This window comes from Calothrix anomala FACHB-343, assembly GCF_014696435.1.
In the GTDB taxonomy this organism is placed as follows: domain Bacteria; phylum Cyanobacteriota; class Cyanobacteriia; order Cyanobacteriales; family Nostocaceae; genus Aulosira; species Aulosira anomala_A.
The window spans coordinates 115,343-197,382 of sequence record NZ_JACJQG010000005.1; the positions used below are offsets into that span (position 1 = coordinate 115,343).

General features: G+C 40.7%; 66 protein-coding genes (1 of these 66 cut by a window edge). 42 read left to right on the top strand and 24 right to left on the bottom strand.

The window, feature by feature from the left end:
- Positions 1–3,571: the 5' portion of an SPM autocatalytic domain-containing protein gene (locus H6G08_RS04065; protein ID WP_190539003.1), read on the bottom strand. The gene continues 3,422 nt to the left of window position 1, outside the view; 3,571 of the gene's 6,993 nt are visible here — the first part of the coding sequence; it begins with the start codon at positions 3,569–3,571; the stop codon falls past the left edge of the window.
- 842 nt (positions 3,572–4,413) lie between these two features.
- On the opposite strand from H6G08_RS04065, the gene H6G08_RS38645 reads away from it, so the two are divergent.
- Together H6G08_RS38645 and srmL are read left to right on the top strand one after the other, a co-directional pair.
- Positions 4,414–5,931, top strand: a complete 1,518-nt coding sequence (locus tag H6G08_RS38645) for an ATP-binding protein (protein ID WP_390625554.1) — start codon at positions 4,414–4,416, stop codon at positions 5,929–5,931.
- Positions 5,932–6,061: 130 nt separating this feature from the next.
- On the top strand, positions 6,062–7,075 hold the full coding sequence (gene srmL / locus H6G08_RS04075) for a PheS-related mystery ligase SrmL (protein ID WP_190539005.1): 1,014 nt from the start codon (positions 6,062–6,064) through the stop codon (positions 7,073–7,075).
- A gap of 359 nt (positions 7,076–7,434) precedes the next feature.
- Here the strand turns inward: srmL and H6G08_RS04080 are convergent, their stop codons facing one another.
- Positions 7,435–8,700, bottom strand: a complete 1,266-nt coding sequence (locus H6G08_RS04080; protein ID WP_190539062.1) for an FGGY-family carbohydrate kinase — start codon at positions 8,698–8,700, stop codon at positions 7,435–7,437.
- 188 nt (positions 8,701–8,888) lie between these two features.
- Here H6G08_RS04080 and psaM point away from each other — a divergent pair, with 188 nt between their 5' ends.
- Positions 8,889–8,987: a photosystem I reaction center subunit XII gene (gene psaM, locus H6G08_RS04085; RefSeq protein WP_373462038.1), complete on the top strand. Its 99-nt coding sequence runs from the start codon at positions 8,889–8,891 to the stop codon at positions 8,985–8,987.
- 369 nt (positions 8,988–9,356) lie between these two features.
- Positions 9,357–9,770 (top strand): slr1601 family putative cell division protein, encoded by a 414-nt coding sequence (locus H6G08_RS04090; RefSeq protein ID WP_190539006.1) that lies wholly within the window; start codon positions 9,357–9,359, stop codon positions 9,768–9,770.
- A 155-nt stretch (positions 9,771–9,925) separates the two neighbouring features.
- Here H6G08_RS04090 and H6G08_RS04095 read toward each other — a convergent pair whose 3' ends face one another.
- Complete coding sequence (locus tag H6G08_RS04095) at positions 9,926–10,627, bottom strand: tetratricopeptide repeat protein (protein WP_190539007.1); 702 nt, start codon at positions 10,625–10,627, stop codon at positions 9,926–9,928.
- Between the two features lie 522 nt (positions 10,628–11,149).
- On the opposite strand from H6G08_RS04095, the gene H6G08_RS04100 reads away from it, so the two are divergent.
- Positions 11,150–11,614 carry a hypothetical protein gene (locus H6G08_RS04100; protein ID WP_096645974.1) on the top strand — a complete coding sequence of 155 codons (465 nt, stop codon included), beginning with the start codon at positions 11,150–11,152 and terminating at the stop codon, positions 11,612–11,614.
- 687 nt (positions 11,615–12,301) lie between these two features.
- Here H6G08_RS04100 and H6G08_RS04105 read toward each other — a convergent pair.
- The 5 genes from H6G08_RS04105 to ebsA form a co-directional block, all read right to left on the bottom strand.
- Positions 12,302–12,793 (bottom strand): YajQ family cyclic di-GMP-binding protein, encoded by a 492-nt coding sequence (locus H6G08_RS04105; RefSeq protein ID WP_096645972.1) that lies wholly within the window; start codon positions 12,791–12,793, stop codon positions 12,302–12,304.
- 258 nt (positions 12,794–13,051) lie between these two features.
- Complete coding sequence (locus H6G08_RS04110) at positions 13,052–13,555, bottom strand: DNA recombination-mediator protein A (RefSeq protein WP_096645971.1); 504 nt, start codon at positions 13,553–13,555, stop codon at positions 13,052–13,054.
- A complete protein-coding gene (locus H6G08_RS38055) occupies positions 13,530–13,661 on the bottom strand; it encodes a hypothetical protein (protein ID WP_277877797.1) in 132 nt (43 codons plus the stop codon). Before H6G08_RS38055 ends, H6G08_RS04110 begins: the two co-directional genes overlap by 26 nt.
- A 91-nt stretch (positions 13,662–13,752) precedes the next feature.
- Positions 13,753–14,847, bottom strand: a complete 1,095-nt coding sequence (locus tag H6G08_RS04115) for a phosphotransacetylase family protein (protein ID WP_190539008.1) — start codon at positions 14,845–14,847, stop codon at positions 13,753–13,755.
- A 210-nt stretch (positions 14,848–15,057) separates the two neighbouring features.
- Positions 15,058–15,432: a type IV pilus biogenesis protein EbsA gene (ebsA, locus tag H6G08_RS04120; protein WP_096645969.1), complete on the bottom strand. Its 375-nt coding sequence runs from the start codon at positions 15,430–15,432 to the stop codon at positions 15,058–15,060.
- Positions 15,433–16,084: 652 nt separating this feature from the next.
- Here ebsA and H6G08_RS04125 point away from each other — a divergent pair.
- Positions 16,085–17,494: a glycosyltransferase family 2 protein gene (locus H6G08_RS04125; RefSeq protein WP_190539009.1), complete on the top strand. Its 1,410-nt coding sequence runs from the start codon at positions 16,085–16,087 to the stop codon at positions 17,492–17,494.
- 136 nt (positions 17,495–17,630) lie between these two features.
- Here H6G08_RS04125 and H6G08_RS04130 read toward each other — a convergent pair whose 3' ends face one another.
- Positions 17,631–19,580 (bottom strand): DNA polymerase III subunit gamma/tau, encoded by a 1,950-nt coding sequence (locus H6G08_RS04130; protein WP_190539010.1) that lies wholly within the window; start codon positions 19,578–19,580, stop codon positions 17,631–17,633.
- Positions 19,581–20,178: 598 nt separating this feature from the next.
- Between H6G08_RS04130 and H6G08_RS04135 the strand changes: the two genes are divergently transcribed.
- The 6 genes from H6G08_RS04135 (at position 20,179) to H6G08_RS04160 (ending at position 26,837) form a co-directional block, all read left to right on the top strand.
- Positions 20,179–20,862 carry a hypothetical protein gene (locus tag H6G08_RS04135; RefSeq protein ID WP_190539011.1) on the top strand — a complete coding sequence of 228 codons (684 nt, stop codon included), beginning with the start codon at positions 20,179–20,181 and terminating at the stop codon, positions 20,860–20,862.
- Between the two features lie 225 nt (positions 20,863–21,087).
- Positions 21,088–25,059, top strand: a complete 3,972-nt coding sequence (locus H6G08_RS04140; protein WP_190539012.1) for a tetratricopeptide repeat protein — start codon at positions 21,088–21,090, stop codon at positions 25,057–25,059.
- A 77-nt stretch (positions 25,060–25,136) separates the two neighbouring features.
- Positions 25,137–25,490 (top strand): winged helix-turn-helix transcriptional regulator, encoded by a 354-nt coding sequence (locus H6G08_RS04145; protein WP_190539063.1) that lies wholly within the window; start codon positions 25,137–25,139, stop codon positions 25,488–25,490.
- A 373-nt stretch (positions 25,491–25,863) separates the two neighbouring features.
- On the top strand, positions 25,864–26,055 hold the full coding sequence (locus H6G08_RS04150; protein ID WP_190539013.1) for a hypothetical protein: 192 nt from the start codon (positions 25,864–25,866) through the stop codon (positions 26,053–26,055).
- 117 nt (positions 26,056–26,172) lie between these two features.
- On the top strand, positions 26,173–26,460 hold the full coding sequence (locus H6G08_RS04155) for a hypothetical protein (RefSeq protein WP_190539014.1): 288 nt from the start codon (positions 26,173–26,175) through the stop codon (positions 26,458–26,460).
- A gap of 209 nt (positions 26,461–26,669) precedes the next feature.
- Positions 26,670–26,837, top strand: coding sequence for a hypothetical protein (locus H6G08_RS04160; RefSeq protein ID WP_190539015.1), 168 nt, complete (start codon positions 26,670–26,672; stop codon positions 26,835–26,837).
- Between the two features lie 393 nt (positions 26,838–27,230).
- Here the strand turns inward: H6G08_RS04160 and H6G08_RS04165 are convergent, their stop codons facing one another.
- A complete protein-coding gene (locus H6G08_RS04165; protein ID WP_190539016.1) occupies positions 27,231–29,219 on the bottom strand; it encodes a S8 family serine peptidase in 1,989 nt (662 codons plus the stop codon).
- A 276-nt stretch (positions 29,220–29,495) separates the two neighbouring features.
- On the opposite strand from H6G08_RS04165, the gene H6G08_RS04170 reads away from it, so the two are divergent.
- A complete protein-coding gene (locus H6G08_RS04170) occupies positions 29,496–30,032 on the top strand; it encodes a hypothetical protein (RefSeq protein WP_190539017.1) in 537 nt (178 codons plus the stop codon).
- 85 nt (positions 30,033–30,117) lie between these two features.
- Here H6G08_RS04170 and H6G08_RS04175 read toward each other — a convergent pair whose 3' ends face one another.
- From H6G08_RS04175 to sipA, 4 genes are all read right to left on the bottom strand, one after another.
- On the bottom strand, positions 30,118–30,822 hold the full coding sequence (locus H6G08_RS04175) for a response regulator transcription factor (RefSeq protein ID WP_190539018.1): 705 nt from the start codon (positions 30,820–30,822) through the stop codon (positions 30,118–30,120).
- 331 nt (positions 30,823–31,153) lie between these two features.
- Entirely contained in the window at positions 31,154–31,777 is a 624-nt protein-coding gene (locus H6G08_RS04180; RefSeq protein WP_190539019.1) for a Uma2 family endonuclease, read from the bottom strand.
- Positions 31,778–31,946: 169 nt separating this feature from the next.
- Complete coding sequence (locus tag H6G08_RS04185) at positions 31,947–32,498, bottom strand: peroxiredoxin (RefSeq protein WP_190539020.1); 552 nt, start codon at positions 32,496–32,498, stop codon at positions 31,947–31,949.
- 31 nt (positions 32,499–32,529) lie between these two features.
- Positions 32,530–32,793, bottom strand: coding sequence for a regulatory protein SipA (gene sipA, locus H6G08_RS04190; RefSeq protein WP_190539021.1), 264 nt, complete (start codon positions 32,791–32,793; stop codon positions 32,530–32,532).
- Between the two features lie 433 nt (positions 32,794–33,226).
- Between sipA and H6G08_RS04195 the strand changes: the two genes are divergently transcribed.
- From H6G08_RS04195 to H6G08_RS04205, 3 genes are all read left to right on the top strand, one after another.
- On the top strand, positions 33,227–35,317 hold the full coding sequence (locus tag H6G08_RS04195; protein ID WP_190539022.1) for an S-layer homology domain-containing protein: 2,091 nt from the start codon (positions 33,227–33,229) through the stop codon (positions 35,315–35,317).
- A gap of 106 nt (positions 35,318–35,423) precedes the next feature.
- A complete protein-coding gene (locus tag H6G08_RS04200; protein WP_242045515.1) occupies positions 35,424–36,173 on the top strand; it encodes a hypothetical protein in 750 nt (249 codons plus the stop codon).
- 141 nt (positions 36,174–36,314) lie between these two features.
- On the top strand, positions 36,315–37,217 hold the full coding sequence (locus H6G08_RS04205) for a nucleotidyl transferase AbiEii/AbiGii toxin family protein (RefSeq protein ID WP_242046059.1): 903 nt from the start codon (positions 36,315–36,317) through the stop codon (positions 37,215–37,217).
- Between the two features lie 146 nt (positions 37,218–37,363).
- Here the strand turns inward: H6G08_RS04205 and H6G08_RS04210 are convergent, their stop codons facing one another.
- The 3 genes from H6G08_RS04210 to H6G08_RS04220 form a co-directional block, all read right to left on the bottom strand.
- Positions 37,364–39,730 carry an adenylate/guanylate cyclase domain-containing protein gene (locus tag H6G08_RS04210; protein WP_190539023.1) on the bottom strand — a complete coding sequence of 789 codons (2,367 nt, stop codon included), beginning with the start codon at positions 39,728–39,730 and terminating at the stop codon, positions 37,364–37,366.
- Positions 39,731–40,535: 805 nt separating this feature from the next.
- Positions 40,536–41,498, bottom strand: coding sequence for a trypsin-like serine peptidase (locus tag H6G08_RS04215; RefSeq protein WP_190539024.1), 963 nt, complete (start codon positions 41,496–41,498; stop codon positions 40,536–40,538).
- A 627-nt stretch (positions 41,499–42,125) separates the two neighbouring features.
- Positions 42,126–43,271 carry a SpoIID/LytB domain-containing protein gene (locus tag H6G08_RS04220; RefSeq protein ID WP_190539025.1) on the bottom strand — a complete coding sequence of 382 codons (1,146 nt, stop codon included), beginning with the start codon at positions 43,269–43,271 and terminating at the stop codon, positions 42,126–42,128.
- A 279-nt stretch (positions 43,272–43,550) separates the two neighbouring features.
- Here H6G08_RS04220 and H6G08_RS04225 point away from each other — a divergent pair, with 279 nt between their 5' ends.
- The 8 genes from H6G08_RS04225 to H6G08_RS04260 all read left to right on the top strand — a co-directional run bounded on the left by H6G08_RS04225 (position 43,551) and on the right by H6G08_RS04260 (position 50,679).
- A complete protein-coding gene (locus H6G08_RS04225; protein ID WP_096645955.1) occupies positions 43,551–44,126 on the top strand; it encodes a TetR/AcrR family transcriptional regulator in 576 nt (191 codons plus the stop codon).
- A gap of 138 nt (positions 44,127–44,264) precedes the next feature.
- Positions 44,265–45,551 (top strand): ABC exporter membrane fusion protein, encoded by a 1,287-nt coding sequence (locus H6G08_RS04230; RefSeq protein WP_190539026.1) that lies wholly within the window; start codon positions 44,265–44,267, stop codon positions 45,549–45,551.
- Positions 45,552–45,721: 170 nt separating this feature from the next.
- Positions 45,722–46,885 (top strand): ABC transporter permease DevC, encoded by a 1,164-nt coding sequence (gene devC / locus H6G08_RS04235; protein WP_190539027.1) that lies wholly within the window; start codon positions 45,722–45,724, stop codon positions 46,883–46,885.
- Between the two features lie 58 nt (positions 46,886–46,943).
- Positions 46,944–47,675 (top strand): DevA family ABC transporter ATP-binding protein, encoded by a 732-nt coding sequence (locus tag H6G08_RS04240; protein ID WP_190539028.1) that lies wholly within the window; start codon positions 46,944–46,946, stop codon positions 47,673–47,675.
- A gap of 320 nt (positions 47,676–47,995) precedes the next feature.
- Positions 47,996–48,652: a MotA/TolQ/ExbB proton channel family protein gene (locus tag H6G08_RS04245; RefSeq protein WP_190539029.1), complete on the top strand. Its 657-nt coding sequence runs from the start codon at positions 47,996–47,998 to the stop codon at positions 48,650–48,652.
- A complete protein-coding gene (locus H6G08_RS04250) occupies positions 48,636–49,037 on the top strand; it encodes an ExbD/TolR family protein (RefSeq protein ID WP_190539030.1) in 402 nt (133 codons plus the stop codon). The genes H6G08_RS04245 and H6G08_RS04250 overlap by 17 nt, the downstream gene beginning before the upstream one ends.
- 403 nt (positions 49,038–49,440) lie before the next feature.
- Complete coding sequence (locus H6G08_RS04255) at positions 49,441–49,647, top strand: glycogen debranching protein (protein WP_096645949.1); 207 nt, start codon at positions 49,441–49,443, stop codon at positions 49,645–49,647.
- A gap of 477 nt (positions 49,648–50,124) precedes the next feature.
- Positions 50,125–50,679, top strand: a complete 555-nt coding sequence (locus tag H6G08_RS04260) for a methylmalonic aciduria and homocystinuria type D protein (protein WP_096645948.1) — start codon at positions 50,125–50,127, stop codon at positions 50,677–50,679.
- A gap of 134 nt (positions 50,680–50,813) precedes the next feature.
- Here H6G08_RS04260 and trmB read toward each other — a convergent pair whose 3' ends face one another.
- The gene (gene trmB, locus H6G08_RS04265; protein ID WP_190539031.1) at positions 50,814–51,449 is read right to left on the bottom strand and encodes a tRNA (guanosine(46)-N7)-methyltransferase TrmB; all 636 of its coding nucleotides are present in this window, start codon (positions 51,447–51,449) and stop codon (positions 50,814–50,816) included.
- Between the two features lie 416 nt (positions 51,450–51,865).
- Between trmB and H6G08_RS04270 the strand changes: the two genes are divergently transcribed.
- On the top strand, positions 51,866–52,975 hold the full coding sequence (locus H6G08_RS04270) for a metallophosphoesterase family protein (RefSeq protein ID WP_190539032.1): 1,110 nt from the start codon (positions 51,866–51,868) through the stop codon (positions 52,973–52,975).
- 105 nt (positions 52,976–53,080) lie between these two features.
- Here H6G08_RS04270 and H6G08_RS04275 read toward each other — a convergent pair whose 3' ends face one another.
- The gene (locus H6G08_RS04275; RefSeq protein WP_190539033.1) at positions 53,081–54,313 is read right to left on the bottom strand and encodes an FIST signal transduction protein; all 1,233 of its coding nucleotides are present in this window, start codon (positions 54,311–54,313) and stop codon (positions 53,081–53,083) included.
- Positions 54,314–54,647: 334 nt separating this feature from the next.
- Between H6G08_RS04275 and H6G08_RS04280 the strand changes: the two genes are divergently transcribed.
- The gene (locus tag H6G08_RS04280; RefSeq protein ID WP_190539034.1) at positions 54,648–54,869 is read left to right on the top strand and encodes a Calvin cycle protein CP12; all 222 of its coding nucleotides are present in this window, start codon (positions 54,648–54,650) and stop codon (positions 54,867–54,869) included.
- A gap of 679 nt (positions 54,870–55,548) precedes the next feature.
- On the top strand, positions 55,549–56,145 hold the full coding sequence (locus tag H6G08_RS04285) for a DUF3177 family protein (RefSeq protein ID WP_190539035.1): 597 nt from the start codon (positions 55,549–55,551) through the stop codon (positions 56,143–56,145).
- Positions 56,146–56,481: 336 nt separating this feature from the next.
- On the opposite strand, the gene H6G08_RS04290 is transcribed toward H6G08_RS04285, so the two are convergent.
- Positions 56,482–57,771, bottom strand: a complete 1,290-nt coding sequence (locus H6G08_RS04290; protein ID WP_313941155.1) for an RNA-guided endonuclease InsQ/TnpB family protein — start codon at positions 57,769–57,771, stop codon at positions 56,482–56,484.
- Positions 57,772–57,973: 202 nt separating this feature from the next.
- Here H6G08_RS04290 and H6G08_RS04295 point away from each other — a divergent pair, with 202 nt between their 5' ends.
- From H6G08_RS04295 to H6G08_RS04310, 4 genes are all read left to right on the top strand, one after another.
- Positions 57,974–58,270: a DUF7734 family protein gene (locus H6G08_RS04295; protein WP_190539036.1), complete on the top strand. Its 297-nt coding sequence runs from the start codon at positions 57,974–57,976 to the stop codon at positions 58,268–58,270.
- A 69-nt stretch (positions 58,271–58,339) separates the two neighbouring features.
- Complete coding sequence (cbiD, locus tag H6G08_RS04300) at positions 58,340–59,461, top strand: cobalt-precorrin-5B (C(1))-methyltransferase CbiD (RefSeq protein ID WP_190539037.1); 1,122 nt, start codon at positions 58,340–58,342, stop codon at positions 59,459–59,461.
- A gap of 224 nt (positions 59,462–59,685) precedes the next feature.
- On the top strand, positions 59,686–61,308 hold the full coding sequence (gene guaA, locus H6G08_RS04305) for a glutamine-hydrolyzing GMP synthase (RefSeq protein ID WP_190539038.1): 1,623 nt from the start codon (positions 59,686–59,688) through the stop codon (positions 61,306–61,308).
- 1,921 nt (positions 61,309–63,229) lie between these two features.
- Positions 63,230–64,681, top strand: coding sequence for a GAF domain-containing sensor histidine kinase (locus H6G08_RS04310; protein ID WP_190539039.1), 1,452 nt, complete (start codon positions 63,230–63,232; stop codon positions 64,679–64,681).
- 120 nt (positions 64,682–64,801) lie between these two features.
- Here H6G08_RS04310 and rsmH read toward each other — a convergent pair whose 3' ends face one another.
- Positions 64,802–65,698: a 16S rRNA (cytosine(1402)-N(4))-methyltransferase RsmH gene (gene rsmH, locus H6G08_RS04315; protein ID WP_190539040.1), complete on the bottom strand. Its 897-nt coding sequence runs from the start codon at positions 65,696–65,698 to the stop codon at positions 64,802–64,804.
- 603 nt (positions 65,699–66,301) lie between these two features.
- Here rsmH and H6G08_RS04320 point away from each other — a divergent pair.
- From H6G08_RS04320 to H6G08_RS04360, 9 genes are all read left to right on the top strand, one after another.
- Positions 66,302–66,901, top strand: coding sequence for a hypothetical protein (locus tag H6G08_RS04320; RefSeq protein WP_242046060.1), 600 nt, complete (start codon positions 66,302–66,304; stop codon positions 66,899–66,901).
- Positions 66,902–67,073: 172 nt separating this feature from the next.
- Entirely contained in the window at positions 67,074–67,463 is a 390-nt protein-coding gene (locus tag H6G08_RS04325; RefSeq protein ID WP_190539041.1) for a hypothetical protein, read from the top strand.
- The gene (locus H6G08_RS04330; RefSeq protein ID WP_190539042.1) at positions 67,399–70,143 is read left to right on the top strand and encodes a putative type IV secretion/conjugal transfer ATPase; all 2,745 of its coding nucleotides are present in this window, start codon (positions 67,399–67,401) and stop codon (positions 70,141–70,143) included. Before H6G08_RS04325 ends, H6G08_RS04330 begins: the two co-directional genes overlap by 65 nt.
- A 149-nt stretch (positions 70,144–70,292) precedes the next feature.
- On the top strand, positions 70,293–71,081 hold the full coding sequence (locus H6G08_RS04335; RefSeq protein ID WP_190539043.1) for a hypothetical protein: 789 nt from the start codon (positions 70,293–70,295) through the stop codon (positions 71,079–71,081).
- Between the two features lie 117 nt (positions 71,082–71,198).
- Complete coding sequence (locus H6G08_RS04340; RefSeq protein ID WP_190539044.1) at positions 71,199–72,245, top strand: hypothetical protein; 1,047 nt, start codon at positions 71,199–71,201, stop codon at positions 72,243–72,245.
- Complete coding sequence (locus H6G08_RS04345; RefSeq protein ID WP_190539045.1) at positions 72,246–73,070, top strand: hypothetical protein; 825 nt, start codon at positions 72,246–72,248, stop codon at positions 73,068–73,070.
- A 69-nt stretch (positions 73,071–73,139) separates the two neighbouring features.
- The gene (locus H6G08_RS04350) at positions 73,140–73,832 is read left to right on the top strand and encodes a hypothetical protein (RefSeq protein WP_190539046.1); all 693 of its coding nucleotides are present in this window, start codon (positions 73,140–73,142) and stop codon (positions 73,830–73,832) included.
- A gap of 8 nt (positions 73,833–73,840) precedes the next feature.
- Positions 73,841–75,433, top strand: coding sequence for a TrbI/VirB10 family protein (locus H6G08_RS04355; RefSeq protein ID WP_190539047.1), 1,593 nt, complete (start codon positions 73,841–73,843; stop codon positions 75,431–75,433).
- A gap of 178 nt (positions 75,434–75,611) precedes the next feature.
- Positions 75,612–76,181, top strand: a complete 570-nt coding sequence (locus tag H6G08_RS04360) for a hypothetical protein (protein WP_390625555.1) — start codon at positions 75,612–75,614, stop codon at positions 76,179–76,181.
- Between the two features lie 148 nt (positions 76,182–76,329).
- On the opposite strand, the gene tftA is transcribed toward H6G08_RS04360, so the two are convergent.
- Positions 76,330–77,682, bottom strand: coding sequence for a hormogonium tapered terminus morphoprotein TftA (gene tftA, locus H6G08_RS04365; RefSeq protein ID WP_190539049.1), 1,353 nt, complete (start codon positions 77,680–77,682; stop codon positions 76,330–76,332).
- A 251-nt stretch (positions 77,683–77,933) separates the two neighbouring features.
- Between tftA and dnaG the strand changes: the two genes are divergently transcribed.
- Positions 77,934–79,859, top strand: a complete 1,926-nt coding sequence (dnaG, locus tag H6G08_RS04370) for a DNA primase (protein WP_190539050.1) — start codon at positions 77,934–77,936, stop codon at positions 79,857–79,859.
- A gap of 19 nt (positions 79,860–79,878) precedes the next feature.
- Complete coding sequence (locus H6G08_RS04375) at positions 79,879–80,715, top strand: dual specificity protein phosphatase family protein (protein WP_190539051.1); 837 nt, start codon at positions 79,879–79,881, stop codon at positions 80,713–80,715.
- 59 nt (positions 80,716–80,774) lie between these two features.
- Here the strand turns inward: H6G08_RS04375 and H6G08_RS04380 are convergent, their stop codons facing one another.
- Together H6G08_RS04380 and H6G08_RS04385 are read right to left on the bottom strand one after the other, a co-directional pair.
- Positions 80,775–81,707 (bottom strand): plasmid pRiA4b ORF-3 family protein, encoded by a 933-nt coding sequence (locus H6G08_RS04380; protein WP_190555546.1) that lies wholly within the window; start codon positions 81,705–81,707, stop codon positions 80,775–80,777.
- A gap of 3 nt (positions 81,708–81,710) precedes the next feature.
- Positions 81,711–82,040: transposase (locus H6G08_RS04385; RefSeq protein ID WP_190539052.1), on the bottom strand; the 330-nt coding region annotated here is incomplete at its 5' end.

Here is an 82,040-nt window from a genome sequence, read left to right on the forward strand (position 1 = left end):
CACCATCAACGGTATCCGTACCAAATCCCGCTTTGATAGTGTCATTACCATCACCACCATCGATACGGTCATTGCCAATACCCCCATCCAAAATATCATTTCCGGCTCCACCAGAAATTGTGTCATTGCCAGCAGCGCCATTAATTTGGTCGTTTCCAGTGGTGCCATTGATAGTGTCATTACCAGATGTGCCAAAGGTGACATTAGCAAACGCTTGGAGAAAATCCGCTTGGCGAAGAGTGTTGAGGAATCCAGAAAATCCCGCATTTGCCAAAACTTGAGCGATGCGAGCGTCAAAATCTTCTTGAGAAAGATTAAATCTACCCTCGAAAGCATCTAAGGCGGTAACTGCGAAGTTCCAATATAAAATTGCTTGTCCAGAATTCGTGGGTGCATTCGTTCTTAAGCTATTTAAAATTGTGTCAAGGCTAGAACTAGTTTCAAGGGTATCACTTGCTAAATTAAAGACAGTTTCGGGGAAAAAGTTCTGCATTTGACCTTGTACAAGTAAACGCCCCAACATTTCTCGAAACAAGTTACTCCAAATGCTGTCCAAAATATTGGAAGCTTGAGGACCAGGATTAGCTCCCCATCCATTTTGATTAAATGCTTCTCCAAAAAAAACTTCTAAGAAAGTTAGCTTACGACCGTCAATGTAAATACCACGGCTATTTGGAACAATATTTTCTACACCTGCCCAACGGAAAAGAAGTGCTTCTAGCTGGGTTGTAAACTGAGCGTGAAACTGTTGAAAGTTATTTATACTCAAAAATACCAAACTTCGCATCATGTTGAGCAGAGTTGAATCCTTACTCAAACTTATATAGAGGTCTGGTAGCTCTCCATATCCACGCAAGGTCGGAAGGAATAAAGCTTCTTCCTTTAGTTGATAATCGAGATTATAAAATGTATCTCCCTGGTCAAGAGCAAACCACACATCAACAATTTGCTGACTTATACCGTTAGTACGGGTATAAGTGCTGATGCTGCTAATACGGTTGCCTGCATTTATCAGGTTAACAGCCTGATAATTGAGGCTGATTGATTGAATATTCCAATCAGTTACACTTTTGAGTTCGCCAAAATCCGTAAACCCATCTGTATTTACATCTTTCCAAACTCGAAGATTAGCAAATTGGCTATCTCTACTATCAATTAAGTTGTCATTATTGCTATCAAGTTGTTTCAAAATTATGAAACCATCTGTTGTTGAGTTTCCAAAAACTTCAGTGATATCATCAATTACTCCATTACCATTTTTGTCCAAAGCTAACAATCCATCATCACTTTGTACCCAACCAGTTCTTTCCGCAAATCCATCTGCATCTAAATCAAAGAAGGCGTTTGATTTCTCTAAAGATATGAGTTCGATTCCATCACCATCTAAATCAAAAACAAGGGGAGAGATTGTCTGCTTTGCTTGCTCCCAATTATCTCGATCTGGGTTGAGATTGGGAAATAAATTTTTTAGAAAATCAGCTATTTCATCCCAATTATCATAAATTTCCCACAAGGAATAAGCAGCAAGACCATATGGTCCTAAAACTCTAAGTACGCCTTTAGCTGCGTACCTAAGAATAGCTCTATTTCCAGCTGCTTGATAAAATTGTTTATCAAGAATTACATGAACGTCACCCAAATGAATATGTTTAAGTGATTTAAATGTTCGATTTTTCAATCCTAAATCTGGAAAAGTTTTAGCTTTATTTCCTATAGGATGTGTCTCTGGTATAATAGACCTTTTAATATTATATCGTATCTTATTCAAGGGTTTTCTGATGCTTCTTGGAATGTTTCCATCAATATCAACAAAATTAATTGGATTGTTATAAGAATAATTGTAAGTGACTAAATCACCTGAAGTGAGCAACAAGGGATCTGCACTTGTAAAACGTCCCATGTTAGTTTTGTAAAATCTTGCTCGCATGAAGTCAAGCCCATTGCTTTCATCCATGACCCCCCATTGCCCAACATACTCAAAAGAATTAGCAACACCTTCTGTTGTCAGTAAATTTTCTCCAAAGGGGCGATAAGCATAACGATTTATGTAACTACCCGTAGAATTCGTTAGTCCTGCTGTCGAACCCAACAAATCCGAATCATAATAAGCCGCATTACTTCCAGCAAAACGACCAACTAAACCAATCCCATGAACGTAGTTAGTTGCTGCACTACCGTTATATTCCCCAACAACATCACCCAACCCAAAGGGGTCAATTAAATATTCTGTCCTCTGACCATTTTGAACTGACGCAACCCGATTCCCAAAAGCATCATACTCATAACTAAATGTCCCTTCTGGAGTCACCGCACCAATCAACTTATTCTCATCGTTATATGTATAAGTCCAAGTGCGAGTTCCATCAACAACCTTAGTTAAATTCCCATCTGCATCGTATGTATAAGTCGCACCGCCAACAGTAGTGTATTGATTCTGGTTGTTAGTCGTGTAATTAGTCGTCACCCCATTCACAATAGTCTGAATGCGATTACCTGCTGCATCGTAGACATACTGTAAATCCTGATTAGCAATACTCGTATTAGTCGAAGTAAATCGTGCCCTTGCTAGCTGCCCCGTAGTATCGTAGGTATAAGCCCAAGTACCATCCCGTGTAGTTACACCTGTTTGCCGTCCCAAACTGTCGTAGGTGTAAGCAAATGAAGAATTTATCGAATTATTCGATGCATAGTTAATAATGCTCGTTACCTGCCCTGCATTATCGTAGGCATAGGTTGTATAAGTGCCATTACCATTAGTTTCCCGTGACAAGCGCCCAACAGTATCATAGTTGTAGGAAATAATCGTTGCACCACTGGCATTGGTTAATTTTGAGAGGCGACCATCAGCGTCATAAATATAGTTGCTAGTAAATCCGCTTTGGTCTTTCATTTGAGTGCGCCTACCTTGGGTATCGTAGGCAAATTCTAGAAAGCGGCTATTTGGGTAGGTAATTTTAGTTAACCGGTTGTTAGCATCATATACCAATAAAGTTGTTCTGTTATTAACATCGCTTACTGATGCTAAATTACCTTTTGTATCGTAAGTATATTGTTCAAACTTGCCATCATCAAAGGTTTTGCGCGTAATTCGTCCTGCTGCGTCATAGGTGTATTTAAAAACATCACCGCTACGCTCTTTAGCTTCAATCAGATTACCATTGCGGTCATAAGTAAAGGTTTCTGAATTCCCATCTGTATAAGTAATTCCCGTTAATTCCCCATAACGGTTGTAAGCATACTGAAGTGCATTACCCTTTTGGTCTGTGACTTTAGTTGGAGAATCGGAGTTTGCACCATAGGTAAAGCTAACACTTTGATTCAAAGGGTCGGTTTGACTGAGTAAGCGTCCTTGGGAATCATAGGAATACTTATAAATTGTGTTACCTGGGGCAGTAATTTGGCTGAGATAGCCGTTGGTATCGTAGGTAAAATTTGTAGCTCTGTTTAAAGGGTCTTGGATACTTTGAATTTGTCCGGTGCTGGTAAAATTCATCCTGGTTTTAGCACCAGTTGCATCGATGACATCAATTACACCAGGCGAAATATATTCATAGCGAACGGTTGTACTCATGTCAATTCCTTATTTAAATCAGTAAATAAACAAATGAGTAGGCAAAATAGCCCCACTTCGTGGAGTCTTCCTTAAATTAATCCGCTCAAGTATGCAAAATTTATACAGGGAAATTTACAAGAAGCTGACAGACTTCTTGGTTACAATTTTGACTATTTACTTAAGTTACTATACAACGGCTTATGTAAAATCACTCATTCCAAGTACGGCTTTACACAATCTTTACATTAAAAATAAGTAATTTTCAGAAATTCGCCTTTCAATTAATTACTGTTATTATCCAGGGAATTCTTCCTGGTGTTTCCTATCGTCTAAGTAGCCGTCACGAACTGCGTACACCAAAAGATATTAAAAAAGGGCTAGGGGCTAAGTACAAATAACTAGGATTTTTTACTCAGTACAATATACTTTTTCAAGTTAGCCATTCACGAAAAAATTTCACAGCCAAACATGAAAATTTCTTTTCCCAGTCAACAGTCAACGCTATTTTCAAGTTAGAGTACACAGAGAGGATTTGTGTTCATCTCAGAGATAGTTGGGGAAGAATTAATCATAAGTATTACAGTAGAATTTCTCACACACTTTATACAAAAAAATAAAACTTTAAACCCTTATTTAGACTAAAAACATACGTGTGTGCAGAATTCTTTTGGATTACTTATAACTAATCTTGATATGCCAGATATTGAATCCCCATGCCAACGTCAGTAATATTTCTGAAAAAAAAGTTTCCCACTTTTGTACAATGGTTCTCAATAGCTAAGTGGCAATATATTTACTATGCTCTGGCAGCTTTTGACCTCCTAACTGTATCCAGCAGCCTATACCTTAACCACAAAATTATGGACATCTATACTCAATCCATTGTGGTAAATCATGAGTGGGCTGTGCGATTGGAAAGATATTCTGAATTAGGTCAACTTTTAGCAGATGTTAATGCACCAGGGAATGATGTTTTTGATTCTCAAGATGTGAATTTAGAATCTAAGAGATTAGCAACTGCTAAAGATAACTTTGAGCAGAAATTTAACAGCATTAAACAAGAGCTACAAACTCAAGTAGATCCAGCACAGGTAGAAAAGTTGCTCAAAGACTTGGATTCAGTACAAGCAGCAACCACGGAAATGGTAGCTGAAGCCAAACTCATTTTTTCCTATTTTCGCGAGAATCAGCCGGAAATGGCTGGTAAACGCATGGCGACAATGGATCGTCAATATCATAAAGTCAATAAAGCACTGGCGATTTTTCGCCGTAATGTCAGCCAGATTCAGCAGCAGCTTTTGCAGCAAGAAAAGGTAGCTGCTAATGTATTTCGATATTATGAGTTTGCGATCGCAGGTGCAATGCTACTGATGGTTGCTAGCGTGACGTTTTATGGACATCAGCTAGCGCAAAAAATGAAATCTGATGCGCAAGAGAAAGAAAAGTCTATCGCAGAATTACAGCAAGCAGAAGCTCGTTTGCGCGAACAAACCCAACAATTGCAACTGACCTTAGATAATCTCCAAAAAGCTCAGTTACAATTGGTGCAAAGTGAAAAAATGTCCAGTTTGGGAGAACTGGTAGCTGGCGTTGCTCACGAAATTAATAACCCAGTAAATTTTATTCACGGAAACTTGACATATTTGGAAGATTATGCAAATAGTCTTTTAGCTTTTATCCGACTTTACCAGAAGTTTTATCCCAAGGCTCCAGCAGAAATCCAAGCGGAAGCGGAAGAAATGGATTTGGAGTTTTTGCAGAAGGATTTGGTGAAAATCCTGAATTCAATGAAAATAGGAACCGATCGCATTCGTGAGATTGTATTATCGCTGCGTAACTTCTCGCGCATGGATGAAGCCGATTTTAAAACGGTTGATATTCATGAAGGTATCGATAGCACGCTGCTAATTTTACAACATCGCCTCAAAGCGCGATCGCCTTATCCAGCAATTGAAATAATTAAGGACTATGGTAATTTACCCCAAGTTGAGTGCTATGCTGGACAACTCAATCAAGTGTTTATGAATATTTTATCCAATGCCATCGATGCAATGGAAGAACAAAATAGTCAGCGAACTGTTGCAGAGATTAAAGCCCAACCCAGCCAGATTACCATTCGCACATCAGTTATTGATAGTCAGTGGGTAGAAATTGCGATCGCTGATAACGGCGTTGGTATTCCCGAAAATATTCAGCAACGCATTTTCGATCCCTTCTTTACAACCAAGCCTGTAGGAAAAGGTACAGGTATGGGTATGTCTATCAGTTATCAAATTATTACCGAAAAACATCGTGGTAAGCTCACTTGTTTTTCTACCCTGGGAGAAGGAACAGAGTTTGTTATTCAGATTCCCATTCACCAACAAGTGCAAAAATAATATCTATTTTATCTGTTCCCTATTATTTTCTCTGGCAATATTTTCCTAAGTCACATTTTATGTTACATTTGTATTACAAACAATCTCGCGAGAGGCAAAAAATGAACCACCTGGACTTCTCAAGCCGGATTTGACGAACCCAGCTAATGGAATTCACGCCATTAATATTATCGTCTACCAAATAGCCGAAGTTCTGCAAGCATCCGGTTATCCCGAACCCACAATTTGGCGTTCCTCTCCCATCACTACGATCGCCAATAACTACGATAAGCTGTATATTCCGCAAGAAAGTTTATCTCGTTCCCCCAAATACACCCGTTACCTCAGCGACGGTAGGCTATTGAGAACTCACACCACTGTCATCATGCCAGAGTTACTTCCTCACTTACAAGGGGAACAACTCATTCTCCATCCTGGTATTTGTTACCGTCGGGATGTGGTTGATAAACGTCATGTTGGCGAACCTCATCAAATGGATGTATGGTTAATTAGCCAACATCAAAAATTAGCTAGAGAAGCTTTAATTCAGCTAATTACTGTTATTATCAACGCCATTCTTCCAAATGTTTCCTATCGCTTAAATGAAACATCACACCCATATACCTGCAATGGTTTAGAAATTGAAGTATTAGTTAATGGTAACTGGATTGAAATAGGAGAATGCGGAGAAATTCATCCGAATTTACTGAAACCTGGTTATACAGGTTTAGCATCTGGTTGGGGATTAGATCGTTTAGTGATGTTAGTAAAAGGGATAGATGACATTCGCTTGCTACGAAGCACCCATCCCCCAATAGCTGCCCAGATGACGAACCTGGAAACCTATATTCAGGTATCTAATAAACCAAGTATCAGCCGAGATATGTCTATTGTCACCGGGATAGATACTGATTTAGAAGATATTTGTGAACAGATACTACAAGTGTTAGGAAATGAAGCAGAAATATTAGAATCGGTGGAAATATTAAGCGAAACTTCTTACCAGCAACTTCCACAAACAGCAAGAAAACGTTTAGGTATCCAATCTCATCAAAAAAATTTGCTGGTGCGAATGACACTGAGGAGTCTTTACGCATCTATTACTAACCAAACTGCAAATAATCTTCGAGATTTGGTTTATCAACGAATTCATCAAGGCGATTAATTTATTCGTCGTCTCTGTTTTTTCTTCTGCGCTCTCTGTGTCCTCTGCGGTTCAATAATAAATTGATCTAACCACAGAGGCGCAGAGAACACAGAGAGAAGAGAATACGCACAAATTACCACAAAGCTTAATTAATTAGACTTATTGCATAAATATTGTCTCTGTGTTGATTAGGAGTTTGAAAAGCTCACGCAGAGCCGCACCAGACGCAGAGAAGAATGAGAAAATTAGAACTTTTGCAAGAGGTCTATTGAACCGCCTTCGCGCAGCGTCTCGCAGAGAAGACGCCAAAAACGCCAACGCGCAGCGTCTCCCCTTGGGAGAAGATTTTTTTATAATGTGCGTCAAGTTACAAACACCTATCTTCCTTGTCCCCCTTGTCCTCCTTGTCCCATCGCCAAAAGCGCTGTCCCATAGGCTGCTTCTGTCTGTGCTGATGAAAGTACAGGAACTTGCAAATACCTTCCGCGAATCGCTGTCCAAGTATTATTTGCTGCACCACCACCAGCCGTATAAACGCGCTGTAACTTATCTGCGCCCATTTGCTGTAACAATTCATACCCTCTTGTTTCGATGCGAGCAATACTTTCTAATAACCCATGTAAAAATTCTCTGGGATTATCTGGGCGTGGTTCTAAGCGTGGGGGTAAATAGGGATCGTTGATCGGAAAGCGATCGCCTGGTTTTAACAAGGGATAATAATCTAACTCGCTGGCTGTATTTGCATCAATTTCCCGACTCAAGCTTTCTAACTCAGCATTTGTAAAAAATTCCCGTAATACCGCACCGCCAGTATTAGAAGCACCGCCAGTTAGCCACAAATCGCCTAGACGATGGCTGTAAATTCCATATCGCGCATTTTCAACGCGAGTGCGACTCAAGAGTTTTAATACCAATGTCGAACCCAAGGAAGTTACCGCTTCCCCTGGCGATTTTGCGCCACTGGCGAGAAAAGCCGCAATACTATCTGTCGTTCCCGCACAAACTAAACAATCTTGGCGTAAACCAAATTGAGCGGCAATTTCTGGCTGTAATTCAGCAATAGGTGTACCTGGGGGTAAAACTTCTGGTAACTGAATCGGAATTTGCAAATTTTCTAGCCATTTTGGGTATTTTAACTCTTCTACGTCGTAACCCAGTTTTAAGGCGTTATGGTAATCGCTAATACCTAAGCGTCCATGCAGCAGAAATGCGAGCCAATCCGCTTGATGTAGGAAATATCTAGCTTGGCTAAATGTTGGCAATTGTGACATCCACAGAAGTTTGGCGAGGCTAGAAGTAGCGCTGACTACCGTATGATTTTCCGGCGCGAAGCTTTTCAACTGTTCTAACATCACCGATCCCCGTGGATCGTTATACAGCAAGGGCGCGTCTACAGGCTTACCAGTCGCGTCTGTTAACAAAACAGTGGAGGAAGTTCCATTAATCGCGATCGCTTTAATTTCTCGCCGCAGTGGTTCGGGAATCGCCTCTAAAAGCCCCCATAGAGCTTTTTGCCATACATCTAGCCAATCAGGGGAATTTTCCCAAGGAAACCGCATTTCTGCCTGGATACTAGCCGCAGCGTCAATGACAATCGCCCTAGCGCCAGATGTCCCAAAATCGATCCCCAGAAAAAAATCCATAGATTGATATATTTTCTTTAAAAAGAATAACGAATCACTACTGAGCGATCGCGGCTTTTGTTGCATCTTGTAACAAGATGTTCCCCTAACCTCGCAAAACAGTGAAAAGTAGTAAACGAACTAATTTAAAATGCATTGAGTTTAGGAGGTTTCCAACCATGCCTATATCCAACAGTCTCTTGTTTGCTGTGACATCTCTCTCAGATACTCAAGTGTACATCGCTTTGGTCGTAGCCTTGATTCCAGGCGTTTTGGCTTGGCGTTTAGCTACAGAACTTTACAAATAAGCCAGAGTGTGACACAGTTGTTGGGCTAAGAAGCCTGGCATGAGTGAGTAACCAAAATCGACACTTTTTGCTTGAGGCGAGTAAGTGTTGAACTCCGGATACTTACGTATGCCAGGTTTCTTTTTTTGCAAAGATACACCTGTAGCAATTTGCAAAAAATGAAGTAATATGGCAGCTAAATCAAGCCGTAATTATAATAAGTAGGCTTTTATTACCAATTTGCACCAAGAATGCAACAGATACGCAGTGGTAAACCCTTGCGTTCTCTAGCTTTCATAATTCTAAATTTTGAATTTTGAATTTTGAATTTTGAATTTTGAATTGGTATCACGCTGTTCTGCTTGAATTTATGAGGTCTTTTTTACCATCATGAACGCTATTCAACCATCAAGTCTGCCGGTACAACCGATCCAGAAACGCCGGGTTACACCTCGCCCCAAGCGTCATTTGCGTCAGCGATCGCATCAAGTCATGGCTATAGAAGCGACAGCCAAGATAGCAGTGAATTTGGCAATATCCGCAGCAGCAGTTTCCGCACTGATGCAACTTTTGCCCTATCACTGGTTACAGCAAGATAAATTGCGAGAAATGCGGACTGAAATCAAGCAGATGGAAGGGCGTGTCAATGCTTTACAAGCAAAATTTAATCGCAACTTCGATCCCTCCCAGACGAAATCTATTATGCAACAACAAAGCTACCGAGTTGACCCGTCTCAGCGTCAAATCGTCATTATGAATCCAGATGAAACAGAAACTACTAGTCAATCTGAGTCATCACCTTAAAGTACAAGTCAACAGTCAACAGTCAACAGTCAACAGGATGATATTTCAGTTATAGTTATTGTCGCCAAGCTACACTAATTAACATTTATTCGCAATTAGTTATACAGGGTCGCTATACTCTACTCATAATTTAGATTTACCAGTCCTAAGCCGGACTAAATTAGAGAATCAGGATGTTCAGGAGATAGCAGTTCGTTTAACCAATTTTCTAATTGTCTGCGTAAGCGCCAACCAGGAGCATCTTTTCGTTGGGGGAGTTGAGTTAAAGCACGACGATAATCAGCGATCGCACAATTCCAATCGCCCCAAAGATGATAAGTTCTGCCTCTCTCAGCCCAGATATGACCTTCTAGCTGCCCAAAAAGCAGGGCGACATCAAAATTCTCAATTGCTTCCTCATATTGCCCTAATTCGCGCCAGGTGATGCCTCTATTGATGCGTGCCCGGACATGGCTAGGATTTAAATCAATCGCCCGATCGTAATCAGCGATCGCTGCGGCTAATTTGCCACAAGCAGCGTAGTAGTTGGCGCGGTTATTATAAGCACTAGCCAAAGCCGGATTAATTTGTAGTGCTGTGTTGTAGTCACAAAAAGCCTTTTGGGTTTCGCCGCTTTGAAAGTAAATCAGCCCGCGATTGTTGTAATCAATCGCGTTTTGCGGGTGACGGCGGATCAGTTGGCTTAAAAGCGCGATCGCTTGACTATAATCACCTTTCTGCGCCAATCTCAAAGCACATGAGCGTAAATCGCTATCTTCTAGATCTAAATCATCTCTAAAATTTTTAGTTGTATTTGATACTAAATCGCATAAGTTGTTTTGCTTATCTCCAAAAGCTAGATAGGAGTTATTACTCATACTGTCCTGCCGTATATACTTGGTTTTTGAAATCAAAATATAGTTATTATTGTGCTGCTAGTTGGTCGGATATGTCAGTTCTTAGGGTGTCTATAATTACTTAATAATTACAACCACAACCATAGAAAAACTTTATCTCATACAAACAATTAACGATCCAATCTCATCATAGATACCTCATCCCCAGGTTAAATTCCAGAAAAAGCAAATATCAATCTCCCAGAGTAGTCAAGTAGTGAGAGCGACAACTTGGTAGAATGCCAACAAGCCGTTGATGAGATATAACGCAGCGCACCAAGGAACAAGGCAATGCTCAGAATGGGTAACCCTGTTTTCCTGTTGGAGCAATTATTCTCAAGCAAATGACGAAAACCGTCAAGAAAAACAACAATTCAGGTGCGAATATCTTAGCTTGAGATTATGAGGTTGATCCCCGTTGCCTTGCCTCTTTATAGATTCGCATCTAACGGTTCCATCTGCTAGTTCCTTAATCTGACTTTTAAGTTTTGAGAAAATTTTCTTATGACAGTTGCAATTTCTTACCCTGAGTCTCCCGATTTAACTGCTGACGATTACATTGTGCTTGGCTTGGCAACCTGCTTTGTGAAGGAAGATGGTGAAATCCATCAAGTCGAAGTAATTGAACCCATACCCTCAGCAGCTTTAGAAGCAATTATGAAAGGAATTCCCACTTCATATAAATTTGCTTTAGCCACAAATTTAGGCTCTATCCTGAATGGGGATCAACTCTCAACACCAACCAACTTCCCAGAATCGGCTCAATTTGCAGATGAGTTTGTCACCCGACTATTTGCAGCAGCACGTACCTATAAGCGCCGTGAAGTGACAAAATCTCTTATTCCCTTGGGTACAACCTACACAGAGTTAAATTACTCTATTGAACGCAAGCGCGTGTTAAATGCTGCTAGGGTCGTGACTAAGGATGATAACGTTAAACAACATTCCCACACTCATAAAGTTCTGTAACATTTAATCAAGTTTATTATATCCGCGACTTCTTCAAGAAGTCGGCTATCTTGCAGGTTTTAAAAGTCCTTTCGTTGGTAGCAAAAAGTTTTAGATCCCCCTAAATCCCCCTTTTTAAGGGGGACTTTGATTGTATTTCCCCCCTTTTTAAGGGGGGTAGGGGGGATCGATTAGTATGAAGATACAGCCAACAACTTTTCAAACAACCTCTCAGTTTGACTTTTAAAACATCCTCTTAGCCAATGAAGTCAAAGCCAACGGTGGAGAGGTTTGGCTGGGTTATCTTTACCTCAGAAAAGAAGAGTTAGAAGAGCAAACTATTCTCGTTTTTAAATCTAGAAAAGAAGGAGAAGTAAAAGTTGCAGTAAACGTTGTAGTTGATGCAACTGGCCCAGCAAGAGCAGTTATTTATAATAAAGGCGAAACTCAACCTGTATTCCATAGCGGTACGGGAATTGAGTATCTTTTAGCTATTTAAAATTTTTGAATATTCATGAAATTATGGATTTACTGTTTAACTACAAATTTGAGAAATTATCGAAAATATTTATCGTGAGATTAGCAGTAAAAAGCCTGGAATTTTTACGCAAAAGCTTTAGTTTTAAAAAGTCATAATTTACTATAGATCCCCGACTTCTTAAAAAAGTCGGGGATCTATAAAGAGTTAAAGCATAAAATCAAGATGATTCAACGATAATTTGTAAATTGCAAAGCTACAGGTAAATCTTCTTGTTTCAAGCGTTGAATTACAGCTTGCAATTCATCTTTAGATTTAGCAGTTACCCGCACAGCATCACCTTGAATCGAAGCTTGAACTTTTTTAAATTCATCTCGAATCAATTTAGAAATTTGTTTGGCGGTATCTTGACTAATACCTTTTTTAAGTTTGATTTCTTGGCGCACGCGGTTACCACTAGCGGATTCAACTTTGCCAAAATCAAAAATTTTCTGAGAAAGATTTCGTTTAGCAGCTTTTTCTCGCAGAATACCGTGTACAGAATCTAAAGTAAACTCACTGTCCGTATTAACGTCAATACTTTCCTCACCTAACTCAACAGTAGTCGCAGTATCTTTGAGGTCATAACGGCCTTTGATTTCTCGTACAACTTGATCGACAGCATTGACCATTTCTTGTCGGTCAAAGTCACTCACAATGTCAAAGGAATAATTAGAAGCCATAGCGCAGCGTTGAATTTTTATTGTTGGATTTGAAATAGGGATGGGGGATGGGTAAATCGGTAATTACTAGCCTATCCTCTATTCCTCCTTTGCGATCGCCTAAAAAAGCGCAGCAAAATAGGCGGATGTCATTACGTCATCAACCAAATCCATAAAATACCATTAATTGTCGTTTATGGGCAATTAGCGAAACCTATCACCCATAAACAATCTGTAGTTTTGCTTTAGTAACTAAACTCATGCCGACCCAGCCTCACGCTAGTCAAAGTAGAAAAGCGTCACCACTTTTCTTTGTTCTTCTGCATCTTTACAAGTTTGCAGCAGAGTGCGACTGTCGTGAAACGCAAAGCAAATAAGTTGCTGACAACGAGAAACAATCTCTTTGTTGCAAATGTAACTCGCTTCAGCAAGGGACAGATTATCGTTACTCGGATTTTCTACCAGGTGCATTACCAGTTCTAGCTGCTGACGCGATTCATTGGGCTGGCGTTCTAAGCTTTGGGGTAGAATCACCGTCAACAAATTAGGATCAGCCCGCATTGCGCCTTTAATAGCGGCAGAATTGGTACCTGTAGCTCCAGAAGTGATCACCCGGTTGCCTGATAAAACTAAGGCATAGGTCATCATTTCAATAAGATTTTGGTGCGTAATGGGAACGTGACGGGAACCCAGCAAGGCAATTCGTTTAGAACCTGTTTGCTGGATTGTCGCCAGTTCTTGCGCTAATGTATCGAGGTTAATAAGGTCTATTGACTGACTCAAAGATGGACATCATGAGATGAAACGACCAAGATATTTTACCAAACAGCGTGTAAGTGCGAAGCTTACTTCCGTTAGATATTGTTAATGGGCATTGGGCATTGGGCATTGGGCATTGGGCATTGATTAGAGACGCGATTAATCGCGTCTGTACAATCGTCTTCCTTGTCTTCCTTGTCCCCCTTCCCCCCTCAGGCTGGCTAAGGTAAAGCGGCAGCTGGGCTTAAGCCGAGTTTAGATAACAGGCGTTCTAGGTCAAAATGCTCGCTCATTAACTGACGAATGTACTCTACCTTGATTGGTTCGTGGACGCGCACTTGTCCGAAGGTGCGATCGACAATTTCTACTGTGGTGAGGGTATCTAAATCAACGGATAAAATGGGAATTTCTAGTTCCTCAGCACGATTGAGGATAAACGCAGGTGGTGGTAGTTGTCCTGTTAAAATCAGGCATTGGGTAGAAGTTTCTAGGGCTGCTTGCTGAATCTCGACGCGATCGCCTCCGGTGACTACTGCCATATTTCGGCGTTTGCGGAAGTATTTGACAGCAGAATTTACATTCATCGCCCCAATGGCTAAACTTTCCACCATTAAATCTAAGCGATCGCTACGACAGAGAACTTCAGCTTTTAGCTGCTTCACTAGTTCCCCAACGCTGACGCTGCGGAGTAAGTCGCTTTTTGGTAGCATTGCTAACACAGGAATGCCTTGCTGTTCTAAAAACGGCCGCAACACATTTCTGGCAGATTCTAATTTGTCGTTAGGAATATCATTTATAACAACGCCGATTAAGCGATCGCCTATACGTTGCTTGGCAGATAATAGAGGTTCAACTGAAAGCAAAGATTTGTAGCGTGCTACTAACAATACACTTGCGTCTAATACTTCAGCTACTTGTGGCAAAGATAAGTTAAATAACTTACCTTCTTCTAAATCTCCAGGCCCTTCTAGCAACACCAAATCCCCCCTAGATACGGGCAAATATTGCTGGATTAAGGACTGTTGATAATCAGTTTTATCTTCGCCAAGCAAGCGTTTTTGCACAGTTACTTCATCCAAAGCCAACATTGTCGGTGTCACCCGATTTTCGCTCAAGTTAAGGCTATGGGCAATAAACTGGACATCTTCCTCAAAAACGTTACCTACAGATACATTAAAAGTTGTACCTAAAGGTTTGCCGTAGGAGATATCCAGTCCTGTTTGCTTTAACTGATGAGACAAACCCAAAACTGTAGCCGATTTACCGCTATAAGTCTCAGTCGATCCGATCAGCAAATATTTCGCGGATTTTGGCACACATGCACTCCTAAATTCAAAAGGAAGTAGAACCCAGCTTGGTGTTTTCTAATTTTAGGTCGAACAAGGGCGATCGCTGTTGTCAGTAACTTCATTTATTAGGAGTGATTGTCCAAATTTCCAGTACAAACAGTGGCTTGGAATCGAGCCTACTGTTAGTTAAATGACCATTAATATCTACAATTGGGCAATTGTCAGCCTGAAGTAGATTTACTCATCTACACGCAGCAATTTGCGATAGAAAGCTTGAGAAAAATCTGTCAGGCGATTGCGTTTATAGTTGTCCATCAATTCAATTAAAAAACTGACGAACTCAGAACTGGCCAGAATGATCTCGTAGCTGAGATCGGCGTCGCCATCAAACTGCATTCGGCAGCGAGTCAGGTCTGAAGGTAGACTAGCAACATTCCATGTGGCGACAAAGGGAATATTGTCACTGGCCTCAATTTTGCGATGTCCTTCTAAAACGCCTTTTTGATAAAGACTGATGGCATAGGGTAAAAAGTTACGCTTGGTACCTTGAATATAGGGTAAATAAACACTTGCTTGTTGGGCGCTGGCTGGTTGGAGTTGCTCAATAGACATTGTTAAATATGCCTCAAGTTATATAAAGGTCTGGGATTGTAGGGTTAGGGAACTCCTCACCACTACTTTTATCAAGGGATTAAGTAGGTTTCAATACTAAGTATTCCCAAAAAATTTTGGTTTACACATTTTCTTTTCGCTAACTGGAAAATAGGGGCATGGGGCATGGGGCATTGGGCATGGGGCATTGAAAGACATCGTGATTGGCTGTCTTGAAGTTAGGGAAGCGGGACAAGGAAGACAAGGAGGACAAGGGAGACAAGGGGGACAAATGACCAATGACAAATGACCAATGACAACTGACAACTGACCAATAAAGTTACTGTTAAGAAATATGTGAATGTCGGGTACAATGGGGCTGCATTAGCTTTTAGGGAAGCTGAGAGCAATAACAATCAAAAATCTCTTCTATCTAGGGGTAGAGGCTGTTATTGTGAATTCTCTCAACAACTAGCTGTTGCTACTTGGCAATCGCTCTACCTAAACTAGAGTTGCTACTAAAGAGCAATTCTCCTGACTCGATAGCGAGTTAGCAAAGGTAAGAAATTACTGCCAATCTTAGGGCTAGCTCAAGGTTGTACAGTTTAGTGTTACCTGATTCTCAGCTTCTTTACAGGCATAGAACAATAGTGGTTTTTGAATCAAGTAACCTATGCCAGCGAATTTCTGGCCCGAAGAAGATTCTAGTAATGAGCTTGCTCCGCTCAATTCTCTGTTGTCTGACCTTTCAGGCACTGAGGAGCTAGTAGTAGAGACAGAACCTTTGTTTCTACCATTCCGGTTTCAAGGACGCAGACGCAAAGCTGCTCTAGTTTTAACTCTAGTCTGGAGCATCACCATCGCTCTGCATTTAGTTTCCTGGGGTTTTTCATTCGTACTGGGATTAACCACTATTCTGGGTATTCACGCTTTGGAGGTGGTATTTGCCAGACCCCGCCGTCATCCTCAACGAATAGAGGGAGAATTACCTTCTGTATCTGTTTTAGTGTCAGCGAAGAATGAAGAAGCAGTAATTGGCAGATTAGTCAAGAATCTTTGTAGTCTGGATTATCCAGATAACAAGTACGAACTCTGGATAATTGACGATAACAGCAGTGACAGCACGCCGCAGTTACTTGCAGAATTAGCTAAGGAATACAAACAATTAAAGATCCTCCGCCGCTCTGCTCAAGCTACAGGCGGTAAGTCAGGGGCATTAAATCAAGTTTTGCCACTGACGAAGGGTGATATTATCGCCGTATTTGATGCTGATGCCCAAGTTGCACCGGACTTGTTGCAGGAGGTAGTGCCTTTATTCCAAAGAGAAAAGGTAGGAGCGGTGCAGGTGCGGAAAGCGATCGCCAACGCCAAGGAAAATTTTTGGACGAAAGGGCAAATGGCGGAGATGGCCCTGGATACCTATTTTCAGCAACAGCGAACTGCCTTAGGTGGAATTGGCGAATTGCGAGGAAATGGTCAATTTGTCCGGCGTGCAGCTTTAACTAGTTGCGGTGGCTGGAACGAAGAAACCATTACTGATGATTTAGATTTAACCTTGCGCTTACATCTAGACGACTGGGATATTGAATGTGTCTTTTCCCCAGCCGTAGAAGAAGAAGGTGTCACTAATGCGATCGCCCTTTGGCATCAACGCAACCGTTGGGCAGAAGGTGGATATCAGCGCTATTTAGATTACTGGGATTTACTCTTAAGAAATCGCTTAGGAGTGCGTAAAACCTGGGATTTATTCAGCTTTATGCTGATTATGTATATTTTACCTACTGCTACAATTCCAGATTTATTAATGGCGATCGCTCGTCATCGTCTACCCATGTTAGGCCCCATCACAGCCTTGTCTGTTAGCCTCTCTATGTTGGGGATGTTGACCGGTTTAAGACGGATTCATCAAGGGCAAAAATTCCAGTTTTCCACATATTTAGCGTTACTGCTGCAAACCATACGCGGCACTATATATATGTTGCACTGGTTGGTAGTGATGAGCAGTACTACAGCGCGGATGTCCTTCCGTCCAAAACGCCTAAAATGGGTGAAAACCGTGCATACAGGGGCGCATAAAGCGTAATAGGGCATGGGGCATGGGGCATGGGGCATGGGGCATGGGGCAAAGACGCGATGAATCGCGTCTCTACAATTGTTGTCATTCGTCTCCCTTGTCCTCCTTGTCCTCCCTGTCCCCCTTCCCTTATCCTCCTTCCCTTCTATTCATCATCAAAATCTGATTCCTCAATCACATCAGATTCAGCCACAGTATCGGCAAAACCCATACCATCATCGGATAAGCGGATGACTTGTCCTTGAAAAAATTCTGCTAATCTTTGGGCAGCGATCGCAACTTCATCTGTTTCCCAATCATTAATAACTGTTGGTGCTACTGTTGGCGCTGGTTCTGGTGGCACAGTTTTGAAGCCATTGTTATTTTTAGCGGCTGGCTCAGTTTTTGCTGGTGCTGGTGCCGGTGGTGGCTGTACTGGCGCTGGTGCAGGCGGTGGCGTTTGTCTCTCGTAACTTGATGGCACTGGCTGCTTCACAATCGTTGCGCCATTGTTATTTGCAACTTCTCGCTTGACTGACGTAGCAGTTCCCGGCGTGCCCACTTCGATACTGACTGTTACTTCCTTTTGGTAGGTTTGTTGGAAAGCTGCTGTAATTATTTGCAAGTCTGACTGTACTTTTTTATGCCATGCGGCTTTCACACCTACACGGGCGTAAACGCCATCAAATTCAATCAGATGGCACATTTGCCTCAGCAATTCTCTTCTCGGTATCTGAGCAATATTATTGAGTACCTGCTGCCACATTTGCGTAAAATCCGCAGATGCCGTATCGACAATTTCCTGTACGGATGATACTGGCGTAACAGATTCTACAGGCGGGGTCGCTGGCTTTGGTTCTGCTGCTGGTTGAGAATGAGCAATTCTGTCTGTAGTGGGTGATACAGTTGTCTTGATAGCAGAGATATTATTTGCTGGTAGGGAGACGGGAACAACTGGGGGCGATGAGGGTAATACTGCTGGTGTATTGATTCTTGGTGCTTGGTAAGTGGCTTGTACGGGAATATGAGCGCTGGGTAATAAGCCTAGTAATGTCACCTCTAACCACAAACGCGGCTGGGTAGTGTTTTTAATTTGAAATTCGGCTTCCCGTAAATGTTTCTGTCCTGTCAAAATAATGCTGATATCTAGCTTTTGGGCTAATGCAATCAATCCTTGCCAAGTTTGCTGAGTACAAGCAATTAAATCTTGACGGTTAGGCGCAGTTTTCGCAATTAGTAAATCGCGGTAGGAAGCGGCGAGATTTTGCAAAATCGTCAGGGGTTCTCGCCCACTATTGAGGATATTGCGGGTACAGTCGAGAACTGCTTCTGCATGATCTTGAGCGATCGCATCTAGCAACACTAATAAGTCTCGTTCGCTCACAGAACCGACTAAATCCCAAACTTTTTCTGGCGTGATTTCACCCGCTAATAGTCCTAATTGATCGAGTAGGCTTTCGGCGTCCCGTAATCCTCCCTGGGCAAGTTGCGCCACTAAGGTGACAGCTTCTAGGTTAATGTTAATGTTTTCTTTGCTGGCGATCGCACTTAAATGCTTGACCATCGCCTCTAAATCTATGCGTCTAAAATCAAACCTTTGACAGCGAGAAATAATAGTTGGCAATACTCGCTGGGGATCGGTTGTCGCCAAGACAAAGACTACGTGTTTAGGTGGTTCTTCTAGTGTCTTAAGTAACGCATTGAATGCCTGTGTACTGAGCATATGGCATTCGTCGATGGCGTAAACTTTGTAACGACACTGTACAGGGGCAAACTGGGCTTTTTCAATAATTTCCCGAATATTATCAACGCCAGTATTGCTGGCGGCGTCGATTTCAATCACATCTAAGGAATAGCCTTTAGTAATTCCCTGACAAACATCGCACAAACCACAAGGTTCTGCTGTTGGTTGGGGACTTTGAAGACAATTGAGCGATTTGGCGAGAATCCGGGCGCTAGAAGTTTTTCCTGTGCCTCTAGGGCCAGTAAATAGATAAGCCGGGGCGATTTTCGCCGATCGAATCGCGTTAGTGAGGGTAGTAGCGATCGCCTCTTGTCCCACTAGTTCAGCAAAACTCTTTGGGCGATACTTGTGGTGCAGGGGTTCGTAAGACATAAAATTGCAGCACCCAGTCGAGTTTGGGCTTCTAAAATCAGGATATTTTGTGGTTTAAACGTGAGCTAGGGTGGTGAGGACAGCACAAAACTAGGGTTAACCAAATCTACTCTCTAGGAATATTCTTGCTTCTTCCCACGAGAGATTACTTTGGGAACCCAAATAATTGTTTCCAAATCGGTGAACTACTGTTTAACAGTTAGTACAGTATTTTTATATTGGTAATTGTGACTCAGTTGTACGATTTTCAATTTGCTGCTTTCTTATAGCACTATTTCTGCCACATTTGTACATAACCCCAGGGGGCTTTAACTGTGGTCATAAATCAATTATATCAGACAAGGGCAAGCTTTAAAAGTTCCAGGGTTGTATATTATACACTATTTTCTTTAAGTAGATGAATCAGCCTAAGTTTTTTTCTAGTGCTGTATATGTGGCGACATATCTGGTAAACTACCCAGATCCCAAATCTACTAGAGAGCATTCCTCAAGTTTGGGATTGTAGCCTAAGCAAGAGGAAGTTTTTCCGGAAAATTAAAGCTATAGTAAATTGCGATCGCTACAATCTTAGGGTAAATCATACTCAATGGTGCGGCAGATGCTTAAGCGGCTAATTCAGTGGCTGAAAAATTTTTTTCAGAGCTTGTTTGGTGGGAAATCCAGCCGCTCTTCAGTTAGGAGAGATGTCCCCAAGGAACCACCACCACAACTAAGCGATACAGATCTCGAATTTCTATTCAACGAACTTTTAGAAGGAGTACATCAAGCAAAGGGTCAAGCATGGGCTATCAAGTGGTTACATAATATTGAACATCGCATCTCAACTCAACGCTGGGTTGAGTGGTTGCGCCAATTACAACAAAAATTACTCGCTGCTCCCACACCCAATAATGAATTAGCTTCGCGGTTAGTACAACTAGGCGATTTAGGCGTGGGTGAAGTGGGTGATGTCGCCTACGAAATTGGGATGGAACTGTTAACCCGTAACCAAGGCGAGCCAATTTGGGAATACGCCGGGGTAGATACTGTCAGTACTGCATCAGTTCCCGAAAGTGAACCAGTATCCAATATCCCAGATACAGGCGATAATTCTGCTGAGGGAGATTACCAAACAGTCACCTTAGAACAATTATTTATGATGATGCAGCAGGATGAAACCTTAGCCGAGCAAATAGCCGAACAGCTGGGACTGGAAACCAAAGATCCACAAGTGATTATTCAAGCATTGATTAATCAGTATCATGCTGCTAATCAAGAGGCAACAGAATACAGCGAATCTTAACTTTGTAAATCAAAAGCAAAACAATATTGCCACTGCCAAGAATTCGCTGATATGCTCACCTCAGTTGAGGTAATAAATTACCTAACTGATTTCCAATAACCGATCCGTAGATTACGCATTGCCCAACTTTTTTTCAAGTTAATAGTAGCTTTTTACGTAATTGACGATCTTTTTAACACAACGATGGCTACAATCTAGGTTAAACAAAATCCAAGAGTGTGTCAGATGCTCAGGCGTCTATTTCAGTGGCTTAAAAAGTTATTTCAGCAGCATCCTTTTAGCAGTCAGAAAGCTGGCTCTATAAATGCTGTCAGAGGTTACGGGTTGGCAAATAATGCACCACCCGAACTGACTAATGCGGATTTAGAACTGTTATTTACACAGTTGCTAGAAGGCGTGCAACAAGCAAGAGGTAGACAGTGGGCGCTGAAGTACCTGGAACGCATGGAACATCGCATTCCTGATGAGCGCTGGATAGATTGGCTATTGAGCTTTGGTGAAAGATTATTAAATTCACCTGCACCTAACCATCAGTTAGCAGCACGACTGATTCAGCTAGGTGAATTGGGAATTGGGAGAATCGGTGACCTTGCTTATGACATTGGTCTGAGCCTCTTAAAGCGCAACTCAGCTACAGAGTATGAAGAGATTGAAGAGCCAGATCGACATCAGCATAGAGCAATGGACAGCAGTAGACCAGAAAATAACCACTTAAACTCTCCAGGTCAAGAATTAATCCGGAACTTGGGCGATCGCTTGTGGGATTATGACGACGATGAGACGGAAATTCTCCCCATCCCGGAAATGAATACCGTTGAGGAAACCTGGACAGGTAACTTTGGAGAAGTTGTCTGGGAATATCAAGCAGAAGATGTAGAAATCCCCAGACACCCAACTCTGCTCGATCCAGGTGATGATGATGAAATCGCTAACTTATTCGATTTGTTCTCTGAGCCAGACGCACCAGAGAATGAACCTACCACGCCAATTACTAACCTTAATCCCGCTAAACCAGAATCAAGACAGACTCCGCCTCCAGAAGCAGCTAAACAAAATCCCCCAAGACAAGAATCAAGACAGACTCCGCCTCCAGAAGTAGCCAAACAAAATCCCCCAAGACAAGAATCGAGACAGACACCGCCTCCAGAAGTAGTCAAACAAAATCCCCCAAGACAAGAATCAAGACAGACACCGCCTCCAGAAGTAGCCAAACAAAATCCGCCTACACCAGAACCCAGCCATACCCAAGCTAGGGACAACAACGGCTTAACGCCACCGCCAGAAACCCCCAGCCAACCACCAGAAACCGGGACATGGGATACATCCTTAACCAAATTAGAACCCAGCGTAGCCCAAGCCTTTGATGAATTGTTAGTCAGATTGGATCAAAGTACTTCTTTAGTCCAAGAACTAGCTTCAGAACTAGCAATTCAACGGCAAAATTCCCAAATCATTCCCCAGCCCAAAATCGACCGCGCCCAAGCTTGGTTTTACCAAGGTCTTCAGCAAGCCAGAACGGGAGATTTAGCCGGGGCGATCGCTTCTTACAACGCCGCTATTGAAATTAAACCCGATGCTTACGAATATTGGTTTAATCGGGCTTTGACATTGTTTCATTTAGAAAACTTTACCGAAGCGATCGCATCCTACGATCGCGCCATTGAACTCAAGCCTGATTTCCACAAAGCTTGGTACAATCGCGGGGGAATTCTCGGTGAATTAGGAGACTTTGCAGCAGCTGTCACTTCCTTTGAGCAAGTCATCGCCCTGAAGCCAGATTTCCCCGAAGCTTGGTCTAGTCGGGGTTTAGCACTAATGAAATTAGGGCAATTATGGGAAGCGATCGCGAGTTACGACCAAGCTCTAGTATTACAACCACTAGATCCAGAAAACTGGTATTACCGGGGTATCGCCTTGGGTGTAAGCGAGCAATATCAAGAAGCGATCGCCTCTTATGATAAAGCCTTAGAAATTGAACCCAATTATTATGAAGTCTGGATTGACCGGGGCGTAGTCCTGTTTAATTTAGGACAATGGTCAGAAGCGATCGCTTCTTGGGATAAAGCACTGTCAATTCATGCTGATTTTTATCTGGCTTGGTATAACCGCGGCGTAGCTTTAGATAATTTAGGTCGTCGTGAAGAAGCCATCGATTCCTATCGCAAAGCGATCGCCATTAAACCAGACTTCCATGTAGCTTGGTATAACCAGGCCGTAGCCTTATTTTATTTAGAAAAATATACCGAAGCGATCGCTTCCTATGACAGCGCTTTACAAATTAAAGCTGACTATTGGGAAGCTTGGATTGGACGCGGAACAGCCGCCGGTCATATTAGTAATCCTGATGCATTATCTGGTTTATTTACTAACATCACCGCCAAAAATTCTGCTTTAAAACAAAGTGGTTATGAAGGTAAATTAGCTAGCTACGAAGCCGGGTTGAAATATGTTCGTCCCGATACTCATCCCGAAGGTTGGGGAAGATTGCACTTAGCGATGGCTAATAGTCACTACGATCAGGGTAAGAAACATTCACCCACCCGCAGTTATTGGCAAAAAGCTGTAGCTGAATATAATCAAGCCCTATTAACCCTCACCAGCGAAGACTTTCCCCAATTACATTTAGAAGTTTTACAATACCTCACCAAAACTTTAGTTGGTTTAGGACAAACAGCACAAGCCCAAGAATTTCTGCAATATGGTAGCGAGTTATTACAACAGTTAGTCAGCGATCCCATCCGTCCCGATGACAGTAAAAAACAGCTAGCTTTAAAATTCGCCGGCTTGAGACAATTAATTGTTGATTTAGCTGTAGATTACGGCGACTTAATCGAAGCCTGGGAAATTGCCGAACAAGGCAAAAATGCTTGTTTAAATTGGCAGCTTGCAGGTTGGCAAAACCAGATTGATGTCCTTAGCTATCCTCAAGTTCAGCAACTACTCAATCCCCAAACAGCAATTATTTACTGGCATATTAGCCCAACCGCCTTACATACATTTGTCCTCAAAGATCAGGCTCCGTCACCTATCCTCATATTTACCCCCATGCAAGATGCAGGGGTATTTAGCTTAGGTAAAACCCCAATGCGGCTGCATGAAGTTCCCCTTCCCGAAGCTGTCAGACGTTTCCTCGCCTTTGAATCTTGGTTAGAAGACTGGAATCAACAATATCAGGAATATTGTAGCCATACTGCCGACAAACAAAATCAAAGCAACCATTCCTGGCGGATGGATATGGGACAAAGGCTATTAGCATTACAAGATATCCTGAATATCTCTAGTATTATTCAGGAACTTGAAGGTATTAGCCATCTAATTTTGATTCCCCACCGCGATTTACAAAAATTGCCTCTCCATGTACTGTTTGAAAATCCGGCTCTCTCACCAGAATTATTGAATATACAGGCGAATTTTACTATTAGCTATTTACCTAGCGTCTACACGGGATTAATCGGCAAATCGGCAAATATTGGTGATAAACATACGCAACTATTCCTCAGCGTCGAAAATCCCCACAGCACCGATTATCCGCCCCTCAAATTTGCCAAACTACAAGCCGAAATTGTTAGCCAAATGTTCCCCAATTCTCACCGAATTCAAGGCGGACAAGCTAATAAAAATAACGTTCAGAATGCCTTAGAAGATGAATATAATATCTTTCATTTTACTGGTTCAATAATTCACAATGGTAGCGAACCAAAAAAATCAGAATTGGCGTTAACAGATGCCGATAAACTGACTTTAGAAGAAATCTATCAACAATCTTTAGTCAGTTACAATTTAGTTAACTTATCAGCTTGTGAAACTATCAATAATCACAATCATTCAATTAATAGCGAATATGTGAGTTTGGTCAATGCTTTTCTAAGCGGTGGAGCCTCCCAAGTTATTAGTACACTTTGGACTGTAGAATCAATTGCCAATGATTTAGCCATTATCGAATTTTATCGCCGACTACAACCGAATAAATCAGCCGCTACTACCTTAGCTGAAGTCACAGCTTGGTTACGAGAACTCACAGCCAGAGAATTAACTCAATGGTACGAAGATTTACTAAATAATTTACATCCCGAAGATTTAAGAATTAGAACGCATGTAGCCACACAAATGTATAGAAGCAGTAAACTTCCCCCAGAACAAAAGCTATATTCCCATCCTTATTACTGGGCTGCATTCACAATCACAGGTAGGTCATAATTAACCACCTACACCAATAATTTATCAACTAAGGACAAATGACAAATGACTAATGACAAATGACTAATGACAAAACTATGGAACCGAAAGCAGACAACGATACCAGATTAACCTGCGAAGTAGAAATTACATTAGAAATAATTGGTGGACGCTGGAAAGTATTAATTATTCGAGAATTAATGGCAGGGGTAAAACGCTTTGGCGAATTGCAACGGGCTTTGCCAGGAATTACGCAAAAGATGCTAACTCAGCAACTCAGGGAAATGGAAGATGATGGCATAATTCATCGTGAAGTTTACCCCCAAATCCCTCCCAAAGTAGAATATTCACTCACGCCTTTAGGGCAAAGCCTACAGCCAATTCTCAATGCAATGCATGAATGGGCTGTGAAAAATTTTTCGCAAATCCCTCGCCATCGAATTAATGAATAGTATTTAATAATAGTAGTTATTAATTAACCGGATTTTATTTATAAAAATTAATTAAAGAAATCAATATTTTTTATCAAAAAATATTGCCTAACATGCTATTGATGATAAATTCACTGAAAAAGCTTACTAAAGAAATACCGTTAATTCTGCTAAATACCTAAATTTATCATTATTTATTTGGCTTGGGTGAAAAATTATAGATATTCAGAAATATGTATCTTAAGTAAATATACTGTTTTCTAATATATTTTTTATTAAATTTCTGATTAATATTAAATTTGCAGCAAGAAACTATCAGAAATATTGCCAACTACTCAAAATGTGGTTAACTTAGCATTGTTCAAATATATATATTGAGTTCATCGCATCACACATGAAAAGCAAGCTCTCAAAAAATCAGACAGTAATACAGCAAAACAACAGCAAAGTTATCGACTTATCAGACTTGAATGAATTAACTAACCAAGAAGCTGAAATGATTACAGGTGGTTCCTACCCTCCTAGCGGTACTGGTGGAACTGGTAGTGGTTCTGGTACCTGGTTTGAGGGAAATCAAGCATCATAAAACTATCAGCTTTAATTGCAGTAAACAACTTGGTCATCTATTAATGTTGAGTCTAGAGAATTAGCGATGGTTATTTGATAACAACGCTCCTATTTTCTTGGCAGAGAAAATTGGGAAATGAATGTAGACACAAAAAGGCTTCCCGAAATGAACATGGAAATGCGAAAAAATAATCTGACAACAGCTAACCAAAATAGCAAAATTGCAAATTTATTAGACAACCTCAGCGAGCAAGAACTGGAATTAGTTGTAGGAGGTACAGATAATTTGACTACTAGCATTACTATAAACATTTTTTTAGAAGGAGATAAACCGGAAATACCTCAAAAAGCTTGGAATAATGGTAATGGAGGAGGTTCTGGAGGTTCTGGTGGAGGAGGTTCTGGAGGTTCTGGTGGCTGGTAGTTTTTCTGATAGTTCAAATGTCAGATGAGTAAGTCGGTAATTACACCAAAGTATTTACTTTACTTAAATAGGCTGGAACCCCTTACCAATGAAAAATGAAATCCCTAACTAGTTATCTTTAAATGCAGCGTCATACTGAGATAATTTGTAATTTTAAAAATGCTTGGCTAGAGTAACAATTAACGTTTTTGAATTTAAAGAATAAACAAATGCAGAACAATAATCAAGATAAAAATCATCACAAGATTCAACCCAAGAAAAAAAATACCAAAATCTTAATCTTGACTGAAGTAAGTGACCAAGAAGCCGAAATAGTAACAGGTGGTGAGGTTTCTCCTGCTGCGTGGATTCCAATGACTTGGGAAAATAATGATTAAGTCTGACAAAGTTGACCTAGTTACTTATCAATAAGTTATGGTGCGTTATGGAATAAAATTCATAGCGCACTATGCAAGATTAAAGCTAATACCAATTTTAAAAAAGAATGAGACAGATTGTAGGGGCATGGCATTGCCCATTGGTGTTAACTTAACGCAAAACCCTTGCCAAAACTCGATGAGCGAATTCCATCGCCTACCATCAAGCCCCGCGTTACCCCACCCCAGTTTTGTCTAAAGCCAAAACTTCCCCTCCCCGTTTACGTGGAGGGGTTAGGGGTGGGGTAAAAAGCTTGTGGGATAAGCGTTTTAGCTTAAGTTGACACGAATGGGCATTGCCATGCCCAAAAACTCCATCCATAAGGGATGGAGTTTTTCATTAGATAATTGAGATTAAAAGCCAATTTCAATAGTCAAGCTGCGAATTTTGCCTGTATCCATTTGGGCTTTATCTGCTACCTCTAAAGTCCAATTACCTTGAGGACTTTTACCTTTAAGAGGAGCTAAATCAGGAGTATTAACTTCATCATAGGTTTTTTTGATGTTGTCTGTACCTCCGCCTTGGCGATTATGGAGAATTATCGGTAATACGCCTGATGCTGCGGGGGGAATAAGGCTGACTACCAAATCGCCAATGTAGGTATGCTCAATATCTACTTCAACTTTGATAGATTTGATGGCATTGGTATTAGCGATCGCTAAACTGAGTGTAGATATCTGCAAATCATTAATCGGTACATCCTGTACGGCTTTGAAAATTCCCACAGGATCTGGTTGTGGCGGTAATGCTAATTCTACCGCTTTCAGGGCATTGACGCGACCGTAGCCATATAGGCGGCTGTGTCCGTTAGCATCATAATTACCGCCAGCGCTATCAATGCGATCGCAAGAACGTTTAATGATATCTTTGACTTCATCCCAACGTAAATCGGGGTTACGGGAAAGAATTAAAGCTGCAACACCAGCTACCCCAGGACAGGCGCTAGAAGTACCACCAAAACTATTAGTATAGTTACCAGCTAAATCCCCTTGTTCCGTCTTACCAGAATTGTACCCAACTGCACCAGTGCGATCGCTTGTCCAAATCCCTGGAGTTTGGGAACTATAGCCGTTATTACTGGGGAAAGCACACCATACAGCATTACCATAGTCGCTATAGGCGCTTCTGGTGCCATAATCGTTACAAGCAGCTACCGCAATGATTTTAGAATAGCTGGCATAGCCATCATTATCTACACTTTCGTTACCATTACCAGCTGCAAATAAAATTACGCAGCCTTTACCATTGCGCCCTTTCGTAAAAGCGTAATCCATTGCCAATCTGGTAGAGTCGGGTAAGGGTACTTTTTGCTTGTGAACGGGATCGTTCGCATCCCACCAATCACCATCTGGTGGCCCCCAGCTACAAGAAATGATATCTGCACCATTTTGCGCCGCCCAGATAAATGCATCGGCTTCATCTTGGGAACCTAAGGCGGAAACGTAGCGAATTGGCATTAATTTGGCTTTGGGTGCAACACCTGAAGCACCAAAGTTACCATTACCACAGGCTACCCCAGCACAAGCTGTCCCATGATGATCTGAGTTACCTGGTTTAGGATTATTAGTTTTAAATGTTACATCTCTTGGGGCAACAATCTTACCAGCTGTCCGGAATTCTTCATGGTCGAGATCTACACCATCATCAATAATGGCAATGGTTGTACCCGTACCGTCGCTTAACTTCCAAGCGGCTTCGACGTTGGCATGGGCGTTAATTTTTTTACCATTAATTGTAGTTTCTTTTAAGTGCCATTGCTGAGGGAAAATTTGACGTTTACGAAATTCCCGCACTAGTTCTGGATGACACAAGTCTACTGCTTGTTCATTGAGTAGGCTTTCAGCTAAATCAAAGATGGCTAAACCAGTATTTGCGGGTGCGCTGACAAAATAAGCATTACGGGCGTAATCCAGTTGACGTTTAACAGTCAAATTGTAACGCCGGAAAATTTCTTCACAGGTGCTTGCTTCGACTTCATCATCAAACTTAACGAATAAGTTTTCTGTATAAATTACTGGCTGATTGGAATTGGGATCGATTAATACGCGCCCAGCAAATTGAATTTGCGGTTCTTGATTGAGAATTGTTCTAGCTTGGTCGCGTAAAGCACTATCTTCTGTCGGTGCTTTTGCTTGCAGAACTTCCACACCAGCTTGGCGAAAGCGGGTTTTCACCTCAAATTGCTTCAGAATACTCCGAGCTTCCGGTGATACAGATGCTACTTCAAAAGGGCGATCGCCTACAAGTAAACTGCGGTTTTCTGTCCGCACCACAATTTGATTATCGCTGATCGCCAGTTCATACTGTTCACCGTTCTGGCCACCATAGCGAACCTGAACCATAATTTATTCTCCTGGTATCCATTGACATCTCAGCCTTTGGCTGGCTTGTGCATATCTGGAAAGTGTCACCCGCCAACCGCAGCTGAGGAATAGGTTAGTATAGCGAGTAAATACAAGTTTGCACTAGATTTTTCCAGAAAATATCTCACAGAAGTTTAAATATCTTAGTCAATTGCAACCTGGGGAAACTTTCTGCTGTCTAATGGCGACAAGTTGTAATAAGGACTTCAGTCCTGAAGATAAAGCAACTATTGAAAATTATAGAATTTAAATAAGATGCTCGAGTTTATTTTGTTAGCTCATTCTTTACCCCCAATTGCTGAAGTGAGATTTTCCGCAGACTACTTTAGTGCATATCCCCAACAAATCAGCATAGGCCAAGATAAGCCTGTGTTATATAGTCGTCAGCCTGGGTATTATGCTGTACACTCACAGCAACCGAGAGCGATCGCATCTAATGCAGCTTTAATATTAAATGAGGGAAAAATTGCAGTTTTTGCAGGTGAACCCAAGCCAACAACCACAGATACAGTTAGCCCTGTGTATACATTACCAGGTGGTTCTCTCGCAGTTCCCACAGGTTTAGTCTTTATTCGCTTTGCAGAAAATGTTGATGTTGAATCACAGCAAGCAGCCATTAATCAAGCCGGTTATGAAGTCGCCCAAAAATTAGCTTATGCACCTAATGCAGCTTGGTTACGTGCTAAATCTGGGAAATTAAGCGATGCTTTCCCAGGAATTCGTCAATTACAAGCAATACCCAATGTAGAAAATGTTGAACCGCAAATGTTAATGGAACGAAGACAGCGTTAGGAAATTGAAGCACGCTTCGGATAAACAGACGCGGAAATATATATTATCTATGCCCAATGCCCCATGCCCAATGCCCAATGCCCAACTAACTAGCCAACCCATGTTCGAGTGCATAGCGTACTAACTCAGTACGGCTATTTGTACCTGTTTTGTCGAACAATCTACTCACGTACTTTTCAACGTTGCGAATGCTAGTGTTTAAGCGACGGGCAATTTCTTTATTCATCAAACCTGCTGCTACTAGTTCTAAAATACTTTGTTCCCGTGGCGTCAAATCAATGTTTATTGGTGCAGGTTTAATTGGCGCAGGTGATTTAGGATATACACAAATCTTGTCTGCAATCTCCTCAAGTCTTTTGATTTGGCGGATCAGATCGTCAATATTATAATTACTGCCACTGTTGTTTTTACTGATACTAGCTCGCCGCAAGAGCAAATTTAGCACAATAGCTACCAACTCATCTGGGTTAAAGGGTTTTGGTAGATATGCATCACAACCGGCTTGGTATCCTTCGATGCGATCGCAACTCATACCTTTAGCAGTCAACAAAACTACAGGTAATGACTCAAAACGCGGGTCTTCTCTTAATTGTTTGAGGAATTGGATACCGCTTACCTGAGGCATCATAATATCAGAAATTAGTAAGTCAGGCATGTTATCTTGCAATAATTGCCATGCATCATCAGCATTACTAGCTACTTGAACCGTAAAATTACTTTCTTCTAAATAATCTTTGACTGCTTCCCGCACTCCTGGTTCGTCATCTACTAGTAACAATCTTGCTGACATATTTTCTTCCTTGCCACTTATTGTTTATAGTTGTGTTGATATAGCTGTTGACAGTTGACTGTTGACAGTTGACAGACTTAAAAACCTTTTAGTATCAGGGTTTTATCTTAGGTTGATGTCCTAATCTATCTGGCTACAGCTATATATCTACCCTGCTCGCCACCTTGGCAATCTTTGAGCAGCAGGATAGAGTAATTTTTCTTGTTGGTTTCAATTTAGCGGACTTGCTTTACTTTACTTTATACGGTCATCGCTAAATAAAAGTACGGTTTCCTGGGCTTTACAAAGCTCAAGTTTTGTGTGTTATTTAATTGCACCGCTCTACTCAATACTATTTATCGCGTTTTAATAATCCTGCGGCAAAGATTTGTTGTGCGGTTAGCTGCAAATTGGGAAAAACTGTGGAAACAAGTTGCTCATTGTTGTGAAACAACCGTTTTTGGTACTCATCTTGTATCAACGTACAAATTGTAATTGTGGGCTGTTTGGGTTTACCAATATATTCTCTGCCACCGATACCTAGATAATCTACAATCCAGTATTCAGGTACACCTAACAGCGCATAATCCTCTACTTTGCGAGCATAATCATTTTGCCAGTTTGTACTGACAACTTCAGCAATCAGCCGAATGGGTTTACCTGAAGTGATGACAGGTTCTTGCTGCCATAATGGTTCATTAATCAGTTGAGTTTGATCTAGCACAATTACATCAGGGCGAAAAGCGGTGTCTGTTCCCAGCAATTTAACTAAACAGCGATGGGGAATCAAGTAAGCTACATCCTGAGTGTCAATTTCTACATTCAGTTTTCGCCCAATAAATGCTGATACCTGTTCATGAGGCCCTGTTGGTTCCATGTCGATTAATTCACCATCAATCAGTTCATAGCGATCGCTATCACCATATTGAGTAATAAATTCATCAACGGTGAGAATCTTTGCAGCTGATTTAACCATGATGGTTTTTCCCAATTATTGATCTATTGAGCGATCGCTAATCCCTAATTCATTTTATCAGCCCCTACTACTTCCTGTGAGCTAAAGGTCTGTGTTGCCCATACCTGTGAATTGTCACTCGATATAACTTGGATTGCATGGCGATGCAATTGCATTATTGGGAGTGAATTTAAACGCGCTGTAACTCCTCCAACCGCGCTAGTACTTCTTGACTGTGAATATTGGGATTCACCTTGACAAAAGTTTCCCGCACAATCCCCTCTGGATCGATGATAAAACTATGGCGCATAGAGACATAGCCAATCCAAGAACCGTAAGCTTTACTCACTGCACCGTTAGTATCAGCCAATAATGGGAATTTTAGCCCTTCCGAATCACAAAATTCAGCGTGAGAATCAACATCGTCTGCACTCACGCCAATAATTTGCGTATTCTTTTCTATATATTTGGGTAAGTCTTGCTGAAACCGCCGCGCTTCTATGGTGCAACCAGAGGTAAAGTCTTTTGGGTAAAAATAAAGTACTACCCACTTACCATGCAATTGAGACAGAGAAATTGTCCCGTTACCTGTGTTCGTTGGTAAAGTAAACTCTGGTGCGGGTTGATTGATTTTTGGTAGTGTTCCACCTAACGCATCAGCCACCGGCGTAAAGTTGAGCCAACTCAGAAGCGCAACACAGCTGGCAAATAATATGCTGAAAAAATTACGACGAGATATCATGTACAGATCGGAATTATAACTTTACATAAGTTTATAATTCTTGGGTACTATTTGACTCTGACTGCGACTCAGGCGGGTTATCTGTACTGTCAATATATTGGCTATCGAGTAGAAAAGCTCCCTTGGTAAAACGAATACCCCAATATCCACCAGGACGACGATCAATTACTGTACCTTCTTCACCTAAGTGAATCACATCTGGTGGACGCAGCATAGGCATGGGTTCAGCTGTTTTCACGTAAGGTGGTAGCGCTACCACCCGGACTTTACTACCAATGATAAATTCCTTAGACATGAGACATTGTGATAATACAAGGAGTGGTCAATCAGTCAGAGGTGGGAAGGCGAACGACAAACGCATTCACAACCTGTACATCAAAAATCTTACTGCTTCTCCAGGGGTTAGGGGTTAGAGGCTAGGGATTAGGGATTGGGTATTGGGGGTTAAGGAGTGTTTGCAAACCCCTCAAACCTTGAAGCTAAAGCATGAGGCTATATTTAACAAAGCCCACTCATGTAAGCTCAAAAGCCTCATTTTTTGTAGTCTGTGCAGGCGCAATGGCAGGGGGGTGCAGCACTCGGAGGTGACGGCGACTTTGAAAACACGCCCTAGCCCCTAGCTCCTAGCCCCTGATTGTCTGTTACCTATTTCCAAAACAGATGTATTTATTCTATAAGAGTGATTATAACTAGGTTATTATTTATCGCTGTCTTAAATTAAACAAATAATGGTGAACTCTACCCTCGTGTCCACAATCTATGTCAATTCTGTACAAGGGAATGATGCTAACGCTGGTTCGCGGTTGAGTCCCTTTAAAAGTCTCACCCGTGCTTTAAAAGCATCGACAAAATTTACAATTATTCAGTTAAGTCCGGGAACTTATAGCACCGCTACTGGTGAGGCGTTTCCCCTAATTATTCCGGTGGGGGTAATTGTTGTGGGTAATGAAGCTAACAAAGGCGCAGGTATTGTAATTATCGGCAGTGGCACTTATCAAAGTCCGAGCTTTGGTACACAAAATATCACGCTGCTATTACAAGAAGATTCTAGTCTCCGGGGCGTAACGGTCACAAATACTACTTCTAAAGGGACTGGTGTTTGGATTGAATCAACTGCACCTAATGTCTCTAATAATACTTTTATTAACTGTGCGCGGGAAGGTATATTTACTACAGGTTCAGCGAAACCGGCGATTTTAGATAATGTATTTTTGCAAAATGCTGCTAGTGGATTAACAATGGCACGCAATAGCAAAGGCGAAGTATTAAGGAATATTTTCCAGAAAAATACCTTGGGGATCGCCATTAGTGACTTTGCTGCGCCTTTAATCGCCAATAATAAATTAACTGAAAATCAAACCGCGATCGCTCTTTCGCGAGATGCTAAACCTGTATTGCGGCAAAATACAATTACTAACAATACCCAAGGCGGTTTATTGGTGAATGGTAACGCCATTCCCGATTTAGGTAGTACCCAAGACGCAGCTGGGAATATTTTCCGCGATAATCAAGGATTTGATTTACAGAATGTCACTGCATTACAGCTCGTTTCTGTTGGGAATCAATTAAACCCCATCCAGGTAAAAGGAGCCGTAGATTTTCTTTCTGCGACAGTAGAAGTTCCCAGCCAGGTATCAGTTGGTACTAGTTTTTACGATCTCGGCGGACATTGGGCGGTGGCTTTTGTGGAAGCTTTAGTTGGTAAAGGCTTAATTAGTGGCTTTCCTGATAGTTCCTTTAAACCTAATGCGCCAATCACCCGCGCTCAGTATGCTGCTATAATTGCCAAAACTTTTCCACCACCAAATGGGAGTAAGGTCAGTAATTTTACAGATGTCAAATCAGATTATTGGGCAGCATCAGCCATCTTAAGGGCTGCCAATATGGGCTTTGTCAGTGGATTTCCTGATGGCACTTTTCGTCCAGAACAAAACTTAACTAAAATTCAGGCAATTGTATCAATTGTGAATGGTTTGCAATGGAGTGGAGGGAACTCGAATGTGTTGAGTGTTTATCGCGATCGCGCCCAAATTCCCAGTTATGCTACTAATGCTGTGGCAGTGGCTACGCAAAAACTTTTGGTAGTCAATTATCCAACAACTGAACAACTAGAACCATTAAAAGACATTTCTCGTGCTGAAGTCGCAGCCTTAATTTATCAGGCATTAGTCGCCATTGGGCAAGAAAAAGCGATCGCTTCGCCTTATATTGTCAATCCTGAGATCAATATTCCTTCCTTTAGTGACCTGAAAGGCCATTGGGCGGAAGAATTTATTCGTGGATTGGTGAGTATGGGCTTAAGCACCGGTTTTGCTGATGGTAGCTACCAGCCAGATAAACCCATGACTCGCGCCCAATATGCAACCTTAGTGGCGACGGCGTTTAACCCGACGGCGAAACGCCCAGCTATTGAATTTACCGATATAGCTAAGGATTTTTGGGCGGCTAAAGCGATTCAAACTGCGGCGATGGGTGGATTTGTGGGCGGATTTAGCGATCGCACTTTCCGCCCCGATCAAAATGTGCAGCGCTTACAAGTCATTGTTTCTCTAGTTAACGGCTTAGGTTTACCCGCAGCCGATATTGATAACTTACTAGCTTATAGCGATCGCAATACAATTCCCGAATATGCCCGTCAAGCCGTAGCCACCGCCACCCAACAGCAAATAGTAGTTAATTACCCAGATTCTCAGCAGCTTGTGCCAGTTCGTGAAGCGACACGTGCCGAAGTTGCTGCAATGGTTTATCAAGCTTTAGTGGCAATTCAGCGCACAAAAGCTATTAATTCCCCCTACATCGTCTCCCACACAAGCAATTGACCAAGTAGAATAAGAAACATTTCCTATTAATTTAAAAAACTCTTGGGTAAGCACCCTGTAGCTAAAAGCTCTTGTGCTGACAAGCAATGGGTAAAAAATATAACTTATGTCTGAAGCTCATAGCTCCATGTTAACACCAGTTACAGACAACTATGCCGACTTAGCAACGGCATTATTAACTCACTATAGCTTTGACCTCAGTGGTTACAGTGCCAGTGAGCTAATTAAACGTTGGCAAACCAATTACCCAATTGATTGGCTGCATATTGCCGTGATTGAAGCATTGTATCAAGGTCGCTATAAAGCAGTTTCAGTACAGCAAATTTTAAACTTTTGGCAACGGCGCGGTCAGGCGACTTATCATTTCAATATGGAATTTCAGCGTCTGATTTGTAGCAAATTCCCCGAAAGCTTAACTTCTATCCCCACCCCTATTTTATCTCCAGCAAAGAAAAGCCTCTCTCCGGAAAATAATCACTATCATTTAGCATCTGCCGATGTTTCTGGATTACCAAGCCAGTTAGATCGAGAATATAGCCAAAGAAAACTTACATCCGTAAAAGCCCTACAAGAAGCACAGCAGCCCGTTGTTAGGGAAGATAGGGTAGAAGTATCTTCTCGTGCTGTACCGCCCGTAGCGGCTGTACAACCCAGCATCCAGCCAGAGAATAATTATCGGGAACAGCGATTATTACCATCAAGTGCGAGCCACCATCCGATTGGACAATTTACACCCGAAACAAGCGATCGCACTGAATCTTTTACATCAAAACTTAAAGCTATGTCTAGCAAGCCAATGCTAGGTAGAACTCATACAAGAGAAAAAATTAAAGATGAGAATAGCGCTGTAAATTGATAATTATCGACAAGATATAAAAAATATAGAGTTTGTTTTTGATTTTATTTATGGATTAGATTCAGAAAACACGCGCTAATGAAAATGGTAAATTACTTTTTACAGTTATTGTCAAAATAACCCCTAATTTATCTGATTAATATGATGCTCAACCCACCGAATTTACCATTTCTCAAATCTATTGGTTGGCAAATAAACAATATAAATCAATTAACTGAAAAAGAAATGCTCCAATTGTACCAGCGCAATTGGCATCACAAAAGTACTTTTAGAAATTTTTCCAAAGAAGAAAAAGACTTTGTACATTATTTAGCCCAAAAATATAAATCTTGGATCTTGTCAGATTTGGAAATGTTTAATTTAAGTCATCACAATACAATACTCAATATTCTGAATAATTTTAATTCCGAAGTTTTAAAAAATGCTGCTGCTCACTTTGCTGGTGGTACGCTTTTAGCTTTAGAATATGATGAATATAGGCTGAGTAAAGATATTGATTTTCTCTTTCCCTACGCAACGGAAAATTATCGATATTTAAGAAATTTAGTTTACGATGCAGGAATTGAGATTTTATTTCAAAACACTAGAGATATTCAATTAGGTGAAAGCACAATAAATCAATATGGTATTCGCTTCCCTGTTACGGTTAATGAAACAACTATTAAAGTAGAAATTGTAGCCAATGGAGCTTTTACTTTAGATCCTCCCGTTTATCCAAAATGGGCAAATATTCCTTGTTTGAGTATCAGTGATAGGTTTACATCAAAACTTATGGCTAATGCTGATAGATGGAACGATTCCAGTACACAATCTAGAGATTTGATTGATTTAGCCATGTTACGAGTAAATAATCAAATTTCTTTAGGAGCAATTGCTAAAGCTGAACAAACCTATGAAGTTAGAAAGCCGCTACTGAAAGCGATCAATAATTTTCTTGAGAAAGAAGAACATCGAAGTAAATGTTTTCAGCAGCTAAATGTACCTGAAGAAAAAAAAGCAACGATAATGAATGGAATTGATTTGCTAATTGTTGATTTTCAATAATTTGAATAAAATTATCTAAATTAAGCAAGTCAGTGTAAATAAACCAAACTATATTACGAAACTTAAATAGGCTGTAAACTCTTACCATTGACAAATGACAAATGACAAATGACAGCCCTAGCCAGTATTGTCGTTACGCCAACCTATTATTTGCGCCCCATTAAGAGATAAGTTGTCATTTTCCCACCTTCTGGAAGTGAAATGTAACCCCGCTTTTCCAGCAAAAAATCATGACGCAAACGTTTATAGGTATTTTGTGTAACTTGAATTTGTCCGGGAATTCCTTGAGATTCCATGTAACTAGCTAGGTTTACAGTTTCTCCCCAGCGCTGATAGTTAAATTTTTCTACTTCCATAATCCCCAGAATAACAGGGCCGCTGTGAATGCCAATGCGGATGTGAAAATTTTGGTGATGTTCGCTGTTAAATAAGGCGATCGCAGTTTGCATATCTAAAGCCATGTGCGCGATCGCTTGTGCGTGATCCCCTCGCCGCAATGGAAAGCCACCCATTACCATATATACTTCATTCATTGGCTGGATTTTTTGCAGGCTATATCTTTCGCTGAGGCGATCGAAAGCAGCAAAAATCGGATTGAGTAAACTCACCAATTGAATTGCACTCATAGAACCAGCAATTTCGCTTAAACCCACAATATCTGCAAATAAAACTGTTACCTCTGCAAAGTCTTTCGCCACCACATCTACTGGTTGAGGAGGTTGCACAATTACCTCCGCCGAAATATTTTGTAATAGCCGTTTAGTTTCTTCCTGTTGATGACGTAGTGCTTGTTCAGCTAAAACTCGCTGAGTAATGTTGCGAAAAATCCCCCGAATCGCTGCTGGTTTACCTGCGACAAATTTACAATTAATATTCCCTTCTAAAAAGATTGTTTGCCCGTTTTTACCGACAAATGCCGTTTGCACCTGTTCTAAAGTTGCTCCCGCCATCATCACGTTATAAAATTTTTGTCGGCTGCGTTGTTGATAATCGGGGTGAATAATATCAAAAATATTCATCTCGGCAATTTCTGCTTGACTATATCCTAAAGCTTTTTGCCATGCTTTATTCACATATAAAAATCTGCCGTAAACATTAACAGACTGAATTAAATCGTTAGCATTTTCTAATAAATCGCGATATCTTTCTTCACTTTCTATTAATGCTGCTTCTGTATATTTACATTTGATAAAATTGGCAATTTGACTGCCAATAGCTACGACTAATTGCAATAATTCTGTATCCTTTGGTTGCACTTCTTGACTCAAAAATACCATCACCCCGATAATTTTGTTATCGTCTAAAATCGGGAAGCCAAATGCTGAGTGCAATCCCGCAGTTGCGGCTGGTTGCGATCGCTGTGCATCATCATCATTGGCAATTTCTTTAATCCACAATGGCGAACGTCTCGCCCAAATTCTCCCAGGTAAACCGACACCAGAGTTATAAGTCGTCTGCCAAGTAATTGCTTTAAATTCTCTCGCCGAAACTAAACGAGTAGATTTGAGTTCTACACATCTGAGAACGACATTGTTACTATCTGTATGCACCGATGTCGTGATATATTGACCAGGCGTCCATAATTCCCCTAATTCCCAACCTAAAGTTTGACAAATTGCCTGCAAAATTCGCGGCATTGCCTCTTTGACAGTTTGGGCTTCTGATAAAATGTGGGTGATAGCATACTGGGCACATATACGTTGTTCTCGACGCTGGCGATCGGTAATATCCCTACCGATATAGATAATATCTTCTAAATTATCTAAATGTTTAATAACCGAACAAGAAAAAGCAATTAATAATTTCTCTCTTTTTTTGCTCCGACAAGCTACTTCGATATTTGAGGAATTTTGCTGAGATAGGGAATATTTTTTGAGAACATTTTGAAATAATTCATAATTATCAATAATTACAGATATTGACTTACCTAATAGTTCCGCTTCACTGTAACCAAATAATTTTTTAGTTGCTGAATTAATTTTTTTGATAATTCCCGCCGGACTGGTTACCAACAATGCATCCGCCATTGAATTGATAACTTGTTCCATGTAATTTTTGTAAGCTGTTAAAGTACTTGATAGCAGGCTAGCTTCATGATATCGCTGCACTAATTTATGTTCTAAAGCTAACCTATCTGTCACTTCTTCAATCAGCACAATTAACTTACTTTCGGATTGGGGTTCAAGTTGTTCGCCAATAATATATATATCTATGTAGATTTCCGATATTTCTTGATTGTCAGATATTTCCTGACTGTCTCGTCTAATTCCTTCTAGTTCAAATAACTCCTGTTCTCCGGCGATGATAGATGCTAAAATTTCTTCTAAGCCGATAAATTCTGGAAAACTTAGGCGCACATCTTTTCCTAAACTTACCTCTTCCGGTTGAGCAGCAAACCTGGTTACAGCCTCTGACATATCTAAAATATGTAAATTCCCATCTAACTCCAAGCGTTCAAATTTCCGTTGGAAAGAAGGTTTATTGAAAATCCGCTCTAATACCTGGTATTTCATATTGGTGAGGGAATAACCATTCAAGCAATGACTGAATGAAAACTCAGCAGCAATTAGAGGAAAGAAGATGAGAGCAGGATTAGATCGCGATCGCCATATATCCCCATTCCTCTACTGAGAACTTAGCAATTCATACCCAAAATTCGGTTTTCGCAATTCACCACACAGCAACACTGATAACTCTGAACCTATTGTTACCAATAGTTATTCAATAGAGAAAGTTTAGTCGATTCAGCCTAAAGATTGTTCATCTGTCTGCCATTAATTTATCTTATTTTTAAATCAATCTATCTTTAGTCAAGATATATTAATAATCTTATGGTTTGATAACTAAAATTTGCTCGCCTGAATTATAGTTAAAAAATTCTGAGAATAACGCCTAGAACGGCTTATCTCAACAATAAATTAATTTCACAACTCAGATAGAATGGCTATATAAAAGCATATCGCAAATATCCTAAATTATTTTATTTTCCTACTTCAGGAGGTTTGCATAATTAAATATAGCTGGCAAGGGTTGTCATTGGTAATTGGTCATTTGTCATTGGTCATGGGTAAGGGATTCCCGTCTATTTAAGTTTTATAATATAGTTTTGTTGATTAATAGTTACTTTACTTGTGAAAAGTGAATTTTTAAAAGCACAAATTCATCATAATTATAGGGCAATAGGGTTCAGAGAATGTTATGCCAGAACAATAGTAGTATCCAGACCGCAAAAATTATGTATCAGCGATATTAGCTGCTAATTTATGTAGAGACTTTCTAGCCAAAGCCTCTACAGAATAAAATCAAATAGTCTAAATTTTACCTATTGCCAGCCAATTCATCTAAAAAGGAGATTTTGACTGCCAAGTTGATGATATCTTGATTAGTCCTGCGATTTTTAATTTCCGCGTTATTCAAGGCCACAATATATGGTTGTCCATCAATGACACCAATTAAGGGGCCGCCAGAAGAACCGCCGGCTGTGTCGCAATCATGAAATAGAACATTATCCTCCTCTTTCACAATACTACATCCCGCCTGAAATCCTGCTGTGTATCCAGGGCCAGCTGTCAAATATTCATAGCCTTTTTTCGTAGGATTAGGAAAGTCACCAGAGTAGCCAACGAAAAATAATTTTTCTTTATTATTAATTAGTGTCTGAGGTGATAGAGATTTCCAGCCTAAATAACCATACTTCCGCCCAAGGGGCTTATCGATTTTCATCACAGCCCAATCGTTAACTTGGTTACTGTAGTCATTACCAGTAAAGTTTGTGCCATAAATTACTTGCACTGCTTGGGCTACATCTCTTCTATTGCTGACAGCACCATTAACTACATTTGGTTTAAAGAGAATTTTTTGACTGAGTTGATGAGTTTCTGGATCGATTACACAGTGAGCATTGGTTAAAACTATATCATCAGCAATTAAGGTGCCAGTACAGTGATATTGTTTGGCATCAGTTGTTGTTCCTTCTACCCGGCCAATTGTTGACCAAGGATAATCGCGACTCAACATGGGGACGCGATCGTCTATACCATCAGGAATTCCTCTTGTACCACCAGTTGGTTTTTCAGTTTGTCTGAGGGACTCAGGTTTAAAGGGGTTACCATTACCTGAAATTTTTGTTTGACCTGGTTTGAATTCAGTAAATTTAGGTGCAGAAGTTGGTTGTGATTCTGTCTGTGCTTGTACGGATATCGAACCACCGACAGCAAAAGCACTCAAAACTCCGACGGCAAACAAAGCTAAATATTGCTTGTATATTGGTTTTGTACTCATTGAATGATTTCTCCAGGATAGAAGTAGGGGTTAGGGGCTAGGGGCTAGGGGTTAGGGCGTGTTTGCAAACTACTCGTTTAGCCTTCTAAATTTCTCGATCCCCCTAAATCCCCCTTAAAAAGGGGAGCCACTGCGTTGGGCGGGTTCCCCGACTTGTAGCAAGTGGCGTGGACTTTGAGGGTCTTTTCGCCCCCCTTAAAAAGGGGGGTAGGGGGGGATCTAAGACTTTGAAAACACACACTAGGGGTTAGGGATGAGATGAAAAATTTTTCACCACTATAGTATTTAGGTAGTTATTACCTATTACTTGTTCCCTAATTACAAGTCAGAATGGAGCGGATATTTTATGCTTTGTTGTATCTCAAGCACAGCTCATAAATTTGTTTGACTCGGCGGATTTATAATTACGAGATACTATATCTCTAGGGATCTGCAGCTTATGCAGTTTTTTGGCAGTTGAGTGCAAAAATAGGATTCAGGGACTTCCAGAAAATCAAAAACTCCATCCATCAGGGGGTGAAGTTTTTCAGTATGGACTATTAAGTTGCACAATCCATCATGAAGGCTGTCAACAGTTAACAGTCAACAGCCCTGATTAGTAATTATGCAATTTAGACGCGCATTAGCTTACTTAGCTTTAATTGGTGTTAAGGCTACACCTTGGTAATAATGTCCCAAAATTTGTAGATGGTTTGCGCCTTGGCGTGCTAAATTATACGCTCCCCACTGACTCATGCCGATGCCGTGACCAAAGCCTAGCCCTTGGAGGATAAAGCTACCATCAGCACCTTTACTAACGTTAAAGCGAGTGCTTTTTAGCCTCAGTGCAGTACGTACTTGTTCGCCTTTGAGTACTTTCGTACCGCGATCGCCAATAATTCGCAGGGCTTTGACGCTTTGGAATGGCGAACGTTCTTCGGGTATCATATCTTTGACATTACCGACACCAGAAATCATTGAACTGATTTCCCCTGGTGAGAAGCTTCTCACCCAATTACACTCTTTAATATTTTGATCGTAATCTTGAACTGCACGTAGGTAAGGTTCTTTGCTTTGCCAGACATCTTCCACATTTTCTGTATGTCCGCCTGAGCAAGCGTGGAAAACTGAGAGAATAATTTTGTTGTTGTAGGTTAATACTTGCCCAGCTGTAGCATCAACTGCGGCGTAGGTTCCAGGAGACTCACTACTGACACCTTTATAAATTTGCCAACGATCTGGAGTATCGCCTAAATCAAAAATGGGGTTACTGCGCTGTTTTTCTCGTTCGTATAAAGCATAAGTACGTGCGGCGATCGCTTGGGCTTTTAAAGCTTCTTGCGGCCATCGGGAGTCCATTTCCCCACCGATAACGCTGTAAAGATACTCCTCCGTATCTACCCAGTTAACGGCTGTTAAACCTTTATCTGTGGGTACAACCAGAGTTCTACCACGATACCAGCGATCGCCAATATAAACAAATCCTTTACCTGTAGGCTCAATCCAAAATAAACCAGATTGCCATTTATCTAAAGCTACACCACCAGCAACAGCTTGGGCATAAAACGCACTCATCGCTGGTAATTGTCCGAGAGTCCGTCCTGTTCCATCCTTGATGACTGCTGCTGTCGAACTCCCAACTTTTACTTGATTAACATTCCTCTCTATGGCGATGCGTAAGATTACAGATGCTTGCGCCGGTGCAACCAAAGCTATCCACAAGAGAATACCTAACCACCAATGTTGTCCTTTAATCTGGGAAAATATAGAGCCAAATAAAACTGGAAATTTCATGCCGATCGTTTAATCACGTTAGTATCTGTTTGAGGCTGTGGAGTAATCGCATCTACAACTAAAGATGAGACGCTTTTCCATCAATGGAGGTTGCCACCTTTTACTAATTATGCATCGTAGTCTCAGCAAAGAAATGCATGGCAATCAATCTGTTGTTTGAGGTTTTCAATTGATTTAGAAAAAGAAAAATATTTAACTTATCCACTGTATCTTGACAACTCAGTGTTAAGGATTATATCGTTAATATATAACGAGCGTTCGATATAAATTAGTCCAATTATGCCGAAGATTGTTGATCGCGAACAATACCGCAAAGAACTGCTCGGTAAGTGCTTTGATTTATTTGCGCAAAAAGGCTATAGCGCCATCACCATGCGGGAAATAGCCCAAGGCTTAAATGTATCTACAGGAACTCTGTATCATTATTTTCCCAGTAAACAAGCTTTATTTGAACAATTATTAGAAGAAATTAGCCAGCAAGATGTGGCATTAGCCTTAGCAGAATTGGGAGGTAAAAAAACACTACCAGAAGCAATGGCAGCATTAGCCAGATACTTAATCAAAAACGAAGATTACTTTATTAAATGGACATACATCTGGGTTGATTTTTGTCAACATCAAGACTCAGAACAAATAAAAATTAGCGGTGCTTTGAAGCGGGCTAATCAGCGATATCAACAAGCAGCCTGTGATTTTTTAGGAATTGAAGATCCGGTTTTAGCTTCCTTTGTATTGAGTTTCGTCAATGGTTTGATTTTGGAAAAACTATGGGGAGATGAAACGATTTGTTTTACAGAACAATGCGCTTTATTAGGTAAAATGCTCGCGGCGTATTTGCAGATAAATAGGGGCTAGGGGTTAGGGGCTAGGGGCTAGAGAGGGGACAAGGGGGACAATTGTACAGACGCGATTCATCGCATCTCTAACCAATGACAAATGACAATTGTACAGACGCGATTCATCGCGTCTCTATTGACTAATTAAGAGGAAAATATGCTACACAGGGTGTTTTTTAAACCACAAAATCGCGGAATAATTGTATTAGGAATTGCGGCTACAGCAATTACTAGTGGAATTGCAATTTATGCCATTTCTCAATTTGGTCAATTTGGTCGCACTGCTTCATCGGAAGTACCAGCTGCACCAGTGGTACAAAAAGTCACGGCTTTAGGAAGACTGCAACCAGAAGCTGAGGTAATTAAGTTATCTGCGCCTTTAGCCTTAGATGGCGATCGCATTGCGAAAATTTTGGTAGAAGAAGGCGATCGCGTTAAAGGTGGACAAGTTATCGCCGTTTTAGATTCGCGCGATCGCTTGCAAACTGCGGTACTCCAAGCGCAAAAACAAGTGCAAGTGGCGCAGGCGAAACTCGCGCAAGTTAAAGCTGGAGCGAAAACCGGCGATATTCAAGCACAGCAAGCCACAGTGGAACGTTTACAAGCCCAATCTCAAGGCGATCGCCAAAGTCAACAAGAAGCGATCGCTCGTTTAGAGGCACAATGGCAAGGAGATAGAATCGCCCAAGAAGCGACAATTAAAAAACTCGCAGCCGAATTGAATAATGCTGAAGCAGAATATCTGCGTTATCAACAATTATATAAAGATGGGGCAATTTCTAGCTCTGCGTTTGATAGTAAGCGTTTGAGCGTAGAAACCACCAAACAACAGCTAGATGAAGCCAAAGCCGTTCTCAACCGGATCAATACTACTGCTAAGAGACAATTGGCAGAAGAGAAAGTAGCACTTAACCGAATTAACGCCACAGGTAATAAACAAATCAGCGAAGCCAAAGCCACATTAAATAGTATTGCCGAAGTCCGCCCCGTAGATATAGCCGCAGCGCAAACAGAAGTAGACAATGCGATCGCATCCCTCAAACGTGCCCAAACAGACTTAGCAGCAGCTTATATCAAAGCACCCACCGCCGGACAAATTCTCAAAATTCATTACCGCGCTGGCGAGAAAATCGGCGAATCAGGAATTGCAGATTTTGCTCAAACTGACCAAATGATAGCAGTTGCCGAAGTTTATCAAAGTGATATTAGCAAGGTAAAACTAGGACAAAAAGCCGTAATTACCGGTCAAGCATTTACAGGAGAAATAGGCGGTAAAGTTTCTCAAGTAGGCTTACAAGTTAATAGACAAAACGTTTTTAGCAACCAACCCGGAGAAAACCTTGATAGCCGAGTAGTTGAAGTGAAAATTCGCCTTAACCCTGAAGATAGCAAACGAGTTGCAGGTTTGACAAACTTGCAAGTACAGACAGCAATTGAACAGTAAATAGGGTGCGCAATTCAAAATAACTAGTAAGGTTTTTCATTTGTCATTTGTCATTAGTCATTGGTAAGACTTTCAAGCATGTTTAGATTGCGCAATTGACAAATTATTAATTATTCAATTTTGAATTTTGAATTTTGAATTTTGAATTGTTAATCAGGGGTGATTTCTAGATGTTTCCTAAATTCCGTAAAACACCGCTAGCTTGGCGACAGTTAATGAAAGAAAAAACCCGCCTCGCTGTAGCAGTGGCAGGTATTACCTTTGCTGATATGCTAATGTTTATTCAGTTGGGTTTTGAGAGTGCTTTGTTTGATGCAGCCATCAAACCCCATCGGAATTTACAAGCAGATTTAGTTTTAATTAATCCCCAATTTCAGACTTTATTTTCAGTTAAAAGCTTTTCTCGCGAACGGTTATATCAAACATTAAGTCATGACAGCGTGAAATCGGTAAACTCGGTTTACATCAGCACCGGACAATGGCGAAATCCCCAAACTCGTCTCGATCGCGCCATTTTAGTTTGGGGAATAGACCCAGCACAACCCGCTTTTTCATTCCCAGAAATCAAGCAACATCAAAATGATTTGAAGCAATTATATCAAGTCATGTTTGACCAAGCCGGTCGTCCTGAATATGGCGATATTGCTACTACTTTAAAGCAAACAGGTAACTTTCAAACTGAATTAAATAGCAAAGCTATTAATGTCAAAGGTGTATTTAGTAATGGTGCTTCCTTTGCTGCTGATGGGAATGTAATTACTAGTGATTCTACCTTTTTGCAACTCTTCCCCGATCGCAAAGCCGATCGCATCGAAGTCGGCTTACTGACACTTAAATCAGGTGCTGAACCAGAAAAAGTGCGATCGCAACTAGAAGCGATTTTACCTAAAGATGTCCTCGTTCTTACCCCTGAAGGCTTTGCCCAAATTGAAAAAAATTACTGGGCTACTGGTACTGGTATTGGCTTTATTTTTGGCTTAGGTGTCGGTGTAGGATTTATCGTCGGGATCGTCATTGTTTATCAAATCCTCTATTCCGATGTTTCCGACCATTTACCAGAATACGCCACCCTCAAAGCAATGGGTTATAGCGATCGCTATTTACTCGGAGTTTTGTTACAAGAAGCATTATTCTTAGCTATCTTAGGTTTTCTCCCCTCCTTTTTCCTGTCTTTAGGGCTATATCAGCTAACCTACACCGCAACATTATTACCTATTTCCATGACAGTAGAACGAGCCATTAGGGTATTTATTTTAACTATTGTCATGTGTTCTTTCTCTGGTGCGATCGCTATGCGCAAACTCCGTGCTGCCGATCCCGCCGATATTTTCTAGTTTAAATGTTGGTTGTTGATTGTTGACTGTTGACTGTTATTAAATCTCTCAAAATCCTATGTTTATCGAATCTCCATCAACCGCTGTAGAACCAGTAATTAGTATTAGTAACCTGAATCATTATTTTGGATCGGGTGCGCTAAAAAAACAAGTATTATTTGATATTAATTTAGACATTAAAGCTGGTGAAATCGTCATTATGACTGGCCCCTCTGGGTCTGGTAAAACCACACTTTTAACCCTCATGGGGGGATTGCGATCGGCTCAAGATGGTAGCTTAAAAATCTTAGGACAAGAAATTTGTGGTGCTAGTAAACAGCAATTAACTACACTACGTCGCCAGATTGGTTACATTTTTCAAGCCCATAACTTGATGACATTTTTAACAGCTAAAGAAAACGTGCGCATGTCATTAGAGTTACACGATCAATATCTACATCAAGATTTGGACAGTAAAGCGATCGCAATGCTGGAAACTGTAGGGCTGGGAGAACGTGTCAATTACTACGCCGAAAACCTTTCTGGAGGACAAAAGCAGCGAGTTGCGATCGCCCGCGCCTTAGTCAGCCATCCCAAAATTGTCTTAGCAGACGAACCTACAGCCGCACTCGATAAAAAATCAGGGCGTGATGTTGTCGAATTAATGCAAAAATTAGCCAAAGAACAAGGCTGTACAATATTATTAGTAACCCATGACAATCGGATTCTCGATATTGCCGATCGCATTATTTATATGGAAGATGGGCAATTAAAAAGTGATGATATAGATGTTGTCGCTAAAGTTAATTAAGTATTTATTAAACAATAAATTATCATATTTATACTGTAGGCTGGGCAATGCCAAGTTTACATATTTTTTATGATTACCTAATACCAATTTACAAAAATAAGGTGACATATTGTAGGGGCATGGCAATGCCATGCCCTCTAGATTGGATTAATGTGTCGCCAAGATTATTTGAATTGGTATAAAATCTGCATATATTAAAAATGAAAATTCTTACTATGACACATTGTCAAAGATTGACTGGAGATTTTAAGCTATGATACCAGCTTAGTTAATCCAGTAGTCTGTAATTTTAAGATTGTTGAGGAGTGGCAAAATTCTCGATGAATAATATTGGTAATTTATTTACAGCAGGCGGCGTGGTTATGTGGCCGCTGTTAGGATTTTCTATCTTAGCAGTAGCGCTAATTATTGAAAGAATTGTCTTTTGGGTGAAAATAAATAATCGGCAAAATCGCGTAGTCCGAGAAGTATTACAACTGTATCGTCTAGATAATGTAGTTGGCGCTTTAGATAAATTGCAGCAAAATGCTGATTTACCCATGTCGCGGATTTTTCTCGCCGCTTTAGAATTAGAAGAACCGACGCCAGAAGAATTCCGTTTAGCCTTAGAAAGCGAAGCCCAAGCCGAAATTCCCTTACTCAAACGCTTTCAAAACATTTTTGATACTATCATTGGTCTAGCACCCCTGTTAGGACTTCTCGGTACAGTTTTAGGATTAATTATCTCTTTTGAATCCTTAGATATTGGTGATGTTGGTGGTACAAAAACATCAAATGTAACTGGGGGGATTAGTCAAGCCTTAGTCTCTACAGCTTCAGGATTAGTCGTGGCTATCTTTACACTTTTCTTTGCCAATTCCTTTCGCGGATTGTACATGCGCCAGATAGCTTGGATTCAAGAATATGGCGGACAGTTAGAATTACTTTACCGCCGTCGCTATGAAAGAGGAGACAGATCCTATGCGCCTACCAGATGAACCAGATATTCCCGCCCAGATTAACATCGTCCCCATGATTGATGTGATTTTTGCGATTTTGACATTTTTTATCATGTCAACTTTGTTTTTAACTCGTTCAGAAGGGTTACCAGTTAATTTACCTAAAGCCGGATCGGCACAACAACAAGCCAGCGCTCCGATTACTGTTACATTAGATGCAGAGGGCAAAATCAGTGTAAACCGCAAAGCGGTCGATATCGAGGTATTAGGAGAACAAGTCCGTACATTTATGGGTAATAATCCCGAAGCCTTAGTTGTAATTAACGCCGATGAACGAGTTAATCACGGTAAGGTAGTGGCTGTCATGGATCGATTACGTCAGGTAAAAGGTGCTAAATTAGCGATCGCCACTCAAAAACCCTAGTACCGCCGTGAATTCAAAATTCAAAATTCAAAATTCAAAATTAAGACAGAGTAAGCTTTTTGTTGATTTTGAATAGTCTGTTTATTTACGCCGTTCTGTACTAGTCAGCTATCAACAACTCTCTATTTTGGGGAAAAGTACAAGTTTCATCTTTTCCCTAATATTACGATTATTGTATTATTATCAATGAATATAAATTTCTGCTAATCAACTATTATCATAACTCTGACTCAACCCTTGATTTGTCATGTTTTAGGCTGACTGCGTGAAAAAAAGTCTTACTGCTAGTTATGATTCTTAACTCATTAGAATAATTAAAGTTTAGCTCAACAGCAAATTTCAGATTTAATATTATTCTAGAAATACAAATAGATTTTTTCGCTACAGTTTTGAGGGCAAACCTATGACTATTTGGGTAAACGAACAAATCGATCCGTCAGGGATGATCCATGCTTGTATTGCTTCTTGTAACGAGTCCCAAGCCAAAGATTGTCATGAATCCTTTGAGAATAACTTAAACGAGAAACAAAAAGCATCCGGTTGGGTAGCCCAATTACGGAAGGTTGATTCTTGGGATGATGTTCCCGTAAATGCTTTAAAGCTAGATTAATTTTATCGAAAATCAAGAATGCAACAAATTGTAGGGGCATGGCATTGCCATGCCCTTTAGAATATATAGATGTACCGCCAACACTATTTCAATTGGGATAACGTTTTTGTCTTGATAGACTGAAAATCGCATAATTTGTGCTGTGCGTACTATTTCCCGATGATATATCTGATAGTTTGGGATGTAGGTTAACTCAACGCAATGGATAAGACATTGACCTACCATCAACTTTCAGTTGGGAAAGTCTGCAATTTAAAACTCTCTACTGTCAACTGACACTCAATGCAAGTAAACAAATCAGGTTACTGGGAATTAAGTTAATAAAAGATAAAAATCAGATTAAAACTTAACACTTCACCCACAAATCTGTAAATTAACTCCAACATTATAGAAATTTGCTGATTTTTATAAAGTTTTAAGAGTTATTATTAATTCCAAGGATTAAACTTAAAAACTTGCAAAAACATCACAAATGTAGTGAACTATTCGCCAGTTTACTCTTCTGAGCAAAGCTACCCCATTAATTTAGTTGGCAAAACGGGACAAGCTATTCAGATTTCCATTCATTCACCTAGCCAGTATATCTGTGCCAACTGCGAACGGATATTACCAGATTGGAAACAGAAATCTGTTTTATGGGTAGTGATTGTTTTGCAGCAATCACAGTATCAATTAGATAAATGCACCCCCATCATTGAAGCCGAAAAAGAACGCTTACGCGAAAGATTTATGCGGTTTGGTTTTGATTTAGCCTTCAATCTGCGCGATCGCCACTATTTAACCGATCTCATAGATCCTCGCACCGGTTATCCTTTACTTTCCCATCCCGGAACAGTTCCCCATGACGACACAGCCGTCGTCAAAGCTTTACTTCATTACCCGATTATTAAAAATAAATGCCGAATGCTAGTACATCCAAACTGGGGTACAGCCGTCTATCCTAGTACCATCATCTCCGAAGCACCTCCCATCACAATTGAATGGGCAATCAAAACCATCGCTGCTATGCATGGATGGCAAGAAATTAGTTAATTGTCAGTTGCTAGAGACGCGATAACCCTTGTCTGTACAGTCGTCAACAGTCAACAGTCAACAGTCAACAGTCAACATTATTAAATTTGTACATCAGAACAATAAAAAAATGTAATTACGAATTATGATGTGCTTTACCGCTTGATAAATAAAGTGCGGTAAATTGGTTCACCTTTATTTTGAGTCGCAATTTCTCTTTCTGTGGCAACTGGTAACGGATTTTCTGCCATCCAATCTTGGGAACTAAGCTTTTGAAAAGCTGGATGTTGGCAAAAATTATTACGCATTTCAATTGCTAAAGATTCTATATCCGATTGCAAAAATACCACACCACCAACAGCAAGATAATTTGCTAATTCTGAGACTAAATCTGGTTGCACTATTCGCCGTTTCGCATGACGAGTTTTAAACCAAGGATCGGGAAATTGAATTGTCACTCGCTGTAAAGTACCAGCAGGTAGAGAAGATAAAAGAGTTTCTAAAGATTTATTGACATTACAAAATAAATAATGGAGGTTTGTTAAACCTAAATCAGAACATAACTGATTAGCCTCTGTTACGAGTGGTTCTCTAATCTCCAAACCAAGAAAATTCCAGTTAGGTTCTATCTTTGCCATATTCAACAAAAATCTACCCCTAGCACAACCAATATCTAGATGTAGTGGTTGGTGCGGTTGAGCATAAACTTTTTCCCAATCTAGGGATTTGACTGCTGTTTGATACTTTTGGGCAAGTGGATTAACATGTTGACGTACTCGGACAGGGGACAAGATAGACTCTCCTTAACGTAACAATATTGAATTTAATATTTTACACTAATTGCAATAGCTTTCGTGAGCCTAAAGTAAATATCTTCAAAGTAAGAACAAATAAATATTTAATATTTATTGTTGCTGAATACTTAGTGTTTTTTGATTTTTTATACCTATTACCTACCATCTAAAAATTGTCATAAACTCACTAATGGTAGATGCCAACCTCCCTAATATATATAAACATCTATGACCAAGATAATCTGCATCAAGGCATAGTAGGTATATTTTGCCGATAATTTCATACGGAAATCATAAATCCTTAATGTGTATAAATATTAAGTAAAAGCAATCCGTCTCAGGGTTACAAAGCAAGCGTTATACTCTTTGGAAAAGACTTGTTTTAACTCTACTTTTAAAACTATCCCGAATCAATGTCTCTCAATTTTCGTTTTGCCATAGTGAGCGATTTACACATCGCCCTTCCCCACACCATCTGGGATCATCCTAGCCGATTTCATTTAGTGGAGGTCAGCATACCAGCTTTTGAAAGTGTCTTAGAACATTTAACACAACTAGATTTAGATTTTGTTCTCCTCCCAGGTGACTTAACCCAGCATGGCGAACCAGAAAATCACGCTTGGTTACAACAGCGTTTAGCACAGTTACCTTTTCCGGCGTATGTTGTCCCTGGTAATCATGATGTCCCTGTGGTGATAGCAGATAAACAATCTATTGCTTTTGCTGATTTTCCTCATTATTACCGCAAATTTGGTTATGAAAATCCTCATAAACTTTACTACACTACTCAATTGCTATCCGGAGTCCGGCTGATTGGGTTAAATTCCAACAATTTTAATGAGCAAGGTCAACAAATAGGACGTTTGGATAGCGAACAGCTGAATTGGTTAGAAGAGGTACTAGCAGCTAGCAAGAATGAATTAGTGCTGGTGATGATACATCACAATGTAGTTGAACATCTGCCTAATCAATCTTGCCATCCAATGGCAAATCGCTACATGCTGCAAAATGCAAAGGAATTAGTACAGTTACTACAGCGCTATGGGGTGAATTTAGTTTTTACAGGACATTTACATGTACAAGATGTTGCCCATAGAGGAGGAGTATACGATATTACTACTGGCTCTTTAGTCAGTTATCCGCATCCTTACAGAGTTTTAGAGTATCACAGCGATAATTTTGGCAGACAATGGCTGCAAATTTTGTCACATCGAGTAGAGTCAGTACCAGATTTTCCCGACTTGCAACAGCTGTCTAAACAATGGATGGGCGATCGCTCTTTTCCCTTCCTGATGAAATTATTAACTCTACCGCCATTAAACCTACCAACCCAGCAAGCCCAAGAACTAGCGCCAAGTTTGCGGGATTTTTGGGCAACCATTGCCGATGGTGACGGATTGCTAGATTTTCCCCAATTTCCCCAAAAACTACGCCGTTATATGCAAAAATATGGCGCAATTTCCGCCGGCGGTACTCCCACTTTTATTGATAACAATAGCAGCATCTTGCTGGAGAAGAATTGAAGTGTGAGACAAGGGAAGGGGAAGGAGGACAATTGTAGAGACGCGATGAATCGCGTCTCTGCCTAATGCCCAATGCCTAATGCCCAATGCCCAATGCCCAATGCCCTACACCATCTTCTCACCTTCGATATCTAAGGCGCGGCAAATGCCAAATACTGAGGTGTAACCGTGTAAAAAGGTGCTACCAGCTACAGGGCCGATTTCGCCGTTACAGAAAAAACCGCCGACGGGGATATCTTTGATGTAGCGCCTAAATAGTTCAGAATCAAAATTGGGTTTGCCGTAGAGTCCTTCACCACGCCCAACACAGGAAAACATTAAAGCAGCTGCGGCTGCAACTTCATCAGCTTGGCTGTCTTGATATTGTTGCAAGAGAACTTCTAAATCTTCTGCGGAGGCTTCAGCATCGCGGAGGTGAAATTGCAAACGTTGTCCGGGACGGACGCGATCGCCAATTGCGATCGCACCTGCTGTAGGATCTACACCCAAAATTCCGCGAATTAAAAAGTCTCCCTGTTGTAAAGATGGTTTAAATCCATCCATTGCTACCCCAACAAACAAAGAATGTTGGGCTAAAATTCGCTCTTTTTCGCTGAGATTGGCAATTAATTCCCGTAATAACACTAACGGTACTTGCTCATCCAATTCTAAGATAATATTGCGTTCGGCTTTAGTCACCTGCATTGGCTCGCCAATTGGTCGGCATCCTTGAGCCACAATGGTTTCTAAGACAATATTGCCACTCAAAGCCAATCCGACAGTACCTTCGCGATAGAGGCGATCGTTACAAAATAGCGCCATCCGCCCACTCATCCCCCCGGCGCTAGCTTGTCCGCCTATTGTTACCGAGCCGGGATAAGCAAAATCTAGCCCCTGCAATAAATCATTAATTCCCGAAGCAAAGGAACCGCACAGCAAAATAAACTGGGGCGTTGGTGATGGTGGTACGCCAATCAAATCAATCCAAGCATCTGGTGAACTATCCAAATCCGGTAATTCATCCGCTAGTATGTGAAAAACTTTGACATCCACCCCTGGTAGATGAGCCAAAGTCAGACTTAAAGCTGCTTCTGCTTCTAGTTCTTGAGTTTGTCCCTGAGTTGTAGTGCCGATTACACCGCCACCACTACAGCCAATTAGTACCGGGACAGAAAGTTTCTCAGCCAGCAAAGGTAAGAGGCGGGAATACTCGCTAGCAAATGCAGAGGAAATGAATACCAGCCCTAAATCTGGAGGTGCTGTTAACGATGACACAGCCCGTTCTACCACATCTGTAATAGCTGCTTCTAAAGAAGGACGGGTTGACAGGGCATTTGTCCATTGCATTCGATCTGCCATGAGTTTTAGGCTTCTTTCTTTGGTTGGGCTGTTTTGCGTGACTTTTGCTCCTGGGGAGAATTTGCTGTGATATCAGGAGCTAGGGTTTTGATTCCCTACTAGATGCATTAAATATATTGTATGATTATACTTTTGTAGTACCGACTCTACAAAATCTTCAAAGATAAATATAAATTTAGTACTTATGCGATCGTTTATTGTATTAGTTATAGTTCATCCGACTCAAACACTAACTTAACAGCTAAGTGGTTAGAATGGTGAACGATACAACTAAAAACCGCCATTTTTAGATTTTTCTATACTGGTATTAACACCACACAACGAAACTAAATCTATGAGCGACATCCAAGAACAAATCCAAGTAGAAGTTGAACAAGCACGTGCTGTCTGTGACATCTCAGGTAGCAACTCTGCTGAATGTGCTGCGGCTTGGGATGCAGTTGAAGAACTGCAAGCTGAAGCCTCTCATCAGCGCCAAAATAAGCAGAAAAATTCCTTAGAAAAATACTGTGATGACAATCCAGAAGCTGCAGAATGCCGTGTTTACGATGACTGAAAATTAAGTTGGTAAACTGGCTTTTTGTCATTTTGGTCTAATAGACAAGCAACCAGGATTCGCTTTACTGATATTTTGCACCTTGATGTAACTCCTATTGGCATGTTTGTTCAACTTATCTTAAGATTTGCTGATTAAGTAGGAACAATCATCAATAGCTTTAAGGTTGTTAGAGGTAATATTTTAGAGGCTTAAATTTTCCCCAAACCTCTCTCCTCGTCAACATTAGAGCTTGTAGGAAGTCAATCTCACATCTATCTCTAGAGCAGTTTTTATAACTCATCTGGAGATTATGATGATTTAGTGCAAAATAAAAGTTACGAAAGATTGAGTTGCTTGTTTTTTTGCAACTTGTTATAAAGATTAAGCCCAATAATTGATCCCACACTGTCCCTATGAGTCAGATGTGGGGTTTATTGTTGAAATAGCTAAATAGTTGGTTTTATGTAAACTGTTAGCTATCATGTAACAGCTGTTAGCTAAATAATAGCTGTGACTACTCCCTATTAGGAAGTACAAAAAAATACATAATCCAAATCATCCTATATTTAAGTGAGTAGGGTGTGCCAAGCAGTTGTATTATTTTCTGACACCCTACAAATTGGGTATTGTTTCTATGTAGATCCTTGAGGGTAGTTGTTTTTAGTTTCATTAGTTAATTTATAGTTTAGGAAAAACTATGGAAAATGATGTTTGGTTTCGCCAATTTGTTTGGATTGATTACAGACTGGCGGTAATATTTATGGTGATTATTCCCCTGATTCTGCTAATTTGGGCTTTTGTGCAACAAGCTGATGGTATACAACGCTTATTAACGATTTATTGGCGAGTATCTAGTTTATTGGCAATTACTATTTACTTAATGATTGGTGGGTTTGGAGTCAGTTTTCTCTCTGGTTTGCTAGGGCGTATCTTGATCCCAATTTCTTTATGGTTCTGGGTAGATCTCAATGATGAAATTGAGTATCAAGCAAACGGGGCGTTAAAATTAGTTTTTACTTCTTGGCGATGGGCGATGACTATTTATGGAATTTTAGGAACTATAGCCTTTATTCCTTTTGTTGGTTGCGCTTTTTCTGCTGGAACTCTCAAAACTTCCTATTGCCAAGTTTGGTTAGAAGCCCCATTATTATTTAAAGAATATTTTCATGCCAATAGTAAACCTGCATTTCTCGGTTTTCTGGGCATCACATCCTTAATTATTTACGTGCTTTATCTGAGCTACTTCGTCTTAATTAAGCTAGGTAAACAGGGACGTTCCGCTACCCAACAGTAATTGTCACTGCAATCAACTTCAAAATACTTTAAGGTAGCCCCTCATGGGAAAAATCCCACAACCAAACATGAAAATCTCTCTTTCCTAGCCCCTAGCCCCTAGGGCGTGTTTTCAAACTACAAAAGTAGGTTGCTTAAGGTGAAAGCAACACAACGAAGCGACGTAAATGTTGGGTTTCGTTCCTCAACCCAACCTACATTGAAGTATAATTTAGGGTTTGAAAACAGTCCCTAGTCCCTAGCCCCTATTTTCAAGTTAGTCTACAACATTCTGTATCGAGCAAAATTGACATCCTCCCACCGCTAACCTGACGGTGTAGCGGGGGATTCCTAAGACTCACGACTTAGGTTTCTGTTTCTTTCCCTTCGGGTTCGCTGGTTGCTCTACTTGGGGAAACCCGAAGACCGCACCAGACTCACCATTACTGGATTTTCGCAACTGCCCAAGAGACTTATGCCCATCAGGTCTTATGTTCGCTCCACAGACTGTACGGGAGCCGCTACAACGGGGGGAACCCCCGCAACGCGCTCCCTTAACGGTGTGTCCCACCGCCAAAATATTCCGGCTGGCGTTGATATCCCTGTCATGGTGCATTCCGCAGTTGGGACAGTCCCACTCCCTGACATTCAACGGCAGTTTATCAAGAATATGCCCGCAGTTACCGCAGCGTTTAGAACTGGGAAACCATCGGTCAATTTTTACCAAGTTTCGACCGTACCAAAGAGCTTTGTATTCCAGTTGCCTCACCAACTCCGACCATGCAGCATCACTAATAGCACGGGCAAGTTTGGGGTTCTTAACCATATTCTTAACTGCCAAATCTTCAACTGCTATCGTTTGGTTTTCACGAATCAGTCGAGTTGTCAGTTTATGCAGATGGTCTTTTCTGGAGTCAGAAATTTTAGCTTGAATACGAGCAACTTTGAGTCTTGCTTTATCTCGGTTGCGAGAGGACTTTTGTTTACGGCTCAAAGACTTTTGCGCTTTCCTCAACTTTTGATAGTGCTTGTCAAACGCTTTGGGATTAGCAATCTTTTCACCCGTACTCAGGGTAACAAGGCTGCTAATGCCAACATCCAGTCCCACAGCACTATCGACTGGTTGCAAAGTTTCCTCAGTTGGATCGTTGATTCGCAAACTAACAAACCAACGTCCAGAAGGCTCAAGTCTAACTGTGATGGTACTAGGTTCACATCCCTTTGGAAGTTGCCTAGACCATTTAATTGGCAATGGTTCAGAACACTTAGCCAAGTAGACTTGTCCATCCTTCCATCGGAAAGCAGACTTGGTAAACTCTGCACTACCTCCACTACGTTTTTTCTTGAAGTTGGGGTATCTTGCCCTACCTGCAAAGAAATTAGTGAAAGCAGTTTGCAGATGCCTCAAACCTTGTTGCAGTGGTACACAACTAACCTCATTCAAAAATTCCAGTTCTTCAAGTTTTTTCCACTGCGTCAACATAGCAGAAGTTTGAACGTAATCAACCTTCTGTTGTCTCTCATACCAAGCCTCAGTTCTCGCTGCCAATGCTCGGTTAAAAACCAACCGCACACAACCAATTGTCCGGCGCAATATCTGTTCTTGCTCGGCAGTTGGATACACTCTGTAACGGTAGGCTTTTTCCACGCCTCACATTTTATCATTAAATCTGTAAATCTGTGAAATACGCACAGCCCGCTATGCACCAAAGTTTAATTCCTCACTCGTCGCTCACCCCGTCGTCTGTCGTTCGCACTCCACAACTCGACTTCATTGTGAAGCTTCTCGCTCGTCCCCATTCCTCTCACCGCCAAACTGCGTTGTGGCGGGAGTCTCCTGGGGGTGTTAGATGAATTCCATTGGCAAGCGGCTGGAACAATATACTAATAAACGCCCCCAAGAAGTCTTAGTTGTACAGGTGGAAGTTGACAATGAAGAAGATACAATTGCTATCTTTAAGGGTTTTTCTAGTTCCTTAATGCGCCCAACCGCATTTGATCCAGATGTACCAGTGTTGCCAGATGGAGCGAAAATTATCAGTATCGATCGCGTCGCCACACCTTACAATCCACAAGCACCTCGTTATATTCAACAAGGAATATTATGGGAAGAAATGGAAGCTCTATTATTAAAAGTAGGTGTTTAAGGGGACAAGGGACAAATGACAATTGTACAGACGCGATTAATCGCGTCTCTAACCACTGACTACTGACAAATGACAATTTCCGGTTCTGGATACACTCTTCCCGTTTTTGCTTGTGCTTCTGCGATCGCAGCTTTACATTGGTTACGTCATCATCAACCGTTAACAGTAGTTACCGTAGATTTAATTACACCAGCCGAAGTTGCGGAGATCCCCATTGAACAGGTAGCTGGCTTATCTGAAAATATGGCTTTGGCAATTACCCGCAGCGATCCGGGGGACAATCTTGACTTGACGAAAAATACACCGATTTGGGCGATGGTGGAATGGGCTGAGGGTGAAGGCGAAGCAGTAATTATTAAAGGTGGCGAGGGGATTGGTAAGCAAGAAAATGGTGCGGGAAAAGCAGCGATTTACGGTTATGCGCAAAGATTATTGCAAGAGCACTTAAGCCGACTTTTAGCACCAGGGGAAAGAATTACAGTCACAATTATTTTACCGGCTGGGCGATCGCTCGCACTGCGCACTTCTAATGCGGCTTTTGGTGTGGTGGAAGGGCTTTCATTATTGGGAACTTCGGGAATTTCCCAACCTTTAAGTACACCAGAACAACTCGCAACTTTTCGCGCTGATTTACAACAAAAAGCCAGTCAATTTGACAGCTTGGTATTTTGTATTGGCGAGAATGGTTTAGATTTAGCCAGAAAAATTGGTATTAATCCCCAACAGTTAGTCAAAACTGCTAATTGGTTAGGGCCAATGTTAGTAGAAGCGGATATTCTGGGCGTTAAAGAACTCTTATTATTTGGCTATCATGGCAAACTCATGAAATTAGCCGGGGGGATTTTTCATACCCATCATCACCTAGCTGATGGTAGGCGCGAAATTCTCGCTACTTACTGTAGTTTAGCGGGATTAAAACAATCAGAGATCCAAGTTATCTTTGATAGTCCCACGGCTGAAGCTGCATTAACATACCTGAGATCCCTAGATGCAAATACAAGCAGTGATTGGGTGAATCAAGTTTATACTGCGATCGCCGAAGCAATTGACTCTCGCGTGCAAGAATATATCCGCAATCATAGCCAAAATGGTATGTCTAGCCTAGTGTGTGGTTCGGTAATGTTTGACCGCGATCGCAAAATTATCGTGAAGAGTAAAACTGCTTGTATGTTATCCGGAAAATTATGTTAACTTAATATGAATAATCATAAATAATCCCAATAAATAAGTTTTTCGGTAGCAACTCTAGGGTAATTTTGTCTTTTTAATACCAGGTCAAATTGCTAGGCCAAACTGACGCACTGATTAAGCGCGTTTAGGGGATTTATTTACCATTATTCAGCCCTCTGCCCAATAATGGTATCAACTTGAACCACAGAGCAATTATCTAGTCTAACACACACTCTCTTGCCATCATGAATACAGCGGTGACTCTACTAACTGAACAATTACCCCAAGTAAATGAGCATTGGGGACAGCTTAATCGCCAAATAATTGTGATCCTTGACTTCGGTTCTCAGTATTCTGAGCTAATTGCCCGTCGCATCCGCGAGACGCAAGTATACTCTGAAGTCCTGTCCTATCGTACGACAGCTGAGCATTTACGGCAACTTAATCCCAAAGGAATTATCCTGTCTGGTGGCCCGAGTTCAGTTTATGCAGAGTACGCTCCCCATTGTGACCCAGAAATTTGGAATTTGGGGATTCCCATTTTGGGTGTGTGCTATGGAATGCAACTGATGGTAAATCAGCTAGGTGGGGAAGTAGCAAAGGCGGATCGGGGCGAGTATGGTAAAGCTTCACTATATATAGACGATCCCACAGATTTGCTAACGAATGTCGAAGATGGCACGACGATGTGGATGAGTCACGGAGACTCTGTAATGAAGATGCCACAAGGATTTGAACTGCTGGCCCATACAGAAAATACTCCTTGCGCCGCGATCGCCGATCATGAGAGAAAACTCTATGGCGTGCAATTCCATCCAGAAGTAGTCCATTCTGTCGGCGGTTTGGCTTTAATCCGCAATTTCGTTTACCATATCTGCGACTGCGAACCCACCTGGACAACAGCAGCTTTTGTGGAAGAATCTGTACGGGAAATTCGCGCCAGAGTTGGCGATAAGCGCGTATTATTAGCCCTATCTGGGGGAGTTGACTCTTCTACCTTGGCGTTTTTACTTCATAAAGCCATTGGCGATCAGCTAACTTGCGTGTTTATTGACCAAGGCTTTATGCGGAAGTATGAGCCAGAAAGATTAGTTAAGCTATTCCAAGAGCAATTTCATATTCCTGTAGAGTATGTGAATGCTCGCGATCGCTTTTTGAATATCATGGTTGGTGTTACCGATCCTGAAGAAAAGCGTCGCCGCATCGGTCATGAATTCATTCGCGTCTTTGAAGAAACATCCAAGCAACTCGGTCACTTTGACTATTTAGCTCAAGGTACCTTATATCCAGATGTGATTGAATCAGCCGATACCAACGTCGATCCCCAAACTGGGGAACGAGTGGCGGTGAAAATTAAGAGTCATCACAACGTTGGCGGATTGCCCAAAGACTTGAGATTTAAACTAGTAGAACCACTGCGGAAATTATTTAAAGATGAAGTCCGCAAAGTAGGGCGTTCGATTGGTTTACCAGAAGAAATTGTGCAACGCCAACCTTTCCCCGGCCCTGGTTTAGCGATTCGCATTCTCGGTGAAGTGACTGCGGAAAGGTTGAACATTCTCCGGGATGCGGATTTAATTGTCCGTCAAGAAATTAACCAACGCGGTTTGTATCATGATGTGTGGCAAGCATTCGCTGTATTGCTACCCATTCGTAGCGTCGGCGTCATGGGCGATAAACGTACCTATGCTTACCCCATCGTATTGCGGATTGTCACCAGCGAAGATGGGATGACTGCCGATTGGGCGCGTATTCCTTACGATGTGTTGGAAGTAATTTCTAACCGGATTGTTAATGAAGTTAAAGGTGTGAATCGGGTGGTTTACGATATCACCTCCAAGCCACCTGGAACCATCGAATGGGAATAACTAGTACCGCTAGGCGGAAGTCAAAAGTCAAAAGTCAAAAGTCAAAAGACTTATATTCCTGGCTTTTGCGCCATATGGAATAGTATGTTTACCCATGTGAATTTTATTTAATTGAGGGACAAAGCAATGCTTTGTCCCTTTTTTGCGGGGAAATCCATGCAAGGGCGGGGAAACCCATAGGTGTCAACTTAAAGCTCAAAACCTTTATATATCTCGTTTCCAGCCTCCGGCTGGAAATGCGTATTGCGAGGCTCTGCCTCGTCTTCTGATCAATTGAGGCGGCAGCCCACAGATCATCGCTCCCACGCAGAGCATGGGAGCCAGTTAGGATAAGGGTTTTGCGTTAAGTTGACACCAATGGGGGAAACCCCGCCCCTACAAAAATTTTAATTATGTATCGGAACGCGGATTAGCATGACAAATGACCAATGACAAATGACCAATGACCAATGACTATTCTTGGCATTACTCTACCTAATCATGAAGAAATTATATAAATTTACTTGGGTATTACCTGATTTTGCGATCGCTTTCACGCTTAATCCCTTGTATAAACAGGATTAGCAGGATGTTAAATTCCCTAAGGTGTGACACCCCCAAGAGGTCTTGACCCCCTGCCGGCTATTTATGTTAGAAAAAGCTCAGTGTTAGCTGAGATGGATCAATTAAATATATCTGTATGAAACATCACCAGGAGTGGGAATCTAGCAATCTGCTCAAATCTGCCATTATTGGCTTTCTTATAAGTAAAGCTAATTTGTGATGCGTAATTTCAGAATTTATTTGATGGTGGTAACAACTGATTTTTTATGAAAAACTGTAGGAAACTCTATCCCCTTGTGGGTGGAGTTTTTCATTGGTTATTTATCTAGATAAAATTTAAATCCGTCAAATTAATATTTTTCTTGGGATAAATTTACAAATATTTTATAAACAGGTAAAAGTTTGGCAAATTTTATATTTTTTTAATTATACAAACACAATTATTTCATAAATATAAATATTGATAATATGCAAATACTGTCTAAATATATAAATTTAATTATAATTAAAAATAAATATATATTATTAGCATTATTCACATTACTAAATTAATAGTAGTTGACCTAGTTTATTAAAAAATTAAATTAATAAGTTTCTATCTCGCAAGGATTTTATCGCTGATTCTCCTGTGTTTACTGCAATAGCTCATTACTTATATAAGTCATTAATATATAAAATACCTCACAAATTAGAAATCAATCACGATTGATTTGGTTCTGTAATATACTTATTTGTGTTAGAGAAAAGCCAAGTCAAGTTTATCAAAATTTTTGAGATACTGGCAGTAAAACACTTTACTAAAAATTTATTTTTTTCTAGATAAAATATAAAGATAAATAAAGTAAAAAACCAGTATAATCACTGACTAGAAACTAGTGTATTTATGGAAATAAACTGATAAAATAATCACTACAGAGTGAACTTTCAAAACCTCATTGGTAAACCTGAGATGAAGTAATCAATATAGTTAGCAACTGAATTTAGCCACAATCTACTTGATAACTGCAATTGTCAGTAGCCAAGGTATGTAAAGCAAAAATTTTTCGGGATCAGCCGTTGTGTGTTTGCAGAATCAATATTCGTCAAACTGGGCCAAAAGTTAATACTAGGACTTACGCACCGAATACAGAAACCCTCACAAGGGTGGTCAAAAGTCAAAAGTCAATGGTCAAAATTCAGGTTTTTGGACTATGGACTATTGACCATTGACAAAAAGCAGGAAAAATATCTGACACTGCGTAAGTCTTAAATACAACCTACATCAGCACAGGTTTGGAACAGTTGGCGATTTAACATCACTGGCAAAGAGCAACACCAACGGATATAGCAGCAAATCGCCGTTAGTCAATATATGATGTTAACTGGAAAGCACAATCATATGGGGAAAGAATCAATCTCCCCCCAACTACCTCAACAACTAGAGATACTCCAGCTACTAACTAACCTGACAAATCAGCGACTTATCCATTTACCAGATTTATTAGAATTAATAGTCAGGGAAGTGCGTAATACTGTGGAAAGCGCTCAGTTTTGTTTGATAGCTTTATATAACGATCAAACTCAAGAGTTAGAATTAAATAGCGCTGTGGGAATAAGTGCGGAAAAATTACGTTTTCTCCAGCTCAATAGAAGTCTCAAAACTAAACATAGCTGCTGGGGTGGATGGGAAAACTCAATTGGCGATGATGAGCCTTTTTATCGCAATACCAGTTTACTAAATCAGGTATTTGTTACTGGTGTATCCCAGCTATTTAAAGGAAGTAGGGAAAAGCCAGACTCTGTTGTGGATGACTTAGTTTCATGTCCTTTATTTTCCTATGTGCCAACATACTCGACGTTTACCCCAGCTTCTATGTATGCTGTAGCCATTAAATCAGCGCAAGCAGGAAGATTGGGAGTATTGGTTCTTGGTAACTGGGAAAATCCCCATGCTTTTAATGCAGCATCACAAAACTTATTAGATGCATTGGGTGAAGTAGCGGCGATCGCGATCAACAATGCTATTATGCTGCAAGTTTTGCAGGAGCGAGAAGAACGACTAGCCAAACAAAACGAAATTTTGTTAGCGCAAAATCGCGAACTCGAACAAATTCGCCAGCAAATGCAGCTACAAAACCAACAACTACTAGAAGCAGCAGAGTTAAAGTCACAATTTTTAGCTACCACATCCCATGAACTGCGCACACCCCTGAACGTGATTTTAGGCTTATCACAGGTATTATTGCGTCAGCGCACCTCCAGCTTGTCTCAACTACAAATAGAAATGGTGCAACGCATTCTCAATAATGGAAACCATCTGCTGTCAATTATTGAAGATATGCTCGACTTTGCCAATGTGGAAGCCGGTAACGTCTGTTTTTACCCAGAAGAATTTAATTTAGGAGATTTAGTATTAACAACCGTAGCCGAACATCGTTTTTTAGCCGAAGAAAAGCTATTAGATTTGCAGGTAGAGATTAATCTGGCTGATAACTCAATGATGAATGACAGCGATCGCCTCAGACAAGTTTTAGTTAAGCTGTTATTAAACGCCATCAAATTCACACCCAGAGGTAAAGTTACAGTTAAAGTCTGGGACATCTCCAATGATAAAATTGCGATCGCAGTACAAGATACAGGTATAGGAATTGCACCCCATCACCTAGAATGTATTTTTGAGCAATTCCGCCAAGTCGATCAAAGTAATAGTCGTCAATATGAAGGTATGGGTTTAGGTTTAGCCATTACCAGATCCTTATTGCAGATGATGCAAGGTAAAATTAGCGTCTTCAGCCAAGTTGGAGAAGGTTCTACATTTCAAATTGAATTACCGAGAAAAATTAGTCAATAGTCATTAGTCAATGGTCAATGGTCAATAGTCATTTGTTAGAGACGCGATGAACCCTTGTCTGTACAATTATCATTGGTCTTCCTTGTCCCCCCTGCTCCCTGCCCCCTGCCTCTTGTCCCCTCAATCTATTCTCTCGGCTATTCTCAATTTAGCAGAACGTGATCGCGGATTTTGGGCGAGTTCTGATTCTTGGGCTGTAATGGGTTTTTTGGTTAAAACTCGCAATAATGGCGAATTTCGTAAGCTGTGCTTGACTATTCTGTCTTCTAAGCTATGAAAGCTGATAATGGCTATTCTTCCCCCAGGAACTAGAGAATTGGGTGCTTTCTCTAAAAAGGTTTCTAGAACTTTTAACTCGTCGTTGACAACAATGCGCAATGCTTGAAATACTCTGGTAGCTGGGTGAATGCGTCCATAGCGATATTTTGGTGGTACGCAAGATGCGATCGCCTCGGCTAATTCTACAGTAGTCTGTAAAGGACGTCGTTCTACAATGCGTCTGGCGATGCGTCGCGATAATCTTTCCTCACCGTATTTAAAGAAGATTTCTGCTAATTCTCCTTCATCCCAATCATTGATCACATCAGCAGCTGTTAATGATTGTCCTCGATCCATGCGCATATCTAAGTTAGCCGCAAGACGAAAGCTAAAGCCGCGCTCCGGTGTATCTAAATGATATGAACTCACACCTAAGTCGGCTATTATACCATCAAATATACCGTGTGTAAATTCATAAGTTGCAAAGTTGCTATAAACGAAGTTTACTTGTTCTTCATATCCAGCTAAATACTTTTGTGCCGCAGCTAAAGCATCCGCATCTTGGTCAATGGCTGTAACCTGGACATTTAACGCCGCTTCTAGCAATAGACGAGTGTGACCGCCACCACCAACTGTTGCATCTAGATAATGTCCCCCTGGATGCACCGCTAAACCTTCAATTAACTCCCGACTTAAAACGGGAATATGGGAAAACATTGTTGCTTCTGCATCCGATGGGGTTGGCGAATCTATGTTCATGTTGATTTTTGTCTCTTTAACAAAGGGTAAAGAAAAACTTAACAAATTGCAATTTTAAGGATTTGATAAAGTTTTTTCTTAAATTTAGTTTACTTCTGTCGATGGGTTGACATATTGTCACTGAGGGGATTTGCGGATTTTTGTCCGATGAGTTTAGTAGCAATTTACAATATGTTTATCTGTGTCAATGAGTATTATTACTCATTTGAATTACCTGAATCAGGTATTAAACTAGTCCTGAATATTAAGCTCCAGGGTATGGGAAGATAGTTCTGTTTAATTTTGATGAAGTTCTTCCCCTGAAATTTTGCATTTACCACCGTAAATTTACGCAAGAGGTTAGTCATAATAAAAATGGCTGAATCTCAGTAAATTAAGTTTGTCGTCGAGAGTGAAGACAAACAACTTTGACTTGCACATTATCAGTCACATGGAGGTTAACAAGATTATGAAGATGTTAAGCGAAAAAGAATACCTAGCATTAAAAAAATCGCCACTAAAGAATAAAAATTAGGCGATCGCACAGAATAGCGCATAGATGAAATAATAAGTTTTGTATGGCAGAGCTATCTGAGATTAACCATCAATAGGAAATTTGCTCAAATGTTTAAGCAACGCTCTTATCAGAGTCACTTCTTCGCAAACTTAGCGAACACTCAATTACCCAAAACCCTTAATTATTGGCGGTTGCGGCTAATTGAATCAATTCCATTTTTGCTAGCCTGTACAGTATTAATCAGTGTAATTAGTCTGAAAAGTCCTGTATTACTTTTTTGTCTATTAATGGGCAGTTTAATTGCCATAGTCATACAGCAAATAGGACAACAAATCAAATTACCAAAACGCCAGTTAATTTCACTGCAAATATTAGCAGTAGTCGCTCTATTGAGTATATTCTGGCTGGACTACTTCGCCGCCCCAGCGCAAGCGCAATTTTTCAAAAAAGCTGAAGACTTCTTTCAAAATACCCTAACTCAAGGCACCAGCACCGGCGGTAACACTCAACTAGCTGTGGGATTAGTCTTCAACGTCTTACGCGCATTGTACCTACTATATATAGCTGTCGCCTTAATTGGCGTAGTCAATGCCGTGCGCAAAGACGAAGATTGGCAAAACATCGCCAGAACCCCTTTATTAGTAGTAGTTGCAGTCACCATTGCAGATGTACTCACAGGCTTTGTCATTGGTAATCCCAATAAATAAAGGCGCATATTTAAGTAAGTGGCTAATTGTAACCAAATATGTCACGCAACATAAATAGGCGGCAAATTCTCACTAATGACAAATGACAAATGACAAATGACCAATGACAAATGACCAATGACAAATGACCAATGACCAATGACCAATGACCAATGACCAATGACAAATTATCATGTCTCAAGAGCCAGACAAAGAGTTTCGTCCAGTCAATCAAATATTAGGTAGCCAACCATCATTAGGGCCGCTACCAGCAGATCAAATTCTACCTTGGACAGTCATTGCTTTAGCTGCCTACTTTATAGTTAACGGCATCTTTGGCGGACTATTCCAAGATGACTTTAAAAAATGGTTGTGGACAATCCTCATCGCCGGTTGGGGAATGGCTACTTGGTGGATATTAACTGGTGGTAGAAGTTGGAGTTTTTTAAGTAAATTTATCGGCGTTCCCTCATGGACAAGAGGCTTTGCACGTTATCAAAGCTTGTTAGAAATAAATCATGAAGCAAAAAATCGGAAAACAAAGCATCGGTATCGCCGGCAACGCCAGGTTAACACCCTTTGAAGACGCTTTACATTTAGCGACAATGTTGCGCGTCTCGTTTAATAGACGCGACGTTGGCGGTTATATATTAACTAAAGGCAACCAAAAAGATAGATTTTGCTTTGTATTTGGGTTTGAATGCCGAGGAATTCACAGTACCCTGAGAAGCGAACAAATTGATACTATTTTTGACAACATCGAAGCTGGGTTAAAGGATATCCCTAGCGGCGAAAAAATGACGTTGCATTTGGGTTCGTTTATTGACGATAAAGAACGCCAAAAAGAATTAGCCGAGTTAGCCAGAAATACCAGTTCGCGAGATATTAAATACTTGTTAATGGCAGAACGCGCCAGAACCAAGGAACTGACAAATTCTGGCATTCGTAAACCGAAATTTTTGCGGATTTACGTGACATATACCGTCGAACCCAATGCCAGCAATGCCGATGATTTAATTGAAAAATTCTTGGCGAAAGGTGAAGCTTGGTGGTTGAAATTTAAAGGTGATATTGCGGAAGTTGAAAACCAGCGTCTAGAGACTGTAATTACTAACGCCTATAAACAAGGTTTTAGTCGTTGGGAACAGTTGTTGTCTAACAAAATGGGCTTAGATATCAAGCCATTAACAGCTAAACAACTATGGGGAGAAATTTGGCGGAGATTTAACGATACACCGCCGATAGAAATTCCTCAATTGCTCACCTTAGATGAAACCGGACTCCGCGAACAAGTTTATTCGGAATTGCCGAGTACAAAACTTTTAGTAGAAAATATTCACAGCACCACCTTACTGATGGAATCTGGCGTGCCTTGTGCAGACAGGCGGTGGGTAAATGTGAATAATAGTTATATTGGCGCTTTGACATTTTTAGAAAAACCCGGTGGATGGGCAAATAAATCTTCTCAACTGCGGTATTTATGGGAACTACTATCAAGAGAAACAGTAGTTGATACGGAAATATTTTGTCAGTTGACAGCCGCCAATCCAGCTTTAGTCAAAACTACCTTACAACGAGTTTTGAAGCAGTCAAATATGACAGCGCTGATGGCTCAAGAAAAAAGTCGGACAATTGACGTTAATGCCCAATTAAAGTTAAAAAAATCTGTCGCTGCACAAGAACAACTTTATGAAGGAGCCATACCTATATATACAGGTATAGCTATTTTTGTCCATCGTCCAACAGTGGAACAATTGGATGAAGCTACAAGATATATTGAAAACTGTTTCCAACGTCCAGCCAAGGTAATTAGAGAAACCGAATATGCTTGGAAGATTTGGTTACAATCTTTGCCCATAGTTTGGGAAGGTTTACTAGTTAAACCCTTTAACAGAAGACAATTATATTTAACTAGTGAAGTTCCCGGATTAATGCCTGTAGTCTTAACAAGACAAGGTGATAGTCAAGGGTTTGAATTAATTGCTTCTGAAGGTGGGACACCCGTACATTTAGATTTATTTACTCAGCATAAAAATTTAGCTTTGTTTGCGACGACTAGAGCCGGGAAATCGGTGTTAGTGTCGGGGATTTTAACTCAAGCTTTAGCTCACGATATTCCTGTTGTGGCGCTAGATTTCCCCAAACCCGATGGCACATCTACCTTCACTGACTATACAGAATTCATGGAGAGAAATGGAGCCTATTTTGATATTTCTAAACAATCAAATAACTTATTTGAGCAGCCAGATTTGCGTGCTTTAAGTGCAGAAGAACAAAAAGATAGGATGCTCGATTATACAGCCTTCTTAGAATCAGCGCTGATGACAATGGTATTGGGTTCATCGATAGAAAACCCTCTATTGGCACAGACAGTGCGTTCCATCATCAACTTAGCATTGTCAGCCTTTTTTAGCGATCGCACTATCAAACAGCGTTATCAAGAAGCAATGACTGGCGGTTTCGGTTCCCTAGCTTGGCAAAAAACCCCTACCTTGAAAGATTTCTTATATTTCTGTTCCCCAGAACATCTGCAACTTGATTCTCTCAGCAGCAGAGTAGAAGATGCATTGAGTCAAATTCAACTACGCCTGCGGTTTTGGCTTTCTAGCCGCGTCGGACAAGCGATTTCTTCTCCTTCCAGCTTCCGCACAGACGCCAAACTATTAGTATTTGCACTCCGCAACCTCTCCGATAGTGAAGACGCAGCTGTACTTTCCTTGAGTGCTTACTCTGCTGCTTTACGTCGCGCACTCAGCAGTCCCGCCTCGATATTCTTTATCGATGAAGCGCCAATTTTATTTGAATTTGACCAAATTGCCAATTTAGTCGGGAGAATTTGCGCTAACGGTGCTAAAGCCGGGATTAGAGTCATTTTATCGGCTCAAGACCCCGATACCATCGCCAAATCCACCGCCTCCGCCAAGATTTTACAAAACCTCACCACCAGATTAATCGGTCGAATTCAGCCGGTAGCTGTGGATAGTTTCGTCAATATCTTGAAATATCCCAAAGAAATTATCGCCCGCAACGCAACCGAAAGCTTTTTCCCCCGCAAAGAGGGAATTTATAGCCAATGGTTGCTAGATGACAACGGAATTTATACATTCTGTCGCTACTATCCCGGTTACGAACAACTAGCCGTAGTTGCAAACAACCCCAACGAACAATCTGCGCGTCAACAATCAATGCAACGCCACCGCGATAAATATGAAGCAATTTCCGTCTTTGCGCGTCAATTAGTCGCTTCTTTGCGCGGAAGTTAGAAGGGCAGGGGGCAGGGGGCAGGGGTGCAGAGGAGGTATAGGGGCTAACTCAATAAATACTCAATGACAAATGACAAATGACCAATGACCAATGACACTTGTACAGACGCGATTCATCGCGTCTCTGACAAATAACCAATGATTAATTTATGAAAAAAACCGTTATTTTCACGCTTAGTTTAGGATTGCTAGCCACACTACCAGCAATGGCACAATTAGGCAGTGTTTTAGCCGATTTTCAATCCTATTCCAGCGAATTACAAAATTATCTCAAAAATAATTTGAGTTCCACATTAAAGCCTGTTGAAATGCAGTCCCAAAGTGCGCTGAATGAATCTACAGGACAGATGAATTTACCTAATCCAATTACAGCAGGAGATAGATTAGAGAATGTGATGGTTGTCAATTCTATCTCTGATAAATTTGATAACAATCCGGCGTTGAAGTCGAAAACAGCTACTAATGAAATTAATCGCCTGATTACCCGCAGTTCTGTAGCTAGCGTTTTGGGTAAAACTGGTCAAATCAGAACAAAAATTAAGTTACAAGATACTGAAAAAACCCTAGAAAATATTTCCCAAATTGCCCAAGAAGCGGATCAAAGCCATCAAAATTTTCTGGGTAGCTTTCAATCACAACTCGGTCAATTAACTACTGCGGGTATTCCTGGTTTAGGCGCGTTATTGAATAGCAATGAATCAGATTTACAACTTAAAAATATTCAAATTCAAAGTCAACAATCCAGAATTGTTGGAGAAACACTAGCGCAGACGATGCAGGTAAATCATTTCTTGCAATATTCTAATTTAAATTTAGCCAATATTTCCCAACAAATCGAAGACAATAACCGGGCGCGGCGTGTTGATTCCTCCGCCGAAGCTGCTAGGCTTTTACGCACAACTTCGCAAATGGATTTATTTGGGAGGAAAGAAAAGTAAGAGTCAATGGTCAATAGTCAATGGTCAATAGTCAATGGTCAATAGTCAATGGTCAACAGTTAACTTTCCTTCTGCCGTCAACCATAATCTGCCTTCTGCCTTAATTTAAATTTAAAAATGCAGTATATTCTACAAATTCCAGCGAATACAGGTATTAATGATGTTCTCGGTAATGGGGTAACAACTGCCCAAAGTATTGCTGAAAGCTGGGAGAATCAATGGCTAGATTTATTACAAAAAAATCCCAGTGACAATATATATGGTTCACTGACGAATTTAGGCATATTTTTTGCGGTAGGAACTTTATTAGTTTTCCTCATCCAATGGCTGAAAGATGTACTTGAGGGTGAATATTCTCGTCCGATTTCATCGATGATTTGGCCGTTTGTGGTGGTGATTTTATTAAATAATACTGGGAATGGAAGTATTCTTTCGAGTTTGACTTTAGGGGTACGCAACTACATCAATTCGGTGAATCAGCAGGTAGTGACTACAGCAGATACCGATAAAGTTTATCAGCAAGCGCTGAATATGAGTGTGGCGGAAGAGGTGGCTGGTTCTTTGTTGCGTCCTTGTCAGTCTTTAACTGGGGAACAACAATCGCAATGTTTTACTAAAGCTACAGAGAAAATCAATAATCTTTGGCAAGAATATAGAAATTCCTACGGTAATAAAACTTGGATTGAAAGATTAGAAAATAAGGTAAATCAGATTAGCTACGGTACAGGCGATGTTTCGGAAACTGCTTTTAATGCTTTGTTAGGTTCGACAGTGCAAACTAGTATTAAAAACTTTTTGGTTTCCTTACAATATGCTTTTCAAAATTTAATTGAAGCGACAATGCTACTAATAGCAGCTTTAGGGCCGCTAGCGGTTGGTAGTTCATTATTACCTGTCGCAGGTAAACCGATTTTCGCTTGGCTGACTGGGTTTATTTCTTTGGGAATTGCCAAGATTTCTTTTAATATTATTGCGGTGTTAACTGCATCTGTAATTGTTAATGGCCCGGCGCAAGATCCAAATGCTGATCCTGATTTAATGTGGTTCATAATTTTCTTAGGAATTTTAGCGCCAATTTTATCATTATTGACGGCGGCGGCGGGAGGATTTGCAGTTTTTAATGGGATTGCGAATACAGCTAACTGGGTGAAAGCGAGGGTCTAGATGGTAAGGTTATTAGAGAAGAAAAAACAGACAGTTAATATTTTAACAATTTTTGCGATCGCAACTTTTGGATTGCAGGTATTATTGCTGCTATTTTTAATGATGCAAGGCTTAAATATTCGCCAGCTTAGTTTGCGAAAACAGCCGAATTTTGTGCAGATGGTTGATGGTAAACCTGTTGATAATACTGATAATTTAGCACGAGACCCGGAAGGAATTCGCCAATTTGTCAGTAAAACTATGACTTCAATTTTTAACTGGTCAGGAACTTTACCGCCACAAACTATTGAAGAAGTAGGTAACCCTAAACCAGATTTAGGAATATTAATTAAAACTCCATCGGGTGGGAGTCAAAAAGTTACTACTAGTAGTTGGATTGGTAGCTTTGCTTTATCTGAAGATTTCCGCAAAGGCTTTTTAAGTCAGATTGCAGTCATGACACCACCGGAGGTATTTGCAAATAATCAAGAACAAGTCATTTCCGGTAAATTAGTGATTAAAAGAGTCTATCCTCCTAAAGAAATTGAACCTGGTAAATGGCAAGTGGGGATGGTAGCCGATTTAATTCAAACTAAAAAATCTGATGGTAAAAAACTTATAGTGCCTTTTAATAAAGATATATTGGTGAGGGCAGTAGATTATTTTGATTACCCTCAAGTTGAGCAATTAACAGTTTTGCAAAGAGCAATTTATGCTGTACGTGCTGAACAGCTAGAAATTTACGAGATGCGCAATTTATGTTTAATCGACGCCTATGATAATTTACAAGGTGCAAATTCAAATCAATGTGAAATTGAACGCAAAACAGGTAACTTTACTCGATAAAACCTCTATTTAAATAGACGCGATTAATCGCGTCTCTACCAATTAAAAATTGACAAGCGAAGCGCTATAATGCAGCTACTTAAATCAGAAAATAAAAAGACTAATATTTTACCAATGTTTGCCGTTGGCACATTGGGAGTTAATATATTAACTTTATTTGTTTTGATGTTTCACGGGTCGATGTTGCAGCGATTGAACCAGCAAATCGCCTTACCAAGCCTGGTACAGCTAATTGATGGTCGGTCGATTACAGCCAATCCACAAGAAAATCAAGAAAGATATCAACAAACTATTCGCCATTTTGTTGGCGAAACTATGACTTTAATGTTAACTTGGTCACAGCAACTACCACCAAATACTGTTTGGGACATTAGCTCTCAATTGGTGACTGATGATTTTCAGCCAAAATTACAAACACAAATCAATAAGTTAAATTCTGAAAAAAGAATATCTAGTTCTTATCAAGCTACTGAGCAGATATTGGCAATTCAAAGAATTTCTCAACCCGAACAAATCGCTGAGGGTAAATGGAAAGTCGAGATGATTGCTAATCTCTTAGTTTTTCATAATTCCGATAGGCTTGGTGAATCAATTCCCATCAATCAGCAAATTTTTATCCAGACTACCGATGAACCTGTTGCTTCTTTACCTCAATCTCCCACTGCTTTACATTTGGCTGCTTATCGCCTTGGTGCAGCTAGACTGCAAATTTACAAAGTTTGTGACTTAAAAGATAAAACCTGTTCCGAAAAGTTACCTTAGGACGTACTATGACTCGCTACTCAAGTTCAACCAAAATTTCCCTAAATGATGATTCTCAATTAGAAATCGATTCTCAAGATTGGGAATTAAGGATGGCAAAGTTAGTAGGGTTAGAAAATGGAGAGTTTTCATTTGACCACGATGACACAATAGAAGAATCAGTTAATAAATCAGCTAACTTAGAACCATCGTTTTCTCAACCATCAGAAGTTAAAACTGAACAATCTTTTGCTTCCAATCCCTTTGCCAAATTAGGTTTGGTAGGTACGGCGACTTTTGCTGTGGCTTTGTGTGCTGGTGGGTTTTTAACTCAACTTATGTCTAGCAACAATCAAAAGGCAAAAAAGAAGAATATCGCTTCCCCGGTAAAAACGCCGCTACTCAATGAATCGCAACCCAAAGAGTTAGAAATTGAAACTCTCAAAACTAAATTAGCTCTGACTGAACAAGCAGAGGCGGTACAGTTAGCACAAAAACAACTGAGAAATATTCAAAATCAACCGCAAAATCTATCACCATCAACAGTTGCAAAATCTACCGCAACAACAAGCAACGTACCCAGAATTATGACTGTTGAGCGCATGGTTGATTTACCCACTCCACCACAAACACCCATCGCCTCTCAACCGTTACCAGTACCCCAACCACCGCAAATAGTAGCTGTCAAACCAGATATTCCCCCAGCAGTTAAAGCCACGCCTCAACCTAAATTAGATCCTTTTCAGATGTGGAATAATTTGGCTAAGTTAGGTAGTTATGGTCAAGTACCTGTTAGAGATATAGCATCAGCAAATATCAATACTCCAACTGCCAGCAATACCAATCCAGAACAACAAGCAAATAACCCTGCTGCTGCATCTACACCAGAATCACAAACAACAGCCAGCGAAACAGACAACTCTACTCTGATAGCGAATAAAGAAGCAAAGAGTTCTAAGTCCTTAGCTGTAGGAACGAGCGCTAAAGCAGTGCTAGCGACGGCTGTATTTGGCGAAACTGCTAATGCATCCGCTAACAATGGCGAGAATGAAGGCGAGAGCGCTAAAAATACCTTTGTCGTGCGGGTACAAGAGCCTTTAAAAGGCGTAGATGGCAGCGTGGCTATTCCGGCGGGGACTGAGTTATTAACAGAAATAAGCTCCCTTTCTGAACAGGGATTAGTACAGCTGAAAGTTGTAAAAGCGATCGCTAAAGATAGCAATGGCATCACTGAAAATAGTTTACCGCCAAATGCGATCGTGATTCGCGGTACTCAAGGTAGACCGCTAGTAGCCAAACAATATCCTAATCGCGGCTCATCTATTGCCGGTATGGATATCGGATTGTTTGTTTTGGGTGGTTTGGGTAAAGCTGCTGAGTTAATGAATCGTACAGACTCCCAAGTTGTAAGTACCAGCGCCGGAAGTACTGTAGTTACTACCAATAACCCTCAACGCAACATGATAGCCGCCGCCTTAGAAGGTGGGATGAACACGGTAGTACCGCAAATTGCCCAACGCAATCAACAAGCCATCTCCGAGATGATGCAACGCACTAACGTCTGGTTCTTACCCGCCGGTACAGAAGTGGAAATTTATATCAATCAAACAATGGAGTTTTAGGATTTGGGTATGGGGCATGGGGCATTGGGCATTGGGCATTGGGCATTGGGCATTGGGCGGAGACGCGATGAATCGCGTCTCTACAATTGTCCTCCTTGTCTCCCTTGTCCTCTCTCGCTGCTCCCTGCTCCCTGCTCCCCTGCCTCCTCTGCTCCTCCTCACGCGCCTGAGTTCATATATGAGAAAAAATCGCCTTTTTTGCCTGGATATATTGAATAATTCTAAATTTCTGCCTTGGGCTGCTTTTGGGTTTATGGCTGCAATTGTATTGGTAGGAGGCCGTGCTGTAGCTGAAAATGCTGTTTTGCGCTCGATTTTCTCTTGTCAAGCTCAAGGTTTAAGTGGCGTAGTACCTACCATTAAAATTTGGTATCAACAGGGAACAAACCTTAGTTTTATTCCCGCCGGAGAAAAAATTAGAAAAGTTTGGTTAAATGACCCATCCCAGGTAACGATAGACTTTGACGGGCCGATGTGTATGCAATTCGGTCAAGGTGCTGGTACAGGAGATTGCCAAAATTCTTCAGCTAATGTCATGCAACTCAGACGAATTAAAAAATTGGCAATTCCCGGCTTACCTTATACAGATAATACATTATTAACCGTAATTACCGAAGGTGGACAAAACACTAAATTGTATACATTTCGGATTCTATATGGCGATGGCAGTCCAGAGTATCATACTTTAGCTGTGTTTCCTGATACTGATTCTTCTAGTACCTCACCTTGCGTAAGACCGCCGCAGTAAGGGACAGGGAGGACAAACAATTCAAAATTCAAAATTCAAAATTCAAAATTAAGAACTCTATATTTAATTTTCACTTTTGCCCAATGACTAATGACCAATGACAATTGTACAGACGCGATGAATCGCGTCTGTACAATTGAGCAAATAATCATAAAAACCCTGCTGATTCATAAAGGCGTTTGAGCATAGCAGTAATTTTTGTACCGTAGTCTAAATCTGCTGACCAGCGCCCTGATAATTGATCGACTAAGGGCGCAACACCACGGGTGACAAAACGAAATCTGGGGTCTACAACTTCGTTTACTAAAGGTTCTAAACTGGCGTAAGCTTTTAAATGTTGGATATGTGCCCTAACGCCAATTCTCGCACTGGTAAAAGATGCGGCTTCGGCACTACCACCAATTGTACCTAACCCGGCAAAGTTATTTTGCTCTGGTCTAATATCATTACCAAAGCGTAAAAATCCGGTTTCTACACACATTTGGCAGAAAGCAATATCGTAGTTGATTCCTTCTGTACTTGCTTCTTCGCGGTAGAGTTTGGGGATATCAGGAAATTGCACTAAAGCATTTTCATTATTATTTCTGAGAAATAACTGTAATTGAACTTCGGAAGTATTACCATTGGAGATAATGCGGTCAAATTGACCAGGACAAACTACTAAAATTGAACGTAAACTGACAGTGCGAGTTGCTGCATCCCAACCTATAGATACGTTAAAATCTCGCAGTTCAATTGCTTTAATATAGACTACTTTATGATAAGTAATCCGGCGAACTTCTGGTATTTTAGTTAAATCAACTCGTAAGCGGTCAGCTAAATCAATGGGGATATAAGCATTGCCATTAATTAATATTCCTTGTTCTGAATATTTTTGACCGTTAACAGTAATATTAATTGTTGGATAATTTGGTGCTGGGGGAGTTCCTTGATTTGGGTCAACTGCGCGACTCCAAGAAGCCAAGCCATCCGAAATTCCTAAAGCAAAATCGCGACGACGATTTTGGAGTAAAGCACGGTCTTCTGGACTGCTGAGGAAACCGACTTGCATTAACAAAGACGCGATCGCAGTTTGTCTACAAAATATTAACCGCCCCAATCCACTATCGCTATCAGGCCTAACTCCCCGATTGGGTAACTGGGGAACGCGGCGTAATAATCCTAACAATAAAAGTTCCGCATTGCTTTTGCGCTGATTATTATTGGCAATATAGAACACGCTAGCCCCCCGGACAGTGGGGCTACTAGCTGCATCAGCGTGAATTTCTAACGCCACATCAGTGGAACGCCCGCGAGAATTGATCCAGGCGATAGTATCGGCTGCACTCAAATCGTCAGGAACTGCTAAAACTTCAAAACTCCGCGCCCGCAATTCAGTTACAATCAAATCGCGCAGCAGAATCATTTCTCTAGCTTCTGTTGTCCCGCCTGCGATCGTCCCCGGATCGACTCCTCCGGCTTCTTTGCCTCCGTGAGCAGCAGAAATAAAAATACGCCCCATGTTCAGTATTTCCTCTTATAAGAATCAGCCTCAGCAATCCTATATATCATTTCTTGGTTTAGCATCAACAATATAATAGCCATCAGGAGCGATTGATCATTTGTTTCTTAAAGAAAACAGCAGCCTGAGGGGATGAGGAGGACAAACAATTCAAAATTCAAAATTCAAAATTCAAAATTGTTTCTCTGCCCCATGCCCAATGCCCCATGCCCAATGCCCAATGCCCAATGCCCAATGCCCAATAACCAACTATGTACATCCCCCGCTTGCACCCCAATACAATTGAAGAAGTTAAACAACGCGCTGATATTGTAGATGTCATCTCAGAGTACGTAGTTTTACGCAAACGTGGCAAAGATTTTGTGGGTTTATGTCCGTTCCACGATGAGAAAACTCCTAGCTTTACGGTGAGTCCAACGAAGCAAATGTATTATTGCTTTGGCTGTCAAGCTTCAGGAAATGCAATTAAGTTTTTGATGGATTTGGGGAAGCGTTCGTTTGCGGAGGTGACTTTAGATTTAGCTAGGCGCTATCAAGTCCCTGTACAAACCCTAGAACCTGAGCAAAGACAGGAATTACAACGACAGATTTCTTTGCGCGAACAGTTATTTGAAGTTCTAGCTTCCACAGCGCAATTTTATCAACATGCTCTAAGACAATCTGCTGGTCAAAAAGCATTACAGTATTTAAAAAGCGATCGCCTGCTGAAAGAAGAAACCATACAGCAGTTTGGCTTGGGTTATGCGCCTGCAGGTTGGGAAACACTATACCGTTATTTGGTGGATAGTAAACATTATCCGGTGCAATTGGTAGAAAAAGCCGGATTAATTAAACCGCGCAAGGAAGGGAACGGTTATTATGATGTATTTCGCGATCGCTTAATGATTCCCATCCGTGACATCCAAGGGCGGGTGATTGCCTTTGGCGGGCGCACTCTCACCGATGAGCAACCAAAGTATCTCAATTCCCCCGAAACGGAGCTTTTTAGTAAGGGTAAAACTTTATTCGCCCTCGATCAAGCTAAATCGGGGATTTCCCAATTCGATCAAGCTGTGGTGGTGGAGGGATATTTTGATGCGATCGCTCTTCATGCTGCGGGGATTAATAATGCTGTGGCTTCTTTGGGTACAGCTTTAAGTTTAGAGCAAGTAAAGCTAGTATTACGCTATACCGAGTCTAAACAGTTGGTGCTTAACTTTGATGCTGATAAAGCAGGAAATAATGCTGCAAATAGAGCGATCGGGGAAATTGCCGAACTCGCTTATATGGGCGAAGTTCAGCTAAAAATTCTCAATATTCCTGATGGTAAAGATGCTGATGAGTACTTACATAGCCATAGCCCAGAAGACTATCGGGAATTGTTAATTAATGCGCCTTTGTGGCTGAATTGGCAAATTGACCAAATCCTCAAAGACCGGGATTTAAAACAGGCTACAGATTTTCAGCAAGTAACTCAGGGTATAGTAAAATTACTTAAAAATATAGTTAATAAAGATACGCAAAATTATTATATTTCCTATTGCGCGGAAATCCTCAGCTTAGGAGATAGCAGACTCATTCCCCTACGAGTCGAAAATTTGCTGACTCAGATTTCACCTGCTAGCAGCTATTCTCAACCCGTACCACTCAAGAGAAAAGCGGAGATTAATCAAGCTTCTCAGGCTTCACCTAGTTCTAGCGAACGCGGTTTGTTAGAACGTGCGGAGGGTTTATTATTGCGGATTTACTTACATTGTCCCGAACAGCGCCAAACGATTTTAAACGCTTTAGAAGAGAGAGATTTACAATTTAGTCTTTCTCACCACCGCTTATTGTGGCAAAAGATTTTCGAGTTACCAATACAGCAAGTAGACTTAATTTCTAATTTGCAAGATAGTTACTTGGAATCATCTGAAGATTTAAGTTTAATATCGCATTTGTTTTACTTGAACGAGAAAAGCAAGAAAGATATCATGCGTACTCCGCAAGTAGTTCAGGCTGCGATTACTTGTATAGAACTAGTGATGTGTGAAAAGCGCTATCGCCATTTCAAAGAACTATGGGAAGCAACTGATGAACAAGCCGAAGCAGATTTATATGAATATTATGGAAAAGCATTTCTAGCAGAAAAACTGCGCTATATCAAGTTAAACGCACAGCGCAATTTCTCTATAGAAGAAGTTCTGAAATACGCCTAGAGATTTAAGTAAATTCAATATGAGTTATTCATCAACAAATTCTCTTGTACAATTTCAAGAGATTTATCCTAGTTTAGGTTCTCAGCTAACTCTTTATATGCTGGAAAGTTTTGCTGCTACAGTGAAGTTAAAAAGTCCGTATCCAGCCGCAGAAATCCAAGTACAAATTTGGACAAATACATTAAACAAGTTTAATAGTGAAGGTTTGTGGTCTGCTATAGATTTAGAGTACACAAATCGAGATGAAACTGATACGTATATGTTCCAAGGTGGATTTTTACCTACTAGCCCAGGAAATTATCAATTTACTTACAGAATTAGACTGAATAATCAAGAAAATAAATGGCAATGGGCTGGAGGATTTGGGGAAAATGGTTATCTTAAAGTTGAGGCACCATCTGCTGCAATGACTTGGACACAAGGGCCAAACCATGTTGAGTTTCTTCCAAGAGTTTATGTTGGTAATTTGATAGCAGCTTCTCAGGCTGAACAGCTTAAAATTGATGCTGTACTTAACTTAGCTAGTGAGTTTAATTTAGCTTTTTCTGCCAGTTCTAATGTTCTTTATAAAAAGATTAGCCTAATCGATGGAGCGCAGAATTTTATCCCAGATCATGCATTGTTAGAATCTATAAATTGGATAGAATCACAGGTTAAACAGGGTAAAAAAGTTTTAATCAATTGTCGAGCTGGAATAGGTAGAAGCGGTTCGATCAGTATTGGCTACTGCTTTTACAAAAATCGACATTGGACTTATCAAGAAACTCTAGATTATATATGGAGCAAAAAAGCGGATATCTATCCTCATAAACATCTCCAGGAAACATTAGAACGTCTATTTCCTCGGAGTGAATAGTGAAAAATTATCTTTTTTCAGATTTAGATATCACCCAATATGTTGAATATTTGAATCATTTACTCATCTTCTACCCAATCATCATCTTCACTCCAATATTGTTGAGGTGCATCTCCGTGAATTTCTAAAATCTTGGCTTTTTTAATTTTGTTATCTGGTGGTTCAATGGCTTCTAATTGCACATTAAATTTCCAATTGTCACCAAAATCATAATGATAAATCATGCTTGAACCCGGTTCTAAAGGTAGATCGCCAATGCGGACTTGATCTGCAAATGGGGGTGATTCCATGTAAGGATGACCGATTGTACAAGTGCGACCAAAACGGTCTTTATAAATAAATTCGTATAGGTGGTCATCATCAAAATCAAAAGCATCTAGAATTGTCCCAGCTAACCAGCTTAATTCTCTTTTTGCAGGGATAGCAATTCTTCGCCAAGATTTAGAAACCGAGACTTTAAAAATATAAATTCCATCTGTAAAACCTTGCTGAGGAAGAATTAAATTATTGTGCCATTCTGGGAAAAATGGCTGTAAAGTTGGCTGTAATTGTCCAAAATTTACATTAATATTTTCATCAAAGTTTCCAGTAAGACCAATAGGAAATAGCAACATAAATATAGCATCACCAAGGGGTAACCTTTCTACACTAGCAATGCGCCAGCCTTTACCTTCTTGAGCTTTTCCTGGTTGAAGAGTTAAGAATCCAAATAACTCTAATAAAGCGACATTATGCAGTCCAGGATAATAGCCAAGACCTTGTTGGTCATCATATTTAGTAAATTTTAAGCCTTTATCGGGTATCTTTCCCCAAAATTGAATACATTTAAATAAATTATTCCATGAATCGTGACGTTCGCCTAAAACTTCATTATTTCCCCAAATTAACCAAGCTTCCATTAAGGTGAAATAACGTTCTGTAACATTGAGTTTAGACCAACATTCTAATACAGCTTCATCTAAGAGGGTGTTTGAAAAGTTTTTAGGGGTCAAATTTTATGCTAGCCGCCTCACCATAATACGGATCATAGCAAGGTAGATAAAGGTTTCTGAAGTTTCGGGTAATAACTCATAATCTCTGGTCAATCGCCGATACCCCATCAGCCAACCGAAAGTGCGCTCGACCACCCAACGTTTTTTGAGTAACACAAAGCCCTTAGTTTGTTCTGGTCGCAGAACCACCTGCACAATCCATCGGCAAAAGTTCATTACCCACTGCATAAAAGGCTCACCATCAAAGCCGCCATCTACCCAAATGGTTGTCAAGCGAAATACCTGATCTTGAGACTGCTTAACTCTTTTGAGAACTTGCTTACCTCCTTCACG

Bases quoted from the DNA above. Each gene is read 5' to 3' on its own strand.
- H6G08_RS38645 (WP_390625554.1), top strand. From the start codon at position 4,414: ATGGACATCTATACTCAATCCATTGTGGTAAATCATGAGTGGGCTGTG.
- H6G08_RS04080 (WP_190539062.1), bottom strand. From the start codon at position 8,700: ATGGATTTTTTTCTGGGGATCGATTTTGGGACATCTGGCGCTAGGGCG.
- H6G08_RS04090 (WP_190539006.1), top strand. From the start codon at position 9,357: ATGAACGCTATTCAACCATCAAGTCTGCCGGTACAACCGATCCAGAAA.
- H6G08_RS04095 (WP_190539007.1), bottom strand. From the start codon at position 10,627: ATGAGTAATAACTCCTATCTAGCTTTTGGAGATAAGCAAAACAACTTA.
- H6G08_RS04100 (WP_096645974.1), top strand. From the start codon at position 11,150: ATGACAGTTGCAATTTCTTACCCTGAGTCTCCCGATTTAACTGCTGAC.
- H6G08_RS04105 (WP_096645972.1), bottom strand. From the start codon at position 12,793: ATGGCTTCTAATTATTCCTTTGACATTGTGAGTGACTTTGACCGACAA.
- H6G08_RS38055 (WP_277877797.1), bottom strand. From the start codon at position 13,661: ATGCCCAATGCCCAATGCCCATTAACAATATCTAACGGAAGTAAGCTT.
- ebsA (WP_096645969.1), bottom strand. From the start codon at position 15,432: ATGTCTATTGAGCAACTCCAACCAGCCAGCGCCCAACAAGCAAGTGTT.
- H6G08_RS04125 (WP_190539009.1), top strand. From the start codon at position 16,085: ATGCCAGCGAATTTCTGGCCCGAAGAAGATTCTAGTAATGAGCTTGCT.
- H6G08_RS04130 (WP_190539010.1), bottom strand. From the start codon at position 19,580: ATGTCTTACGAACCCCTGCACCACAAGTATCGCCCAAAGAGTTTTGCT.
- H6G08_RS04135 (WP_190539011.1), top strand. From the start codon at position 20,179: ATGCTTAAGCGGCTAATTCAGTGGCTGAAAAATTTTTTTCAGAGCTTG.
- H6G08_RS04140 (WP_190539012.1), top strand. From the start codon at position 21,088: ATGCTCAGGCGTCTATTTCAGTGGCTTAAAAAGTTATTTCAGCAGCAT.
- H6G08_RS04145 (WP_190539063.1), top strand. From the start codon at position 25,137: ATGGAACCGAAAGCAGACAACGATACCAGATTAACCTGCGAAGTAGAA.
- H6G08_RS04150 (WP_190539013.1), top strand. From the start codon at position 25,864: ATGAAAAGCAAGCTCTCAAAAAATCAGACAGTAATACAGCAAAACAAC.
- H6G08_RS04155 (WP_190539014.1), top strand. From the start codon at position 26,173: ATGAATGTAGACACAAAAAGGCTTCCCGAAATGAACATGGAAATGCGA.
- H6G08_RS04160 (WP_190539015.1), top strand. From the start codon at position 26,670: ATGCAGAACAATAATCAAGATAAAAATCATCACAAGATTCAACCCAAG.
- H6G08_RS04165 (WP_190539016.1), bottom strand. From the start codon at position 29,219: ATGGTTCAGGTTCGCTATGGTGGCCAGAACGGTGAACAGTATGAACTG.
- H6G08_RS04170 (WP_190539017.1), top strand. From the start codon at position 29,496: ATGCTCGAGTTTATTTTGTTAGCTCATTCTTTACCCCCAATTGCTGAA.
- H6G08_RS04175 (WP_190539018.1), bottom strand. From the start codon at position 30,822: ATGTCAGCAAGATTGTTACTAGTAGATGACGAACCAGGAGTGCGGGAA.
- H6G08_RS04180 (WP_190539019.1), bottom strand. From the start codon at position 31,777: ATGGTTAAATCAGCTGCAAAGATTCTCACCGTTGATGAATTTATTACT.
- H6G08_RS04185 (WP_190539020.1), bottom strand. From the start codon at position 32,498: ATGATATCTCGTCGTAATTTTTTCAGCATATTATTTGCCAGCTGTGTT.
- sipA (WP_190539021.1), bottom strand. From the start codon at position 32,793: ATGTCTAAGGAATTTATCATTGGTAGTAAAGTCCGGGTGGTAGCGCTA.
- H6G08_RS04195 (WP_190539022.1), top strand. From the start codon at position 33,227: ATGGTGAACTCTACCCTCGTGTCCACAATCTATGTCAATTCTGTACAA.
- H6G08_RS04200 (WP_242045515.1), top strand. From the start codon at position 35,424: ATGTCTGAAGCTCATAGCTCCATGTTAACACCAGTTACAGACAACTAT.
- H6G08_RS04205 (WP_242046059.1), top strand. From the start codon at position 36,315: ATGATGCTCAACCCACCGAATTTACCATTTCTCAAATCTATTGGTTGG.
- H6G08_RS04210 (WP_190539023.1), bottom strand. From the start codon at position 39,730: ATGAAATACCAGGTATTAGAGCGGATTTTCAATAAACCTTCTTTCCAA.
- H6G08_RS04215 (WP_190539024.1), bottom strand. From the start codon at position 41,498: ATGAGTACAAAACCAATATACAAGCAATATTTAGCTTTGTTTGCCGTC.
- H6G08_RS04220 (WP_190539025.1), bottom strand. From the start codon at position 43,271: ATGAAATTTCCAGTTTTATTTGGCTCTATATTTTCCCAGATTAAAGGA.
- H6G08_RS04225 (WP_096645955.1), top strand. From the start codon at position 43,551: ATGCCGAAGATTGTTGATCGCGAACAATACCGCAAAGAACTGCTCGGT.
- H6G08_RS04230 (WP_190539026.1), top strand. From the start codon at position 44,265: ATGCTACACAGGGTGTTTTTTAAACCACAAAATCGCGGAATAATTGTA.
- devC (WP_190539027.1), top strand. From the start codon at position 45,722: ATGTTTCCTAAATTCCGTAAAACACCGCTAGCTTGGCGACAGTTAATG.
- H6G08_RS04240 (WP_190539028.1), top strand. From the start codon at position 46,944: ATGTTTATCGAATCTCCATCAACCGCTGTAGAACCAGTAATTAGTATT.
- H6G08_RS04245 (WP_190539029.1), top strand. From the start codon at position 47,996: ATGAATAATATTGGTAATTTATTTACAGCAGGCGGCGTGGTTATGTGG.
- H6G08_RS04250 (WP_190539030.1), top strand. From the start codon at position 48,636: ATGCGCCTACCAGATGAACCAGATATTCCCGCCCAGATTAACATCGTC.
- H6G08_RS04255 (WP_096645949.1), top strand. From the start codon at position 49,441: ATGACTATTTGGGTAAACGAACAAATCGATCCGTCAGGGATGATCCAT.
- H6G08_RS04270 (WP_190539032.1), top strand. From the start codon at position 51,866: ATGTCTCTCAATTTTCGTTTTGCCATAGTGAGCGATTTACACATCGCC.
- H6G08_RS04275 (WP_190539033.1), bottom strand. From the start codon at position 54,313: ATGGCAGATCGAATGCAATGGACAAATGCCCTGTCAACCCGTCCTTCT.
- H6G08_RS04280 (WP_190539034.1), top strand. From the start codon at position 54,648: ATGAGCGACATCCAAGAACAAATCCAAGTAGAAGTTGAACAAGCACGT.
- H6G08_RS04285 (WP_190539035.1), top strand. From the start codon at position 55,549: ATGGAAAATGATGTTTGGTTTCGCCAATTTGTTTGGATTGATTACAGA.
- H6G08_RS04295 (WP_190539036.1), top strand. From the start codon at position 57,974: ATGAATTCCATTGGCAAGCGGCTGGAACAATATACTAATAAACGCCCC.
- cbiD (WP_190539037.1), top strand. From the start codon at position 58,340: ATGACAATTTCCGGTTCTGGATACACTCTTCCCGTTTTTGCTTGTGCT.
- guaA (WP_190539038.1), top strand. From the start codon at position 59,686: ATGAATACAGCGGTGACTCTACTAACTGAACAATTACCCCAAGTAAAT.
- H6G08_RS04310 (WP_190539039.1), top strand. From the start codon at position 63,230: ATGGGGAAAGAATCAATCTCCCCCCAACTACCTCAACAACTAGAGATA.
- rsmH (WP_190539040.1), bottom strand. From the start codon at position 65,698: ATGAACATAGATTCGCCAACCCCATCGGATGCAGAAGCAACAATGTTT.
- H6G08_RS04320 (WP_242046060.1), top strand. From the start codon at position 66,302: ATGTTTAAGCAACGCTCTTATCAGAGTCACTTCTTCGCAAACTTAGCG.
- H6G08_RS04325 (WP_190539041.1), top strand. From the start codon at position 67,074: ATGTCTCAAGAGCCAGACAAAGAGTTTCGTCCAGTCAATCAAATATTA.
- H6G08_RS04330 (WP_190539042.1), top strand. From the start codon at position 67,399: ATGAAGCAAAAAATCGGAAAACAAAGCATCGGTATCGCCGGCAACGCC.
- H6G08_RS04335 (WP_190539043.1), top strand. From the start codon at position 70,293: ATGAAAAAAACCGTTATTTTCACGCTTAGTTTAGGATTGCTAGCCACA.
- H6G08_RS04340 (WP_190539044.1), top strand. From the start codon at position 71,199: ATGCAGTATATTCTACAAATTCCAGCGAATACAGGTATTAATGATGTT.
- H6G08_RS04345 (WP_190539045.1), top strand. From the start codon at position 72,246: ATGGTAAGGTTATTAGAGAAGAAAAAACAGACAGTTAATATTTTAACA.
- H6G08_RS04350 (WP_190539046.1), top strand. From the start codon at position 73,140: ATGCAGCTACTTAAATCAGAAAATAAAAAGACTAATATTTTACCAATG.
- H6G08_RS04355 (WP_190539047.1), top strand. From the start codon at position 73,841: ATGACTCGCTACTCAAGTTCAACCAAAATTTCCCTAAATGATGATTCT.
- H6G08_RS04360 (WP_390625555.1), top strand. From the start codon at position 75,612: ATGAGAAAAAATCGCCTTTTTTGCCTGGATATATTGAATAATTCTAAA.
- tftA (WP_190539049.1), bottom strand. From the start codon at position 77,682: ATGGGGCGTATTTTTATTTCTGCTGCTCACGGAGGCAAAGAAGCCGGA.
- dnaG (WP_190539050.1), top strand. From the start codon at position 77,934: ATGTACATCCCCCGCTTGCACCCCAATACAATTGAAGAAGTTAAACAA.
- H6G08_RS04375 (WP_190539051.1), top strand. From the start codon at position 79,879: ATGAGTTATTCATCAACAAATTCTCTTGTACAATTTCAAGAGATTTAT.